Source organism: Rhizobium sp. YTUHZ044 (genome assembly GCF_051123975.1).
Classification (GTDB): domain Bacteria; phylum Pseudomonadota; class Alphaproteobacteria; order Rhizobiales; family Rhizobiaceae; genus Rhizobium.
Genome location: NZ_CP101426.1, coordinates 681,521 through 796,863 on the forward strand (window position 1 = coordinate 681,521; position 115,343 = coordinate 796,863).

The 115,343-nt window shown below is 61.4% G+C and carries 103 protein-coding genes, 1 tRNA gene and 1 pseudogene; 72 read left to right on the top strand and 33 right to left on the bottom strand.

All coding sequences use genetic code 11. The features are described 5' to 3' along the window. Positions 1–143 precede the first annotated feature (143 nt). Positions 144–758 (bottom strand): TetR/AcrR family transcriptional regulator, encoded by a 615-nt coding sequence (locus tag NL154_RS03265; protein ID WP_434733562.1) that lies wholly within the window; start codon positions 756–758, stop codon positions 144–146. A gap of 111 nt (positions 759–869) precedes the next feature. Between NL154_RS03265 and NL154_RS03270 the strand changes: the two genes are divergently transcribed. The 3 genes from NL154_RS03270 (at position 870) to NL154_RS03280 (ending at position 5,372) form a co-directional block, all read left to right on the top strand. Next, the gene (locus NL154_RS03270; RefSeq protein ID WP_434733563.1) at positions 870–1,556 is read left to right on the top strand and encodes a PspA/IM30 family protein; all 687 of its coding nucleotides are present in this window, start codon (positions 870–872) and stop codon (positions 1,554–1,556) included. Between the two features lie 46 nt (positions 1,557–1,602). Further along, positions 1,603–1,884 (top strand): YiaA/YiaB family inner membrane protein, encoded by a 282-nt coding sequence (locus tag NL154_RS03275; protein WP_097597578.1) that lies wholly within the window; start codon positions 1,603–1,605, stop codon positions 1,882–1,884. 92 nt (positions 1,885–1,976) lie between these two features. Continuing rightward, on the top strand, positions 1,977–5,372 hold the full coding sequence (locus tag NL154_RS03280; protein ID WP_434733564.1) for an acyl-[ACP]--phospholipid O-acyltransferase: 3,396 nt from the start codon (positions 1,977–1,979) through the stop codon (positions 5,370–5,372). A gap of 1,178 nt (positions 5,373–6,550) precedes the next feature. On the opposite strand, the pseudogene NL154_RS03285 reads toward NL154_RS03280, so the two are convergent. From NL154_RS03285 to NL154_RS03295, 3 genes and pseudogenes are all read right to left on the bottom strand, one after another. After that, positions 6,551–6,836, bottom strand: a pseudogene (locus NL154_RS03285) (GIY-YIG nuclease family protein). Positions 6,837–7,628: 792 nt separating this feature from the next. After that, the gene (locus tag NL154_RS03290) at positions 7,629–8,822 is read right to left on the bottom strand and encodes a TCR/Tet family MFS transporter (protein ID WP_434733565.1); all 1,194 of its coding nucleotides are present in this window, start codon (positions 8,820–8,822) and stop codon (positions 7,629–7,631) included. 639 nt (positions 8,823–9,461) lie between these two features. Then, entirely contained in the window at positions 9,462–9,593 is a 132-nt protein-coding gene (locus tag NL154_RS03295; protein WP_259666004.1) for a hypothetical protein, read from the bottom strand. Positions 9,594–9,697: 104 nt separating this feature from the next. Here NL154_RS03295 and NL154_RS03300 point away from each other — a divergent pair, with 104 nt between their 5' ends. Beyond that, a complete protein-coding gene (locus NL154_RS03300; protein ID WP_434733566.1) occupies positions 9,698–12,673 on the top strand; it encodes an NAD(P)-dependent oxidoreductase in 2,976 nt (991 codons plus the stop codon). A 201-nt stretch (positions 12,674–12,874) separates the two neighbouring features. On the opposite strand, the gene NL154_RS03305 is transcribed toward NL154_RS03300, so the two are convergent. Then, positions 12,875–13,282 carry a hypothetical protein gene (locus NL154_RS03305; RefSeq protein ID WP_221146754.1) on the bottom strand — a complete coding sequence of 136 codons (408 nt, stop codon included), beginning with the start codon at positions 13,280–13,282 and terminating at the stop codon, positions 12,875–12,877. Between the two features lie 263 nt (positions 13,283–13,545). Here NL154_RS03305 and NL154_RS03310 point away from each other — a divergent pair. Next, positions 13,546–13,622 (top strand) — tRNA-Pro (locus NL154_RS03310). A 182-nt stretch (positions 13,623–13,804) separates the two neighbouring features. Here NL154_RS03310 and NL154_RS03315 read toward each other — a convergent pair. Continuing rightward, positions 13,805–14,905: a septal ring lytic transglycosylase RlpA family protein gene (locus NL154_RS03315; RefSeq protein WP_434733567.1), complete on the bottom strand. Its 1,101-nt coding sequence runs from the start codon at positions 14,903–14,905 to the stop codon at positions 13,805–13,807. Between the two features lie 498 nt (positions 14,906–15,403). On the opposite strand from NL154_RS03315, the gene NL154_RS03320 reads away from it, so the two are divergent. Then, positions 15,404–15,631, top strand: a complete 228-nt coding sequence (locus NL154_RS03320) for a hypothetical protein (RefSeq protein ID WP_221122560.1) — start codon at positions 15,404–15,406, stop codon at positions 15,629–15,631. A gap of 132 nt (positions 15,632–15,763) precedes the next feature. Here NL154_RS03320 and NL154_RS03325 read toward each other — a convergent pair whose 3' ends face one another. Further along, the gene (locus tag NL154_RS03325; protein ID WP_434733568.1) at positions 15,764–17,452 is read right to left on the bottom strand and encodes an ABC transporter ATP-binding protein/permease; all 1,689 of its coding nucleotides are present in this window, start codon (positions 17,450–17,452) and stop codon (positions 15,764–15,766) included. A 379-nt stretch (positions 17,453–17,831) separates the two neighbouring features. Here NL154_RS03325 and NL154_RS03330 point away from each other — a divergent pair, with 379 nt between their 5' ends. From NL154_RS03330 to NL154_RS03355, 6 genes are all read left to right on the top strand, one after another. Further along, positions 17,832–20,279 (top strand): phosphoketolase family protein, encoded by a 2,448-nt coding sequence (locus NL154_RS03330; RefSeq protein WP_434733569.1) that lies wholly within the window; start codon positions 17,832–17,834, stop codon positions 20,277–20,279. A gap of 42 nt (positions 20,280–20,321) precedes the next feature. Then, positions 20,322–24,176 (top strand): GH36-type glycosyl hydrolase domain-containing protein, encoded by a 3,855-nt coding sequence (locus NL154_RS03335; protein ID WP_434733570.1) that lies wholly within the window; start codon positions 20,322–20,324, stop codon positions 24,174–24,176. Between the two features lie 2 nt (positions 24,177–24,178). Continuing rightward, entirely contained in the window at positions 24,179–25,498 is a 1,320-nt protein-coding gene (locus tag NL154_RS03340) for a glucoamylase family protein (protein ID WP_434733571.1), read from the top strand. Between the two features lie 178 nt (positions 25,499–25,676). Next, the gene (locus NL154_RS03345) at positions 25,677–26,048 is read left to right on the top strand and encodes an STAS/SEC14 domain-containing protein (RefSeq protein WP_210628857.1); all 372 of its coding nucleotides are present in this window, start codon (positions 25,677–25,679) and stop codon (positions 26,046–26,048) included. Further along, positions 26,045–26,812: a MarC family protein gene (locus NL154_RS03350; protein ID WP_210628856.1), complete on the top strand. Its 768-nt coding sequence runs from the start codon at positions 26,045–26,047 to the stop codon at positions 26,810–26,812. Before NL154_RS03345 ends, NL154_RS03350 begins: the two co-directional genes overlap by 4 nt. A gap of 640 nt (positions 26,813–27,452) precedes the next feature. After that, complete coding sequence (locus NL154_RS03355) at positions 27,453–27,692, top strand: DUF982 domain-containing protein (RefSeq protein WP_210628855.1); 240 nt, start codon at positions 27,453–27,455, stop codon at positions 27,690–27,692. 26 nt (positions 27,693–27,718) lie between these two features. Here NL154_RS03355 and NL154_RS03360 read toward each other — a convergent pair whose 3' ends face one another. Both NL154_RS03360 and NL154_RS03365 read right to left on the bottom strand, forming a co-directional pair. Beyond that, a complete protein-coding gene (locus NL154_RS03360) occupies positions 27,719–27,946 on the bottom strand; it encodes a hypothetical protein (protein ID WP_221146758.1) in 228 nt (75 codons plus the stop codon). A gap of 13 nt (positions 27,947–27,959) precedes the next feature. Then, positions 27,960–28,223 (bottom strand): hypothetical protein, encoded by a 264-nt coding sequence (locus tag NL154_RS03365; RefSeq protein ID WP_210628854.1) that lies wholly within the window; start codon positions 28,221–28,223, stop codon positions 27,960–27,962. Positions 28,224–28,610: 387 nt separating this feature from the next. On the opposite strand from NL154_RS03365, the gene NL154_RS03370 reads away from it, so the two are divergent. Beyond that, positions 28,611–28,988 carry a hypothetical protein gene (locus tag NL154_RS03370; protein WP_434733572.1) on the top strand — a complete coding sequence of 126 codons (378 nt, stop codon included), beginning with the start codon at positions 28,611–28,613 and terminating at the stop codon, positions 28,986–28,988. 13 nt (positions 28,989–29,001) lie between these two features. Here the strand turns inward: NL154_RS03370 and NL154_RS03375 are convergent, their stop codons facing one another. Next, positions 29,002–29,649: a S24 family peptidase gene (locus NL154_RS03375; protein WP_210628853.1), complete on the bottom strand. Its 648-nt coding sequence runs from the start codon at positions 29,647–29,649 to the stop codon at positions 29,002–29,004. An 83-nt stretch (positions 29,650–29,732) separates the two neighbouring features. Between NL154_RS03375 and NL154_RS03380 the strand changes: the two genes are divergently transcribed. From NL154_RS03380 to NL154_RS03415, 8 genes are all read left to right on the top strand, one after another. After that, on the top strand, positions 29,733–29,957 hold the full coding sequence (locus NL154_RS03380) for a hypothetical protein (protein WP_210628852.1): 225 nt from the start codon (positions 29,733–29,735) through the stop codon (positions 29,955–29,957). 138 nt (positions 29,958–30,095) lie between these two features. Next, positions 30,096–30,362, top strand: a complete 267-nt coding sequence (locus NL154_RS03385) for a sigma-70 family RNA polymerase sigma factor (RefSeq protein WP_210628851.1) — start codon at positions 30,096–30,098, stop codon at positions 30,360–30,362. Positions 30,363–30,397: 35 nt separating this feature from the next. Beyond that, on the top strand, positions 30,398–30,766 hold the full coding sequence (locus NL154_RS03390) for a hypothetical protein (protein WP_210631681.1): 369 nt from the start codon (positions 30,398–30,400) through the stop codon (positions 30,764–30,766). Beyond that, the gene (locus tag NL154_RS03395) at positions 30,732–31,130 is read left to right on the top strand and encodes a hypothetical protein (RefSeq protein ID WP_210631682.1); all 399 of its coding nucleotides are present in this window, start codon (positions 30,732–30,734) and stop codon (positions 31,128–31,130) included. Before NL154_RS03390 ends, NL154_RS03395 begins: the two co-directional genes overlap by 35 nt. After that, entirely contained in the window at positions 31,127–31,423 is a 297-nt protein-coding gene (locus NL154_RS03400) for a GcrA family cell cycle regulator (protein WP_210628850.1), read from the top strand. The genes NL154_RS03395 and NL154_RS03400 overlap by 4 nt, the downstream gene beginning before the upstream one ends. Further along, positions 31,420–31,617, top strand: a complete 198-nt coding sequence (locus NL154_RS03405; RefSeq protein WP_221146760.1) for a response regulator transcription factor — start codon at positions 31,420–31,422, stop codon at positions 31,615–31,617. The genes NL154_RS03400 and NL154_RS03405 overlap by 4 nt, the downstream gene beginning before the upstream one ends. Positions 31,618–31,630: 13 nt before the next feature. Then, positions 31,631–32,221, top strand: coding sequence for a hypothetical protein (locus NL154_RS03410; RefSeq protein ID WP_184458467.1), 591 nt, complete (start codon positions 31,631–31,633; stop codon positions 32,219–32,221). A gap of 642 nt (positions 32,222–32,863) precedes the next feature. Next, entirely contained in the window at positions 32,864–33,760 is an 897-nt protein-coding gene (locus NL154_RS03415) for a glycosyltransferase family 25 protein (protein WP_210628846.1), read from the top strand. On the opposite strand, the gene NL154_RS03420 is transcribed toward NL154_RS03415, so the two are convergent. Beyond that, positions 33,657–35,054 carry an ATP-binding protein gene (locus NL154_RS03420; protein WP_434733573.1) on the bottom strand — a complete coding sequence of 466 codons (1,398 nt, stop codon included), beginning with the start codon at positions 35,052–35,054 and terminating at the stop codon, positions 33,657–33,659. The genes NL154_RS03415 and NL154_RS03420 overlap by 104 nt on opposite strands. 58 nt (positions 35,055–35,112) lie before the next feature. Then, the gene (locus NL154_RS03425) at positions 35,113–35,796 is read right to left on the bottom strand and encodes a winged helix-turn-helix domain-containing protein (RefSeq protein ID WP_434733574.1); all 684 of its coding nucleotides are present in this window, start codon (positions 35,794–35,796) and stop codon (positions 35,113–35,115) included. A gap of 274 nt (positions 35,797–36,070) precedes the next feature. Between NL154_RS03425 and NL154_RS03430 the strand changes: the two genes are divergently transcribed. Further along, positions 36,071–36,535, top strand: coding sequence for a hypothetical protein (locus NL154_RS03430; RefSeq protein ID WP_210628843.1), 465 nt, complete (start codon positions 36,071–36,073; stop codon positions 36,533–36,535). A 54-nt stretch (positions 36,536–36,589) separates the two neighbouring features. Here NL154_RS03430 and NL154_RS03435 read toward each other — a convergent pair whose 3' ends face one another. Together NL154_RS03435 and NL154_RS03440 are read right to left on the bottom strand one after the other, a co-directional pair. Next, a complete protein-coding gene (locus NL154_RS03435; RefSeq protein WP_434733575.1) occupies positions 36,590–37,684 on the bottom strand; it encodes a nucleotidyltransferase family protein in 1,095 nt (364 codons plus the stop codon). Positions 37,685–38,147: 463 nt separating this feature from the next. Next, positions 38,148–38,492 carry an ArsR/SmtB family transcription factor gene (locus NL154_RS03440; protein WP_210628841.1) on the bottom strand — a complete coding sequence of 115 codons (345 nt, stop codon included), beginning with the start codon at positions 38,490–38,492 and terminating at the stop codon, positions 38,148–38,150. 107 nt (positions 38,493–38,599) lie between these two features. On the opposite strand from NL154_RS03440, the gene NL154_RS03445 reads away from it, so the two are divergent. Continuing rightward, the gene (locus NL154_RS03445; protein ID WP_221124269.1) at positions 38,600–39,346 is read left to right on the top strand and encodes a glucose 1-dehydrogenase; all 747 of its coding nucleotides are present in this window, start codon (positions 38,600–38,602) and stop codon (positions 39,344–39,346) included. Positions 39,347–39,509: 163 nt separating this feature from the next. On the opposite strand, the gene NL154_RS03450 is transcribed toward NL154_RS03445, so the two are convergent. Then, a complete protein-coding gene (locus NL154_RS03450; RefSeq protein ID WP_221122575.1) occupies positions 39,510–40,499 on the bottom strand; it encodes a DUF2332 domain-containing protein in 990 nt (329 codons plus the stop codon). A gap of 246 nt (positions 40,500–40,745) precedes the next feature. Here NL154_RS03450 and NL154_RS03455 point away from each other — a divergent pair, with 246 nt between their 5' ends. Next, entirely contained in the window at positions 40,746–41,552 is an 807-nt protein-coding gene (locus NL154_RS03455) for a class I SAM-dependent methyltransferase (protein WP_434733576.1), read from the top strand. 220 nt (positions 41,553–41,772) lie between these two features. Here NL154_RS03455 and NL154_RS03460 read toward each other — a convergent pair whose 3' ends face one another. The 4 genes from NL154_RS03460 to NL154_RS03475 all read right to left on the bottom strand — a co-directional run bounded on the left by NL154_RS03460 (position 41,773) and on the right by NL154_RS03475 (position 44,910). Continuing rightward, complete coding sequence (locus tag NL154_RS03460; protein WP_434733577.1) at positions 41,773–42,120, bottom strand: hypothetical protein; 348 nt, start codon at positions 42,118–42,120, stop codon at positions 41,773–41,775. Positions 42,121–42,263: 143 nt separating this feature from the next. Beyond that, positions 42,264–42,908: a helix-turn-helix domain-containing protein gene (locus NL154_RS03465; RefSeq protein WP_221122578.1), complete on the bottom strand. Its 645-nt coding sequence runs from the start codon at positions 42,906–42,908 to the stop codon at positions 42,264–42,266. A gap of 123 nt (positions 42,909–43,031) precedes the next feature. Next, the gene (gene fixJ / locus NL154_RS03470) at positions 43,032–43,700 is read right to left on the bottom strand and encodes a response regulator FixJ (RefSeq protein ID WP_434733578.1); all 669 of its coding nucleotides are present in this window, start codon (positions 43,698–43,700) and stop codon (positions 43,032–43,034) included. Next, positions 43,666–44,910 carry a sensor histidine kinase gene (locus NL154_RS03475; protein ID WP_434733579.1) on the bottom strand — a complete coding sequence of 415 codons (1,245 nt, stop codon included), beginning with the start codon at positions 44,908–44,910 and terminating at the stop codon, positions 43,666–43,668. The genes fixJ and NL154_RS03475 overlap by 35 nt, the downstream gene beginning before the upstream one ends. A gap of 267 nt (positions 44,911–45,177) precedes the next feature. Here NL154_RS03475 and NL154_RS03480 point away from each other — a divergent pair, with 267 nt between their 5' ends. The 5 genes from NL154_RS03480 (at position 45,178) to arcC (ending at position 49,258) form a co-directional block, all read left to right on the top strand. Then, positions 45,178–45,528 (top strand): hypothetical protein, encoded by a 351-nt coding sequence (locus NL154_RS03480; protein ID WP_210628833.1) that lies wholly within the window; start codon positions 45,178–45,180, stop codon positions 45,526–45,528. A 170-nt stretch (positions 45,529–45,698) separates the two neighbouring features. Further along, complete coding sequence (locus NL154_RS03485) at positions 45,699–45,908, top strand: hypothetical protein (RefSeq protein WP_210628832.1); 210 nt, start codon at positions 45,699–45,701, stop codon at positions 45,906–45,908. A gap of 139 nt (positions 45,909–46,047) precedes the next feature. Then, positions 46,048–47,277: an arginine deiminase gene (gene arcA / locus NL154_RS03490; protein ID WP_210628831.1), complete on the top strand. Its 1,230-nt coding sequence runs from the start codon at positions 46,048–46,050 to the stop codon at positions 47,275–47,277. A 36-nt stretch (positions 47,278–47,313) separates the two neighbouring features. Continuing rightward, complete coding sequence (locus tag NL154_RS03495; protein WP_210628830.1) at positions 47,314–48,318, top strand: ornithine carbamoyltransferase; 1,005 nt, start codon at positions 47,314–47,316, stop codon at positions 48,316–48,318. Between the two features lies 1 nt (position 48,319). Beyond that, positions 48,320–49,258: a carbamate kinase gene (gene arcC / locus NL154_RS03500; protein WP_434733580.1), complete on the top strand. Its 939-nt coding sequence runs from the start codon at positions 48,320–48,322 to the stop codon at positions 49,256–49,258. A 12-nt stretch (positions 49,259–49,270) separates the two neighbouring features. Here the strand turns inward: arcC and NL154_RS03505 are convergent, their stop codons facing one another. Then, on the bottom strand, positions 49,271–50,638 hold the full coding sequence (locus NL154_RS03505) for an amino acid permease (protein WP_210628828.1): 1,368 nt from the start codon (positions 50,636–50,638) through the stop codon (positions 49,271–49,273). Positions 50,639–50,836: 198 nt separating this feature from the next. On the opposite strand from NL154_RS03505, the gene NL154_RS03510 reads away from it, so the two are divergent. The 10 genes from NL154_RS03510 to NL154_RS03555 all read left to right on the top strand — a co-directional run bounded on the left by NL154_RS03510 (position 50,837) and on the right by NL154_RS03555 (position 63,674). After that, positions 50,837–51,763, top strand: coding sequence for a cation diffusion facilitator family transporter (locus NL154_RS03510; RefSeq protein WP_221122582.1), 927 nt, complete (start codon positions 50,837–50,839; stop codon positions 51,761–51,763). Positions 51,764–51,925: 162 nt separating this feature from the next. Then, positions 51,926–54,187: an arginine/lysine/ornithine decarboxylase gene (locus NL154_RS03515; protein ID WP_210628826.1), complete on the top strand. Its 2,262-nt coding sequence runs from the start codon at positions 51,926–51,928 to the stop codon at positions 54,185–54,187. After that, the gene (gene speC / locus NL154_RS03520; RefSeq protein WP_434733581.1) at positions 54,184–56,547 is read left to right on the top strand and encodes an ornithine decarboxylase; all 2,364 of its coding nucleotides are present in this window, start codon (positions 54,184–54,186) and stop codon (positions 56,545–56,547) included. The genes NL154_RS03515 and speC overlap by 4 nt, the downstream gene beginning before the upstream one ends. Before the next feature lie 125 nt (positions 56,548–56,672). Beyond that, positions 56,673–58,031, top strand: coding sequence for a putrescine-ornithine antiporter (potE, locus tag NL154_RS03525; protein WP_210628824.1), 1,359 nt, complete (start codon positions 56,673–56,675; stop codon positions 58,029–58,031). A 16-nt stretch (positions 58,032–58,047) separates the two neighbouring features. Next, positions 58,048–58,974, top strand: a complete 927-nt coding sequence (locus tag NL154_RS03530) for an amino acid ABC transporter substrate-binding protein (protein ID WP_221120441.1) — start codon at positions 58,048–58,050, stop codon at positions 58,972–58,974. Positions 58,975–59,080: 106 nt separating this feature from the next. Further along, on the top strand, positions 59,081–60,172 hold the full coding sequence (gene cax / locus NL154_RS03535) for a calcium/proton exchanger (RefSeq protein WP_210628822.1): 1,092 nt from the start codon (positions 59,081–59,083) through the stop codon (positions 60,170–60,172). A gap of 188 nt (positions 60,173–60,360) precedes the next feature. Beyond that, entirely contained in the window at positions 60,361–60,666 is a 306-nt protein-coding gene (locus NL154_RS03540) for a potassium channel family protein (RefSeq protein ID WP_210631680.1), read from the top strand. Between the two features lie 150 nt (positions 60,667–60,816). After that, positions 60,817–61,062, top strand: coding sequence for a hypothetical protein (locus tag NL154_RS03545; protein WP_210628821.1), 246 nt, complete (start codon positions 60,817–60,819; stop codon positions 61,060–61,062). A 548-nt stretch (positions 61,063–61,610) separates the two neighbouring features. After that, positions 61,611–62,549 (top strand): IS110 family transposase, encoded by a 939-nt coding sequence (locus tag NL154_RS03550; RefSeq protein WP_210628346.1) that lies wholly within the window; start codon positions 61,611–61,613, stop codon positions 62,547–62,549. Positions 62,550–62,717: 168 nt separating this feature from the next. After that, the gene (locus NL154_RS03555) at positions 62,718–63,674 is read left to right on the top strand and encodes a hypothetical protein (RefSeq protein WP_221146771.1); all 957 of its coding nucleotides are present in this window, start codon (positions 62,718–62,720) and stop codon (positions 63,672–63,674) included. Positions 63,675–63,679: 5 nt separating this feature from the next. Here the strand turns inward: NL154_RS03555 and NL154_RS03560 are convergent, their stop codons facing one another. Then, positions 63,680–65,455, bottom strand: a complete 1,776-nt coding sequence (locus NL154_RS03560) for a hypothetical protein (RefSeq protein ID WP_434733582.1) — start codon at positions 65,453–65,455, stop codon at positions 63,680–63,682. Between the two features lie 280 nt (positions 65,456–65,735). Here NL154_RS03560 and NL154_RS03565 point away from each other — a divergent pair, with 280 nt between their 5' ends. Continuing rightward, positions 65,736–65,972, top strand: a complete 237-nt coding sequence (locus tag NL154_RS03565; protein ID WP_434733583.1) for a hypothetical protein — start codon at positions 65,736–65,738, stop codon at positions 65,970–65,972. Positions 65,973–65,984: 12 nt separating this feature from the next. On the opposite strand, the gene NL154_RS03570 is transcribed toward NL154_RS03565, so the two are convergent. The 3 genes from NL154_RS03570 to NL154_RS03580 are packed head-to-tail and all read right to left on the bottom strand — an operon-like array spanning position 65,985 to position 69,735. Then, positions 65,985–67,133, bottom strand: a complete 1,149-nt coding sequence (locus NL154_RS03570) for an AI-2E family transporter (protein WP_434733584.1) — start codon at positions 67,131–67,133, stop codon at positions 65,985–65,987. 37 nt (positions 67,134–67,170) lie between these two features. After that, entirely contained in the window at positions 67,171–68,013 is an 843-nt protein-coding gene (gene ppk2, locus NL154_RS03575) for a polyphosphate kinase 2 (protein WP_210628816.1), read from the bottom strand. Positions 68,014–68,034: 21 nt separating this feature from the next. Continuing rightward, a complete protein-coding gene (locus NL154_RS03580; RefSeq protein WP_221124261.1) occupies positions 68,035–69,735 on the bottom strand; it encodes a SulP family inorganic anion transporter in 1,701 nt (566 codons plus the stop codon). Positions 69,736–69,739: 4 nt separating this feature from the next. Here NL154_RS03580 and NL154_RS03585 point away from each other — a divergent pair, with 4 nt between their 5' ends. From NL154_RS03585 to NL154_RS03600, 4 genes are all read left to right on the top strand, one after another. Next, entirely contained in the window at positions 69,740–69,904 is a 165-nt protein-coding gene (locus NL154_RS03585) for a hypothetical protein (protein WP_434733585.1), read from the top strand. A gap of 387 nt (positions 69,905–70,291) precedes the next feature. Then, positions 70,292–70,606: a hypothetical protein gene (locus NL154_RS03590; protein ID WP_210628813.1), complete on the top strand. Its 315-nt coding sequence runs from the start codon at positions 70,292–70,294 to the stop codon at positions 70,604–70,606. 39 nt (positions 70,607–70,645) lie between these two features. Then, positions 70,646–72,064 (top strand): DUF3300 domain-containing protein, encoded by a 1,419-nt coding sequence (locus tag NL154_RS03595; protein WP_210628812.1) that lies wholly within the window; start codon positions 70,646–70,648, stop codon positions 72,062–72,064. A 29-nt stretch (positions 72,065–72,093) separates the two neighbouring features. Beyond that, positions 72,094–73,032 carry a DUF2950 family protein gene (locus tag NL154_RS03600; protein ID WP_434733586.1) on the top strand — a complete coding sequence of 313 codons (939 nt, stop codon included), beginning with the start codon at positions 72,094–72,096 and terminating at the stop codon, positions 73,030–73,032. 4 nt (positions 73,033–73,036) lie between these two features. Here the strand turns inward: NL154_RS03600 and NL154_RS03605 are convergent, their stop codons facing one another. Together NL154_RS03605 and NL154_RS03610 are read right to left on the bottom strand one after the other, a co-directional pair. Beyond that, the gene (locus tag NL154_RS03605) at positions 73,037–73,525 is read right to left on the bottom strand and encodes a CYTH domain-containing protein (RefSeq protein ID WP_434733587.1); all 489 of its coding nucleotides are present in this window, start codon (positions 73,523–73,525) and stop codon (positions 73,037–73,039) included. Positions 73,526–73,560: 35 nt separating this feature from the next. Then, on the bottom strand, positions 73,561–74,028 hold the full coding sequence (locus tag NL154_RS03610) for a hypothetical protein (RefSeq protein ID WP_210628809.1): 468 nt from the start codon (positions 74,026–74,028) through the stop codon (positions 73,561–73,563). A gap of 260 nt (positions 74,029–74,288) precedes the next feature. Between NL154_RS03610 and NL154_RS03615 the strand changes: the two genes are divergently transcribed. From NL154_RS03615 to NL154_RS03635, 5 genes are all read left to right on the top strand, one after another. Further along, positions 74,289–76,088 carry a hypothetical protein gene (locus tag NL154_RS03615; protein WP_434733588.1) on the top strand — a complete coding sequence of 600 codons (1,800 nt, stop codon included), beginning with the start codon at positions 74,289–74,291 and terminating at the stop codon, positions 76,086–76,088. A 244-nt stretch (positions 76,089–76,332) separates the two neighbouring features. Then, a complete protein-coding gene (locus NL154_RS03620) occupies positions 76,333–77,544 on the top strand; it encodes an alpha/beta hydrolase (RefSeq protein ID WP_210631679.1) in 1,212 nt (403 codons plus the stop codon). Between the two features lie 37 nt (positions 77,545–77,581). Continuing rightward, entirely contained in the window at positions 77,582–79,735 is a 2,154-nt protein-coding gene (locus NL154_RS03625) for a mechanosensitive ion channel family protein (RefSeq protein ID WP_434733589.1), read from the top strand. A gap of 60 nt (positions 79,736–79,795) precedes the next feature. Further along, positions 79,796–80,278 (top strand): hypothetical protein, encoded by a 483-nt coding sequence (locus NL154_RS03630; protein ID WP_210628806.1) that lies wholly within the window; start codon positions 79,796–79,798, stop codon positions 80,276–80,278. A gap of 2 nt (positions 80,279–80,280) precedes the next feature. Beyond that, positions 80,281–81,507, top strand: coding sequence for an HlyD family secretion protein (locus NL154_RS03635; RefSeq protein WP_210628805.1), 1,227 nt, complete (start codon positions 80,281–80,283; stop codon positions 81,505–81,507). Positions 81,508–81,713: 206 nt separating this feature from the next. On the opposite strand, the gene NL154_RS03640 is transcribed toward NL154_RS03635, so the two are convergent. Together NL154_RS03640 and NL154_RS03645 are read right to left on the bottom strand one after the other, a co-directional pair. Continuing rightward, a complete protein-coding gene (locus tag NL154_RS03640; protein WP_434733590.1) occupies positions 81,714–82,295 on the bottom strand; it encodes a dihydrofolate reductase family protein in 582 nt (193 codons plus the stop codon). A gap of 183 nt (positions 82,296–82,478) precedes the next feature. Continuing rightward, entirely contained in the window at positions 82,479–84,185 is a 1,707-nt protein-coding gene (locus NL154_RS03645; protein ID WP_434733591.1) for an adenylate/guanylate cyclase domain-containing protein, read from the bottom strand. 856 nt (positions 84,186–85,041) lie between these two features. Here NL154_RS03645 and NL154_RS03650 point away from each other — a divergent pair. From NL154_RS03650 to NL154_RS03660, 3 genes are all read left to right on the top strand, one after another. Beyond that, the gene (locus NL154_RS03650) at positions 85,042–85,974 is read left to right on the top strand and encodes an L-lactate dehydrogenase (protein ID WP_221122593.1); all 933 of its coding nucleotides are present in this window, start codon (positions 85,042–85,044) and stop codon (positions 85,972–85,974) included. A gap of 85 nt (positions 85,975–86,059) precedes the next feature. Next, the gene (locus NL154_RS03655) at positions 86,060–86,287 is read left to right on the top strand and encodes a tetratricopeptide repeat protein (RefSeq protein ID WP_307148302.1); all 228 of its coding nucleotides are present in this window, start codon (positions 86,060–86,062) and stop codon (positions 86,285–86,287) included. A 249-nt stretch (positions 86,288–86,536) separates the two neighbouring features. After that, positions 86,537–87,163, top strand: a complete 627-nt coding sequence (locus NL154_RS03660) for a tyrosine-type recombinase/integrase (protein ID WP_221155381.1) — start codon at positions 86,537–86,539, stop codon at positions 87,161–87,163. Between the two features lie 189 nt (positions 87,164–87,352). Here NL154_RS03660 and NL154_RS03665 read toward each other — a convergent pair whose 3' ends face one another. Together NL154_RS03665 and NL154_RS03670 are read right to left on the bottom strand one after the other, a co-directional pair. Then, complete coding sequence (locus tag NL154_RS03665; RefSeq protein WP_434733592.1) at positions 87,353–88,462, bottom strand: sulfite oxidase; 1,110 nt, start codon at positions 88,460–88,462, stop codon at positions 87,353–87,355. Between the two features lie 348 nt (positions 88,463–88,810). Then, the gene (locus tag NL154_RS03670; RefSeq protein ID WP_210628799.1) at positions 88,811–89,761 is read right to left on the bottom strand and encodes a LysR family transcriptional regulator; all 951 of its coding nucleotides are present in this window, start codon (positions 89,759–89,761) and stop codon (positions 88,811–88,813) included. A 98-nt stretch (positions 89,762–89,859) separates the two neighbouring features. Between NL154_RS03670 and NL154_RS03675 the strand changes: the two genes are divergently transcribed. Genes NL154_RS03675 through NL154_RS03715 form a run of 9 tightly spaced genes read left to right on the top strand, consistent with a single transcriptional unit; the run spans position 89,860 to position 99,240 of the window. After that, positions 89,860–90,735 carry a dioxygenase gene (locus tag NL154_RS03675; protein WP_221146776.1) on the top strand — a complete coding sequence of 292 codons (876 nt, stop codon included), beginning with the start codon at positions 89,860–89,862 and terminating at the stop codon, positions 90,733–90,735. After that, positions 90,732–91,793 (top strand): maleylacetate reductase, encoded by a 1,062-nt coding sequence (locus tag NL154_RS03680; protein ID WP_221146777.1) that lies wholly within the window; start codon positions 90,732–90,734, stop codon positions 91,791–91,793. Before NL154_RS03675 ends, NL154_RS03680 begins: the two co-directional genes overlap by 4 nt. Positions 91,794–91,849: 56 nt before the next feature. After that, positions 91,850–93,130 (top strand): ABC transporter substrate-binding protein, encoded by a 1,281-nt coding sequence (locus NL154_RS03685; RefSeq protein WP_434733593.1) that lies wholly within the window; start codon positions 91,850–91,852, stop codon positions 93,128–93,130. A gap of 50 nt (positions 93,131–93,180) precedes the next feature. Beyond that, complete coding sequence (locus NL154_RS03690; protein ID WP_210628795.1) at positions 93,181–93,900, top strand: ABC transporter ATP-binding protein; 720 nt, start codon at positions 93,181–93,183, stop codon at positions 93,898–93,900. A 2-nt stretch (positions 93,901–93,902) separates the two neighbouring features. Then, positions 93,903–94,622: an ABC transporter ATP-binding protein gene (locus tag NL154_RS03695; RefSeq protein WP_210628794.1), complete on the top strand. Its 720-nt coding sequence runs from the start codon at positions 93,903–93,905 to the stop codon at positions 94,620–94,622. Next, complete coding sequence (locus tag NL154_RS03700) at positions 94,609–95,472, top strand: branched-chain amino acid ABC transporter permease (protein WP_210628793.1); 864 nt, start codon at positions 94,609–94,611, stop codon at positions 95,470–95,472. Before NL154_RS03695 ends, NL154_RS03700 begins: the two co-directional genes overlap by 14 nt. Positions 95,473–95,479: 7 nt before the next feature. Next, positions 95,480–96,595, top strand: coding sequence for a branched-chain amino acid ABC transporter permease (locus NL154_RS03705; RefSeq protein WP_434733594.1), 1,116 nt, complete (start codon positions 95,480–95,482; stop codon positions 96,593–96,595). Continuing rightward, positions 96,588–98,342, top strand: a complete 1,755-nt coding sequence (locus NL154_RS03710) for an FAD-dependent oxidoreductase (RefSeq protein WP_221146778.1) — start codon at positions 96,588–96,590, stop codon at positions 98,340–98,342. Before NL154_RS03705 ends, NL154_RS03710 begins: the two co-directional genes overlap by 8 nt. A gap of 7 nt (positions 98,343–98,349) precedes the next feature. Then, positions 98,350–99,240 carry an intradiol ring-cleavage dioxygenase gene (locus NL154_RS03715; protein ID WP_221155395.1) on the top strand — a complete coding sequence of 297 codons (891 nt, stop codon included), beginning with the start codon at positions 98,350–98,352 and terminating at the stop codon, positions 99,238–99,240. 161 nt (positions 99,241–99,401) lie between these two features. On the opposite strand, the gene zwf is transcribed toward NL154_RS03715, so the two are convergent. Continuing rightward, entirely contained in the window at positions 99,402–100,871 is a 1,470-nt protein-coding gene (zwf, locus tag NL154_RS03720; protein ID WP_434733595.1) for a glucose-6-phosphate dehydrogenase, read from the bottom strand. A 492-nt stretch (positions 100,872–101,363) separates the two neighbouring features. Between zwf and NL154_RS03725 the strand changes: the two genes are divergently transcribed. From NL154_RS03725 to NL154_RS03740, 4 genes are all read left to right on the top strand, one after another. Beyond that, positions 101,364–103,325, top strand: coding sequence for an elongation factor G (locus NL154_RS03725; protein ID WP_434733596.1), 1,962 nt, complete (start codon positions 101,364–101,366; stop codon positions 103,323–103,325). Positions 103,326–103,575: 250 nt separating this feature from the next. Beyond that, entirely contained in the window at positions 103,576–104,313 is a 738-nt protein-coding gene (locus NL154_RS03730; RefSeq protein ID WP_434733597.1) for a TetR/AcrR family transcriptional regulator, read from the top strand. Positions 104,314–104,397: 84 nt separating this feature from the next. After that, positions 104,398–105,816, top strand: coding sequence for an MFS transporter (locus NL154_RS03735; RefSeq protein WP_221158134.1), 1,419 nt, complete (start codon positions 104,398–104,400; stop codon positions 105,814–105,816). 326 nt (positions 105,817–106,142) lie between these two features. Continuing rightward, on the top strand, positions 106,143–106,832 hold the full coding sequence (locus NL154_RS03740; RefSeq protein ID WP_434733598.1) for an aspartate/glutamate racemase family protein: 690 nt from the start codon (positions 106,143–106,145) through the stop codon (positions 106,830–106,832). A gap of 54 nt (positions 106,833–106,886) precedes the next feature. Here the strand turns inward: NL154_RS03740 and NL154_RS03745 are convergent, their stop codons facing one another. Further along, positions 106,887–107,813 (bottom strand): AraC family transcriptional regulator N-terminal domain-containing protein, encoded by a 927-nt coding sequence (locus NL154_RS03745; RefSeq protein ID WP_434733599.1) that lies wholly within the window; start codon positions 107,811–107,813, stop codon positions 106,887–106,889. 78 nt (positions 107,814–107,891) lie between these two features. On the opposite strand from NL154_RS03745, the gene NL154_RS03750 reads away from it, so the two are divergent. The 5 genes from NL154_RS03750 to NL154_RS03770 all read left to right on the top strand — a co-directional run bounded on the left by NL154_RS03750 (position 107,892) and on the right by NL154_RS03770 (position 111,800). Continuing rightward, a complete protein-coding gene (locus tag NL154_RS03750) occupies positions 107,892–108,719 on the top strand; it encodes an oxidoreductase (RefSeq protein ID WP_221158132.1) in 828 nt (275 codons plus the stop codon). Positions 108,720–108,778: 59 nt separating this feature from the next. Next, on the top strand, positions 108,779–109,369 hold the full coding sequence (locus NL154_RS03755; protein WP_221158131.1) for a TetR/AcrR family transcriptional regulator: 591 nt from the start codon (positions 108,779–108,781) through the stop codon (positions 109,367–109,369). Positions 109,370–109,436: 67 nt separating this feature from the next. Further along, positions 109,437–110,063 (top strand): hypothetical protein, encoded by a 627-nt coding sequence (locus NL154_RS03760; RefSeq protein WP_221146785.1) that lies wholly within the window; start codon positions 109,437–109,439, stop codon positions 110,061–110,063. Between the two features lie 109 nt (positions 110,064–110,172). Further along, positions 110,173–111,027, top strand: coding sequence for a cytochrome b/b6 domain-containing protein (locus NL154_RS03765; protein ID WP_210628781.1), 855 nt, complete (start codon positions 110,173–110,175; stop codon positions 111,025–111,027). Beyond that, positions 111,024–111,800, top strand: coding sequence for a molybdopterin-binding protein (locus NL154_RS03770; protein ID WP_434733600.1), 777 nt, complete (start codon positions 111,024–111,026; stop codon positions 111,798–111,800). The genes NL154_RS03765 and NL154_RS03770 overlap by 4 nt, the downstream gene beginning before the upstream one ends. Positions 111,801–112,068: 268 nt before the next feature. Here the strand turns inward: NL154_RS03770 and NL154_RS03775 are convergent, their stop codons facing one another. Beyond that, complete coding sequence (locus tag NL154_RS03775; protein WP_434733601.1) at positions 112,069–114,417, bottom strand: PAS domain S-box protein; 2,349 nt, start codon at positions 114,415–114,417, stop codon at positions 112,069–112,071. Positions 114,418–114,760: 343 nt separating this feature from the next. On the opposite strand from NL154_RS03775, the gene NL154_RS03780 reads away from it, so the two are divergent. Both NL154_RS03780 and NL154_RS03785 read left to right on the top strand, forming a co-directional pair. Next, on the top strand, positions 114,761–114,961 hold the full coding sequence (locus tag NL154_RS03780; protein WP_210631676.1) for a hypothetical protein: 201 nt from the start codon (positions 114,761–114,763) through the stop codon (positions 114,959–114,961). 2 nt (positions 114,962–114,963) lie between these two features. Beyond that, positions 114,964–115,284: a hypothetical protein gene (locus NL154_RS03785; RefSeq protein WP_434733602.1), complete on the top strand. Its 321-nt coding sequence runs from the start codon at positions 114,964–114,966 to the stop codon at positions 115,282–115,284. The last annotated feature ends 59 nt before the right edge of the window (positions 115,285–115,343 follow it).

The window sequence follows — 115,343 nt, forward strand, 5'->3', positions numbered from 1 at the left end:
GGATGATACCGCTCCATGCGCCGCCGGCCGGCACAATGCTCCGGGCATGGATCCTCGGGTCAAGCCCTGGGATGACGGAGTATGAGGTGGGCTCGGCGAAAGAAACCGCAACGTCAGTCTACGCCACTCCACCCAACACCACCTCACACCCCCTGCCGTCGCCGCTCCGCGCCTGCCGCAATCGTCTGCACCAGCTCGTCCACCTCGCGTGCCAGCCGTTCCAGCGGCAATCCCACGAAGCGCCCCTCCAGGCTGATGCTGACCACCCCATGCACCGCGCCGAACAACGTGCGGGCGCGGATGGCGCGGTCTTCGGCGGGCATGTCGGGTTGCAGTTCGGCGAGCGGTTCGGCGATCACGTCCATCAGGAAGAGGTGTTCGTCGAGGTGCCATTGCGGCGTCGGGCTGGTGGCGGGGGGGAAGTGGTCGAACAGCGCCTTCCAGAGATTGCGGTGTTCCACGGCAAAGGCGAGGTAGCCCTGGGCGAGGTTGCGCAGGCGGTCGGTCGGGCTCTTGCCCCTGGCCTCGTCAAGCGTCAGCCGCGCCTCCAGCGCCTTCAGCGTCGAAGAGTTGACGTGGATAACGAGCTCGGCGAGGTCGGAAAAGACGGTGTAGAGGCCGCCGAGCGCGCAGCCGGCATCCTGGGTGATGTCGCGGGCGCGCAGATTACCAAGCCCGTCGCGGGCGATGCGCTCGCGCGCCGCCTCGATCAGCCGGGCCTTCAAATCCTCACGTTTTTCTTCCCGTCGACCGGCCATTAACCATTTCCTTCCGAATTTTTGAACGCCGTTCAAAAATATTCTTGAACGCCGTTCATGATTCTGCCATAACTCATCTCGTGAACAACGTTCATAAACCGGAGGAAGGAAATGTTCAAACTGATTTCCATATTGCTGCGGGGCAGGGCGCATGATGCCGAGCAGGCCTTCGCCGATCGCCACGCCGTGCCGCTGCTGGCCCAGCAGATCCGCGATGCCGCCCAATCGATCCAGTCGGCGCGGCGCAGCGTCGCCGTCGCCATTGCCCAGAACGAGCAGGAGAAGGCGCAGCATCAGGCGATCCTTGCCCGCATCGCCGATCTCGAGACCCGCGCCACCGCAGCACTCACCAAGGGCAACGAGGGCCTGGCGCGGGAAGCGGCCGAAGCGATCGCCTTTCTCGAGGCCGAGCGCGACGCGTCGGAACAGGCGCAAAGCCAGTTCACCACCGGTATCGCCAAGCTGAAGGGCATCGTCAGGGATGCCGAGGCGCGGCTGCAGGCGCTGCAGCGCGGCGAGCGGCTAGCCCGCGCCACTCAGGAGGCGCAGAAGCTCGATATCGCAGTCGCCGGCCCCGGCCTTGCGACCCTCGACGAGGCCGAGGAGACGCTGGCCCGGCTTCGCCTGCGCCAGAGCCAGAACGAGCTGACGGCAGCGGCGCTGAAGGAGATGGAAAGCGCCACGCGGCCGGCCGGCATCATCGAAAAGCTTGCCAATGCCGGCTGCGGCGCGCCGCTTACCTCATCGGCCGATGACGTGCTCGCCCGGCTGAAGAGCCGCATTACGCCGGCCGCCTGACATCCCCATCCCACCATTCACCCCTCAAAATTAAAGGGTCACTGACATGAACGACAGTTTCCAGAAACATTCCGCCAGCTGGGTCAGCTTCTCCTACTTCTCCTTCGGCGCCGCCGCCTTCATGCTGGCGCTCGGCCTCTACATGATGCCGCTCGATCTCTGGGGGAAGGGCTATCTCGCCATGGGCATATTGATGCTGGTGCAGACGACGGTGAATATTACCAAGACGCTGCGCGACAATGCCGAATCCGAGAAGCTGATCCGCAAGGTCGAAGATGCCCGCACCGAAAAGCTGCTGGTCAAATTCAATCGTAACGGTGAAGATTGATCTTCCTTAACCACATCGCAGAGTTGTTATCGCACTCAACTTTTGCGTAACAACTCTGTGGCCTTCTCTGCCCACGAAAAGAGGGTCTCGCCGTGCAACACAATCTGATGACATCGAGGAAATTCGCGCCGCTGTTCTGGACGCAGTTCCTGACCGCCTTCAACGACAATTTCCTCAAGAATACGCTGGTCTTCCTCATCCTCTTCAAGATGTCGGCGAGCGAGGGCGCGGCGCTGGTGACGCTTGCCGGCGTCATCCTCATCGTGCCCTTCCTGCTGCTTTCGGCGCTGGGCGGCGAAATCGCCGACAAGCACGACAAGGCCAAGGTGGCGGAACTGCTGAAACGCTGCGAGATCGGCATAGCGGCCCTTGCCGTCGTCGGGCTGGCCTTCTCCTCGATTTTTGTGCTGATGGCGGCGCTCTTCGGCTTCGGCATCGTCTCGGCGCTGTTCGGGCCGATCAAATACGGCATCCTGCCCGATCATCTCGAACGCCGCGACCTGCCGAAGGCCAATGCCTGGATCGAGGGCGGCACCTTCATCGCCATCCTTGGCGGCACGATCATCGCAGCACTCGCCTTTTCAAGTGGCGACAATGTCGTCCTCTTCGGCTCGATGATGATGGGGCTGTCGGTGCTCTGCTGGCTGTCGGCCCGCATGATCCCGCCGACCGGCTCCAAGGCGCCGGATCTTGAGGTCGACCGCAACGTCATCCGCTCCAGCTACACGCTGGTCATGGAGATCCGTAGGGATACGCGGCTGTGGCGCTCGGCGCTGATGAACTGCTGGTTCTGGCTGGTCGGCGCCTTCACGCTCTCCATCCTGCCGACCATGGTGACCGAGCTGCTCGGCGGCTCCGAGCTCGTCGTGCCCGCCTATCTCACGGTGTTCGCGATTGCCGTCGCCGTCGGTTCGGGCATTGCCGCCTGGATGTCGGCGGGCCGCGTCGTGCTGTTGCCGGCCCCCGTCGGCACGGCGCTGCTCGGCCTCTTCAGCCTCGATCTCGCCTGGAACCTCTGGGGCCTCACCTCGACCTCGCACGCGACGACGATCCTCGATTTCTTCGCCGGCGAAAATACCATCCGCGTCGCCATCGATCTCGCCGGCATGGCGATCTCGGGCGCCTTCATCGCCGTGCCGACCTTCGCCGCCCTGCAGACATGGGCGCATGAGGATCACCGCGCCCGCGTCATCGGCGCCGCCAATGTGCTGTCTGCGCTGTTCATCACCGTCGGCCTCGGTTTGGTCGCCGCCATCCAGGCGCTCGGGGCCTCCATTCCGCAGATTCTGATCGGCCTCGGCATCGTCAATTTCGGCGTCGCCTGGCTGATGCTGAAGACGCTGCCGACCAATGCCTTCCGCGATTTCATCTCGATCCTGTTCCGCGCCTTCATGCGCCTCGAGGTCGAGGGGCTGGAGAATATCAAGAAGGCCGGCCCGGCGCCGATCATTGCGCTGAACCATGTCAGCCTGCTCGACGGCGCGCTCGCGCTCGCCATCACCGAGGAGGAGCCGACCTTCGCCGTCGATTACAAGATCGCCCAGGCCTGGTGGGTGCGCCCCTTCCTGAAAATGTGCAAATTCCTGCCGCTCGACCCGACCAAGCCGATGGCGACACGCTCGCTGATCAAGGTGGCGCAGGAAGGCAATGCGATCGGCATCTTCCCCGAGGGCCGGCTGACGGTGACCGGCACGCTGATGAAGGTCTATGACGGCGCCGCCATGGTCGCCGACAAGACAGGCTCGATGGTGGTGCCGGTCAAGATCGACGGGCTGGAAAAGACCTATTTCTCCTATCTCGACGACGGCAAGATCCGCCGCCGGCTGTTCCCCAAGGTCAAGGTCACCATTCTCGAGCCGGTCAAGCTCGAAGTGCCCACGGAGCTGAAGGGCCGCAAGCGCCGCACGGCGGCTGGCGCCGCACTCTACCAGGTGATGTCGAACCTGCTCTTCCGCACCGCCGATACCTCGTCGACCGTGCTCGAGCGGGTCATCCGCGCCGGCCACGAATTCGGCATGAAGAAGCCTGCGGTCGAGGATCCGGTCACCGGCCGGCTGACCTATGGCAAGCTCCTGACCGGGGCGGCCGTGCTCGGCGCCAAGTTCCGCGCCCGTTTCCCGGAACAGAACCTCGGCGTCATGCTGCCGAATGCCAATGGCGCCGCCGCCACCATCCTCGGCGTCATGTCGGCCGGCAAGGTGCCGGCGATGCTGAACTTCACCGCGGGCGCCGCCAATATCCTCTCGGCCTGCAAGGCGGCCGAGGTGAAACACGTGCTGACCTCGCGCGCCTTCGTCGCCCAGGCCAAGCTCGGTCCCGTCGTCGAGGAGCTGGAAAAGCAGCTGACGATCGTCTGGCTCGACGATCTCAGAGACGAAATCTCGTTCAAGGACAAGATCATCGGGCTTCTGAGAAAATCGCGGCCGCTGGTCAAACGCCAGGCCGACGATCCGGCCGTCATCCTCTTCACCTCGGGCTCCGAGGGCACGCCGAAGGGTGTGGTGCTGACCCACCGCAACGTGCTGTCGAACGCCGCCCAGGCCGCCGCCCGCATCGATTTCCACAGCGGCGACAAGGTGTTCAACATCCTGCCCGTCTTCCATTCCTTCGGGCTGACGGCCGGCACCGTGCTGCCGCTGATCTCGGGCGTGCCGGTCTATTTCTATCCGTCGCCGCTGCATTACCGCATCGTGCCGGAGCTGATCTATGTCTCCAACGCCACGATCATCTTCGGCACCGATACCTTCCTCAACGGTTATGCCAGAACGGCGCATCCGTATGATTTCCGCTCGATCCGCTATATCTTCGCCGGCGCCGAGCCGGTGAAGGCGGCAACCCGGCAGACCTATATGGAAAAGTTCGGCCTGCGCATCCTCGAAGGTTACGGCGTCACCGAGACCGCGCCTGTGATCTCCATCAATACGCCGATGTACAACCGCTCCGGCACGGTCGGCAAAATCCTGCCGGGCATGGAATGGAAGCTCGAGCCGGTGCCCGGCATCGACGAGGGCGGCCGCCTGCATGTGCGCGGCGCCAATGTCATGGCCGGTTACCTCCGCGCCGAAAAGCCCGGCGTGCTCGAGCCGCTCGCCGATGGCTGGCACGACACCGGCGACATCGTCAGCATCGACGAGGACGGCTTCGTCAAGATCCGCGGCCGCGCCAAGCGCTTCGCCAAGATCGGCGGCGAGATGGTGTCGCTGGCGGCAATCGAGGCGCTCGCCGCCGAGCTCTGGCCCGCCGCACTCTCCGTCGTCTCCTCGCTGCCCGACCCCAAGAAGGGCGAGCGCCTGGTGCTCTTGACCGACGCCGAAACCGCCACCCGCGCCGAATTCCTCGCCTTCGCCAAGTCGAAGGGCGCGATGGACATGATGGTCCCGGCCGAGGTCACCATCGGCAAGGTGCCGGTGCTGGGCTCCGGCAAGGTGGATTTCGTCGCCGCCCGCAAGCTGGCGGAGGGGGCGGCGGAGAAGGAAGAGGCGGCGTGAGCGCCGGCGTTGGGCGGGGGAGGGCGCCAGCTCTCCTCTGTCGCCAGACGCGCCGCCGGCACAGCCTGTGCGGCGCCGCTTTTGCCGTCGCTTCATCGCCGCCGCTGGCGATGCTTCGCGGCACCACCTCGCTTCCGCGTTGGCGCACTTATGCATCCCAGCCGCACCCCTCGTCCGCGTCGGCTTATGCGTCCGGGCACCACCTCTCCTTCGTCATCCCAGGGCTTGACCCTGGGATCCATGCGGCTGGCGCTGAACAGCAATGGCCTCCCACCGCAGAGAAATCGAAGCCTCGTGCTTGGCTGTGGATCCCAGGGTCAAGCCCTGGGATGACGGAGTGTTGGGGTGGCGTTATCGCCACACGTACCGACGGTGCAGCTTGAGAGCGGGCGGTGCGTGCGGCGTCGCTTTGCCGAGGCTTGTGCGCCGCTTTTGCCATGGCTTCCTCACCGCTGCCGGCGATGCGTCGCGGCATCAATCCTCTTCCGCGCCGTCCAGGCTTATGCGTCCCGGCGCCGCCTCTCCTCGCAGTGAGCCGATCTGTCGCGCGACCGCCTCTCCTCGCGCCGGCGGGCTTGTGCATCCCGGCACCACCTCTCCTCTGTCATCCCAGGGTTGACCCTGGGATCCATGCGGCTGGCACTGGTGAAGAGAGTGATGGCCTGCGGGGAAACGATTGAAGCCGCGCGCCGGGCTTGTGCATCCCGGCACGACCTCTCCTCCGTCATCCCAGGGCTTGACCCTGGGATCCACGCGGCTGGCACTGCGGGGAGGGTGATGGGCTGCGGGGAAGCGATTGAAGCCGCGCGCTTGGTTGTGGATCCCAGGGTCAAGCCCTGGGATGATGGAGTGTGGGGGTGGCGTTATCGCCACACGTACCGCCGGTGCAGCTTGAGAGCCGGCGCAGTTTGTGAGGCGCTGCATTTGCCGTAGCTAGTGTGGCGCCGCGTCTGCCGAAGCGTCATCGCTGCCGCCGATGCGTCCCGGCACTACCTCTGCTGCGCGCTGGCGGGCTTATGTGCTGCGCCACCACCTCTCTTCAGCGCTGGCGGCTTATGCATCCCGGCACCACCTCTCCTCGCAGTGAGCCGATCTGTCTCGCGACCACCTCTCCTCCGTCATCCCAGGGCTTGACCCTGGGATCCATGCCCAGAGCACCACAGAAGGCGCAGCCGGCATCACCACAGCGTCAGATAAAGATCATCCCACTCGGGATTCATCGCCTCGACCAGGTCGATCTTCCATTGCCGGTTCCATCGTTTCAATGATTTCTCGCGCTGGATGGCGCTGCCGATGTCCCAATGCTCCTCGTACCAGACGAGGCGGGGTGCAGCCATATTTCCAGGCAAAGCCCGGTGTCAGTCCTTCGCGATGCTCGTAGATGCGGCGCTCCAGATCGGATGTCACGCCGATATAGAGGGTGCCGTTTTTCTGGTTGGTGACGATGTAAACATATCCTGCCATGTGGGCAGAGTGCTTGGCTGTGGATCCCAGGGTCAAGCCCTGGGATGACGGAGTGTGGAGTTGGCATTCTCGCCAAACGCACCGCCGGCGCAGCCTGTGAGGCGCCGCATTTGCCGTAGCTAGTGTGGCGCCGCGTCTGCCGAAGCGTCATCGCTGCCGCCGACGCGTCGCGGCACCACCTCTCCTCCGCGCCGGCGTTATGCATCCCGGCACCACCTCTCCTCCGTCATCCCAGGGCTTGACCCTGGGATCCATGCGGCTGGCACTGCGGGAAGAGCGCTGGCATCTTCTCGTAGGGAAGGAATTGAAGCCGCGTGCTTGGCTGTGGATCCCAGGGTCAAGCCCTGGGATGACGGAGTGTGGAGTTGGCGTTCTCGCCAAACGCACCGCCGGCGCAGCTTGAGAACCGGCGCAGCTTGTGAGACCTCGCTTTCGCCGAGGCTTGTGTGGGGTCGCTTTGCCGAAGCTTCCTCACCGCTGCTGAGCCGACGCGTCGCGGCACCACCTCGCCTCCGCGCTGGCGGACAAATACATCCCGCCACCACCTCTCGTCCGCGCCGGCTTGTGCGTGCCGGCACCACCTCTCCTCCGTCATCCCAGGGCTTGACCCTGGGATCCATGAGGCTGGCGCTGAGCAGCAATGGCCACCCACCGCAGAGAAATTGAAGCCGCGTGCCAGGTCGTGGATCCCAGGGTCAAGCCCTGGGACGACGGAGGGTGGGGTTGGCGTCCTCGCCAAACGCCGATGACCGGCTCCCGGAGGGATTCCAGCGAGACCAGTGCCGCAGCGGTTCAACTCGCCGGCGCCGTTTCCCTCTTCCTCAGCCCGAGACCGAGAACCAGCGGCACGGCGAGCGCATAGACGGCGACGACCGACAGCCAGATGGCGCCCGGCCATGCCTGCCGGACGAGGAAATAGAGGCTGGAAAAGCCGAGCGGCGCCGCGATCGAGGCGAGGCTGACGGCCGAGGCCAGCACGCCTTGGAACTGGCCTTGGCTGTTTTCATCCACCTGCCGGGTGGCGAGAGACTGCAGCGCCGGCACGCCGATGCCGCCGAGCGCGAAGACCGGCATGATCGCGAAAATCATCCAGCCGCGCTCGGCAAGGGCCATGACGAAAAGTGCGATGGCGGCGCCGGCGACGCCGGTCAGGATTGCCCCGCGTTCGCCGAGCAGTTTGACCGCCGGCCCCGGCAGGAGGGCCTGGGCCAGCGTCTGGCAGATGCCGAAGGCGCCGAGCGACAGGCCGACCCAAAGCCCGTTCCACCGGAAGGCGTCGCTGCCCCAGAGCGCCCAGCAGGTGCCGTAGGCCTCGCCGGTGGCGCTGAAGATGAAAAAGAGGATGACAACCGGCAGCCGGCTCCTGACCGCCAGCACCGAGCGCAGCGGCCGGAGCGGATTGAGCGCGGCAAGGTCGATCCTCGCGCGGCTGCCCCGGCGCGATTCCGGCAGGATGAAGCAGGCGAGCAGCAGGTTGGCGCCGTTGAGTGCGGCCGCCGCGATGAAGGGCAGCCGCAGCCAGTGATCGCCGAGCACGCCGCCGAGGACCGGGCCGATGATGAAGCCGAGGCCGAACATGGCGTTGAACAGGCCGAACCGGCGGGCGCGTTTTTCCTCCGGCGAGATGTCGGTGATATAGGCGGTGGCCACCGAGACGTTGGCGCTCGTCAGCCCCGCGACCGCCCGGCCGATGAAGAGCAGCAGCAGGTTGGGCGCGAGCGCCAGGAACAGGTAGTTGACGGCTGCACCGGCAAGCGAAAGCAGCAGCACCGGCCGGCGACCGAGCCGGTCGCTCAGGGCCCCGAGCACCGGCGCGAAGATGAACTGCATCACCGCGTAGAGCGCCGTCATCGCGCCGATCGTGGGCGCGATGTTGTCGGCATGGGTGATCTCCTGCAGCAGCGACGGCAGGATGGGGAAAATCAGCCCGATGCCGACGGCATCGAGGACAATGGCGGTGAAGATGACGATAAGGGATCTGGTCATGGGTGCGTTCCGGGTCGACGCGAGCGCACGAGCGCCTGGGGCCAGCAAAGGCCGCAGAGCGGGCCGATGGCTCACGATGAGGCCTGATCTCGTCAGGCGCTGGTTTCAGGGAGTGCTGGCCGAACCATGGCTGAAGCGCATGGCCGGCGTGTGCTCGACCGCCTGGACGACCCATTCGTCCACCTGTTTACTCCGCCACTGAGCGGATCAAGGGAGGCAGTCGCTTTTCGCGACGGCAAAGACATACGCCGGAGCGGGGCGCGCGGCAAGCCCGTTTTTGTGCGGGGATGGTTGCGGCTGTGATGCTTTGTGGCGCCGCGCTCACGGTTCGCTTCGCGCCCTGACGAGGCTTTTGGTCCCCGGCACTACCTCTCCTCCTCCATCCCGGGCACCACCTCTCCTCCGTCATCCCAGGGCTTGACCCTGGGATCCATGCGGCTGGCACTGCAGAAGAGCGATGATCTGAAGGGGAACAATTGAAGCCGCGCGCCTGGCTGTGGATCCCAGGGTCAAGCCCTGGGATGACGGAATGTGGGGTGGCGTTCTCGCCAAACGCGCCGATGACCGGCTCCCGGACGAATCCGGGCCGCACCAGGCCTGCCGCAGCGGTTCAGCTCGCCGGCGCCCGCTCCGGCGTCGTCATCCGAGACCCGGAGCGAGCGGCACGGTGAGCGCATAGAACATCGCGTTGAACAGGCCGAAGCGGCGCGCGCGTTTCGCCTCCGGCGAGATGTCGGTGATCTTGGCGGTGGCTACCGAAACGTTGGCCACCAATGACGCGTTTCGCCTGTCCTTCGGCGCATATGAGCTTGTCCTGCCCGTGCACTCGCTTCACCATGAAGGCAACTTCAGCTCCGCAAACAGACAGGCAGGCCATGACAGATATCGCGCAGATGCAGGAACAGCGATTGAGCGCCCTTCGACAGACCGCGTCGGGCGCGCCGAAGCTGCCGTCCAACCCGTTCTTCGGCGTCGGGCCGATCACCGATGCGACGACCGATGAAGTCGATAGCCGCCTGCGGCGCATCGCCTTCGACGCCTGGATCGAAAAGACCTATCGCAAGTTCGACGATCGGGGCAACGATATCGGCGGCTTCACCACGGCCGAGATTTCCCGCAGCATGCATCGCGGCTATCCGGCCGACAAGATCCTGACCGACATGATGCGGGCGATCCATCGCTATTTCGGTTTCCCGAAGGTCAACCGCATGGCGGTCGGGCTCGGTGGCGGCCATAGCGGCTTCACCGTCTGCATCCAGCACCTGATGAATGGCAACGACGCTTCCCAGCGCGTCTATGTCGATACGCCGCGGCCGGAGAGCGATCCGTCGAAGGCCGCCGGCTTCTTCCGCCAGTCCTGGGCGACACAGCTGATCGAGATGCAGCGTTTCGCCGAAAAGGGCTGCGAGAGCCGCATTCATTTCGCCGCCTCCGAAGGCGTGATCCCCACGGCGGGCGAACTTGCCGACCTCGGCGTGTCGATCTTCGTCGGCGTCGGCCACGAGACGACGGGGGCGAACGCCTATACCAGCGGCGAGATCCGCGAGCTCTTGAGCTGGCTCGACGGCGACCCGGCCAACCGCCATGCGGTGTTCGACGCCACCTCGATGCTCGGCGCCATGCCGTGGGAGCCGGAACTGGTCAGCGCCGTGATGGCGAAATGCTGCCTGTTCATGCCGTTCCAGAAGGCGATCGGCGGCATCTCGGGCTATTTCGTCGCCTCCTTCACGCCGCATGCGCTGGCGCTGATCGAGAAGAACCAGCAGGATCCGGCCTGGGCGATCCCGCGCCAGCTGAAGATCGCCCCGCCGATCGATCCGCGCCAGCCGTTTTCGGCCAAGCGCTCCGTCGATGCCGGCCCATTCTACGATGCGGCTGAAGACCGCATGCTCGGCGGCGTCATCAACACCTACAGCGCGCTCGCCTTTGCCGAGACCACTTTCGGCCTGCTGCAGTCGGAGGCCCGGGTCGGTTCCGTCGTCGAGCTCAACCGCCGCTCCGCCGCCAATCGCGCCGTCATCGACGAATGGGTCAAGTCGCATCCGCTGCTGTCCTTGACCGTCACCGATGCCGAACGGCGCGGGGCGGCGGTGACGCTGCTGAAGGTCGAGGACGCTGATATCACCGATCCCGCCATCCACGCCCGCATCATCGCCCGTTCCAAGCAGCTGCTCGGCTATGAGGGCATCACCCATCCGAACGGCGAATACGAGCCCGGCCTCGACGCGGCCCGCTACGTCAACGCCTTCCCCGGCACGCCGGGCGATTACCGCGCCTGGGTCGGCGGCATCCGCGAACCGGACGATGTCGTCGCGCTGCTTGATAATCTGCAATACGCCTATCTCAGAGCCAAGATCGTCGTGCTCGAGGAGGAGCTGGCAAGGAACGGCGTCACCTTCGAAGCGCCCGTCAAGGCCGATGGCGCCGTGCGCAAGGACGATCCGCACCGCGCTTATACCGTGCTGATCGCCGATCTGGTGGGCTTACGCTTCGGCGCCGACGGCGAGCCTGATTATAGCGAGGTCAAGGCCTATATCGAGGGGAAGGGCGGCAGCTTCCATCTCGGCCCGCTCGGTGATCGCGAAAGCCTCGAAAAGGGCCGCATCCATTTCTTCTATCAGCCGAACCTCAGCACCGAGGCGGAGATCCTGCCGCAGACCGACAAGGGCCAGTACGACGCGCTGATCGCCGCGGCGACCTTCATCCCGAAGGCCTCGGTCTTTCCGCTCGGCGGCGTGCGTATCGGCGCCGGCACCGGCAATATGGGCTCGGCCTCCTGGGGCGGCGGCAATGGCGAGGGCGGCACTGCGGCCCTGATGAACACGCCCGGCATCAACAGCCGGGCGACCGCCCAGATGGTGATGAAGGCGATCCTGAAGGTCGTTCCCGACCTGCCGGTCGACCGGCTGCACCGGATGGTCGCCGGCGGCGATTTCGATACCGGCCGCCAGCTCAAGGATTTTCCGACGGCAAAGCTCGAGGGCCGCAAGCTCGCCGTTCTCGGCTACGGCAATATCGGCCGTGAAGTCGCCAAGCTCGCCAAGGCTTTCGGCATGCAGGTGGCGATTTACGCCCGCGAACATCACCAGCGCTGGATCGAGGCCGAGGGCTTTACCTATGCCGCCAGCCCGGTGGAAGCCGCAAGCGGCGCCGACGTGCTTTCCGTCCATATCGGCCTCGGTCGCCTCGATGCATCGACCGGCCGATATTCCAACGCCGGCACCGTCGATGCCAAGGTGCTCTCCGCCATGAAGGACGGCGCTGTTCTCGTCAATTACGACCGCGGCGAGGTCGTCGATACCGATGCGCTCGATGCGGCCCTGTCGTCCGGCAAGATCGCCCATGCGGCGATCGACGCCGACCTCTTCCGGGATGTCGCGACCGGCGCGCTGAGCGGCCCGATGCTGCCCTACCTGCCGCTCGATGAGCGCCACAGGGCCAAGCTCGAACTGCTGCCGCATGCGGCCGCCGACACCGATCACCCCTCGCGGGTGAGCGGCGCCAAGCAGGCGGTCGACCAGATCTTCGATGTCATCCGCTTCAAGTCGGTCGTCAATCTGAAGGGCGACCTGCCGGAGGGCTACGTCACGGCCGGCAGCCGCACGCCGGCCGGCATCGGCAAGGTGACGAAGCAGGTGGTCGCGGAGGCCGGCGGCAAGGCCGCACTTCTGGAAGAGCTGCGCCAGACCTCGGAAAACATCGCCGCCGTCACCGGCGCGCTGTCCGCCGTCTCCGACCCGGCACACCGCGCGCGGATCGTCGCGCGTTACACCGGCCTTCTGGTCGAAAATGCCGACCGGCAGCGGGCGCTTCTCGATGAGCTCGGCCTCTACGGGCCGGCGGAGGGGTGAGATCCATCGACGCGGATAAGGGGGCCACACGGCACAGGCTGACCTCATCGTTCGCTCCGTGACAACGGGCGCGAACCCGCTGGCCTGAAACAATCTCCAACTGCCATTCATGCGGATGCTTCGAGGCAGAACTTGTGGATCCCAAACGAAAACAGGCGGCACTCGGGGCCGCCTGTCCTCACATGCCGAACGAAGCGTCCGTTATTTCTGTTCGGGCGCCAGGAACTCGGCGCAATAGGACGGGCCGTTGACGCCCGGGATGTCGGCGACGGTGCGGATGTCGCGGATCGTGTAGTCGGAATTGGTGGTGATTTCGGCCTGGCAGCGCAGATAGGCGGTGCGGGCGGCGGAAATCTGCTTGCCGCGCTTGCCGTCGGCGCCCTCGGCATATTTCGCCGGAATGCGCACGGTCTTGTAGCCGCCGCGCCAGGTATAGATGGTGCTCGCACCTTCCTCGCGATCGCTGATCGGCGGCCCGTAGGCGGCAAAGAAGATGCCGGCCGATTTGCCGACCCAGCGGGCCTCGATCGGATTGCCGGCGGAAGGTAAGGTCGTGCATCCGGCAAGCGCAATGGCAATCCCGGCCGCGGTAATGGTGCGGAGTTTCATCGTGTCGTCCCTGATCTCTAGCGCAATGGCTGCGAAGCCGCCGTCGCGACGGTTTCGCCTGTCCCGCCGAGCCCTTTAGCGCGGAACCCGGCAAAAGAAAATTGCCCCTTTTGCACTTCCGTTCGATTTGCTTGCGGTGTGTCTTTTTGCAAGCAGCGGCCTCTTCCGGCCGCTGTCATCAACCCGTCAAAAAATCCCTCGGCTTTTTGAAATTTGGTGCTTGTGCAACCAGATAGGCTGTTCTATAGAAGCGCCGCTGGTCACGGAGTGTAGCGCAGTCTGGTAGCGCACCACGTTCGGGACGTGGGGGTCGAGTGTTCGAATCACTCCACTCCGACCAGCCGAAAAGCCCGCGAAAGCGGGCTTTTTTCTTATTGCTAATATGCCTTGCGATCCGCCATCATGACAGCCACCCCGGACTTAGCATTTGATTCTGCTCTGGGGCGGTAGAATTGCTATATTGATTTTACAGCCACGGCTTTTGTCGACGGGGGCATGCGGATCGCGATCATGGGCCCGGCGCTATCGGCGGCTATCCTGGCACGATCGCCGCGGGTGGGCATGTCTCGTGGCGGCTTCTTGCGCACTCCAGGGAAGAACCATTGCTATTCCTCGCCGGCGGTGGCCTCTGAGTCGAGAGCGGCGTCGCTTTATCAACACAACCACCGTCAGACGCACATTGCGATTGACACCCTGTAACGGGAGAGCCTGAACCTCGCAGGAGCCGCGCTCACGACCATCACTATCCTCGTTCAGGCAGTATTTTTGTCGCGGCATCGATGGAGCGAATTCGGGCGTCCGCTCAAAGGTGGTAGGGCCGATCTCAGGGAACATCACGAATTGCCCGAATGTCTGAAACGCCGCCGCGGCGATTACCCCCGGCTGGTAGGAGGCGCTCATCGCCTTGATGGCAGGGTTCGCCCGTGACGACGAGAAATGATCGCCGGTCGACTGGTTCGAGGCTACCGTCACGTCGGTCGTGATCCGAGGCACTGGTTTGATGTCCTGGAGGCGATCACGCTTGCTGACGTAGGACGCCATAAGAAAAGGCATATCATGTCCGTCCGAGCGGGCGCGGCCTACATACTGGACCCGAACATAGGCCGTGCCATGGTGCTTCAGGTCCAGCAAATCTGCTGCCTTGCTGGAAAGGTCGATGATGCGGCCCCTATGGTAGGGACCGCGATCGTTAACACGCACGATGAGCGACGAACCGTTTTCAAGATTGGTCACCCTCACGTAGCTGGGCAAAGGGAGGGTGGGATGCGCGGCGGAAAGGTAATGCCTGTCGTAAACTTCGCCATTTGCAGTCAAGCGACCATGAAACGCTGAGCCGTACCAGGAAGCGACACCATTCCTGTCGTAACTCGGGTCCTCCTTCGGTGAGTAAAGTTTGCCTTTCACCACGTAGGGCTTGCCGACGGTATAACGGCCACCACCCTTGCGAATATTCCTGCCGTGGGCGGGTGGCGGGCTCGCCGTCACACCGTAAACCTTCTCGGAAACATATCCTTTGCTGCGATACGTGTTCGGTGTTTGTGTGGTCGTACAGGCACAGCATGCGCAGACCGCCATGATCGCCAGCCATCGCAAGCCCTTTGCAGCACTTACATCAATAGCCATCCGTTCATCGTTGACAACAGTCTTCCGTGTATCCGCGCCATGCGTCGATACAAACGCTCCTGCCGGCCGCGTACTCGAAGTTTGCTACGCGTGTGGTCGAGAGCGAGACATAATAGCAGCTCAAGCGCACTTCGACGCGCTACTGCCTTCTGGGATTGTGCCGTCATTCGCTCCATCCCTGAGATAATTGTGAAAGCTGGCCTGAGGGCAATAGTTCCATGGGGACACGCGATTTTACGCCGTACTTTGCCGGGGCCGGTTGCTACCTCAGGCACCGAGTGGTCGCCGAGCGGCATTGGATATCGACCACTATCCAATTGCCGGGAGCAAACACGCGGCTGAAGTCTGCTGTCGCCCTAAGCGGTCATTCCTGAACCCAACGATACAGGCCCGCAAGCCGCCACCTGCTGCTACATATCAGCATTGCATAATAAGAAATATGCATTTGCCTAAGATGCGAGCATAAGGCGCCTAGCTGATGCACAGGAGAGTCGTTGTTTGGATTGGGTCCCTATAGTCTTCGTTACCTTCAAGGTTCTCGCGTTAGGCATAGCCATGTTCTTCGCCATCAAGTGGCATTACGATCAAGGCGAGAAGGGGGATCGGCGAGCGGTACTGCGCACGGGCGTCGCGATGGCCGCAGTCTTCGTGCTAGCGCTCCTGGTCGTGGGGCTCGTCGCCTTCGTCCTTAGCAGGATGCTCGGTTTGGACCTGAGCTTCCCCTGATGGCATCATTGATGTCCCAAGCCCCGCAGGGGCTCCGGAGAGCCGACCACTCTTCGGTGTCATTGGTCACAAGGGAGGTCGCTCGCGGTCGCCGGATGAGAATTTGATAAAGCGGCGTGCGCACCACGACCGTCAGGGCCGTTTTCCTTGGTCGATCCACCTCCAGGAGCCGTCCGCATGATATTCGAGAACGGCATCATAAGCGGCGCGCGGAGCGTCCGCTTCCGCGAAGTTGATGCATGCGATTTTCCGGTCCGCGAGAAGCTTCAGGATTTCGGCCAGAAGCTCGTGGCCGAAGATGGTGTCGGCTTTTTCCACAACGACATAGGATGGAGCCGTGATCAGCACGCTGGCAATCGCAATCAGCTGTTGCTCGCGCGGTGACAATAGTGTCGACCAGTCCTGATCCTCGTCGAGGTCAGTGGAGGTCAGGGGGCGGGCAAGACCGAGCCTCTTGAGCAGGCCAAGGATCTCGTCATCCGGCTCTTCCGTCGGGCGCTCCGTCGGCACCAAAATCTGGCGCAACGTTCCGGGAGCGAAATAGGAGCGCTGGGCGATGAAGCGCATATGCTCGCGCGGCGGGCGGCGGACGCGTCCGGTTCCGCAGGCGCCAATTCCCGCAGTGACCCGGAACAACGCCGTGCCCGCAGCTTCGCCCTCTCCCGCGACGATCAATCGTGTGTCGATCGGGACGACCATCGACAGGTTCTTCAGCAGTATCTCTTGTGTCGGCGACGTCAGCGTAAGCTGTTCATAGGCGAGCTTGCCTTCGGTTTCGTAAACGTCCACGTCTGTTGTTGACGCTTCGCCAGCTTCCTCGATTGCTTCCAAAAGCGAACTGATGCGCGCGACGACCGTCGCAAAGTTCGAGATCGAATTGAACTGTCTGACAATGAACGAGAATGCGCCGACCAGCATCGCAAACGCTGCGGCCGACTGGGTGATCACACCGAATTCCATGTCGCCGCGGAAGAAGGCTGGCGCAATGATGACGACCGGTATGATCTGTATCATCCAGTTGTAGCCGGTGGTGAAGTAGCCGACGTTGCGATTGACGACGATGATGCGTCTGAAGTTCGCCGCGAGTGCATCGAACTGTCTCAACAGCAGGTTTGCGTGGCGTTGCTCTTCTCCCGCGATCACGATCGACTCTGCGTTCTCCCGCACGCGGATGAGACTGGACCGGAAGGCTGCTTCGCCGTCGAGCTGATCATGGTTGAGGTTGATCAAGGGGCGGCCCAGCACGATTGTCATGTAGGATCCGAAGGCCGCGTAAACGACAGCCGCCATAAAAAGCAGCGGACTGATCAGCCACAGCACGCTGGAAAAGGTCAGGATCGTCAGCGCGCTGTTGAGGAGCATCAGCACGAAGGAAAGCGTGGTGATCGTGAAGGCCTTGATGTCCTCGGCAATTCGCTGGTCGGGGTGCGAGAGCTTGCCTCGCACCCCGACCCGGTAGAAGGTGCCGTCGCTCATATAGAAGCCGATCGCGCGGCGGGTGAGGAACTCTCGCCAGAGCAATGCCAGTCTTTCCTCGGCGAGCCGCGCTATGACCGCAACGATCGTCGAAGCGGCGAATGCGCCAGTATAGAGGATCGCCTGACGGATGAATTCGGCAGTTTGCTTTTCGGCGATTGCCGTCATGAAGTATCGGCCGACGTAGCTGTTGACGACATTCAGAGCGCTGATGCCGCCAAAAAGGGCGACCAGGGCGACGAGAAGGAGCCTGGCTCGCCTGCCGACATCCGAGGTCATGAATATCTTGACCGCGCGGACGAATCTTCTGGCCGTCAACTTGAGCGGAACAGGTTGCTGGCTCATGCTCGCCTCCGCAAGTTTGTGCCTGCAGAAGTATAACCTGAAAAGCAGTCGACGAAGAACGGGCCCGGGATTGGTAAAAACACGTAGTGGCCATTCCTAATGTTCCAGGTTCCCTCCGGGGTGTAGGGTCTTCGCAGGGGCGGATCATGAAAGCGCCAGCCATGCTGCCAGCCAAGGTTTCCGGCGCATTGACGCGGCCAGGATCAATCGTCTCGGGAATTGTGTGCCTGCGAATTGCGTGGAGACGTCGCCGTTGCCTTGCAAGCTGGCGCTCTTGTTTGGCGCAATGTGCCTTTGAGGAACCTGTCGGGGAGGCAGGGCTTCATGTGTGACGGCTGCAGGCATGCAGAGGCGAAGACAAGTCGCTAGGAGGCTGACGATGGCCAATGCCGCTCTTTCAATAAACGACAATCAGACGACAACCGCACCACTCGGAGCCGAGGAACTCCGCTTGATGGACGCCTACTGGCGGGCGTCGAACTATCTCTCTGTCGGGCAGATCTATCTTCTCGACAATCCGCTGCTCAAGGAGCCTCTGAAACGCGAGCACATCAAGCCGCGGCTGCTCGGACACTGGGGAACCTCGCCCGGCCTGAACATGCTCTATGTGCACTGGAATCGCGTGATCAAGCGCGATGACCTGAACATGATCTATATCATCGGCCCCGGCCATGGCGGACCCTCGCTGGTCGCGCATGCCTATCTCGAGGGTACTTACAGCGAGTTCTATCCAAATATCGGCCAGGACGCCGAAGGCATGCAGCGACTGTTCAAACAGTTCAGTTTTCCCGGAGGCATTCCGAGCCACGTCGCTCCCGAAACGCCCGGAAGCATCCACGAGGGTGGAGAACTGGGCTATGCCCTGAGCCACGCCTATGGTGCTGCCTTCGACAACCCGGATCTGATCGTCGCCTGCGTCGTGGGCGATGGGGAGGCGGAAACCGGCCCGCTGGCGACGGGATGGCAGGGCAACAAATTTCTCAATCCTGCCCGCGACGGCTGCGTGCTGCCGATCCTGCACCTCAATGGCTACAAGATCGCCAATCCCTGCTTCCTTGCCCGCATTCCCGAGGAAGAACTGAGGAAGTTCTTCGAAGGGATGGGATATGCGCCCCTCTTCGTGGGAGGGCGTGAGCCAGACAGGGTGCAGCAGCAACTTGCCGCAGCGATGGATACCGCTGTCGCGGAGATCAAGAGAATCTGGTCAGAGGCCCGCGACAAGGGCAACCTCAAGCGGCCGGCCTGGCCGATGATCGTCTTCCGCACACCCAAGGGCTGGACTTGCCCGGGCGAAATCGACGGCAAGAAATGCGAGGACTACTGGCGGTCGCACCAGGTCCCGATGGGCGAGATGGGCAAGCAGGAGCACATCGAGATCCTTCAGCAGTGGATGAAGTCGTACAAGCCGGAAGAGCTTTTCGACGGCGACGGCAAGCTGCGCGCCGAAATTGCCGCGCTCGCCCCGGCCGGAAAACGCCGGATGAGCGACAACCCGCATGCAAACGGCGGCCTGCTGCTGCGTGACCTGAAGATGCCCGATTTCCGCGACTACGCCGTGTCGGTGACGAGCGCCGGGGCGACAACCGCCGAATCCGCCAGGGTCATGGGCAAGTTCCTGCGCGACGTCATGAAGCTGAACCTGAACAACAAGAACTTCCGGCTGTTCAGCCCCGACGAAAACAATTCCAACCGCTGGCAGGACGTACTCGAGGTCACCGATCGCTGCTACATGGCCGAGATCTATCCCGAGGACGATCACCTCTCGCCCGACGGCCGGGTGATGGAAGTGTTGAGCGAGCATCAGTGCCAAGGCTGGCTGGAAGGCTACCTGCTGACGGGCCGCCACGGCTTCTTCTCCTGCTACGAGGCGTTCATTCACATCATCGACTCGATGTTCAACCAGCACGCCAAATGGTTGAAGATCTGCAACCACATTCCGTGGCGGCGGCCGATCGGGTCGCTCAACTACTTCCTGAGCTCGCACGTCTGGCGCCAGGACCACAACGGCTTCAGCCACCAGGATCCGGGCTTCATCGACCATGTGGTCAACAAGAAGGCGGAGGTGATCCGCGTCTACCTGCCGGCGGACGCGAACACGCTGCTTTCCGTCACTGACCATTGCCTGCGCAGCCGCGACTACGTGAACGTCGTCGTTGCCGGCAAGCAGCCAGCGCCGCAATGGCTGACGATGGATGAGGCGATCAAGCATTGCGCTGAAGGCCTCGGCATCTGGGAATGGGCCAGCAGCGACAAGGGCAGCGAGCCGGACGTCGTGATGGCGTGCTGCGGCGACGTGCCGACGCTTGAGACGCTGGCTGCGGTGCAGTTGATCCGGGAGCACCTGCCCGAACTGAAGGTGCGCGTCATCAACGTCGTCAACCTCATGAAGCTGCAGCCGTCGAGCGAGCACCCGCACGGACTTTCCGATCGGGATTTCGACGCGCTCTTCACCAAGGACAAGCCGATCATTTTCGCGTTCCATGGATATCCCTGGCTGATCCACCGGCTGACCTACCGGCGCACCAATCATGGCAATCTGCACGTGCGCGGATACAAGGAGGAGGGGACGACAACAACACCCTTCGACATGGTCGTCCTCAACGAACTCGATCGCTTCCACCTTGTCGAGGACGTTATCGATCGACTGCCGCAGCTCGGCGCTCGCGCCGCCTACTTCAAGCAGGCAATCCGCGAGAAGCTGATCGAGCACCGTCAGTATATCGAGAAGCATGGCGACGACATGCCTGAGATCAGCGGTTGGAAGTGGGGCGTCGAGAGCACGGTCCGCGTGAAGGGGGCCACTTCCACTGAGGGTGACAACGCATAGATGCCATGGGCCGGTGCCCGCTTCGACTGAGGGGTTTGTCCGATGGCTCGATTGACCGGCGAAATTGAAGACGTCGGTGAGGCGCGTCCGGCGGGCGCGCCTCCCGAGATCACGCTGCTTTCGAACGGTGGATACAGCGTTCTGCTGACCGAATCCGGTTCCGGCTACGGATCCTGGCTCGGCCTCGACGTGACGCGCTGGCGGGAGGACGGTACGCGAGATTGCTGGGGCCAGTTCTGCTACGTCAGGGACCTTGAAGACGGAAAGGTCTGGTCCATCGCCCGCCAGCCGGTCTGCCGGGCCGATGCCGACTACCAGCACAGCTTTCCAGGGGATCGCGCCGAGTTTCGCTGTTCGGCAGGGGACATCGAGATCTCGTGGGAAGTTTGCGTCGCAGCCGACCATGACGCCGAACTGCGTCTGCTTCGTCTGTTCAACAGGGGGGCGAAGGCAAGGGAACTCGAGCTGACGAGCTATTCGGAGATCTGCCTGAATGGCCGGCGTGCCGACAGCGCGCATCCGGCATTTGCAAAGCTCTTCGTCGAGACCTGGTTTGTCGCTGAAACCACCGCACTGTTTGCAAGGCGTCGGCCACGCAGCGGCTCGGAGAAGCCGGTCTGGGCGGTGCACGTTTCGGCATCAAGCGACGACACCCATCCAGCAGTCGGGTACGACACGGACCGCTACAGGTTTCTCGGCCGCGGAAGGACACCGTCAAATCCCGGCGCGCTCGAGCGTGGCGGAAAACTGACCGGCACGACCGGTCCGGTACTCGACCCCATCTTCAGCTTGCGCAGGACCGTCCGCCTCGAACCCTCCGGAACGGAGACAATCGCATTCGTGACGGGCGCGGCTGATAGCGAAGCGGGCGCGGCAGCCATTGCAGAGCGCTTTGCCACCATCGATGCGGTTGTCCAGACCGTGTCGGATGCGAAGGAGAGGCATGCCGCTGAACTTGCTTCCTCAAAGCTCTCGCCGGCCACGGTGGCCGCCTACAATCGCCTTGCCGGAAGCCTGGCATTTTCGAATCCCGGCCTTCGATATGGTGGCGCTCCCGTCAAGGAAGGGCTGACCACGGAGGGACTGTGGTCGCTGGGCATATCCGGAGATCTGCCCATTCTGCTGCTGCGCATGGACCAGGCGGACCAGAAGTCTCTCGTCGAGGAGATTATCGCCGCTCACGCATTCATCACCAGCCGCGGACTTCCCTTCGACCTTGCGCTCCTCGATGAAGCCGGCGCGGGCGAGGCGGTGGACAGAAGCCAAGTGGCGGAGACGCTCGGCAAGGCCGGAGGCATCCACCTCCTGTCGGCGGCCGCTATTTCAAGCGCATCGGCGGATGCCCTCGCTGCCGCAGCGCGCGTCGTTCTTTATTGCAGCAAGGGAACACTTGCCGGTCAGGTTGAGACGCCGGCGGCCACCATGCCTAAAGCCCGGGAACCAATGGAGCCGTCTCGAGGCGAGGGCGAGAAACCTCGCGCGGCCGCACGCGGCGACCTGCTTTTCTGGAATGGTTGTGGCGGCTTTACCCCTGACGGGCGCGAGTATGTGATCGCGGCTGATGGAGAGGCCATGACGCCCATGCCCTGGTGCAACGTCATTGCCAACCCCGCGTTCGGCTGCCTGACGAGCGAAAGCGGCCTCGGCTATAGCTGGGCCGGCAACAGCCAGTTGAACAGGCTTACGCCATGGGCCAATGATCCGGTTTCGGACCCTCCAGGCGAAGTCGTCTACTTCAGCGATGAGCAGACCGGGGAGTTCTGGACGCCGACACTTCTGCCTCTTGGGCACTCGTCTTCGGTGACCGCCAGTCATGGGCAGGGTTACAGCCGTTACGAGAGCACCCACGGATCTCTGCGGCAGGAAATGACGGTCCACGTCCCGGACGCCGACCCCGTCAAGATCGTTCACCTGGCGATCCGCAACAATGGAACAGACGCGCGCAGGCTTACCGCCACCTATTTCGTCGAATGGGTTCTCGGTACGCTGCGCGAGACCGCAGCCGGACGGATCGAATGCGAGATTGACGGCGAGAGCGGCGCCATCGTCGCGCGGAACCTCTGGGACAGTGGTTTCTCCGGCAAGCTGGCTTTCATTGCCTCAAGCGCGCCGCGGCGCTCCTTCACCTGCGACCGGCGGGAGTTTCTCGGCATCAATGGGTCCGTTTCCCGACCGGCCGGACTGGAAGGTTCCCGTCTCGGCGGCAGCGTCGGCTGCCTGCTCGATCCCTGCGCCGCGCTGATGGTCGAGATGACGGTTCCCCCCGGCCAAGGCGCCGAACTGGTGTTCGTCCTTGGGCAGGCTGGCAGTCGCGACGAGGTCCGCAGGCTCGCGCGCGACTATGCCGAGCCGGCTGGCGCCCGACGCTCGCTGGCGATCGTCTCCCGCCAATGGGACGAACTGCTCGGTTCGGTAACGGTGCGAACGCCCGATGCCGCCTTTGATCTCATGATGAACCGCTGGCTCATCTATCAGGTGTTGTCTTGCCGCGTCTGGGCCCGGACGGGTTTCTACCAGTCCGGAGGCGCGTACGGATTTCGCGACCAGCTCCAGGATGTTGCTGCCCTGGTGCATTGCGCACCCGACGAAACACGCGCCCACATCCTTCGAGCTGCTGCGCGTCAGTTCACGGAAGGAGATGTCCAGCACTGGTGGCATCCGCCGTCAGGCGTCGGTGTGCGCACCCGCATGACCGATGACCTCTATTTCCTGCCTTACGTCGTCCAGCACTACGTATCAACGACCGGGGACCACGCGCTCCTTGACGAGCGGGTTTCTTTCGTGACGTCGCCGCCCTTGAGTGACGACCAGGAGGAAAGCTTCGGCGTTCCTCGGGTCACTGAGGAAAATGGGACCCTCTATGACCACTGCTGCCGCGCGTTGGATCGGGGACTTCGCCTCGGAGCGCATGGACTTCCGCTCATAGGAACGGGCGATTGGAACGACGGCATGAACAAGGTCGGCGGGCAGGGCAAAGGCGAGAGCGTGTGGAACGGCTGGTTCTTCCTCACCGTGCTCAGGTCGTTTGCCACCATCGCATCGGCAAGGGGCGACGAGGAGCGGGTGGCATGGTGCCTCGAGCGCGCCGAAGCCTTGCGCGCTTCATTGGAGGCTGAGGCTTGGGATGGTTCATGGTATCGCCGGGCCTACTTCGACGATGGTACCCCCCTTGGCTCGCACCTCAACGACGAATGCCAGATCGACGCCATCCCACAGGCCTGGGCGGTCATCTCCGGTGTCGCCGACGCAGGACGCGCTTCCAATGCCATGCAAGCAGTCTGGGAGCGGCTGGTTCGGCCCGAAGACAAGCTGATTCAGCTTTTCCATCCCCCCTTCGACAAGGGGACGCTGCAGCCCGGCTACATAAAGGGGTATGTTCCCGGAATTCGGGAGAATGGTGGCCAGTATACCCATGCGGCGGCCTGGGTTGCACTGGCGACTGCGATGCTCGGAGAGGCAGATCGGGCCTTTGAGCTCTGGAGCATGCTCAACCCCATCAACCATTCCCTCTCCGCCGAAGACGCTGCGCGATACATGGTCGAACCCTACGTTGTCAGCGCTGACGTCTATGGGGCGTTTCCGCATACCGGCCGCGGAGGCTGGACCTGGTATACCGGATCGGCCAGCTGGCTTTATCGCGTTGGTCTGGAAGCCATTCTCGGGATTCGCAGACAGGGAGACCAGCTCTCCGTCCAACCCTGCATTCCCTCGCACTGGCCTGGCTATGAGGCTGACTTGCGCTTCGGATCGGCGACCTATTCCATCAAGGTGCGGAGGGATCCCGCATCTGGCCGGGGTCATCGCCTGCTGAGCGCCGACGGCGAGGACCTCACCGCGCAGAGCGTTCCACTTGAGGACGACGGGAAGAACCATCAGATCCAGTTGGTGATGGGCTAGCCATGTCGGAACTCTTGTCGACCGATCCCGAACTGAACCGGATGCCAACCGATGAAGATCTCGGTCGCCTTCAGTTCACCACCTTGCTCTACTATCTCCAATGTACGAACCCGGACAACGGATTGGTGCGCGACAAGACCCAGGCGGGTGCTCCGGCGAGCATCGCCGCCATCGGCATGGCGCTTGCGACCATTCCGGTCGTGGTGGAGCGCGGCGTCGTCATCAGGGAGTTTGCCGCCAAGATTGCCCGACGGCGGCTGGAATTCCTGCTGCGTTGCCATCAGGGACCGGAACCGGACGCCTCGGGGTACAAGGGCTTCTTCTACCATTTCCTCGACATCGAGACGGGGCGGCGGGTCTGGCAGTGTGAATTGTCGACCATCGACTCGGCTTTTCTGTTTGCCGGTGCTCTGACCGTTGCCGCCTACTTTGACGGCGACACGGAGGACGAGGTGAAGGTCAGACGGCTCGCGGCGGCGCTCTACGAGCGGGCGGACTGGAACTGGGCCTGCGACCACGGCGCGACGCTGACCCATGGCTGGCGACCGGAAAGCGGCTTCATTCCCTATCGCTGGCGCGGCTATGACGAAGGATTGCTCCTCTATATCCTCGGCCTCGGCTCCCCCACGCATCCGTTGCCGCCGGAATTCTATGCCGCCTACACCGAGAGCTATGAATGGCGGAATATCTACGGTCGCGAGTTGCTCTATTCGGGACCGCTGTTTACCCACCAGCTTTCGCATATGTGGATCGACTTCCGCAGCATCCGTGACGAGTTCATGCGCGAACATGACAGCGACTACTTTCAGAACAGCCGGCATGCGACTTTTGTCCAGCAGGAATACGCAATCCGCAACCCTTTGAACTTTGAAGGCTATGGCGCCCACTGCTGGGGCTTCACGGCGAGCGACGGTCCCGGTTGGATCAAGCGAAATGTCGACGGTATCGACAGGGAATTCTTCGACTACATCGCCCGCGGTGCACCCTTTGGGCCGGACGATGGAACCGTATGCCCATGGGTCGTCATTGCTTCATTGCCATTTGCGCCGGAGATCGTGATCCCGACCGTCCGAAACTTCGCACGCATGAATCTCGGCATGACGCGGCTCTACGGTTTCAAACCGTCCTTCAACCAGACCTATACTTTGGAGAACGGCGACGGCGGATCTTGGGTCAGCCCCTACCATTTCGGGATCGACCAGGGGCCTGTGGTTCTGATGATCGAAAACTACCGAACCGGATTGCTATGGAACATCATGCGTCGATGCGCGCCTTTGGTTGTGGGGCTAAGACGGGCCGGGTTCTCGGGCGGCTGGTTATGACAGCGACTGAACCGATTTGGCCTTTCAGTTGCGGCGGGACCATCGGCGATCGCGCAAAGTGCGAACCGGGGGCCTTCCACGGGGCAAGCCGCCATTCGGCGCACAGGCCGGCATCACCGTCTGACTGCTCCCCGCCGGCGGAGGGGGCGATCGAGTGGCATTGAGGACAAGAGCGAAGATGATTCTCGTTGAGCCCGTGCGTGACAAAAACATCCTGATCATTACACCGCAAGGTCCTCTCGAGCAGGCGGACTTCGAGAGGATCGCGACAGAGGTCGAGCTTTGTCTCGACGCAAATGGAAAACTCAACGGGCTGATGATCATCATTGAATCATTTCCCGGGTGGAAGAGCTTCGAGGCCGTGGCTGCTCATCTGAAATTTGTCTCTGGCCACCATCGACAGATCGAACGGCTTGCGGTCGTAACCAGAAGCAGGTTCCTTAGGATCATCCCCGCCGTCGCCCGCTATTTCGTACATCCCGAGGTTCGGCTATTCGACATCGGGCAACGAGCACCAGCGCTTTCGTGGTTGGAGACGGGCCGACGATGACTTGGCTGCGGGGGAAAGTTGCAGATGCAGGCCTCTGGTTGCGTCGTGCCGGTCGGTGGAACCTCCTGGCTTCTGTTCTGGCCATGGTTTGGGTGGCTTGTCTTCCCGCATCATCCTTTGCGCAATCGCCGCTCGGACCGGATGTGCCAGCGGTGGAGTTCGGTGCGCGCAAAATATTCCTCATGCTTTTCTTGATGCTCGGTCCGATCAAGATACTGATGCCGTTCAAGGCGCTGGTCGGCGGCCATGAGCCCACCTTTCGGCGACGAATAGCCGCCAGGGCGATCCTGTTCTCGGCGGCGGCACTGGCGATCGCCGGGCTGCTCGGACGCACCATGCTTGAAAATCTGGATATCTCATTGCCGGTGCTGGCGATGACTGGTGGCATCATCCTGTTCATCGTGGCCTTGCGAACCGTCTTGCAGCCGACTCCTGACCTCCCGGTACGACCAACAGAATTGGGCCAGACGGATCTGCGGCTGGCTCTCACACCGCTGGCGTTTCCAACGATCGTGACGCCTTATGGTATAGCCGCTGTCATCGTCTTCGCCACGTTGGCCGGGGGGCGCCGAACGGAAGGGCTCACAGTGGCGGCCATCGTAGCACTGATCTTGGCGCTGGACTGGATGGCAATGATTTTCGCAGAGACTATCCTCAGATGGATCGGAACTTCCCTACAGGTTTTGGCAGTGGTGCTCGGCGTTACCCAGGCTGCTCTGGGGCTGCAGGTGATTTTGCATAGTTTGAGCATGCTATCCTGGTAACGGCATCTACCGAGCAACGCTTAGACGCAATGGTTGATGTGCTGCCATTGGCAAATCGTGTCGAAAAACCGCTGTTGCTGGTGCTTGGGACGCGCCGGCACGGTCGGGAATTGGCAGGAGCGCGCTCGCTGCCTGCTGCCGGAAGTCCTGACTTGCATGCCAAAAACAACAAAAAGCCCACCTGCTTCTCAAACTACGGCTGAGATAAAGAAAGCCCCGCAAAAAGCGGGGATCAAGAGAGGGGGTGTTTCCTAGGTATTGGCGTCTAGGTGCTGTGGAATTATTATACACAAATCAATATTTATTGCAATGATTAATACTATCGTGAGTGCTATTATCGCGGCTATAAATAGAGGGAATATTCGTACGATTGCATTTTATTCTGCAGGGAAGCAAACTATCCACAACTCAGGCTCATAATTTCTTGGTATTCGGTGGCCGTTTGCTAAACCCCAAGCATGGCGTCCCTGTACGTCAGGCGGTCGACCGAAAAACGGGTCGCCAGGTTTGCCGGCTCTCGCAGGTCTGGCTGCAGGCAAGTTGATTCGCCTGACGGCAGCGAGATGTGACATAGTCACTTCAACCGGAACGAGTCCGAACCTCGTTCGTTGAATTGCGTGTTCCGCGTGGGGGCTGCATCATGAGCAGGCGACGAAGCTTCAAGCCGGTGAAGATCACCATCAATGGCAAGACCAGGACCGTTTATAACGTCGTCCAGGCCGGCAATACCTTGCTCAACGATTGGCCCGAGCAGACGCCGGCGGCCAAGGCTGCCGAGCTGCTGGTGCTCGATGTCTTCAATGACGTTGCCGAGCCCGAGCAGGTGCGGCGGGCGTTCATTACCGCGGCCAGGGCGAGCGACATCAAGTTCAGCTCCTGACCGGTGGCGCGTCGAAAACCATTCGCTTACTTCCATGACACCTGCTCCTGGTGATCGAGATCGCGATGCTTGAGTTGCGGCTCCATCCAGGCGGCCAAGAGGATCGCGGCCAGGAAGCCGAAGGCGATGCAGGTGAACGCTTGAATCCGCCACGAGACGAAGGTGACCGGCGCCGGGATGATGGGCTTCTCGGCGCACTGACCCGGCGGGCAGGCGCAGCCGGAAAAGGCTTTAATGACGCAATCGGCGGACATCCCCGTTTCTCCCTCAGGCATAAAGCTGATCGCCATCGGTGATGCCCATGATTTCGCGGGCGTAGCGGTAATGCGCTTCGACGCTTGCCGTGGCGCCGCGCAGCCATGACGGGCCGCGGACCGAATGTTCCGGGCGGCCGAGATAGGCAAAGCCGAGGGCGCCCATGCGCTGGGCCTCGTTGGCCATATAGGCATCGCAGTCGTCGAGCCTTCGCGCACCATTCCAGCGGGCGTCCCGCCGGCTCTGCTCGGTCTCGATCCCGCGGATATGCTGCATCGCTCTGCCCTCTCTCGCGCCGGCTAATTGGCGCGCTGAAGAAGGTATATAGAATACCCTATATCGTCAACATGGAAAGGTATAAAAAATACCTCAATGCTTGACGGGGTACGAATCGTAGGCGTATGTCTCAGCCAAGTGATTGGGCGACCGGGTGCAACTCCCGAGCTGACGAAGCCCAGCGGCGCGGGAAGCGAAAGTCCTTAAGTGCGCTGTCAGAAAATCAGGACGAGGGTGAAGCGAATGGCCCCTCTGGCACGTGTCCCATCCCGGCTCCGGCCTTCAGGACATGGCCAATGCTCTCCCGGCTTCATGGGCTTTGCTCATGGGGTAGGGGGAAGCTTTGGCCGGAACCCTCCCTCACCAGCCTTCAGGAACTGGAAAGAGATGGAAGAGAGAGGAAGTGAGAGAGATCGGGATATCGCAGGCGCGCGGGCGGCGACGCTGATCCGCTCTGCTCTGCGGCGCGGCTTTCAGATTTGGCGCCTGCGCTCGAAGCGCGTGTTTGCAGGCATGTCGTTCCCGCAAGGATCGCTGCACGCATTATGCGCATGGCGATGGAAGCGAGGGGCAGAGCCGGTTTCGGCATTCAGAGGTTCACCTCAAAGCAGGGTCGCCGGCGCTGAAAGCGATGATCAGCAAAGCAAGAGAACCAAATTCTTCCGGCTGGTGAGGGCGGCGGATCATCCTGAATCTAACTGGGAAGAGGTTGGCGCTTTGCGGGAACAGAGAGAGTTATCTCACGGAATTAGTTCATCTTTTTGAAGGGCTTGGACTCTCACATTTCGATCACCGATCGGCGGACGCGGCCGACGATGGTGACGGCGCCCTGGAATTCCGGCGGCGGCACGTCCTCGTAGGAAGCGGGCTGGAAGGGCGGATTGTCGTTGGGACGGTAGCGCTTGTAGGTCGCGGCCCCGGTCTCGTCGGCGACGACATAGAGGGCGTTCGGCGCCAGGCGCTTGTCACGGCGGTTGACGAAAATGATCGAGCCCGGCGGCGAGATCTTGTTCATCGAATTGCCCTCGACCTCGAGCGCGATCCAGTCGCCGTCGGGCAGGTCGAGCGCGGCGACCGTCGGGAATTCCGAGAAGTCGGTGATCGGCGCCTGCTCGGTCAGCTGCCCGGCGCTGACCCAGGAGATCTTTGGCACGTCGGCGACCGAGACCGGCCGTTCCTCCGGATCGAGCGCGTCGCCGGTTCCGAACTGCAGCCAGTTGAGATTGACCTTGAACGCCTTGGCGTATTTCTTCGCGTCGGCGATGCCGAAGCCGTTCCGGCCCGACTCGTGCGCCTTGTAGACATTGGCGTTCCAGCCCAAACGATCGACGATCGCCTTCGGCCCGGCAAAGCCCGCGTTCTTCCTGGCCATGACCAGACGCCTTGCGCGTTCTTCGCGCTCGAATTGTTCCTGATCTTTCAACATGATATAAATTATACCCTAAAAAAAGGTACATGTAATGCCCTAAATCGCTTGACGTGCGAGGTATTTTATATACCCTTATTGTCATGACAAGCACCGATATCATCAACGGCCGGCCCCGGCTTTCGGGTTCCGCCAATGCCCGCTACACCGGCTGCCCGCACTGCGGCAGGGCGCTGTCGATCGCCGAGGTGATCGAGCGCCATTGCGAGAATTGCGGCCGGCAGACGGAGCCGGAAGAGATGCGGCAGACGCCGGTCTTGCCCCGTTCTCGGCCAATCACCAATTCCGACAGCCTCACTCCTCCCTGAAGGCTATCGGCAGCTGGCGTCGTCGCGCTCCCTCGGCGACGCCAGCCTCTTTCACCAGTTTGAAAATGAACGATCTGGCCGGCGCCCGCTTGGCGGGAAGGGCCGGCTGCGGATCGAAATGAAAATGAGGATCAAGTGATGAGCACCGCCCCGGCGCATCAAGGCACTGACATGAACGCCCTCGAGCTCTTCCGCTCCGGCCGGGATTATATCGAAATATCAGCCATCCTCGGGGTGTCGGTGCCCTCGGTGGAAAACGAGATCCACCGGCTTCGCAGCGCCGAGAAGGGCGACACCGCCCAACAGGATCATGCCGGCCGCGCGGTCCGGCGTTTTCCCGGCCGCGCCGTAAGGCCGGGCGCCCTGGTCAACTTCGCCCGAGGACGGCTGAAGCTGCGCGCTTGACGACGGCGACACGCCGCGAGCGGGAAGGCAATCGCATGGAAAGGCAGGAGATGAGCAAGGACATCATGGAAATCCTCAGCCCTGTGCTGGGGCAGGAGCTGGCGGCGGCGATCATCGAGCATCGCGCCCGCAGCCTGAAGAAGCCGCTCACGGTCTATGCGGCGAGGATCCAGCTCAAGGAGTACCTCAAGACCGGCAACCCGGTCGAGGCCGCCGAGATGCAGATCCTGCGCGGTTGGCGGGCGATCAAATCCGACTGGTATTTCAATGAGAAGGCGAGGCAAGCCGGGCCGATCAATGCAAGCGTGGGCAGAAGGACAACGGTCGATGCCGCAAGAGATTTCCTCTCCGGTCAAGATCATAGCGGGGATGCTTTCGGGATTTCCGGCCTCCGCCGGCATTGATCCCGACATGCAGCTCCGCGCCTACCTCGTCGCCATCGACGGCATTCCGGCAGAGGCGGTCTGGCGCGCCGCCAGGCTGTTCCTGTCGGGCCAGGTCAGGGACCATAACCGCGCCTTCGCCCCGAGCTCGGCGAGCTTCGCCGAAATCGCCCGCCAGCAGCAGGCGGTGATGACGGCGCAAAGCCGCCCGCGCGTTAAAGCTGAGCCCGAACAGCCGCAGCCGAAGGTCGCGGCCGAAAAGATGGCCCTGCTGAGGCAGGCGGCAAAGGGCAGCCGCAGCGCCAAGCGGGCGCTGGCTGAGATGTTTCCCGACAACCCGGTCATCGCAAGGGCCGCACGAGACGCACAGGAGGCAGTGGGATGAGAGATCTGTTCTGGACGGAAGACAAGATCGTCAAGGCGCAGAAGCTCTGGCAGGAGGGGTTCTCGGCACGTCAAATCGCCGAACTCTTCGGCTCGAAGAAGAACACCGTCATCAACATGGCGCATCGCAACCGCGACCGGTTCCCGTCCAGGCAGGATGCGCGCAAGCAGCTGGCGGCCACCAGCGCGGCACCCGCGCCGATCCGCCATCCAGACCGGGTGCGGCGGGTGACGCTGTCGGGCGCCGAGGTGACGATGCCGCGCGTGCCGACGATCGACGGACCGGCGCCATGAGGGCCGTGACCCCGCGCGAGCGAGAGATCATCGGCTGGATGGCGCAAGGCAAGACCGCTGCCGAGATCGGCGCGATCCTCGGCATCTCGCCGATCACCGTCAACACCCACATTGCCAACGCCAAGGCGAAGCTCGGCGTGTTCAAGGAGACTGCCCTGGTCGCCGCCGCACTTCGAAACGGCATCATTCAATAGGAAGGAGATCCCGATGGGCGGCAAGGCCACCAAGGTGAAGATACAGCGGGCAAACAAGGGCGCCGGCCGGCCGCGCAAGGCCAATGTCGAGCGTTTCCCCTGCGGCAAGATCAAGCCGTTCGAAACCGAGAAGGAGAATATCAGCGTGGCGATGGCGGCGCGCCGGCGCATCCACGGCTTCGGCAGGACGGTAGCCGACGAGACCGTGAGAAGCCCCTATGCCGGTTATACCCTCGGCCGCATGTTCCTCGACGGGCTGATCACCGACGAGCAGCGCCAGGCCGGCGACGACTATGCCGAGGTCATGGCCCGCTACCACAAGACGACGGGCATTCCCGCCCCGAGCCCCAGGGCCCAATCGCTCTTCGCCGTCAAGGGCCACGAAGGCGAGGTGACCGAAAGCCTCGCCGACCGCGCCCGCAAGGCCAGCAACCGCATGATGGAACTGCAGGCCGTGCTTCTGCGCTGCGAGGACGGGCCGCAGGTGCGCAGCACCGTCTATAACGTCGCGGTGATGGATTACGAACACCTGCGCCAGATGCCGCCGCAGCAATTGCTGTGGCTTCGCCGGGGGTTGATTGCGCTGCGCAGGGCGAAGGGGTGATGCGGTTCTTTCGCTACGCGCGCTGTATTGCGGCAGAGCTCACCATTCTCCGTCATCCTCGGGCTTGACCCGAGGATCCAGGCTGATCTCCAAATCCGGGCATGGATCCCAGGCTCAAGGCCTGGGATGAGGGAGGTTGCGGCGGGTGCTCTCGCCGGACGTGCCTCCGGGCTGTCGCTCCCATCGCGATGCCGATCGGGACTGGGCAATGGCGTGGGCGCTTCCAAACATACGGGAGCGCCCTGGCTTCGACTGGAGTGGGCCGCACAGAGTATCGAAGTGCATGGCTGTGTTAAAGCACCTCCGCACGGCCCACAAACCTTACGATCGGCGAAGCCTGTTGTTCCCGAGCTGGCGGAGTATTTTGGACGCGAGGCGCGGCACGCAATGGGTCGCCGTCGTCATCGAAGGCCTGATGGGTGTCGTCATGATCGCGGGAAGGGAAGTGACCCATTGCGTGCAGCACGCGAGGATGTAGCGCGGCATTCTTACCGGCTCTTTGCCGGGACAATACCGATCCGTAAGGATGCATTCCTCGGCTGGCGATGGCGCAGCTTACGAAAATGTATGGTCCGGGCGAAGTCCCGGTGAGGTTTGCAGCGCAGGCTTGGCGTCGTCATTGCCAAGTCGAGGCCAAATCTCATGAACATGCGCGCCACACCTGCCGCCCTTATGCCGGCTCTTCATCCCGTCAGCCTGCAGGTGAATACCTACCTCATCAATCTCGACCGCGCGCCGTTGCGGCGGTTTCGGATGGAACGGCTGCTGGCAGGCTTCGGCCTTGCCTATGAGCGCGTGGCGGCGGTCGACGGGGCGGGGCTGAGCCTGCCGCATCCCGACTTTGATGAAGCATCCTATCTCCGTCGGCATGGCCGCCGGCCGAACCCTTTCGAGATCGGCTGCTATCTCAGCCACGTCGAATGCGCCAGACGCTTCCTCGCCAGTGAGGCGGAATTCGCGCTTATTCTGGAAGACGATCTCGACTTAGACGACGATTTTGCCGAACTGCTCGAGGCCGCGCTTCGCCACCAGGCGCACTGGGACATTCTGCGGCTGTCGACGGTCAATTCCGGTCGCAAGCACCGGGTCGAGCCGCTGACCGGCTCGCGCTCGCTCGCCATCGCGCTGACCCGCGAGAAGGGATCGGGCGCCTATCTGGTCAACCGCAAGGCGGCGGGCTGGATTGCCGGGGCGCTGCTGCCGATGCGGCTGCCCTATGATCTCGCCTTCGACCTGGAGTTCGATGAGGGGCTGCGCGCTTGCTTCGTCGATCCGCTGCCGGTGAGCCAAAGGGCCGATCCCTGCTCGCAGATCCAGGCGGGGCTTTCGGCCTACCGGCTCGGCCGCCGCCGGCCGTGGAGCGTGCTGTCTTTTCGCGCTGCTGCCGAGATCCGCCGTTTTGCCGCCCGTTTCGCCCGGCTCGCGGCATGGCGGCTCAGGATTTCTCCGGCATCAGCGGGAAGGCGATCGAAACGCGAAGGCCGGGATGATTGTCCGCCAGTGCGATCTCGGCCGAATGCAGCTCGGCGATTGCCCTGACGAGGCTGAGGCCGAGGCCGCTTCCCGGCGTCGTGCGGCTCTTGTCGATGCGGTAGAGGCGGCGGAAGACCTTGTCCCTTTCCTCGGCGGGGATGCCGGGGCCGGTGTCGGCGACCGAGAGAATGGCGCGGCCGCCCTGGCGGCGAAGCGACAGCGTGATGCCGGTTCCGGGCGGGCAGTGGTTGATCGCGTTCTCCACCAGGTTGGCGATCATCTGCGTCAAGAGATCGCGGTCGCCCCCGATGACGGCGGGCGCGCGCTCGGCGATCCGGAACGACTGCCCCGCATCTTCGGCGACATCGACATAGACCTCGGAGATGACGCTCAGCACGGCGTCGATATCGGTCGCCTGGAAGCGCTCCTTGCGGGCGCCGGCCTCGATCTGGGAAATGCGCAGCAGCGCCTCGAAGGTGGCGTCGATCCGGTCGCTCTCGTTTCTCGCTTCGTCAAGCAGAGCCGAAACATCCGCTTGCCGGTTGATTCCAGCCACGGCGGCATCCAGCGTTAGGCGCAGCCTGTTGAGCGGTGTTTTCAGATCGTGGGCGATATCGGCGCTCACCTGCCGCATGCTCTCGACCAGTCTCTGCAGCCGCTCCAGTGCCGCGTTGATCTGGATCGCCACCGTATCGAGATCGTCGCCGTGGCCGGTGATCGGGACGCGAGCGTCGAGGGCGCCGTGAGAAACGTCGTTCATGGTGTTGGCGACCCCGTCCAATCTCGCCTGGGCGCGAACGGCCAGAAAGACGCCGCCGCCGATCGCCGTCGCCACGACGATTGCCGCAGCCCATTCGAAGCTTACCAGAACGATCCGCAGCATCTCGTCGACATCGTTGAAGTTTTCCGCCACCACCAGATTGTAGGGGCCGATGGTCGACACCCGCATCCGGTAGCGCTCACGCCCCTTCAGCCCGACATCGCCCGAGGTGACGGTATAGACGCCGTCCGGGATGCGGGGCGCCGCAAAATTGCCGGCGAGCTTGCGCCCGCCGGCATCGGTCAGCGAATAGAGCCCGTCAGAGGTGGACTGGAAACTCGCATAATTGTTCAGCGTGTTGATCAGATCCTGGGTGTCGCCGGGCTCATAGGTCGAGGCGATGAGCGAATTCATCTCGGTGAGCGACTGGTCGACGTCTCGGTCAAGGCCGACGCGCAGCATGTGATAGATGATCGCGCCGCTGAAGATGAAGGCGACGACGAAGAGGACGCCGAAGGTAACGGCCAGGCGGAACGGCGTGCTTCTTCGCAGGCTAGAGCATGATGCCGAAAAGTGTGCGCGGTTTTCGGACGACATCATGCTCTTACTCTTTAACTTGCGAACAGGATTTGAGATTTTCAGGCCGATGGGCCTGAAATCATCCTGTTCGAGGCGCATGCAGGCTGTATCCGGTGTTGCGGATCGTGTGCAGAAGCTGGGCCTGGAACGGCTTGTCGACCTTGGCCCTGAGGCGGCTGATATGGGTCTCGACGACGCTGGTCTTCGGATCGAAGTGGAAATCCCAGACCCGCTCGAGCAGCATCGTCCTGGTGATCACCCGGCCTTCGCCGCGCATCAGCACCTCGAGCAGGGTGAACTCGCGCGGCTGCAGCTCGATCAGCTGGCCGGCGCGGCGGGCCTCGCGGCGGATCAGATCGAGCTCGAGATCGGCAACCTTCAAGACCGTCCGCTGCTCCTGCACCGGCGGACGCCGACCGAGCGCATGGATGCGCGCCAGAAGCTCGGAGAAGGCGAAAGGTTTGGTGAGATAATCGTCGCTGCCCGCCTCCAGCCCTTCGACGCGATCGTCGACGCCGCCGATCGAGGTCAGGAACAGCGCCGGTGCGCCGACCCTGGCAGCCCTCAGCGAACGGACGATCGCCAGCCCGTCGAGGCCCGGCAGCATGCGATCGACGACGATGACGTCATAGGTCTCGCGCTGCGCCTGAAACAGCCCGTCGCGGCCGTCGCTGATGACGTCACAGACGTGCCCGGCCTCGGACAAGCCCTTGGCGATATAATCGGACGTCTTGATATCGTCCTCGATCAGCAGGATTCGCATCGGCCGCTCCGGCATGCCTGGTGCGGCCAGATCTAGCCGAGAGGGCGGCCCGGCGGCAACTTACGGATTGGTAAGGCGAGGGGCGGTAGACGGGCACCGGCGCGAGCCTTCTGCTGCCGTGCCTCGTCGGGTCGTTGCGGCGCCGGCATGTCATAGCCGGTCGCTACAAATGAAAGCCGCTCGACGACTTCAAGCCTGCGAGGTCCAGCGGACCTTGACGGCAGCAGGACAGAAGGCGTCAAAGTGTCGGCAGAATCGAGGGACCCGACGCATTATGATCGACAAAATCTCACAACTGCTCGAAGTTGACCAAAGCAAGGAACTTTCCTCACTTGAGCCGCTCTCAAACGAGAAGCTGTCGGGCATCGTCGCTCGCTATCCCGCCATTTCTCAGCAATATCTAGAGTTCATCCGCGTCATCGGCGTCGGCTCAACGACGAAAGGGTTCTACATCTACGAGCCCGAGCCCGCATCCTTCGTTGAACGACACCCCTCGTTTCAGCTTTATCAATCTTCCAGCTATAGCAAGGTTTATGGAGCGCGCCCAAAAGGCGATTCCATTCCCGCCGATGCGGTTTCAATTGCGGACTGTGGAGCTTCCTGGCGCTATTGCCTCTGGCCATCGAGCGGAGGCGGTGTCTTTTGTCTGGATATGGCCGGCCCAAGCTTCGAGCCGGAAGCCGATGACTTCTATTCTTTCGTGCTGACAAACGTGATTTTGGATAAGGCGCTACAATAACGTGGTCGGGAGGAAGGGCGGTCCATCGTCGGGCGGCTCGAGCATCATGCGACATCACTTCTGCCGAGTTTTGGCTCTCAACGTCTCCAGATCGGGCATCTCCGATCCAAGAGCCTTGCCGAGCGCTTCGACACCCTTATGAGGAAGCCTCAGGAGACCGTGGCAAATGCCGTCTTTCCATGAATCCCCTCGATCCCAGGCTTCCGCCCAAGCATCTGTCAGCTCGGACTCATGGCGTGTCTCGACGAGGGCTTGGAAAAGCAGTGACGCTTGCGTGAGGTCTTTGTCGGCCTTTACGCGTCCCAGAGTGTCGGTGAACCTTCTGGACGACACGATGAGCTTATGGACTGCATATCGCTCGGGCGCGGGAACGAGGACGTTCACGCCCTCGCGGAAGAGGAGAACCGTGCGGACGGGCTCGTAGATCAGGTAGTCCAGGAAGCGCAGGTTTTCCGCCGACGCGCCGCCGAGGGCAGGCATGGGGGAGGGTTTGCCGGTATAGTCATCCGATCCGCGGTTTCCCGTCAGGAATTCCACCCGATAGCCCTTGGCGTTCTGAAAGGCGACGACCCTAGCCTTGTCTGCCTCATGGGGAACTGCCCTGAATTCGGGATCGACCGACTGGAGGACCTCAAGAACCGGAGGCAGGCTGTCCTGGACACCCGCAGAAATAGCAAAGTCCTGCGCGAAGTCCGCGTCGCCGGTCTGCATGGCGGATGAGGGCAGGCGAACGCCGAGCATGCCTGCATAGGTGCTGAATGCCACCGACCCGATCAGGACTGCACGCAGACGGAATAAGCCCGCATCCGCGAGGGCTTTGGTGATGTCGCCCGCAAAATTATCGGGACCCGGAAGGCCGGCACGACGGAGCGTGCTGACCATCCGCCGTCGCTCCCGGACGTTATCCTTGATCTCCTTGTGGGCCATCACCCGCGCCGTGATCGCGTCATCGCTCTGCGGACCGACATAGCTTCGCTTGTCCTTGCCTTCGGGAGTCGGGAGATCGAAATACCAGTAGTCGCGCCCTTTCACGGTGACGGTCACAAACCAACCTTCCAATGGAAAGTCCGACAGAAACTGCCCGTCCAACGTCCGCTGCGCCAGTTCCGCGAACATTGTCCTATAGCTGATGTCGATCTCTTTCATCATTGGCGGCTCGTCCTTTTCGAGTGCAGCGACCATCCACACGGGTCAAAGCGGCGTTCCCCGCTTGAGTGCAGTCCTCGCTCGCTCACATGCGCGTTATAAGTATCTGCCAAAGCCTTATAACTCCTTTTGGCCGTGATCTCCAGTTATAAGTTTCTGCCAAGACCTTATAACTAACTGGTTTCCCGACATGCGTCGGCAAGTCGAGTATGGATCCCGGGGTCAAGCCCTGGGATGACGGAGAGTGGGGTGGGCGTTCTCGCCAAACGCGCCGTCGGCGCAGCGGATAGGCATCGGGTAGCGTGAATGACGAAGTCTGGCAGCGAGATCAGAAAGTGTGATTGCATCGGGTTTGCCGAACCTCACCCTGTTACCGCAGGGCACCTCACACTCTCCGTCGTCCTTCGGGCTTGACCCGAGGACCCAGGCGAGCCACCAACGGCAGCTGCTATCGCTCCAAGAGCCGTCAACCCGTCTTCATTTGCTCGGGAAGCTGTCCGTAAGCCGTCAGGATCGCCCTGACCAGCCCGGGGAAGCGCTCGTCGAGCTCGGCGCAGCGGGTCTGGTTGCGCATCTCCACCCCCTGGCGTTCGCTGCGGATCAGGCCGGATTCGCGCAGCACCTTGAAATGGTTCGACAGCGACGATTTTGGAATGATGCGGTCGCCGAGATCCGCAAGCGCCGAACAGGTGCCGCCGCAGGCGGTGCCTGCGAGCTTGGCGAAGATCGCCACGCGCTCCGGATCCGACAGCGCATAGAGGATCGCATCGGGCTTGATATCCTCGAGAGCTGGGTGAAAGAGCGGTCGCATGAATTTTATATAGTGCCCCTTGAAACCGAGATCAACAGTTCCGAATTTCTGAACTACGGAACAAGGCCGTCAATTCCGGCGGCCTTCCGGATCAGAAGGAACGAGAGATGGCTAAGCTCACAGGGAAGGTCGCAGTGGTCACGGGAGCCTCCAAGGGCATCGGCGCCGCGATTGCCAAGGCGATGGCGGCCGAAGGTGCACAAGTGGTGGTGAATTACGCCTCGAGCAAGGCCGGAGCCGACGCCGTGGTCGAGGCGATCGACGCGGCCGGCGGCAAGGCCATCGCGGTGCAGGGCGACGTTTCCAAGGCCGAACAGGCGCAGGGCGTGGTCGATGCCGCAGTCAAGGAATTCGGCAAGCTCGACGTGCTGGTCAACAATTCCGGCGTCTATGAATTCGCCCCGATCGGCGAGGTGACCGAGGAACACTACCGCCGCATGTTCGACGTCAATGTTCTCGGCGTTCTCCTGACCACCCAGGCGGCGGCCAGGCATCTCGGCGAGGGCGGCAGCGTCATCAACATCTCCTCGGTGGTCACCAGCCTGGGTCTCCCGAACTCGGCCGTCTACACCGGCACCAAGGGCGCCGTCGAGGGCATCAACAGCGTGCTCGCCAAGGAGCTCGCCCCGCGCAAGATCCGCGTCAACGCCATTCTGCCCGGCATGGTCGAGACCGAGGGAACGCACACGGCCGGCGTCATCGGCTCTGAGCTCGAACAGACCATCGCCGCCCAGACGCCGCTCGGCCGCATCGGCCAGCCGGACGACATCGCCGACATCGCCGTCTTCCTCGCCTCCGACGACGCCCGCTGGCTGACCGGCGAACGGCTGTTCGCGAGCGGCGGTTTCCGCTGAGATGGGAGAAAAAAGCGCGCGCTTCTTGAGCGCGCGCATACGCGGATACCGGTCCACCCGCCCTCCGTCGTCCTCGGGCTTGACCCGAGGACCCACGCCGGCATCATCGGCCTTGGCCATGGATTCCAGGCTCAAGGCCTGGAATGACGAGGCCGGAGGTCCCCTAGGCCTCATCCGCGATCCATGCGAGCGAAGCTCCATGTGGGTCGGTCCAGGCGACAGGAGTGCGGTTCACAGACAGAAGGAAGCGCCCGGGTGGCCAGCTTGTTCCTGCGCGCGTGGCGATGAACGGGAATGCGCGGGGGAACTCGTTCGATACCCAATACGGAGCGAGCCGCATCGCCTGTTGGGCGAAAGCCTCCCTATCTGCGGGGTCGGAGATATAGTCGAGCACCGCCGTGTGAAAGACGACAAGGGTGGCGTCCTTTGGGGCTTCGCTGCAGAGCCGGGCGAATTCGCTCCCGCGCAAGTCGCCCTTCACGATCCGTGGCTTGACCGAAGCGGCGATCTTGACGGCCGCCTGCAGGTTGGCAAGCCGTTCCGTCTGCTCCGGCCAGACCAGTGTCTCAAGCCATGCGACTTGCGCAGCATCCGAAGCATCGATTGGGCTGAGGTCCAGCCCCGCTCGCCAGACGACGTGTGGCGCGGCCGTCGGCAACGGGGTCGTCTCGCTGACGGAGCAACGCAAGACAGGCGGCTCCGAGGCCATCGAGGGTGGGCGGATCGCCTTGCGGCCGTAGTCGTAGCCATAGAGGTCGGGCATGAGGCAGAGCCCGGCGGAGGTTCCGACCTCGAGGAGCGCCAGCGGCTGCGGCAATCGCGCCAGGACGGGGAGCAGCGAGGCGCACCTTCCTGGTTCGTTGGTTTGTGTCGACCGCTCGAGCATCAGCGAACGGACTGCATCGGGGTGGGCCAGGAGCACCTGACGAAACTCGGTCCAGCCCTTCGGCGTGCCGAACAGGTGACGCACCGCCGCAAGCAGAAGGTTCGGTTGCCTTTTGGTGTCCGGGAGGGTCGATAGGAAGCCGAGTGTCTCCCGGTCTCCAGCAACCGCACGAGCCAACGCCTCGTAGAGCGGCGAACGGCCGTGGGCTTCCGTATCGGCGAAGTGAACATACCGGGCTGAGATCTCAGCCAGGCCCTCCTCATCCATGTCCGATGATCCCTCGACTACGACTTCTGGTCACAGTACACGATCTTCGGGTGTGATGGCAGTCAAACACGCGATGCCTCGGAACACCGTCCGACGAAGGGCCGGTGTGATTCCAGGGGCTTCCGCTATGTCATGTTTTCTTGAGAAGTGCTAATAAGCTTCCGCTGGACTGCCCGGCGTGACGGCGATACGCGCGACCTGGTTGGCCGTGGTAATGTCCATTCTTGATCAAGGGAGGATGGCGCCATGGAAACCGCAGAACTGCGATACAATTGGGCCGATCCCGACGTCTACGAGTCATTCATAGGGCGCTGGAGCGAACATCTGGCGAGCCCATTTCTCACCCGTGCCAATGTTGCTCCGGGCAGTCGCGTGCTCGATGTGGCATGTGGGACGGGTGTGTTGTCGAAAGCCCTGGCCGAGGCGGGAGCGCATGTGATCGGTGTTGACGCATCGGAGGGATACCTGGAAGGAGCCCGCCGTCGACGATCCCACCCCAATATCGCATATGAACACGGCGATGTCCGGCAACTGCGGTTCGACGCCAACTCTTTCGATGCGGCAGTTTCCACCCTGGCCCTGGACGTCATCCCGGAAATTGAACAGGTCGTTGCCGAGATGAAGCGCGTGACCCGTCCAGGCGGCGTGGTCGCGTCCGCCGTTACTCAGTTCTTTGGTGGCATGCCCGCATTCGACCTCGTCATTAACACCGGCGCCGTGCTTGAGGCCGACTTCGCAACGCTGAGATCCATGCGGGCGGGACGTCAGCTCTTCTGGCCTGATGGTCAGGCGACGCTGTGGCGGAAGATCGGCCTCGTTGACGTGACCGAGATTCCCATTGTCGTGGATTGCGAGTATGCGTCCTTCGCGGATTATTGGGCTACGTTCACCGACGGCCCAGGCAGCGCCACAACCACATTGATGGCACTTTCTGACGACGCCCGCGGTTCGATCGAACAGCATGTTCGTGCTGGGTATCTGGTTGGCTTGCCCGATGGACCCCGGTCATTTCCTATGATGTTCCGTATGGTGCGTGGCTTGGTCCCAGCGTAACACTGGAGAGCATCAGCTATCGTTCCTCGGCAGCCAAAAGCCGCCAGGCCGCTAACGGCTCCAAATCGGTCATTCCTTCTCGGCCGCAGCCGAGCCTGCTGCTGGAACATGTGAGATATGGGGCTTCACTTTGCATGATTTACAGCAAGATTGCGGTCTCGGCCGGTTCCAGCAATCAGGCATCGACCTCTGCGGGTCGAGCCTCAAGGGGCCATATAGCCTAGCGTTTCAGATCGTAGGCTTGATGGGAGGCGCGAAGCTCGGTCAAGGTCTTGCCGACGCATGTGCCTCCACCTTCACTGCCGGTTGCCTTGGCCTTGCCGTCGAGGGTGATCGTGCCGGCGATCCGTTCGGATGCCCGATAGGTTGCGATGCCATCCTGTGAAATGCGCGACAGGAAGAAAGTGTGGTAGGTTTCGTTGGACTTGCACTGGATGACCAAGGGAAATTGCTCAAACGGATCGTCCTGCGCCTGAACGATCGCGAGTGGAAAGGTCACCAGCGACAGCAGGACCGCAATGCATGTTGTGACCGCTGCATTCGATCTCCGGCAGAATAGGCATCTCATTGTTCAATCCCCCTTTGCACGATCGATTTCAATCCATGACCGCTGAGCGCACCGTATGAAACTTGATTCAGCGGTGCGCTTTGGCTTCTTTGCTGTGGCCAGGACGTTATCCCGGAATCGTCCACGCTTCCGGGCGTCATGCATCAGATGGTCAGCGCGATGAGCGCGTCGCGGTCCAGAAGGCGAACGACGCGCTGCAGCTTGCCTTTCAGGCAAAGGACGCCTTTTTCGCGGAGTTTCGTGAAGCAGCGGGCAACGGTTTCGACGGTCAGACCGAGATAGTCGGCCACATCGCTGCGCGACATCATCATGTCGAATTCCAGATCCTTCGGATGACGGTCGGCCATTTCGCAAACGAAGGCCGCGACCCGCTTCAGCGCGCTTTGCTCGGTGATGACGAGCTGCTTGTGCTGCGCCTTTGCCAGGTTCGTCAGCGCGATGTGAAGAAGGTCGACAGGCACGACTGCGTTCTGGTTGGTCCGAAAGGGCTTGATGGAGGCCTCGCAGACGGCTTCCGCAAAGTCGGTTCGAACATTCCCGGTTTCAAGGCCGAACCATTCGCCCTCGCCGCAGAATGTTAGGATATATCGCTGTCCGCTGGCCATCAGGCGATAAATCCGCACCGCACCGGTCTCGACCTGATAGATCGCAAGTGCATGTTCGCCTTCGCTGTAGATTGTCTCGTTGGCCTTGAGCTTGATCGACTGATCTCTGGTTGTTCCGACAGCTGTTCCATGTCGGCGGCCCGGAATTGCAGTTTGCCTTATGGTCGCGTGGTGTTGAAGCATATGCGTCGCCCCCCAATCCGCTTGGCAACATAACCAATCGCCGTCTGCTCTGATATTCGAGAAACCCCTTAAGTATCGCTACGGAAGCCCGATCACCGGCAGCTCTTTGGCGCGGTCCCGGGCCTATCGGGCAGGCGTCCAAGCACCGTGGTCGGGCAGGGCCCTGGCGGTTTCGACAGGCTGCGCTGCCGTATCGAGGGTGATGGCCATCCGCATGAGTTCCGCCAGATTGCGGGCGCCCATTTTCGCCATCACATTGGCGCGGTGGACTTCGACCGTGCGTGCGCTGATACCAAGCTGATAGGCGATCATCTTGTTCTGCAAGCCATCAAGAACGCCGGCCAGAACCTGGTGTTCGCGCTGCGTGAGCTGGCGAAGCCGTGCTGCAACGCTCTCAGAATCAGCGACGGCCCCGCCGGGGCGCTTCTGTCCCACCGCCGCGTTGATCGCGGCTATCAGTGCCTCTTCTCTGACGGGCTTTTCAAGGAAATCCGACGCGCCGGCCTTCATTGCCCGGACGGCGGCGGCGATATCGCCCTGACCGGTAATGACAATGACCGGAACGTTCAGTCTCAAACGGCGCAGGCGCTGGAGCAGCTCGATGCCATCAATTTCGGGCATGCGCAGGTCCGTCACGAGGCAGCTTCGTCCCGAAAGCGGCAACAGTTCCAGAAAGGCTTTGGCAGAGCTATGGGTCCGAACCGCGAAACCTGCCGACACCAACAGAAACGTCAAAGATCGCCTGAGCGACTCCTCATCATCGACGAGATGGATCGTAAGGTCGTTTGCCATTGGTTGTTGTCTCCACCAGCGGAAGGGAAAACGAAAGGATAGAACCGCCATCCATTCGATTGCGCGCGCTTATGCGGCCCCCATGCGCCTCGATGATGCGCTTGGACAGCGCCAAGCCCATGCCGAGGCCGCGCGGTTTGCTGGTCACGAAAGGACGAAACAGCGCCTCTTCGATGTCGACCGCAATTCCGCAGCCATTGTCGGACACGTCGACAATGAGACGGGATAAATCGTCGGTTCCGGTTCGGATGGTGATATGCGGCTGCGCAATACCGTCGGTAGCCTCCACGGCGTTGCGAACAAGGTTCGTCAGCACCTGCACGATCTGGACCCGGTCGGCAAGCACGACGTCCCGTTCCGCTACGAGCTGAAAATCGGCGCGAAGGCCGTTTCGCTGGGATCCGGCAAGCGCGAAAGCCGTCGCCTCATGGATGAGCGCGTGCATCGCTTCAATCTTTCTCTCGTCGGCGCCGCGCTTGGCGAATTCCCTGATGTTCTGCACGATCTTTCCCGCCCACAGGGCGTGCTGCGTAATCTCGGACAAGGCTTCACGGAGTTCTTCGCCGTGGCCATGACGATCCTTCGTCACAAGCCGCGCGCAACCTTGCGCGTATGCGGCGATCGACGTCAGCGGCTGGGCAAGTTCGTGGGCCAGCGTCGATGTCATTTCCCCGAGCCCAACTATTCGGGCGATACGGGCAAGCTCACGCTGAAGCTCCTGAACACGCTGCAAAGTCTCGCGCTCGGTGCGGAAGTCCTCGAAGATCACCGCGGAGAAGTGTCCTTTGCCGTCTTGCTGTCTGATGATCGTCATGGCGGTCGGAAATTGGACGCCGCTCCTGGTCATCGCCACACCGGCCCGCACCACTCCCCTGTCCGCCCAGCGTCCCTTCAACGGAACATCCGGCGTCGGATACCAGACAAGGTCGATCCTCTGACCAAGCAATTCGTCTTCCTCATAACCGAACAACGCCACAGCGGCCCCGTTGCAGGCCGAAATTCGGTGGCAGTCGGTGATGAAGAACACCGCGTCCGGCAGGTGTTGATAGAATTGCCGGATCCAGTCTATCGACGGCTCGCCATCTTCCGCACGCAAAGCGCCTGGCCGGTCGCGCCCTGTTATCCCGCCCGTGAACGAGGTTCGTCCGGCGACGTCCGGGTCAATGCGATCGCATTCGTCAACATGCGGCGCCTCCATCTTGATGGACACGATGGTTTCCTCCGCCCTTTGAGCCGGTCAGCCCCTTGACGGGCTCTTTGCCCCTCACAAGGACTTGAGATTACCACCTTTGGGAAAGGGGTCGGTGTAGTATCGCGTAGCCTCTATGGGTATCTCCGTGCCAGTGACAGACCGAAAAGCCTGACCTGCCTTAAGTTTTTGGTTCGGCTCCCTCCATTGATCCGGCTCAATGCCGCGAGCTCACTTTTCCGCTACTCTGGCAGGCAATGGGCACACGGCCACTTGAGGAGCAGGAAGATGAAGAAGATTGCCCTGGCTATCGCCATTGCGACCGCGGCGTTGGTTGCGGCGCCTGTCGACGCCCAGCAGACCCGCAAGGAATACCGGCGCATGAACTGGGCCGAAAGCCTGCCGGGGCACATCAAAACCTATCACAACAAGCGGTTTTCAATCGTCAGCTTTCGAACTGCGGTTGAAGTTGGCTCCATGCCTTCGCCTGGTAGCGAAGAACATGTGAAGGAAATCCGGGCGGCTATCCGTTCCAACACGTGGCTCGTCCAGCAACTGAAGGCCAAGAAGCTGACGCCCAACCAAATAGAATGGGTGACGCGCGCCCGCAACGGCAACCTGACCTTCTATATTGAATGAGTGTTGCTGGAGCCCAGGACCTCATCTTCTAACGGAAGGGCGGAACAATGATGTCGTTGCGCCGCCGCCCACCAAGCGCCGGCTGGGGAACCAATGCCGGGCGAGCGACCGGCCTGCCTAAGAACAGCCCCGTATCCAGTCGACGCTCGTGCACGATCGGGGAGGGTTCGGTGAAGTGGCGGTTGGTCGTCGAAGCTCCATTCGAAGAGGATATCGAACTCGCCGTCATCGACGGCGATGGTATCCACGCGCTGGTTTTTCCCTGCCAGCGCCTGGCAAGGGGATGGGCCAATGCCCTGACAGGCGAGATGCTGGACGTTCATCCCACCCATTGGCGCGCATGGCAGATACGGCAAGACGATAGGTCGGATCTTCACTGAGCGACGACATTTCAACGTGCTGGGCGGCACCGGAGTCAAATGCTGCACCGCACCTTGTCTGCAATCAATGACATGAGTGGACCGGCCAAAATAATCTGACGCTGTTCAAAGAGCCGGCGATGGCTGGAAGGAGGACCACATGCGTGGTTTCGGTGTTCATTCTGAGGTCGGAAAGCTGAGAACCGTCATGGTCTGCCGACCATCCTTGGCTCATCAGCGCCTGACGCCTGCAAACTGCCATGATCTTCTTTTTGACGATGTTATCTGGGTCCATGAGGCCCAGAAGGACCACTATGATTTCGTCCTGAAGATGCAGGAAAGGGGAGTCGAGGTTCTCGAGCTCCACGATCTGCTCGGTCAGACGCTCTCAAACAAGCAGGCGCGCGATTTCATCCTCGACCGGCGCATAACCCCGAACGTGCTTGGCTCGCAGGTTGCCGAGGCGATGCGGCCATGGCTCGACGAAATGCCGTCCACACAGCTTGCCGCATTCATGATCGGCGGCATCGCGATTGCCGACCTGCCCGATGTCAAGGCCAAGGCATTGATGCTCAGCGCCTTGCCGGAAAGCGATTTCGTCATCCCACCGATCCCCAACACGCTGTTTCAACGCGACCCTTCGTGCTGGATTTATAACGGCGTGACCTGCAATCCGATGTTCTGGCCGGCGAGACGCGCCGAGACATTGGTCCAGCGTGCCATCTACAAGTTTCATCCGATCTTCCAGGGCGGCGATTTCCAGATCTGGTGGGGTGATGCCGACCATCAATTCGCCAACGCCTCGATGGAAGGCGGCGACGTCATGCCGATCGGCAACGGCACGGTGCTGATCGGCATGGGCGAGCGCACCACCTATCAGGCCGTCGGCCAGGTGGCTCAGGCCCTTTTCAGAAGCAAGGCGGCGAAACGGGTGATCGGCTGCCTGATGCCAAAGAGCCGCGCGGCCATGCATCTCGATACTGTTTTCAGCTTCTGCGACCGTGATGTCGTCACGCTGTTTGCCGAGGTGGTCGACCAGATCCGCTGCTACAGCATGCATCCCAAGGACGACGACGGCACATTCGAGATCCATCCCGAAAGCAAGCCGATGCTCGATGTCGTCGCCGAAGCGCTCGATCTGCCGAAGCTGCGAACCGTCGAGACCGGCGGCAATTCCTATCAGGCCGAACGCGAACAATGGGACGACGGCAACAATGTCGTTGCACTCGAACCCGGTGTCGTCGTCGCCTACGACCGCAACACCTACACGAATACGCTGCTGCGCAAGGCAGGTATCGAGGTCATCACCATTCGCGGCTCCGAACTCGGACGTGGGCGTGGTGGCGGGCACTGCATGACATGCCCAATCTGGCGCGACCCCGCTTACTGACCTTTCCATCCACGAACCAGACGACGGAGCAAGACCATGAGTTTCAATCTGCGCAATCGATCGCTTCTGACCGTGCAGGACTATACGCCGCGGGAATTCCGCTATCTCCTCGATCTCGCCCGCGACCTGAAGCGGGCCAAATATGCCCGCACCGAGCAGGAGCATCTGAAGGGCAAGGAAATCTGCCTGATCTTCGAGAAAACCTCGACGAGAACGCGATGCGCCTTCGAAGTGGCCTGCTCGGACCAGGGCGCCAACGTGACCTATCTCGATCCATCCGGCTCACAGATCGGCCACAAGGAATCCTTCAAGGACACGGCGCGGGTGCTGGGGCGCATGTATGATGCGATCGAATATCGCGGCTCGGCACAGAAAGGCGTAGAGACGCTGGCAAAATACGCCGGGGTGCCTGTCTACAACGGCCTGACCGACGAATATCATCCGACGCAGATGATCGCCGACGTCATGACCATGCGCGAACACAGTGACAAGCCGATCGCTGAGATCAAATATGCCTATGTCGGCGACACCCGCTCGAATATGGGGCATTCCCTGCTGATCGTCGGTTGCCTGCTCGGCATGGATGTGCGCATCTGCGGCCCGCGGTCGCTGTGGCCTTCAGAAGAATATATGAAGATCGCCAGGGATTTGCAGCAGGCCTCGGGCGCGCGGCTGCTGGTCACCGAAGATCCCAACGAGGCCGTCAAGGGCGTCGATTTCATCCACACCGACGTCTGGGTTTCGATGGGCGAGCCGAAAGACGTCTGGCGCGAACGCATCAAGCTGCTCACGCCCTACCAGGTCAACCAGGACTTGATGAAGGCGACAGGCAATCCGCAGACCAAATTCATGCATTGCCTGCCGGCGTTCCACGACACCGAAACCACACTCGGCAAGCAGATCGCCGAAGATTACGGCATGGACAACGGCCTCGAAGTCACCAACGACGTGTTCGAGTCCGAGGCCAATGTCGCCTTCGAGCAGGCGGAGAACCGTCTGCATACGATCAAGGCACTGCTTGTCGCCACGTTGGGAGATTAGCATGCGTGTGGTCATTGCGCTTGGCGGCAATGCGCTTCTCCGGCGCGGGGAAGCGATGACCGCCGATACCCAGAGGCGAAATGCGCGCACCGCCGCTGAGGCGATCGCGCCACTGGCGGCCGAACATGAGATCGTCGTCACCCACGGCAACGGTCCGCAGGTCGGGCTGCTCGCGCTCCAGGGAGCGGCCTACAAACCAGAAGAGGCCTATCCGCTCGATGTTCTCGGCGCCGAGACCGAAGGCATGATCGGCTATATGCTGGAACAGGAACTCGGCAACCTCCTGCCGTTCGAGCAGCCCTTAGCGACACTTCTCACCATGGTGGAAGTCGACGCCGAAGATCCCGGTTTCCAGAACCCCACCAAGTTCGTCGGGCCGGTCTACGACAAGGGCGAGGCGGATCGGATTCGTGGGGAAAAAGGCTGGATCTTCAAGCAGGACGGCGAAAAATGGCGACGCGTTGTCGCCTCGCCGGCGCCGAAGCGCATCTTCGAGATCCGGCCCGTCCGCTGGCTTCTGGAGCAGCGCACCATCGTCATCTGCGCTGGCGGCGGCGGTATTCCAACGATGTACGAGAAGGGCGCCGATCGGAAGCTGATCGGCATCGAAGCCGTGATCGACAAGGATCTGTGCTCGGAACTGCTGGCGCGCGAACTTGATGCCGATCTCTTGATCATGGCAACGGATGCCGAGGCTGTCTGTGTCGATTGGGGCAAGCCGTCCCAAAAGGCGATCCATCGCGCTCGTCCCGGCGATCTCGACCAGTTCTCCTTCCCGGCCGGCTCGATGGGACCGAAGGTCGATGCTGCCTGCCATTTTGCACGGGCAAACGGCAAGACGGCCGCAATTGGCACCCTTGCCGATATTGCCGGGATGGTTCGCGGCGACCGTGGGACGATCATCAGCGAGCGTTTTGACACCTTGAGCTGGCACGCCTGACGGCGTGGTCCGTCAGGCAAACTTGTCCTGAGACGGGAGCGGTTGCGTTACGGCGCTCGCTGCCGTCTCCTTGTCCGTCGCGCCGGCCGCATTGCGTCTTTGCCAGACATAGACTGGGATGCCGAGCATCAACAGCACGAGGCCGTAGAGCACCGGTTCGGCGCCGGAGCCGTAAAGGGTGAAGATCGCAAAGACGAACGCGATAAGCTCGATCGCGCTGACCCGCGGCATCCGCCCATCAGACACGCCCGCAATGAGGCTTCTGGCAAGCGCGCAGAAAGCATAGGGAACGACGGCGGCCATGGTGCTGAGCCCGACCATCAGCCGATAGACGGCGGCAAAGCCTTCGGAGCCGAGCGCCTGGACGAGCACGAGGAGCGTTGCGAACAAGGCCGAGATGGTCATGCCCCATGCCGGCACGCCCCGCGGGGAAAGCCGGGCAAAAAGCGGCGGAAATAGCCCGTCGCGGGCGGCAGCCATCGGAACCTGCCCCATCAGCAAGGTCCAGCCGTTGAGCGCGCCAATGGAGGACACGAGGACTGCAAGCGAGATCGCCAACTCGCCGGGGCGTCCCCACATGATCCCTGCCGCCTGGGAAAATGGCGCAACCGACTTAACGAGCTGTTCACGCGGCACGAGGCCCATCACCACGATCGTGCCGAACACATAAAGGGCAGCGGCGATGGAGATACCGAGCACGGTCGATCGTGGGATTGTCCGCTCCGCATTCTCCACGTCGCCGGCCGGAACCGTAGCCGATTCCAGCCCCAGATAGGCAAACATGGTGAGAGGCGCCAGTGTCGCAAAGGACTGCAGCAGCGGCTGACCGCTTGGATTGAATTCGGCGAAATGCGACGGATCGATGTAGAGAAGGCCGATAATGGCAACGGCGCCGAAAGGCAGCAACTTGGCGTAGGTCGTCACCTGCGCGAAGACACCCGCCGCGTGAACACCGCGAAGATTGACGAGCACGACCGCCCAGATCACGCCGAGCGTCAGCACGGTCGCGGCGAAGCGATTGGCGAGGGCAGGGAAGAGATCGACCATCACGCCGGCAAAGGCAATCGCGATGACGGGCAGCGATGTCCATATTGATATCCAGTAGCCCCAGGCGATCAGAAAGCCGGCGAAATCGCCATAGGCGAGCCTGGTATAGGCATAGGGGCCGCCGACAGCGGGCACGAGGCTCGCCAGGCGCGCGAAGGTCAGACCCAGGCAAATCGCGCCGGCGCCCATGACGATCCAGACGACAATCGCAAGGTTGCCATAGGGCGCGACCGCGGCCGGTGAAAGATAAAAGCCCGATCCCACCATATTGCCGACCACGATGGCGGTGCAGGCAGCAAGTCCGAGGCTCTTGCCATTTGGCGACGTCGTCATGAGCTTCCCCCGAGAGACGGCTGCCCGGAGCCAATGTCTCTGCGGACCGCCATCAAACCGCAATTGTCGTTGCAAAAACCGGCTGCCGCAATCCGGATCAATGCGTAGTCCGCCGGGCTGGCCTAGACTACCTTCGTCATCGGGATAAAGCTGCTAAAGCATGTCGCATGACGGGCCGAAGCGGAGGCGGGGTCGACGATGCTGAGCGAGCAGGGGTTTCTCCGGATATCGATCGCGGCGACCGTCGTGGTGGCAACGCTCGGGGTCGTCTTCGGCATTCTTTCCGGCTCTTTCTCGATCGCCTTCGACGGCGTCTATTCGCTGGCCGATGCGGCGATGACCGGACTTGCGCTCTGGGTTTCGAGCCTGATCCTGAAATCGACGCAGAGCGACGCTCGGTCCGGCAGAATCCGGAACCGCTTCACCATGGGTTTCTGGCATCTCGAGCCCATCGTGCTGATGCTCAACGGCTGCCTGTTGATGACAGTTGGCATCTATGCGCTGATCAGCGCGATCATCAGCATCTTGAACGGCGGTCACGAACTGCGCTTCGGCATGGCGATCGCCTATTCTGCGGCGACCCTGCTTGTTTGCGCCGCCATGGCCTTTCTCGGCGTCAGGCTGAACGCCCGCATCAAATCCGATTTCATCTCGCTGGACATCAAGGCCTGGATCATGTCGGGCGGCATTGCGCTTGCCCTGCTCATTGCATTCCTGATCGGCATGGCCGTGCAGGCGACGCCGGCTGCCTGGCTTGCCAGCTATATGGACCCGGCGGTTCTGGCGCTGGTCTGCCTCATCATGGTCCCGCTTCCGATCGGCACCGTTTGGAGGGCGTTCACCGAGATCCTGCTGATCGCCCCTGTCGACCTCCAGGAGCATGTCGATCGTGTCGCCTCGGAAACGGTTCGCCGGCTCGGCTTCCTCTCGCACCGAGCCTATGTTGCCCGAGTCGGCCGCGCGATGCAGATCGAACTCTATTTCATCGTCCCTGAAGGGCTTCCGGCAAAGACCGTGGAGGAATGGGACGCGCTCCGCGATGAGATCGGGAACGCGATCGGCGACGAAAGCGCCAATCGCTGGCTGACGATCGCCTTCACCGCCGATGCGGAGTGGGCCGAATAGCCTGATCAAAATCCAAGTTCCTCCGGCGGCATCGAAATGCTTCGCGTCACCTTGATTGCAATCAAGGACGCTGCACGACCCGTCATGTACGATCCTTCAACCTGAGATCCACGCGGTCTGCACGGCGGCCGTAGCCTTTGACGTCAGGTTCTGGAGGAACGCATGGAATTCCAGACGGCATTTCCGATAGCCGTTATCGACGAGGATTTTGACGGCAAGAGCGCAGCCGGACGCGGTATGCGCGATCTCGCCGCCGCAATTGAAAGGGAAGGGTTCCGGATCGTCTCCGGCGTTTCCTATGAGGATGCCCGCCGTCTCGTGCATGTCTTCAATACAGAGTCCTGCTGGCTGGTATCCGTCGACGGCACCGAAGACAAGACGACGCGCTGGCAGGTGCTGGGAGAGGTGCTCGCCGCAAAGCGGCAGAGAAATGACCGGCTGCCGATTTTCCTGTTCGGCGATGACACCACCGCAGAAGACGTGCCGACAGCGGTGCTGCGTCATGCCAACGCCTTTTTCCGCCTGTTCGAGGATTCGGCGGAATTCATGGCGCGCGCCATCGCGCAGGCAGCCCGCAATTATCTCGAGCGGCTGCCGCCGCCGATGTTCAAGGCGCTGATGGATTATACGCTGGAAGGCGCTTATTCGTGGCATACGCCCGGCCATGGCGGCGGCGTCGCGTTTCGAAAGAGCCCGGTGGGCCAGCTCTTCTACACGTTCTTCGGTGAAAACACGCTGCGATCCGATATCTCCGTATCGGTCGGCAGCGTCGGTTCGCTGCTGGATCATGTCGGTCCCATCGCCGAGGGGGAGCGCAATGCCGCACGCATTTTCGGCACCGATGAGACCTTTTTTGTCGTCGGCGGCACCTCGACTGCCAACAAGATCGTCTGGCATGGCATGGTGGCGCGCGGCGATCTCGTGCTCTGCGACCGCAATTGCCACAAGTCCATCCTGCATTCGCTGATCATGACGGGCGCGACGCCCATCTATCTGACGCCCTCGCGCAACGGGCTCGGTATCATCGGTCCGATCTCGAAGGACCAGTTCACGCCGGAGTCGATTGCCGGCAAGATTGCCGCAAGCCCCTTTGCCGGGCAGACCAGCGGCAAGGTCCGGCTGATGGTCATCACCAACTCGACCTATGACGGCCTCTGCTACAATGTCGACGCGATCAAGGCGTCGCTCGGCGACGCGGTCGAGGTGCTGCATTTCGACGAGGCCTGGTACGCCTACGCCAATTTCCACGAATTCTACGATGGCTTCCACGCGATCTCGTCGAATCAGCCTGCGCGGTCGCAAAACGCCATCACCTTCGCCACCCAATCGACGCACAAGCTGCTGGCCGCCCTTTCGCAGGCGTCGATGATCCATATCCAGCATGCCGAGACCAAACGTCTCGACATCACCCGCTTCAACGAAGCTTTCATGATGCACACCTCGACCTCGCCGCAATACGGCATCATTGCCTCCTGCGATGTCGCGGCCGCCATGATGGAGCAGCCGGCCGGACGCGCGCTCATCCAGGAGACGATCGACGAGGCGATCAGCTTCCGCCGGGCGATGAATGCGGTGAGGAAACAGACGGAAGACACCTGGTGGTTCGACGTCTGGGAGCCGACGATTGCCGGGCAGACGCCGACCGACACCCGTGCCGACTGGGTCTTGAAGCCGGATGATGCCTGGCATGGTTTTGCCGGCCTTGCCGAAAACCATGTCATGGTCGACCCGATCAAGGTCACCATCCTGTCGCCGGGCCTCTCGGCCAGCGGCGTGATGGATGATCACGGCATTCCGGCGGCGGTCGTCACCAAGTTCCTGTCCTCGCGGCGCATCGAGATCGAGAAGACCGGCCTCTATTCCTTCCTCGTGCTGTTCTCGATGGGTATCACCCGCGGCAAGTGGAGCACGCTCGTCACCGAACTGCTGAATTTCAAGGATCTCTATGACGCCAATGCGCCATTGACCCGCGCACTGCCGGCACTGGCCGCAGCCCATCCGGAAGCCTATGCCGGAATGGGGCTCAAAGATCTCTGCGAGCAGATCCACGCGATCTATCGCAAGGACGACGTGCCGAAGGCGCAGCGCGAAATGTATACGGTCCTGCCCGACATGGCACTGCGTCCGGCCGATGCTTATGACCGGCTGGTCAAGGGCCGGATCGAGAGCGTCGAGATCGACGACCTCATGAATCGCATCCTTGCCGTGATGATCGTTCCCTATCCGCCTGGCATTCCGCTGATCATGCCGGGCGAACGGATCACCCAGTCGACGAAGTCCATTCAGGACTATCTGCTTTACGCCCGTGACTTCGACAGAAAATTCCCCGGTTTCGAAACCGATATCCACGGCCTTCGCTTCGCGCCCGGTGACGGCGGTCGCCGCTACCTCGTCGATTGCATTGCAGGGGAGGGGCAAGAATGATCCCGCGCGACGTGAAATCTCCGACGGTCGCAATACCGTTCCACAAGATGCTGAAGATCGTCGCGATCATCGATCGCGACAATGCCCAGGCGCAGGAACTGGTGTCACAGATCACCGCCCAGGGCTTCGAGGTGGAACAGCGCGACGATTATTCGGCCGACGTGTCAGAGGATGCTGACGTCGGCGCCTATATCGGCTCGGTCGAGGGCGGGCGGCTGGTTTCGGCACGCAGCTTCCTTCGTTCCGTCAGGGATATCGGTTTCCGCACGCCGATCTGGGCGATGGCCGATACGCTGACGATTGCGGATATGGATGTCGTCGAGATGGCCGGCGAGGTGGATGGTTTCGTCTATCTCGGCCAGCAGACGCCGACCTTCTATGCCAAGCAGATCGTGTCCAGCGCCGTGAATTACGGCAAATCGCTGCTGCCGCCATTCTTCGGCGGCTTGATGGCCTATGACGGCGAGGCCAATATCGCCTTTGATTGCCCGGGGCATCAGGGCGGCCAGTTCTATCGAAAATCGCCGGCCGGACAGATCTTCTTCAAATATTTCGGCGAGAGCATCTTTCGCAACGATCTCTGCAACGCAGATGTCGATCTTGGCGACCTCCTGATCCATGAAGGCCCCGCCGTCGAAGCCCAGAAGCAGGCGGCGCGCATCTTCGGCGCGGACCGCACCTATTTCATCCTGAACGGCACGAGCACCTCCAATAAGGTCGTCGCCAATGCGGTACTGCACAGCGGCGATCTGGTGCTCTTCGACCGCAACAATCACAAATCCCTGCATCAGGGTGCTCTCGTGCAGGCCGGCGCCATCCCGATCTATCTGCCGACCGCCCGCAATTCCTTCGGCATGATCGGCGCGGTCGACTGGTCGGCTTGGGACGAAAGCTGGCTGCGGCAAAAGATAGAGGAGCACCCACTCGTCGCCGACAAGAGCCGTGCGGAGGCGGAAAGGCCGTTCCGTCTGGCCTGCATCCAGCTCGCGACCTATGACGGCACGATCTACAATGTCGCCCAGGTGATGGAGAAGCTCGGCCATCTCTGCGACTACGTGCTCTGGGACGAGGCTTGGATCGGCTACAACGCCTTCCACCCGCTCTTCGAGGGCCATAGCCCGATGCGGCTGAAGGACCTCAGGGCTGATATGCCCGGGCTGTTCTCCACGCAATCGGTCCACAAGCAGGGCGCCGGCTTTTCCCAGGCATCGCAGATCCACAAGCGGGATGAACATATCAAGGGCCAGCGCAGGTTCGTCGAACACAAGCGCTTCAATGAATCGCTGCTGATGCACGTCTCGACCTCTCCCTTCTATCCGCTTTTCGCCTCGCTCGACGTCAATGCCAAGGTGCATGAGGGCAAGGCCGGCGAGATGCTCTGGGACCGCTGCATCGAGCTCGGGATCGAGGTTCGCAAGAAGCTGCGCGGTTTCGTGGAGCATTACGAGACCAAGGCCGCGACCCCGGAGGAGCAGTGGTTCTTCGATCCTTTCGTGCCGGACAGGGTGACGGTTTCGGGCTCCAAGCACACCGGCGATCTCGCCGCCGCCAAGTGGGAAGATGTCGCGACGGAGGTACTGAAACGCGAGCAGCAATGCTGGCGGTTCGATCCGGAGGCGAGCTGGCACGGTTATTCGGGGTATGCGCCCGGCTATACCATGGTCGATCCCAACAAGCTTACGCTGCTGACCCCCGGCATCGACCGGAAGACCGGCGAGTATCGCGAGTTCGGCATTCCGGCGACCGTTGTCGCCAACTATCTGCGCGAGCAGCGGGTCGTGCCTGAAAAATGCGACCTGAACAGCCTGCTCTTCCTCCTGACACCTGCCGAAGACGAGAGCAAGCTGAACACGCTCGTCGCCAAGCTCGTCAAGTTCAAGAACCTGTGGGACCGCGATGCGCCGCTGCAGGAAGTGCTGCCGACCGTCTTCGCCGCCCATCGCGAGCGTTATGCCGGCTATAGCGTCCGCCAGGTCTGCCATGAGATGCATTCCTTCTACCGCGAGGCGGGGGTCAAGGAGTTGCAGCGCCTCTGCTTCCGCTCCGAGAGCTTCCCCGAACCGGCGATGGCACCCAAGCAGGCCTATGAGGCACTGGTCGCCAACAATGTCGACTATGTGCCGCTGACGGAAGCCGCCGGCCGCATCTCTGCGACGCTGGCGCTGATCTATCCGCCCGGTATCGGCGTGATCGTGCCGGGAGAGCGCTGGGACGACAGGGCGCGGCCGATGCGGGACTATTTCCTCGCCTTCGAAGAATCCTTCAACCGCTTCCCCGGCTTCAATTACGAGGTCCAGGGCGTGTTCCAGGAGCGGATCGATGGGCGGATCAAGTTCCACACATATGTCGTCCGCGAGTAGGGCTGGAGCATGTCACGAAAAGTGCGCAGCGGCTTTGCGGTAGCGACATTGAGGGAAAACAAAGAATGAAAGCGTGGATCAAGCCATTCTGAAGGAACGCGACGCGCTTTAGGGAGGACTTCGTCATGACCGACAACACGATGCATCTTGCGGCCGAGGCCACGGCCAAGAAAAAGATGAACCTGGTGCAGCTCACCTTCATCGTCGCCGTCAACATGATGGGGTCGGGGATCATCATGCTGCCCGCCAATATGGCGCAGGTCGGGGCGATCTCGCTGCTTTCCTGGCTTGTGACCGCCATCGGCTCGATGGCGATCGCCTATGGCTTCGCCCAGGCCGGACTGTTCAATCAGCGGCCCGGAGGCATGTCCGCCTATGCGGAGGATGCCTATGGGAAGGACGGCTATTTCATGGTGTTCTTCCTGTATTTCCTGTCGCTTGCCGTCGGCAATGTGGCGATCGGCATCTCGGCCGTCGGGTACCTGGCCGGGTTCTTTCCGGTGCTGACCTCGACCCCGATCATGACCTGCCTGGCGCTGATCGTGCTCTTGTGGCTGACCACGGCCGCCAATTTCGGTGGACCGCGCATCACCGGCCGCATTGGCTCGGTCACGGTATGGGGCGTCATCCTGCCCGTTGGACTGTTGTCGATCATCGGCTGGCTCTGGTTCAGCTCCAGCACTTTCGCCGCCGCCTGGAATCCGCAAGGCCTGACGCTTGGGCAAGGCATGGGATCGAGCATTTCACTGACCCTCTGGGCATTCCTCGGCATGGAATCAGCCGCTCAGAATTCCGATGCCGTCGAAAATCCCAAGCGTGACGTGCCGCTCGCCTGCATGTTCGGCACGCTGGGTGCGGCCGTCATCTACATCCTGTCGACGACGGTCATTCAGGGCATCGTGCCGAATCCGGATCTCGCCAGCTCCACGGGGCCCTTTGCACTCGCCTATGCCACCATGTTCAATTCCACGGTTGGTTCCATCGTCATGGCGCTTGCCGTACTGGCCTGCCTCGGCTCGCTGCTCGGATGGCAGTTTACGATCGCGCAGACGGCGAAAACCGCCGCCGACGAGCGGATGTTCCCATCCATATTCTCGCGGGTGAACGAGATGGGGGCGCCCGTGGCCGGCATGATCATTCTCGGCATCGTGCAGACATGCCTTGCCTTGATGACCATTTCGCCGACGTTGAGCGAACAGTTTTCGGCGCTCGTCAACCTCGCCGTCGTCACCAACGTACTGCCCTATATCATCGCGCTGTCTGCCCTTTTCGTCATGATGAAGGCCGCCCGCGTGCCACAGCCGAAATATCGGCTGAACGCCACCATCGCCTTGGTCGGCATGGCCTACAGCGTCTTCGCCATCTATGCCTCCGGCAAGGACGCGGTTCTCGGCGGCATGATCGTCACAGGCATCGGTTTCATCATCTACGGCCTGATCGCCCCGCGTTTCGCCAGCAACACGAACCAGCTTCCGGCCGAGTAAGAGAGGAGGATCAGACATGTCAGGAACAAATGATCGCTGGGCGGGTATCGCCGCCTCTGTGCTCACCGCGGCGGCCATGTTGGCCTTCGGCATGCCCGTGCAGGCTCAGACGCTCGACCGTATCAAAGCGGGCAGCGCTCTGAAGCTCGGCTATGATCCGGATGCAAGGCCCTTTTCCTTCAACGGGGAACAGGGACGGCCGGACGGCTATGCCGTCGCCCTCTGCAACAAGATTGCCGATAGTCTTAGGGCACAGCTGAACCTGCCGAAGCTCGATGTCGAATGGGTTTCGCTTTCAGGCGACGCCAAGATGCAGGCAATAGGAAGCAGTACGGCTGATCTTGTCTGCGCTGCGGAGCCGGTGACATTGACGCGGCGGCAGCAGGTGTCGTTTTCCATCCCGATTTTCCCAAGCGGCACCGGCGCGCTCTTGAGCACCAGCTCGCCGCTGGCTTTGCGCGAAGTGCTGCAATATGGCGAACCCTCCAGCCGTCCGCTCTGGCGTGGTTCACCGGCCCGCACGATCCTGGAGCACAAGACCTTCTCCTCGATCGCGGGCACGACGAGCGAAGGCTGGCTGAGCGACAGGATCAAGACTTTTCAACTCGCGGCAACGGCTGCGCCGGTCGACAACTACCAGCAGGGGATCGAGCGCGTCATGGACGGCAGTTCGGCGGTGCTCTTCGGCGACATGCCGATCCTCATGGATGCCGCCGCCCGCAGTGACAATTCCGGTAATCTGATCGTCCTGCAGCGCCACTTCACCTACGAAGCGCTCGCTCTTGAGTTGGCGCGCGGCGATGAGGACTTCCGCCTTGCCGTCGATCGTGCGCTCAGCCAAACCTATGCCGGGCCGGATTTCCGGACATTCTTCACAACCTGGTTCGGGCCGCCGGATGAGGCGACGGTGACATTCTTCCGGCAAACAGCGCTGCCGGAGTAGCCCTGCATGACGGATCATCAACCGTCAAACAACTGGCGCGCCCGGAGCAGGTCATATTGACCCGTAACCCGCGGCACGCCTGAAGCAACTGAACGGGGAGTGACGGGTGAACCTCCTTTGGAAAGAAATTCGTGCCAACCCCATGCTTTGGCTGCTCGTTGCGGTGCCGGTGGTCTTTGTCGCGGCGCGCGTTGCCCCCGAGGCTCACACGTTGCTGTTCATCTTGTCGGTCCTTGCCGTGATACCCCTGGCTGGCCTCCTCAGTCACGCCACCGAGTCCGTTGCGGCAAAAACCGGCGACGCCGCTGGCGGACTGCTCAACGCCACGCTGGGAAATCTGACGGAGCTTGTCATCGCCTTGGCCGCCCTGCGTGCCGGACAGTATACGCTGGTAAAATCATCGGTTGCCGGTGCAATCGTCACCAACACGCTGTTCATGCTTGGAGCCTCGTTTTTGCTCGGCGGCCTGAAGCATCACACTCAGGAATTCAACCGAGCCAATGCGCGTCTTCAGGCCGGCCTGCTGTTCCTCGCCACCATCGCCCTGCTGATACCGTCGGCGGTTGCTTCAGATTCGACCTCGGCTACGGAAGTGCTTAACAAGCTCAGCTTAGGCTTGGCCATCCTGCTTATTGTCGGATACGCGCTGGGACTGCTGTTCACGCTGAAGACGCACCGCGAGCTCTTTGCCGCCGCCGAGCACGCCGAGGCGGACGAAACCCCGTGGCCGATTGGCCTGGCATTGTCCACGCTTGCCGGTGTCACGATACTGGTCGCGCTGGTCAGCGAGATCTTCGTCGAGTCCGTGCAGGAGGCTGCCAAGGTTTTTGGAATGACGCCTGCCTTTGTCGGTTTCATCGTCGTCGCACTGGTCGGCGGCGCAGCCGAAATGGCTTCGGCATTTTCCGGTGCGCGCAAGAACCGCCTCGACTTGAGCGTCGGCATCGCGCTCGGAAGCGCCTCGCAGATAGCTTTGTTCGTGGCGCCCGTGCTTGTGCTGTTGAGCTACGTCATCGGTCCGACACCGATGGATCTGCAGTTTTCGCCGGGCGTTGTCGTCATGGTTTTCCTGGCGACCATGACGGCGATGTTCGTTACCAACAGCGGGCGTTCGGCGTGGTTCGTCGGCATATTGGTGCTGATGGTTTACATGATCTTCGCCACGACTTTATATGTTCTGCCCGATCGGGGCTTATGAAGCGGGTCTGGAGAGCATCGAGGTAGGGCACCGCAGCGGTTGCCTTGGCAAGCATGGTGCACGGGATGAATGTGGGGCGCGCGGATTCCAGCCCCATGGACTGCGTCAGTCTTATGAATGTCCTGAACCAATTGCAGGGAGGTCGAAAGGTGTCGGTAAGAACTGGCCGAATATCGAACCCTAGACAGATGCGGCGGCTGTTTTTCGTCGCGCTCGCAAGGCAGCTTCATGTGATCTGGCCAATCGTCTCAGCGATCGTCTCCCTGATGGTCGGATCCGGGCTCGCAATCTGGCGTATCGAAAACTGGCGCATTGACGAAGCCATGTATTTCACTTTCGTCACCGGCTTGACGATCGGCTACGGCGATTTTACCCCCAAACATATCTCGTCGCGGATATTGGCGTTGATGATCGGCTTTGCGGGCATTGTGCTGACCGGCATCGTCGCCGCAGTCACCGTGAAAGCCCTGGATGCGGACGACCGGGAGCCTTGAATCCTGTTCTGCTGCACATTGACCTGGAAATGCGCATCCGTTCTGCGAGCGCACCGCCGGACGGATGATCGGAGCAGGTGAGGGGGAACGAACGGGGTTCCATCGAGTTCGGATTGTTTACCGGTGCGTGCAAATATCCGGAGTTACACTATGAGCCGAGAGCGTGGACGAAGGAAATTGATGCTCCGCCTGCCCGATGTTCGTCATCGTCTCGCTGACGTGACCAGCGAGACACTGGGGGAGATGTTTGAAGCCTATGACCTTGCCGTCGATGCATTGGATCGGTTCCGAAATGAGCGTCCGAGAGAAGATACGCTGATCACCGAATATGAGCAGCTCTGCCGCGAAATAGAGCAGGAAGTCGTCGTCTATTGCACTGGAGCTTTTCCGGGTTAGATTGAAGCATTCTGTTGGCTCAAACGGAGTCGGATGGTCGACCGGCCGGCGCGCGTCGTAGCCCAGCTCTACGGCCAAGCCGGCCGGTCGATCAGCCGGCCCGTTTCAGCCAACCCTCCCGCAGATTTGGCTGGCAAATCTGCAAGACCTTGGAATCGCCGGACGCACTTGTCGCTTCGCCCACGGCGAAGCGGTGCGGCCGGTGGGCCGGGCATCTCTAGCCAGGATCAAAGGCGATTGGCTCGGACGTACCTGGGGTATGCCCGTCGCCAATCGCCTTTGCCCTGACGAAAACCTGCTCCGGCAGAATGCTTCAATCTAACCCGGAAAGGCTTGTCTTATGATTTCCACGCTTCTTGTTGAGATAAAGAAGCGCCGGAGAGGACGGCCATCCTTCTCCGGCGATGGGGGACGGATCGTGAAATGGCAGGTCGACGTTCTTGCGAATGCCGGGCCGAGCTAGAGTTTGATCGCCCCCATCTTTTCCTATCGTCCTGAACGGATACCTGAGCTTTGGGCTCGGATGACAAGCATAGGAGGCGGAAAAGATGACGGATATTACCATCGGCGCGGACATCTCGAAAGACCATATCGACTTGCACCGCCTGCCGGACGGCCAAACGCTGAATGTTACCAATGACCGCAAGGGCTTTGCTGCCATTCTCAAATGGATCGGCCCAAAGGGCGCGGGGCGCATTGTCTATGAGCCAACCGGCCCCTATCACAAGGCCTTCGAGCGCTTCATGGCGATGCAGGGATTGCAGCTCTGCAAGGTCAATCCCCGCGTTGCCCGGCGCTTTGCAGAGGCCACCGGCCGGCTTGCGAAGACAGACAGGATCGATGCCGCACTGTTGGCCCGCTTCGGCGCGCTTCTTGAACCGCGCATCCTGCAAGCCAACACGCAAATCCACAATGATCTGAAAGAGTTGCATATGGCGCGGCTGGCCCTCATCAAGGACAGGACCGCCGCGAAGAACAGGGCGAAGAACCTGTCCAATCCACTGTTGAAGAGACATAACACCCACCGGCTCAGGCAGATCGAGCGCCAGATCAAGGCCGTGGACGAGGCCATCATGGCGCTCATTGCCGAAGACGCGACCCTGAAGGCCAGGCTCGAGATTCTCATCTCGATCCCTGGCGTGTCGCGGGTCACGGCCTTTACGCTGCTCATCGAGATGCCCGAACTGGGGGAACTTGACGAGAAGGCCGCAGCCGCGCTCTCGGGACTGGCGCCGATCTCCCGTCAGTCCGGACGATGGACCGGACGCGCTTTCATTGCCGGCGGAAGGGCCATCGTCCGGCAAGCACTCTACATGCCGGCCCTCGTTGCATGCCGCTTCAACCCGGAACTCAGCGCCAAATACGACCTCCTCATCAAAGCCGGCAAGCCGCCGAAGGTCGCCATCACAGCCATCATGCGAAAGATCATCCTGCTGGCAAACGCACTCCTGCGGAAAAACCAAAAATGGACACCAAAAGCCGCTTGATCAAAACGGATACTCTAGGCGGTGAAGCGTCCGAGTCGGCTGTGAACCGTCATCTGATCCGGCAATGTCGCTGGCGGCCAGGTCCAGGCTCTCATTTACGTATTGCTACGGAAGTCCTGAACCATCGACAGGTGTATAAGGCAACAGGTGGCGTCGCGGGAGGGCTCGATGGTATCGGATGAGGAGGAAACCAGCCGCGAACCCTACGACCCTGCAGCCGTTCGCGCGCAGCTTGAGCGCATCCTCGCCAGTCCCGAATTTCATGCTCCTGAGCGTGGGCGGCGTTTCCTGCGGTATATCGTTGAGGAGACGCTGGAAGGACGCAGCGAACAACTCAAGGCCTATACGATTGCGCAGGCGGTTTTCGCGCGGGGCGCCTCCTTCGATGCGCAGAATGATCCGGTCGTCCGCATCGAGGCGGGGCGTATCCGTCGCGCACTTGAGCGATATTATCTCGTCAGCGGAAGCAGCGACCCGATCGGGATTACCATCCCCAAGGGAGGCTATTCGCCGCAATTTTCGAGCAGCAATGGCAGCGCGAATCCAGGCGAAGGGAGGGATTTGCAAAACCGCGGAAACAAGAGGGTCGGCCTGGAGCGCTCTGTCGCCTATCGCGATCTTCTGCTGCCGATCGGCGTACCGGCGCTGTTCGGCGTGATCGCGGTTCTGGCTCTCATCCGCCCGTTGGAAGCCTATTTTTCAAGGCCGAGAGCGCCGCCGGCGCCCGCCGCGTCGACGGTCGCGAGCAAGGTCAGCATTGTGGTCGAGCCCTTCGCGGCCCTCGGCGGCAGCTCCGAAGGCGTGAATTTTGCGAAAGGCCTGGCCGACCAGCTGCTGACGAAGCTGATGAAAGCGGAAAATCTTGTCGTGCTCGCGCCCGACAGATCCGACACCCAACCGATCGTTCCGCTGTTCAGTCTGCAGGGAAGCGTGGTTATCGAGGGCGCCGTCCTTCATCTGCATGTCCGAATGATCAATGGCGCCGACGGCACGGTGATATGGGCAAATCAATATGATCGCCAACTGCGCGGCCGGACCTTTCTCGATGTCGAGGACGAGATCGCCATGCAAATCGCTCTGGAGATTTCGAACCGCAAGCAGAGCGCCGCACCGACCAATCGATAGCGGCCTTATCTTGCCGGGGTGGCGTCGATATCAAGTCCCGAGGCACGCAATCCATTCAGGACGCGCTCCTGATCGTCAAGCCGTTGCAAGCGCAGCGAAATTTCCTCGCGGATGTTAGCCATCAATGCCGGCGCATGGCTATGAAGCCAATGCTCTTCCGCTTTGGCCTCCCCGGTCTTCCCGGCGGCCCCCAGAATGGATAGCAGCACGAGACGATGGACGGGGTTCGAGCCGAGATCGGACTTTCGCGACCAGCGCTCCGCCTGTTCGAGATCGCCCTTCATGAATGCACACAGCGCCATGCCGGCTTCGTAGTAGCCACTAGGACCGACGCCCCTGTTGACGGCGATCGAGAGCAGTTCGCAGCCTGATTGCCATTTCCCGGAAAGCGCCAGTCGATAACCATATTCGCCGGCGAGTTCGACGTCACCGGGATCGGCGGCATAGGCCGCCATGCCAGCCTCCAGGGCCTTGTCGATGTCTCCGCGGAAGAAGCTCACCAACATCAACGCCTGCAGCACGCGGGGATCGCCGGGCGCGAGAGATGCCGCCCGCTCCACCGCAGCGGTTGCCAGTTCGAGCGGTTGAACCGAAGAGGAAGTGCCGAGCTGGTAGCGATATCGCAGCTCGTCAAGATAGACTATGGACAGCAATGTCCAGGACGCAGCGTTATCGGGGAAGCGCTGCGTCGCCTGCCGCAGGCATTCCAGCGTCGAGCCGTGGTTTTGCGCGGTCATGGCCTGACGGTAGCTGTAATAGGCGCGCGTGCAGGCATAGGCATCCTGGTCGCCATTTTGAGCCGGTCCGACGATCTGGTTCGTTCCGGTTTGAAGGATCGCCCCATCAGGATGCGCGATCGCACTGGAGATCTGCCGGGAGATGTTGCCTTGGATGACAAGCTTGCTCTCGGCTTGAAGATCGGCATCGAAGTTCCTGGCCCAGACGACCGCGCCATCCGATTGACGCACCAGCCTGACCGCGGCGCGCAACCTGCTTTTGTCGAGCTGGACATTGCTCTGGAGCGAATAGTCGGCGCCGGCGGCACGCCCGGCGCGCAGCGGATCGGCGACAATGACGATGTCGTCGAAGCGGGCAAGCTGGCCGATCACGTCGTCCCTCAGGCCGCGAGCGATATCCGAACCAGCGCCGGTGGAACCGCTTTCGGAAAAGAATTCGACGATCACCTTCGGATGAGCGGTCGCCGGCGGCGTTGACGCAGTCGGTCGCCCATTCGGAACAGACAATGCATATGCAAGGGCTAAGGCAAACAGAGCAACCACGACGATTATGACGATCCCGAAGCCGTGAGCGGCCGAAAGCATCGGAGCACGCATCTTCCGAGGAGAGCCTTCTTGCGCATTGAACTCTGCGGCTTGGGCCTGCTCCAGGCCGCCCGCCGATGGAAGCGGCAATCCCTGAGCATATTCGAAATGCGGTACATATCCGCCTTTGGGCACGGTGATGATGACCTCGTCCGTGCGCCCCGCGACGAGATAATAGCGCTCGAGCGCCTTTCTGATCCGACCGGCCTCGATCCGGACGACCGGGTCATTCTGCGGGTCAAATGAAGCTTCCCGGCCGAAAACGACATTCGCTATGGTGAAGGCTTTCAGGAACCCCGAGCGGCCGGCAAGCGTCTCATTGACGACGAACTCGAGGAAATCCCGCCCCCGCTTCGGCGCGTGAAATTCCTCGCTTCCGAGAATTCGCTCGACCTGACGGCAGATTTCATCCACCGTCGGCTCAAGACTGCCCAAAACATTGACCTTTGCGTTCCTCATGATCGCCCCACGATAAGTCACGCAATTATCTAAGCTACTTCTAATACATCATAGCGCGCGAGCCCCTGGTTGCAAGCTTTGCTTTGGGGTTCGCCCATAAGGCCACAAATTTGGGCGCGGACCGTTCTTGACGGGAATGAGCGACACCGATTGTCCGCTACCGAACTAAGTTGGCAAGAATGGCTTGCGGTCTGATACAGTAATTGTGACCTCGGGAACAATTCGGCACCTTACTGTCTTCTTATCAATTGCAGACGCGGTACCAATGCGGAGCTAGTTCATGAGCCAAGAACGCGGCCGCAGAAAACTGATGTTGCGGCTTCCAGATATCCGCCATCTGCTGGCGGACGTTGCCAACGAGACCCTCGGCGAACTGTTCGAGGCCTACGATCTTGCAGTCGACGCGCTGGCTCGGTTCCGGACCCAGAACCCGAGGGAAGACAAGCTCGTTGCGGAATATGAGGAGCTCTGTCGCGACATAGAGCAGGAGGTCGTCGTCTACTGTACCAACAGGTAGACCGGCCGTGGCCTATCCGGCACGCTCGGTTTCCACGCTGAGAGCCCGTGCCTCATCATGTTCTGATCCTTCCGCCATTGCCGCAGGCCAGGCCCAGGCTCTCAGCAGCTCGTAAAAGACACTGAGAACGACCGGTCCCAGAAAAAGCCCCAGCAGCCCATGGGCCAGAGTGCCGCCGATCACGCCGATCAGGATGACGGGCATGGGAGTGGAGAGGCCTCTCGCCATCAGGATAGGCTTCAGGATGTTGTCGACAATCGAGATCGGCACCGCAAGGCAGGTAAAGGCAAAGGCGCCGGCGAACGGCCAGGAGAACCAGGCCCAGATGACGAGGGGCAGGAGGACCAGCGCTGGCCCGAGTTGCATGACGCACAGTAAGAAGACGACGAAGGTCAGCGCTCCACGCGCTGGAACGTCGAAGACGGCAAAGCACAGTCCGCAGAGCAGGGTCTGCAGGAAAGCCACGCCGATGACACCGCGTGAGACATTCCGCACCGTGGTTCCCGACAGCCGGGCGAAACCGACGCCCTTGTCGCCGGCGACCCGGCTTGCCAGAACCTGTATTGTCGCCGCCAGGCGCGTTGACTGGGTGAGCAACAAGCCAGAGAGCATGATCGAGACGACGAAACTCAAGACCCCGCCGCCGATCGAGGCTAGTTTTGCCACAACAGCGCCCATGACCTCACGAATCGGCGCCTGAAACTTGATGATCGTGGAAGCCAGATCGCTGGCAACGCGATTCCAGATATCATGGAGCCGCTCGCCGACGACAGGCCAATTCCTGATGGCGTCAGGCGCTGCCGGCAGGGTAAATTCTCCGGTCCGCAACCTGCCGATCAACGCCTCTACGGTGTCGGCGAAATTGACTGCGACGAGGGCGAGCGGTGCTATGATCAGCACGAGGCAACCGGCGACTATAACGATGGCAGCGATCACCGGCCGGTTTCCGATCAACCGCGAGAGCGTCGCAAACATCGGGTAGAGAGCAACGGCAAGGATGGCGGCCCAGATGAGGATAAGCGCGAAAGGAGCAATCAGCGTCATCGTCCAGTAAGCGAACAATCCGATGATGCCCAAGCGGACCAGATCGCTTACTCTCGCCTCTATCGAAATCTGACCCGCGCCGGTCCCTGGCGTTGTCGTATCAACTGTCTGCTCCATCGTCACATCCGTGAGGTTACAGGCCGGACCCACCTGCCTATGAGGTCGTGTCAGGCACGACATGGCGGATGCTGCGGTCCTCAGTGAAGTCGGCCGGTCGTTTCTGCCGTTTCCCCAGATCGGGCTCGTCAAATTTCACTCGTTCATACGGAATGGACTGCAGGATGTGCGAGATGCAGTTGATCCGCGCCCGTTTCTTGTCGTCGGAAGGCACGATCCACCACGGTGCATGGTTGGAGTCGGTCATCCGCAGCATCTCGTCATAGGCGCGCGTATAATCCCACCAGCGCTGGTAGGATTCGACATCCATGGGACTGAGCTTCCATTGCCGCACCGGATCATGGATCCGGCGCCTGAAGCGGCGCTCCTGTTCCTCCTCGGTGACCGTCAGGAAATATTTGAGAAGGATGACGCCGCTTTCGACGATGGCGGCTTCGAAGCGGGGCGCGAGTTCGAGAAAGCGCTGCGCCTTCTTGTCACTGCAGAAGCCCATGACACGATCGACGCCGGCACGGTTATACCAGCTGCGGTCGAATATCACGACTTCGCCGGCTGCCGGCAGGTGGGCGATGTAACGCTGCATGTAGATCTGCGACTTTTCCCGGTCGGTGGGAGCCGGCAGAGCCACAACGCGGAAAACACGCGGGCTGAGCCGTTCCATGATCCGCTTGATCATGCCGCCCTTGCCGGCGGCGTCGCGCCCTTCGAAGATGATGACGATCCTTGCGCCTGACTTCTTCACCCAGGCCTGAAGGTAAGCCAGCTCCACCTGCAGCCGGCCGATTTCCTTGTCATAATCCCAGGATTTCTTCTTCTTTTTATCTTTGCCGTTGCGGGTTGCCTCTGCTTCTGCCTCTCTCGGCTCGTAGTTTTCGTCCATGGCTCTCCCTCCTTCTCTCAACTAGGGTACATTGGCGGCCGGGACGGTGCGGTCGGGCTGGTCGATGTCGCCGATCAGCGTCCGCAAGGCTTCTTCCCTGCCATTGAAAAGATTGTCGGCGCCGATCGCGTTGATCACGCCGGCACGATCAAGAATCGCGCGGCTTTCCTCGCTGAGATCGGCGATCGCGAAGGTGATGTTGCGCTTCGCAAGCATGTCAGCGACGGCCTCGAGCGCGGTCGCGCCGGTGCTGTCGATATAGGTAATGGCGCTTGCATCGAGCACCAGGTATTTGGTTTCGGCGGGAAGCGCCTTGATCACCGAAATCATCCGCAAACGCACGTAATCGGCGTTGTAAAACAGGATGCTGCCCTGGACCGCGAAGACGGCCGCCCCCTCGATCGGACGGGCTTCCGGAAAGCGCTGCAGATCGAAGAAGCCGTGCCGCCCCTCGATGCGGCCAAGAAGGCCATCGCGCGGAAACATCGTCTGACGCAGCAGATAGGCGAAGGTCGCCGCGATCGCGACAATCACGCCGTTAAGGACGCCGAAGCTGATCGCTCCCCACATGGCGATCAGCGCAAAGATGAATTCGATACGGCTGATGCGCCAGATCTTCCTGAGCTCATCGATATCGATGAGGCTGATGGCAGCCGTTGCCAGGATCGCCGCCAGCGCCGGGATCGGGAGAATGCTCAGCGCATCATTCAGGAACACCAGGGCCGCGATCAAGGTGGCGGCCGAAACCAGCCCTGCAAGCTGAGAGACGCCTCCCGTCGACAGGTTTATGGCCGTGCGGGAATCGGACATGCTGATCGGAAACGAGCCGAAAAGGCCAGGTGCGATATTGGCGGCGCCAAGTCCGATCAACTCCTGGTTCGCGTCGACTTCCTCGCCGGTGCGTGACCCGAAGCTGCGCGCCGTCACTATTCCGGCGCCGAAGCTGACGAGAAAAATCGCGGCTGAACCGAGCACGGTCTTGTCGAGAGGCATCTGATGAAATGCTGGCAGGGAGAGGGCCGGCAGACCACTCGGCAGGTCGCCGATCACGGCGATGCCGCGGCCGCGGAAATCGAAGATGGCTGACAGGACGACCGAGACCACCACTACCAGCACCGGGCCTGGAACCTTCAACTGCAGAGCCCGGACGACCCAAAGCAGCGCAAACATGGCAAGGCCGAGGATCAGGGAAGGCCAATGGATGAGGCCGCTCTTGGCGAGCATTTCGAGGAGCGGAGCGATGAGCCCGTCGGATTCGATCTTCACTCTCGTAAAGCGGCCGATCTGTCCGACGAGAATTGAAAGCGACACCCCGGCGAAAAACCCGACCAGAATCGGCCGGGACAGGAAGCTCGCGAGAACGCCGAGCCTCAATAGTTTCGCGGCGATGTAGAAGACGCCGACGCCGATCGCAAGCGCCGAAGCGATCGCCACCCGGTCGACAGCGGTTCCGGGCGGCGCGACCGCGATGATGGCGCCCATGGCAGCGGCAAGCACCGTCATCGTCGCCGCGTCAGGCCCGACGATCAAGAGCCGCGAGGGACCGAAAATCGCGTAGGCGATCGGCGCGAGGATGCTGGCATAGATGCCGGTCTCCGGCGGCAGGCCGGCGATTGCCGGGTAGGCGATGGCGCTCGGCAGGCCGACGGCAGCGATCGACAGCCCGGCGGGGATATCGCTGCGAAGCCAATCCCGGCTGAAACCGCTCAGGCCCCGCAACATTGGAATGCTACCTATCACCGCTGGCTCCTATGCTCTCACCGTTGGTCCTTCCCAGGTCATCACGCTGCTTGGCCGCACGGTCGGGATTGGCGTCAACTGGGATGGCCAGATCGCAACAACCACCCGTTCGGCAGTGTTCAGCGGCGTGCTGATGGGCGCGGCGTGCTGATGGGGTGGTTTCGTGCGTTGGCGATCAGATCTGGAACGTCGATCGCGATCATGATGCTAATCGAAACACGGCCGCTCCCTTCCGGCCGGTCTGGCACTACCGCTAGATCGCTATCAACCGCCGATATTAGGCCCGTTTCGGAGTCGAGGCTCGTAGCATCGTGTAATCTCTATCGGGTCGCGGCCATCCAGATACTCGAGGAGATCGTCTGCGCTCAGGAGCGGAGGGACGCGACCGGCTTGATACATGCCATTGCGGCCAACGCTTCGAATTCGTCCGGCGCTTGGAAGGCCGGCTACCGTAGGTTCGCGTATTTTACGTCAGCCGCCGCTGCGCCTGTTGTATAGTTTCGACATCTGCTGAGCGCAGTCGGCGGCGGGGGCGGAGATGGCGTCGGGAGATAAAAGTTCGACATATCTATCCGCCCTTGAGACGGCCGAGACTTATTTTCCCAACCAGACGCGGCTGGTACAGCGGCTTTTCTACGTAAACGAGCCCTTTCACAGCATGTGCGAGGATCTCGCGGATGCCGCCCAGGCTCTGGCGCATGTCGAGGCTCTGCCGGAAGCGGTTCGAGAGGCGCGGCGGCTGGAATATGCGGGTCTGGTCGAGGCGCTGCTGCAGGAGATGGGAGAGGCAATCGCCCAATCGAAAGTAGTCGTTCTGGGGCGACCGCCTCTCATCGGTCCGAAGTCTTCATGAAGGCGTCCGTCAAAGTTTGATCCAAGGGAGGTCGGTGCGATGAAAGCAATTCCCCACAAAGTGTCTGGGGCTCAATTTTTCGCCGGCCAACTCATTGCTGGATTGTCGGTGGTTGCGATCATCACATTGCAGCTGGCCTTGCCCGCGCGCGCCCAGGCGCCTGCACCAGCGGCCGCGCCGACCCAGACGGCTGCCGAACAGCCTGCTGCGGCGCTTCTGTCAGACGATGAGCTGGAAGTGCTCGTGGCGCGCATTGCCCTTTATCCGGACGAATTGGTTGCAGCGATTTCGGCTGCCTCGCTCTTCCCGCTGCAGATCGTCGAGGCACAGCGGTTCCTCGAGGCAAAAAAGAAGAATTCCGATCTCAAGCCGAAGAGCGATTGGGACGGGAGCGTCATTTCGCTGCTCAACTATCCCGACGTCGTCAAGATGATGAGCGAAGACCTCGACTGGACGCAATCGCTGGCGGATGCGCTCACCAATCAGCAAAAGGATGTTCTGATTGCCATTCAGCAGCTTCGCGACGAAGCGGTGGAAAAGAACATCATCAAGACGGATGACAAGGTGACCGTCGTTACCGAAAACGAAAATATCATCATCCGACCGACCGATCCCGAGAAGATCTACATCCCGCAATACCCGCCGGAAATGCTTTATGAACCGGGTTATGCCTCGGAGCCCATCTCCTACTATCCGGATTATTACGACAGCTATTATTACCCAGGGGCGGGGTTCTTTGCTGCTGCGGTCACGGGTCTGACCTGGGCAGCCATCGTCAACTGGGACGACTGGGGCGTCTGGGGCGGCCGCTGGGACGGCGATATTGATATCGACTGCAACAATTGCCTGAACGACCGCAATTTCAATGGGAAGCTTAAGTTTAACGACGTCGACTGGAGCAATGTCGACCGCAGCAAACTGAGTATAGGCAAGGACCAGTTCGCGAAGCTGGACCGGTCGTCGATCAAATCCAGTCTCCAGAGCGACAATCGCAACCAGCTGCGCAACAGAGCCAATGATATCCAGGCAAGTCAGAGGCCTGGGAATCGCGGTAACGCCGCACGCGCTGAAGATATCCGCAAGAACACGGCGCAAGGTCTGAAGGCCAAGCCCGCCGCCAATAGACCGGCAGCAAGCGATCGGCAGGGAGCGTCGAGGCCTGAGGCGCGTCCTCAGAAGGCCGCCAATCGCCCCGCGAAGCCCGCCCAGAAATCCGTCAAGAAGGCCAACAAGCCGCAAATGGCTTCGAGACCTGATAATCGCGGACGCCAGCCAAGCGCTCTCGGCAACCCGCAATCCGGTCGCCGGGAGGCCGTCTCCTCGCACCGGGGGGCGCAGAGCATGGGCCAGCGTCCTTCGGCCCGTCCACCTCAGTATAGCCGCCCTTCAGGCGGCGGCGGTGGCCGCGGTGGCGGTGGTCGTGGCGGCGGTGGCCGTGGCGGCGGTGGACGGCGGTAAGACCTGTTTCCAGCTCAGGGAGTGACATCATGAGACGCCAATCGACCGTAATTTCGCTCATGTTCGCAGCAGCGCTGTGCACGTTTTCGGCAACGCCGACGCTCCTACTGGCGCAGACGGGTCTCTCCGCGTACAAGGCGGCGACGTCTTCGCCGAAGTTCGACAGCGCGCAGCTTGCGATCGACAAACTGAAGTCGGTGCTGGCTTCCAACAATATCGACGATCTTGCCGCCTTGCTCGGCCTCAACGCCGACAAGCTCCGTTCCAGCAACGAGGCGATGATCGCCTACGGATTGATCCGGGAGGGCGCAGAGCGCCAGGTGGTTCTGAAGGATCTCGGCAATCTGAAGGTCGCCGCGATCGGCGATCGGCTTTGGCCGCTGCCGTTTCCGCTGGCCGAAGACAAGGACGGCAAATGGTTCTTCGACACGCAGCGTGGCCTTGAAGAAATCATCAATCGCCGCGTCGGCGAGAACGAGCTCGCCACCATCGATACCATGCACGAATATGTGGCGGCCCAGTACTGGTACGCATCCGAGGATCGTGACGGCGACGGCATCTATGAGTTCGCGAAGAAATTGATCAGCAGCCCTGGCAAGCTCGATGGCCTTTACTGGGATCCGAGCGTCTACCCCGAGGAAAGCCCGGCAAGCGCGCTGGTCGAAACGGCCGCGTTCGGAGCCGCCAAACGCGGCGAGGGCTATTACGGCTATCGCTACCGTATCCTGACATCCCAGGGAGACAATGTCCTTGGCGGCAAGCAAAGTTATGTCATCAACGGCTATATGACCGGCGGTTTTGCGCTGATTGCCTGGCCGGTCAAATATAGGGTGACCGGCGTGCAGACGTTCATGGTCAACGGAATGAGCGTCATCTACCAGCGTGATCTCGGCCCGACGACGGAAGAGCAGGCTGCGGCGATCAAGGATTTCAATCCGGACGCAAATTGGACCGTCGTAAAGGATTAAGGTTTCAGCCGGCGCCGCCCTGCGCCGCCGGCTGTTGTGGGGGCGGGGCAGCTGCCATGGCGCGGTTGGAGTATCGCCGCTCGCCCGTGACCTCGCGCCCCAGCCATTGCGGCAGGTTGAACCGGTCATCCTCACTCGCCATTTCGATTTCGGCGAGTGTTAATCCCTGGTAAGCGCCGGCGAACACGTCCACCTCCCAGCTTTGGCCGTCATGCAGGACGCGGTATCGGGTCTTTTCAAGGACATGACCTGCGTGGAGAAGGAGATCGCGTGCCTCCTCGACCGGAATGTCATACTCAAATTCCTCGCGGGCCAGGCCTGGCGAGCGGAATTTGATTGTCAGGCGCGCGGAACGCCCGTCGATCAGGCGGACGCGCACGCAGTTCTGATCGACGCCAAGATAGGCCTGTTGCAGGACGCGCGGCGCGTCGGCGCAAACGCGCCAACTGTCGTCCCGGACCAGGAACTTTCGCTCGATCTCTATCGCTTTCAACAGGATATTCCCTCGCTCGTGCCTGCTCTTTGGCGTCAGTCGACAGGGGGTTCCCAAGTGAGGAAGAAGCCGACGTCTCCAGGCATCCCGTCGGGGAAATTGATGATCATCGCCTTCAGACCGTAGCCTTGCGGCTTGGCGACCTCCTCGAACAGTCCATACAGCTCCTTCGCCTTTCCCTGCAGCGTCTTCTGCCATCCGGCAAGGTTATTGTTGATCGCGCGGCCACTGTCCGTGCAGAAGGTCGATGGAAAGCTGTAGATCAGCGCCTCGTATTTGCCATCCGCGGCCGCTTTCATCACCAGGCGTTTGATGACGGCGCGTTCCGCTTCTCCAATCTGCTTGCGGAAGAAATCCTCGACGAAATCAGCATGTTTCTTCGCTTCACGCGCCTTGATCTTGTCGCTGCGCTCCATTTCCACGAGCTGGAGTTCCAAAGCGCGCTTGCGCAGCTCCTCGGCGCTCGTCATAGCATGGGATGTGGACGTTTCAGGTGATGTCATCGCCGCCTCCTCCGGAATGTTCAGGTGATGATAGAGTGCACGGAGAGACGAAGGCAGTAAAATACATGTCCGCCCCGGTAGGATACGGTATCCTACGCCGGTACGAGCTATACAGGCCTGTATTGGCCCCTGGCGACCGTTGAATAAAGCGATCCTTAATTAGCTTATTCTTCTGAAGAGCATTGCCGTTGTGTCGACGCAGGTCTATCGTCGATGACTGCATGCTGCAGGTTGTTCGCAATCGGAGTCTGGGGGAGCCGATGCCAAATGCAGACGTTGACAGGGCGAGCAGCGACATTTCTTCACCCGAAGAGGTGCAGCGGCAACTTGAGCGTATTCTGTCCAGTCCCGAGTTTCGTCTTCCGGAGCGAGCGGGGAGGTTCCTCGAATTCGTGGTGACCGAGACGCTTGCCGGCCGTCGCGACTACCTGAAGGCATTTACCATCGCGCAGGCGGTTTTCGGCCGAGATGCAAATTTCGATGCTCAGCAGGATCCCTGTGTCCGTATCGAAGCAGGACGACTGCGCAGGGAACTGGAACATTATTACCTGACCGCCGGCGCCGCGGACCGGGTCGTCATTACAATTCCCAGAGGCGGCTATGCGCCTGTCTTCGAGGTGAGGCAAGGAGCCCAGCCTGCAGATATGCCGCAAACCGGACAGGCCGCTCCGCTGACACCTCCGGCAGATGAGGGGCAGCAAGGCGCCCGGGCAGCGGATACGGACGGCCGAGACAAGGCGAACCGGCGTGTGGCATGGTCCCGATATTGGCTTTCCGCAGGAGGCGCGGCGGTCGTGTTCGTCGCCGCCGCCGCGATGCTTCAGCACGGGGGGACGTTCAAAACCGAAAACGACATGCCGTCTGGAGCCGTCGGCCACCCCATCATTGTCGTCGAACGTTTCGAAAGCGCCTCCGGCAGCGGGGTTGCATCCGACATTTCCCGCGGCATCACCGATGACATCATCGAAAAGCTCGTTCCCTTCAATGACATCGTCGTCGCCGCCGCTTTGCCGCGCAATCGGGAGGGCCAGTGGTCGTCGCAACCGATCTATGCCTTGCAGGGGAGTATCAGGCTGGAAGGCGAAACGCTGCGCTCGACGGCCAGACTTGTGCGGCGAGCCGATGGCACCGTCATCTGGGCAAACAATTACGATGCGGACATGAAGGTCCAGGGCGTCTTGCAGGCGCAGGCAGGTCTTGCCGAGGACATTGCGACGGCGGTCGCGCGCCCGTTCGGCGTTATATTCGAGACGGACACCGCCAGCATCGCCGGAAACGCGGACGCGTTTTCCTGCATTCTGTCCTACTACAGCTATCGGAGCGAAATGACCCCGCAGGCGCAGGAAGCGGCAAAATCCTGCCTGCAGCATGCTGTGGAAAAGATGCCCGATGATTCCAATGTCACGGCCTTTCTTTCGCTCACCTATCTCGACGAATTCCGCTTTCCATATCCGCTGAACACGAAACCAACCGCCGCCACGCTGGCGATTGCCAAGGAGCTTGCCGAACGCGCCGTGCGTCTCGATCCGAAGAATGCCCGAGCTCTGCAGGCGTTGATGCTTGCCAACTTTTTCGGCAATGACCCAACCGAGGCCTTGCGGGCCGGCGAAGCTGCGTATGCCAGCAATCCAAACGACACCGAAGTGGCGGGCGAATACGGCCTGCGCCTGGCGATGTCGGGAAAATGGGACAGGGGCTGCGAGCTGATTTCGGAGGCGGTCGGCAAGAATGCCGGACCACAGGGATACTATGAGGTAGGAATGGCGCTCTGCGCCTTCATGCGGGGCGATATCCAGGCTGCCGAATTATGGTCGCGCATGTCGGACCTCAACTACAATCCGATGCATCGCCTCGTCCTGCTTTCGATTCTCGGCACCCTCGGAAAATCGGCGGAGGCAAAGGAGCAAATCGACTGGATCGAGGCCCGATCGCCCGCCTTGATCCCGAATGTCCGGCGGGAGGTCGTCCGGCGGCTGGCAAGAATCGAGGACCAAGAACGATTCTTCTCCGGGCTGGAGGCTGCCGGCCTGACAGTTCAAAACGACCAGCCGGCGAATTGACGGCGGTGTGTCCGACCGGCTGTCCTCGCCCTCGGCCGAATGACGCGCAGGGTGCTGTTACCTGTAACATACAGGATCATACATGCCTGCGGATGCGTCTTTGGCCCAATCTCTTCCATGCAGGACCGGGTCGACCCCGGCAGCATGCGTCAGGGTGGGGAGCAGTGTGAACATAAGCAACATGCGCGGCACTCAGGCCGCTTTTCGGCAGACGCTTCGACGGCTTCTGGTCTGCGTTACGGTGATGTGCCTGTCAGGCTGCGGCGGGCATCCGAAAGGCGTGCTAACCCCGGTCGCCGAAACCTCCCCCCGCGCCGATCGCGTCGACATGCTGGTCGCCACGACGCGCAGCCGCTCGCCTGTTCCCGGAGAGATGTTCAGCGGCGAGCGCGCCCGCCAGCCCACCTTCGCCGATATCACCGTCTCGATCCCGCCTGGGCGCAAGGAAGGTGAAGTCGCCTGGCCGAAGAAGTTGCCGTCCAATCCCAAGACCGATTTTGCGACGCTGAAGGCAACCGAGTTGGATGTCGATGCCGCAAAGGCCTGGCTCAGCGCCAGCGTGCGCAAGAGCCCCGACAAGAGCGTTTTCGTCTTCATCCACGGCTACAACACCCGCTTCGAGGACTCCGTCTACCGTTTTGCCCAGATCGTTCATGATTCCGGCGTTCATAGCGCGCCGGTGCTGGTGACGTGGCCCTCGCGCGGACGGCTGCTGGCCTACGGCTATGATCGGGAGAGCACCAATTACACCCGCAACGCGCTGGAGAAGCTCTTTCAATATCTCTACCATGATCCGGAGATCAAGGAAGTCTCGATCCTCGCCCATTCGATGGGCAATTGGCTTGCTATGGAGGGCCTGCGGCAGATGGCGATCCGCAATGGCCGCCTGCCGGCGAAATTCAAGAACGTCATGCTCGCGGCTCCCGACGTCGATGTCGACGTGTTCCGCCAGCAGATCGCCGACATGGGAAAGCAGCACCCCCAATTCACCCTCTTCGTATCCCGTGACGATAAGGCGCTCGCCGTCTCCCGAAGGGTCTGGGGCGATGTCGCCCGTCTCGGCTCGATCGATCCGGAGCAGGCGCCTTACAAGCAGGAACTCGAGGAATACGACATCAATGTCATCGACTTGACGAAGGTGAAGACCAGCGACCCTCTCAACCACGCCAAGTTCGCGGCTTCGCCCGCGATCGTCCAGCTGATCGGCGCCCGTATCTCGGAAGGACAGACGCTGACTGACAGCCGAGTCGGTCTCGGGGAGAGAATTCTTGCGGCGACGACGGAAACGGCGGCCGCCGCGGGCAATGCTGCGGGTCTGGTGTTGGCGGCGCCTGCCGCCGTCGTCGATCGGGACACACGCGACGCCTATGCCGCCGAGGTCAGCGCGGTTGCCGGGCCCGGCGGCAAGTCGAAGCCGGCCTGTGGCAATGCTTTCAGGACGGAATGCCGGCCATAGGGCGCGCAGTGCGCGATACGCGGGATTGGGAGTGATCATGTCGATAGTTTCATCAAGGAACGTTCTTCGGACGCTGCTCCTGGCGGTGATCGCATCCCTCGCCGCCGCACTGACGGCCATGCCCGCGATGTCGCAGACACCGCCGGCCGCACTGCCGGCCGAACGGATCGAGCAGTTCATAGCCTTGTCCACCGATCCGGCGGTGCAGGACTGGCTGAAGCAGCAGGCAGCGGCAAAAGCCGCTGCCGAACCAGGCGAGGCGAAGCCAACCGATCCCTCTTTTTCCGAATTCGCCACACGCTTCCGCCGGCATTCCTCCGATCTGATGAATGCTGCGACCTCGTTTCCATCGCAGATGATGGCGGCCGCGGCGGTGCTCGAGCGTGATATCCAGGCGAACGGCGGCACCCGGCCGGTGGTGCTCTTGATCGCCTTCATGGCGGCAGGTTTTGCCGCCCAGTGGTTTTTCCGGCGGATCAGCGGCGGCTGGCGCGCCTGGATGGAGCAGGCGTCCTTTTCGACCGTCCGGGAGCGGCTTGTCCTTCTCGGCGCCAAACTTCTCTGGGAAGCATGCCACGTGTTCGCTTTCGCGCTCGGCAGCATCGGCTTCTTCCTCATCTTCGACTGGCCGCCGCTCGTGCGCGAAATCGTCGTCGGCTACCTCTTCGCCTTCGTCGCCTTCCGCCTAGCCGCCGCGCTCCTGCGCGTTTGGCTCGCGCCCCCCGCCGCCGCGGCGCAGCCAGGATTTCGCGTGGTCCCCGTCAGCGATCCGGCCGCGGCCCATTGGGCGCGCCGCCTCGCCTATCTCTGCGGCTGGTTCGCCTTCGGCTGGGTGACGGTGCGGCTGCTTGCAACGCTCGGCCTTCCCCCCGCCTCGCGGCTGCTCGTCGCCTATACGCTGGGTGTCGTGCTGTTGGCGATCGCGATCGAAAGCCTGTGGCGCCGGCCGGTGGACGCGCCGGTCGAGGGGCAGGCGCCCCGCATCGGCCGGACGATCCGCAATTGGCTGTGGACCGCCTATTTCATCGGTCTCTGGGCTCTCTGGGTCGTCGGTGCGACGAAGCTCTTCTGGATCGTCGCGGTGTGCGCCGCCTTGCCGGCGGTCCTCGCGCTCACCCGTTTCTCCATCGCCAACATTCTGTCCTCTCCCGCCGGCGCGGAAAAGGCCGAGCGGGCAAGCATCGCCTCCGTGCTGGTGGAGCGCGGTGTGCGGGCAGTGGTCATCGTCGGGGCCATCCTCCTGCTCGCCCGTGCCCTCGACGTCGAGTTGACCCGCATGACGATGCAGGACACCCCGATGCTGCGCATCGTCAGGGGCATGCTCAGCGCCGGCATCATCCTTCTCGTCATCGATCTCGCCTGGAGCCTGGTGCGCGTCGTCATCGACCGCAAGCTTGGCGAGACCGATACGCCCCAAGAGGCCGGCAGCGACACGGCCCGCCGCCGGGCGCGGATCCGCACGCTGCTGCCGATCCTGCGCAACGTTCTGATGATCCTTTTTGCCGCAATTGCAGTGATGATGGCGCTGTCTTCGCTCGGCGTCGAGATCGGGCCGCTGATCGCCGGCGCCGGCGTCGTCGGCGTTGCGATCGGCTTCGGCGCCCAGACCGTCGTCAAGGACATCATCAGCGGCGTATTCTACCTGCTCGACGACGCTTTCCGCGTCGGCGAATACATCCAGAGCGGCAACTACAAGGGAAGCGTCGAATCCTTCAGCCTTCGATCGGTGAAGCTCAGGCATCACCGCGGCGCCGTCTACATCGTGCCCTTCAGCGAACTGGGCGCGATCCAGAACATGAGCCGCGACTGGGTGATCGAGAAGATGACGGTCAGCGTGGCCTATGATGCCGATGTCGAGAAGGCCCGCAAGATCATCAAGAAGATCGGCCAGGAACTGTTCGCCGACCCCGAGTTCAAGCCCATCACGATTGAGCCGCTGAAAATGCAGGGCATCGACAGCCTGGGCGACTCCGGGTTGCTGCTACGCATGAAGTTCATGACGCTTCCCGGAGAGCAGTTCACGCTGAAGCGCCGGGCGCTGCGGATGATCTATGAGGCCTTCCATGAAAACGGCATCCGCCTTGCCGTGCCGACCGTCCAGGTCGCCGGCGACAAGGTTGCCGATACGGCCGCAGCTGCTCAGCAGGCTCTGACGGCGCACAAACAGGCCCTGGCGGCAGGCGCCGGCTGACATGATCCATGCGGCCTGCCGGCTGGCAGGCGACTATCGCGTTCAGGAAAGGAGATTTCGATGGAAGACTATCACTCCGCTCTCACCGATCACGTGCCCGGCTTCATCACCGAGCCGGGCCAGACCGACTATTTGTTTGTCGGCGTCATCGTCTTTCTGATCGTGATGATTCTGGTGGTCGGCAACCTCTACTTCCAGCTTCACGCCATCCCCGAACGCATCGCCCACCGCACCAACAAGGTGCAGATGGAGATTGTCGCGGTTCTGGCGCTGATCTCGCTCTTCACCCACAATCACCTTTACTGGATCCTTGGTCTGCTCCTGGCCTTCGTTCGGTTTCCCGATTTTACGACCCCGCTCTATTCGATCGCCCGCTCGCTCGCCAGGCTCGCCGGACGCGACCCGGACGAGCTCGAGGATGAGGCGCCGGTCGCAGCCGATCACCCGGAACCGGTCCGCGCGCCGACGCCAGCGCCAGAAGCAGTGGCAGAGGCACCACCCGCCCGGACGCCCGCCAAGACACTGCACGAAGAGGGGATCTGATCATGTTCGAATTAATGCTCTGCTCAATGCTGACCATCTTCCCGGACTATCTCTATCGACGCTATGTCCAGGGCAAGCGCATCGGCCAGGAGATCACCCTTTACAGCATGTGGTACGAACTGCGCTGGGGCATTTCCGCCTGCCTGATCCTGACCGTTTCGCTGATCACCATGATCTTCTATTTCCATCCCTCGACAAAAACGGTCACGGCCATATTCCGCACGGTCACGATCCTGCCGGAGGCCTCCGGCCGGGTGGATGAGGTCTTTGTCGGCGTCAACGAAAAGGTCGCCGCCGGCGCGCCGCTCTTCCGCCTCGACGATTCACAGCAGAAGGCGGCATTCGAAACCGCCAGCCGGCAAATCGCCGAAGTCGAAGCCGAAGCGAAGGTCGCGCAGACCGAGCTTGCGAGCATGGACGGCCAGATTCAGGAGGCCGACGGCGCCCTGAAAGTGGCTGAGGACGAGTTGGAGATGAAGACCCAGCTCCTGAAAAACGATGCCGTCGCCCGCCGGGAGGTGGTCCGCCTCACCAATACGGTCGAAGGCCGCAAAGGCTCCCTCAGCGCTGCGCTTGCCAAGAAACAGACGCTGGAAACCAAACTCAGCGTTCTCCTGCCGGCGCAGAAGGCGAGCGCCGAGGCCGCCCGGGCGGAGGCGCAGGTGGAACTCGACAAGACCGTCGTCAAGGCGGGGGTAGCGGGCACAGTCCAGCAATTCACATTGCGCCCCGGCGATGTGCTGAACACCATGCTGCGTCCTGCCGGCATCCTGGTGCCGAGCGAAGCGGGCCGCGGAACGCTGATCGCCGGTTTTGGGCAGATCGAGGCGCAGGTGATGAAACCCGGAATGGTCGCGGAGGCCGTCTGCGTCGGCAAGCCGTTCACCATCATCCCGCTCGTGGTGACCGAGGTGCAGGACGTGATCGCGGCCGGCCAGCTGCGCCCCACCGACCAGCTGCTCGACGTACAGCAGCTGGCAAAACCCGGCACGCTGACGGTGTTCCTGCAGCCGCTGTTCGACGGCGGCCTGGATGATGTGCCGCCAGGCAGCAGTTGCATCGCCAATGCCTATACCAACAATCACGATGCGCTCGCTGATCCCAACATCAGCACCCCGCGCTGGTTATTCCTGCATGTGGTCGACACGGTCGGTCTCGTGCATGCCATGATCCTGCGTATACAGGCGATGTTCCTGCCGGTTCAGACCCTGGTTTTCGCCGGGCATTGAGCTCGATGCGCATTGTCCGCCAGGACGCCACGGCCCATTTCGATGGTGCTGGCCTTTTACGGCCATGTATGGCCAGAGGCTGACCGGCGTGAGCAGCCGATCGAATGGCCGTCGGCGGACCAGCTGAAAATGCGCCTTTGCATCGAGCAGATGTTCGTGGCTGCCCAGCTTCAGGCAATAGTAGGCCGCCGCGGTCTCGTCAGACGCTAGGAACTGGATTGGCGACGGACACGATAGCGGATGTGTGTCGCCGCCGGCGTGTCGATTACCCTGACAAGCTCCAGTTCGATCTCTGACGGCAAAACATCGAACAGCCGGCGGCCGCGACCGAGCAGCACCGGGATCAGATGGATCTGGATCTCGTCCAGCACCCCGGCCCGGAGTGCTTCTTGCGCCGTATAACCACCCCGCAGTTGTACGTCTCGATCGCCGGCCGCAGCCTTCGCCAGCGCCATCGCGCTCTCGATTCCGTCATTCACGTAGGTCACCAACGGATAACCCCAACGGGCGGCGGGCGGCGGAGGCCGGTGACTGGGCACGAAGATCGGGGCGCCGCCATGACTGCCTCCCCAGTGATCCATGAGCTCGGCGGTCCGCCGGCCGGCAAGGACTGAACCGGCCGCCTTCCATTCGGCTTCAAATTCACGCACGGGCCCGGCCTGAGCGGATCCCCCGTCGGCGTCCGCCCAGTGGTGCAGCCGCTCTCCATCCTCGCCTCCAAGATAATCGTTTTCGTCGGCGATATACCCATCGAGGGACATCGACATGTCGAGGATGGATTTGGACATTTCGTTCTCCTGTGACGACTGAAGGTCAAGTGTGCGAAGGGTGCTGTCGGCAGGTGCTGTGGGCGCCGTGCCGGGATCCGATCGTTCGGCGCGTTAGACGTATTCACGATCAATGTTGCATGGCGATTGGACTGTCGAAAGGGCCGATTGTCACAAACGCGTCGGGATTGTCTCCGCGCGCGGTCACGCCTCCGGCAGGCCAGCCTTTCGGAAGCCGTCGACAATGTGGTCTCGTACAGATGCATCGCGCAGCGGCTGGGAACTGAGCCAATGGGCGATCGTGAAATGAGGGTGGGCGATCAGGAACAATTCCGCCTCTCGCCGCGCCTCCTCGCGGTGGCCCAACTGCGCAAGCGCGGCAGCCAGGAATTTGCGTGAGTTGGTACGGTAGGTGTCTTTCCTGCGCAGTGTAGCGGTTGCCGCCTCATAGTCACCCGCGGCGTATTGCGCCTGCCCAAGATGACAAAGATACCAGCAGGCCGGATAGGGATTGAGCCGCAGAGCTTTTTCGATCTGCGCCAGTCCGTCGGCAATCCTGCCGTCCAGCACCGATATATCAGACATGGCGGCCCAGGTGTCGGCGTGGTTGGGATCGAGTTTCAGGGCCATGGCAAAGGCGGCCTCCGATTCCTCCCATCGCCGTTCATAGGCCAGAATGGTCCCCAGAACGTAACGGCAGCCGGCATCGTTGGGATCCAGGTCGACCGCCTTCTGCGCTGATGTCACCGCCATCCGACGGTTAGGATCTTCGGGCTCGCCGAAATGCGTCCAGGCAAGCCAACGGTTATAGGCGAGCAGACCGAGCGCCTCGGCATATGTTGGCTCGAGCTTGACCGCGCGTTGGAGCAGCATATAGGCCTCACGCTCGGTTTGCGGCGACTCCTCCGTCAGGAGACGGGCGCGCACACACAGGTCGTAGGCCTCGAAGTTCTTCGGCCGATTGCGCGGCGTCGGGACGGTCAGCCGGCCGACGAGAGCTTCAACAATCTTGGCGTTGACCTCATCCTGTAATTCGAAAACATCTTCCACCGTCCTGTCGAACCGTTCGGCCCACAAGTGCTGGCCGCCAAGCGCGTCGATCAATTGGGCATTGATGCGGACACGGCCCATTGCGCGTCTGGCGCTCCCCTCTAGGACGTAGCGGACGCCGAGTTCCTGGGCGACCAGCTTTACGTCGACCGGCTTGCCCTTGTAGCCCCACACGGAATTGCGCGCGATGACGAACAGGCCAGCCGTGCGGGAAAGGTCGGTGATCAGGTCTTCGGTCAAGCCGTCGACGAAAGGCGCGTCCGCTTCATCCCCACTCATGTTCGTGAACGGCAATACAGCGATCGAGGGACATTCGGGCAGCGGCAAAACGCTCTGCAGCGCATCCGGCCAATGCCACAGGTGGACCGGGCGAGTGAGGTTCTTCAGGTAGCGTTCGCCTGCATCGAAGAACCGGTCGCCGATCTTGCCGACGATCTCGCCGTGAACGCTGGCTGAAATGCAGATGCCTCCCGGCGCGGCCAGCGTCTGGAGGCGCGCCGCGACATTGACGCCGTCGCCGAGGACGTCCGAACCGTCGTCAATGACATCTCCGAGATTGACGCCCACGCGCAAAAGCAGGCGCCGGTCTTCGGAAGCCTCAACAGCAGTGGCGGCCCGCTGCATTTCCAAGGCTGCTGCGACCGCGTCCACCGCGCTGCCGAATTCGATCAGGAAGCCGTCGCCCGCGACCTTGAAGATGCGACCGTTGTGACGCATCACAGCCGGCTCGATAACGCCGGAACGGAGTTCCCTGAGGTTCTCAAGCGTTGCGGCTTCATCAGCCTCCATCAGGCGTGAATATCCCACCACATCGGCAACGACGATGGCGGCAAGGCGACGCTGAAGAGAATGGTTCGTCATTTGAGGACAAGCCCAACGACCGGGTTCTTAACGTATTGTTCAAGCGCGGGTGAGTCAACAAATGGTAAGAGGTAATGCCCGGGCGACCTCCACCTCCATCAAGCCGTCATCCCTCTTTGTGACCGAGGACGTCGAAGTAATGAGTATCCACGGAAAGCGGACGGTTCTTGAACGTCCGGTGATGGGCGCCCAGGCGGCTGGTGGCGAGCGGCGGTTTCCGCTGAGATGGGAGTGAAAAGTGCGCGCTTCTTCAGCGCGCATACTCGGATATCCAGGCTCAAGGCCCGGAATGACGGAGGCCGGAGGTGCGCTTCCATCCAACTCGCCAGCGGCGCGGCGTCTCGCAAATCGCCACAATGATCGGCTTTGGCGCAATCATCGCTAGCGCTGTTTGCTTCGCACCTTGACTAAGCGCGTGTTGCCGTTTCGAATAATAGCGCTGTGACAGTTATGGCAGCTTTGCGCCCCAAAGCCGCCGTTCCACGTCCCGCGCTATTTGTCGGCAGGTGATTTCCGAAGCGAGGCGCATAAATTGGCAACCTTCAAGATGAATGGAGGATGTACCGATGCTCCGCTTTCTTGTCGTTTACACCAGAAGCCCGAGGACTTGGCGTCCTTTCGAAACCTGTCCAAAGCCGACAGGATGCAGTCGACGCCGTCGGTATAAAAGAGTGGTCGGCGTGGGAAGAAAGAAATGCTTCGTCCATCCTTGATCCTGGCGGAATAGTGGGCAAGACGACTCCCATGACCAAGGAGGGCGTCGTCACGCGGTGAATTGCGGGAACTCCGCTGACGGCCTGTTAATGGCGAGCTTCCGCGCTAAGTCTTACTTAACTCCGACAGGGAGGCAAACGGGATGAAGGTCGGCATTGTTGGAGCCGGCATGGTTGGCAGCGCGACTGCGTACGCCCTTGGCTTACGCGGTGTCGCGAGCGAGGTTGTGCTGGTCGATCTCGATCCAGCTCTGGCCGAAGCACAAGCCCTTGATATCGCACATGCGATGCCGTTTGCCTCAGGAACCTCGATTTCTCATGGAGACTACGATCATCTTCGGAATGCTGGTGTTGTCGTAATAGCCGCAGGGGTCGCGCAACGATCCGGGGAGACGCGAACCGATCTGCTGAGCCGCAACGCCGCGGTCTTCCGAACAGTTGTAGGCGAGATCATGCGTGTCTGTCCCGACGCGATTTTGCTGGTTGCATCCAACCCGGTCGACATCATGACACAGATCGCCGAAGCGTACTCCGGACTGCCAAACCATCGCGTGATCGGATCGGGGACAATTCTCGATACCGCGCGGTTTCGTAGCCTGCTGGGGGCTCACCTTCGTGTGTCGCCGCGATCCATTCATGCCTATGTGCTGGGCGAACACGGCGACAGCCAAGTCTTGGCGTGGTCCGGCGCCAGGGCAGGTACAGTTCCGATTGCTCTCTTCGGTGCACAGATTGGCGCTCCCATTACCGAAGCTGTCCGGACAGATATCGACAGCAAGACTCGCAACGCCGCCTATACCATCATCAAGGGCAAAGGCTCTACCTACTACGGGATTGGAGCAGGTCTTGCCCGGATCGTCGGCGCGGTAAGGCAGGATGAACAGGCGGTGCTTTCAGTCTCGAGCGTCACCGCGCTGATCGAAGGTGTGCGCGATGTAGCTTTATCGGTTCCCCGCGTTGTGGGCCGCGAAGGCATTTCCACTGAATTGCTTCCTGACCTTGACACACATGAGCGCGCTGCGCTTCAACGAAGCGCTTCTAAACTTAGAGGCCTGTTCGAGGCGGTGACGCTCTGATTCGAACCCATGCTGAGCGCGTGCGTGGGCGGACGTCGGCGCCGCCCATTTCGTCGACGGGCGATACGACGATGCGATTACCTGGATCCAAAGAGGCCTTAGCCAGCAGCCTGACGCGAGTTGGGCTCTGCGGTGGCTCGTCAGCGCCTATGTGCACGCCGGCAGATTGGATGAGGCACGACGTGCCTGCCTTCGACTGCGAGAGAGCCATCCCGACCTTACGCTTGCCAAAGTCAGGGATACATGGTGGCCCTCTGCTATTATGGCGCGGATTTTATCGGGTCTGCGTGACGCTGGCTTGCCCGAAGGCTGACTGGACCGGCTCAACCGAGGTCTTCACCGAGATCCACAAACTTCATCGAAGGTCATGAATCCCTCCTTTGTGCCGTTCCGGTATTGCAATCCAAACGGCAGCTTCGGGTCAATCCCAGACTTTCGCGGCAAGTACTTTGATGTCCGCGTGTTGAGTGTCCAAGGAGCGGACGGTCGGCCACCGGCCCCGTCATATAACCAGAAGGTGCGCGTTCTCCCTCTGGCCAACGGTGGCCATAGGAGAACTGGAATGGGTGTCTCGCAATATGATCCTGCCGCACTGGGTCGACCGGCTTGGAACGCAGGCAAGGAAGTTGGCGTCAAGAAGCCCCTCAAGCAGCGCCAGATCTGGGCAGTCCGTTTCTTCCTCGACCGAGGAGGAAGGATGAGAGATCGCGCGCTTTTCGATCTCGCCATCGACAGCAAGCTCCGCGGCCGCGATCTGGTAAAACTGAAAATCGGGACTCTCGTCACGGGGCACGAAATTCGAACTCGCGCAATGGTCGTCCAGCAGAAGACTGGACGGCCCGTGCAGTTCGAAATCACGACCGAGGTTAGAGCTAGTCTGCTTGCCTGGCTTCAACGAAGGGGAGGAACAGTCGATGACTATGCCTTTCCCAGTCGGATCGACCACGGTAATCATCTCAGTACTCGGCAGTACGCCTGGCTGGTAGATGAGTGGGTGACGGCGATCGGCCTCCGTCGGGAGGATTACGGGCCGCATTCCCTGCGGCGAACGAAGGCCGCCACGAACTCTAAGGCCCGGCAACCGGCGATCCAGATCCTGCTTGGCCATACCAAGATCGAGAACACGGTCAGGTATCTTGGCGTCGACATTGAGGATGCACTGGAACTGGCCGAGCGGACTGAGATCTGAATAGAGACCGCCCTGCACGTCGTGGGGCCGTTCCTCTTTGCTCTGAGAGGCTCTAACGAGATTCGATCAGCTTTGCGCCTTTCTCATGGTCATTCAGCCAAAGGGGCGCTATTGCTGCAAAGCGACATGACGCAGTGACAACGCGGGTCACACTTGCGCCAAGAGCCCCATTCCGCACCATGCGGGTGATTAGATCACGAATTCCTCCTCGTATTTTCGTTGCTCGGGAACGACGGTAACCTCCACCGGAACGATCCAATTGGCCGCGTAGCTCTCGCAGTCGGAACGCGGAAGGTCGGGCTGCACGCACCCCGCCCCATCGATCGCGCGACATCGCAGTGTATATCGCCCCACTTCTTCAGGGGTCCATATGTACTCCCACAAGCGCCATGCAAAGGGACGTTCTGTTTCGAGGAGCCTTCCCTCGCGCCAGCCCCTGCCATCTCCCGTGCAGACCTGCACCTGCCGGATAGCAGCCTCTCCGCTCCAAGCGGCTCCGAAAATCCGGTAGGGTTGGCCGGCAATGAGGTGCGCCCCCTCTACGGGACGCGCGATCTGCGCTTTGACCTCCATCTCCGCAAGGGGAACCAGCGTGGGTTCCCCGAGGCTGCGTTCCCAACGGAAATAGTCGCGCGCCTGCCAGTAGCCGAGGAACGGTTGTTCCACAACCGTGATATCCGTAATCCACTTGATCCAAGCCATGCCGAACCAGCCACCCACCACCGCTCGTAGTGGGTAGCCGTGATCGCGCGTCAACGGCTCCTCGTTCATCGAATAGGCAAGGATCGTGCTGTCAGCGATGGCCTTCTCAAGCGGTAAACTGCGCGCAAAAGCGATGGGGCCAGGAGAAGCCGTTTTCTTGTTCGTGTCGACGACGCCGCTGTCGGCGCCTGTCAGCAGAACCTCACGTGCGGTTCGCTTAACGCCGGCCATTTCCAAAACCTCGCGCAGAAGAACACCTGTCCAGGCGGCGTTGCCGACGGCTCCGTTCTGCCACTGTAACCCCTCCTTCGGTGGCACATAGTAGACGCGCCCGTTCCCTGCGCACTCCACGACGGCAGTGAAAGTCGTGCTCCGCATCGCCTTGATGCCGTCTAGGTCAAGTTCGATCGGCCGCTCTACCGCCCCGCCAACGCGCAGTCTCCAGTCTCGCGCATCGAGCTCCGGCGACGGGAAATGGTTTCGCACGAAGAACAACTCGGCTGGGATCAGCCAATCGGAGAGCGACGCAAACGGAAACTCGATGTTCGGTGGGGATTTCTGTCGAACTATTAGACTGGGTTGCTGTGGTGTCGCCATCGTCCTCGTCTCCCCTCCAAAAGTACAACGTCGGCTCTCCGTCGCGCGTATTTCGGATCGATCACAAGCCCGTCGCAGTGCGTCTGTCGCATTCCGCCGGCCGCATACTAGCACATACCGCACGTCCTCGGATCGATCTCGAGCGGCAGCAAAAGGGGTCAATCTCAGGCCTCGGCGGCAATAATTCTGATGTCCGCTTTTGGTGTTGGGTGTCTCGTAGCGGACGGTCGGCCACCGGCCCCAAATCGGTCATTCCTTCTCGGCCTCAGCCGAGCCTGCTGCTGGAACATCGGAGATATGGGACTTCTAGCCAAGGACGCGGTCCCGGTTCGTATCCCATGGGGGCTCTCAAACGCCCCAAATCACCGACTCCTCATGACGTTTGATCAGATGCCGAAGATCTTGGAAACCCAGGCGGACGAATTCGGCAAATTGATCGACTGCGGGAGCTCGTGGAGCATCGACGCGCTTGAGGATCGCAAGGGCGCGCTCTGGATGAGGGATGGTGATTGGCAGTGCGGTGATCGTCTTTTCCTTGCGCTGCGCGAAGACGACGCTGTGCGGCATGACGGTCAGCGCATCCGCCGATTTCAGGTAGTTGATTACACTCATCAGCGAGCCGCCGGTATAGCGGATCTTGATCTCGGTGGCGCCGAAGGAGAGCAGCAGCGCGCGCAGGTCCGCCAGCAGCGGGCTTCCCGGTGGCGGCGCAATCCACGGATAGTCGAGCAGTTGGCTCGGCTGCGGCCGCCGTTTCAGAAGCAGCGGATGGGTTACCCGACAGGCCACGACATTGCGGCCTGGGAGAATCTGCTGGAATTCGAGCCCGGAACCCTCGTCGAGTATGTCGATCGGGCATATGGCGAGGTCGATCTGATCTGCCTTCAGCGCTGCGCGCAAATCCGGGAAATAACCGTAGCTTTGATCGATCCGCACGTCCGGACGGCTTGTCTGAAACTCCGCGCACAGCCCGGCAATCAGCGCATCCATGAAGAAGGGCGTGCCGCCGATCCGTACGACGCCGCTCTTGCCGACGCGGAAGCTTTCGACGAGATCGGAGGCCTTGCGTGAGGCTGCGAGCATGACGAGGCCGTGTTCGGCGAGCGAAAGACCAAACGGCGTCGGCTGCAATGGCCGGCGACCCTTGACGAAGAGCGGCTCGGCCACCCTTTTCTCCAACATGGACAAGGTGCGCGAAACGGCAGGCTGAGCGAGGCCCAGCAAGGCCGCGCCTTCGGTTACGCCGCCTGTTTTGACGACGGCGGCAAGCTGGATCAGGTGACGTTCATCGAACTTCATAACGATCCGTTATATTGTTTTGCAACAAAATCATCAATCCATGCAATTCCGGCTGTTAGTATCAACCTCGGGTACACGTGAGATCGTGGAGGATGAGCATGGCGGAGCGGGCAAAGGCGCTCACATTCAGCGAGGCGACGTCGGCGGAGGTTTTCTCGGAACGCTTCTCCGCTGGCAGTGACGGCAATCTGTCACGGCTGATCGCTGCCGCCGTCATCCATGTTCATGATCTCATCAAGCAGTTTCGCCCGACCCAGGACGAGTGGCGCAAGGTCGTTGCCTTCCTGACCGATGTCGGCCATGCCTCGGACGAGCGGCGACAGGAATGGGTGCTTCTGTCGGATCTCATCGGCGCGTCGGCCCTGGTCGAGGAAATCAATTCGCGGCGGCCGAAAGCGGCGACGCCGAATACCATTCGCGGACCGTTTTTCCGCAATGATGCCCCAGAAAGGGTATCGGGTTCTTCGATCTCGCTCGACGGGATCGGCGAGCCGCTGGCGGTGTCCGTGCGGGTGCAGGATCTCGATGGCCTGCCGATCGCAGGCGCCGAGGTCGTAACCTGGCAGGCGAATGCCGAGGGCTTTTACGAGAACCAGCAGCCGGATTTGCAGCCGGAACATAATCTGCGCGGCCTCTTCCATACCGATATCAACGGACGGTTCCATTACCGCTCCGTCATGCCGTCGGGTTATGGCGTGCCGGACGATGGCCCGGTCGGGCGGCTGCTCGCCGAGGCGGGCTATCCGCTGCGCCGCCCGGCGAACCTGCATTTCGTCGTTCGTGCCAAGGGCTTCGAGACGATCACCACCCAGATTTACGATGCGAGCGATCCACACCTTGGCGAAGACGCCCTCTTCGGCGTGCGGCCCGAGCTCATTGCCTGCTTCGAGCCGTCCGAGATCGATGGACAGCGCGCCAAGGCGTTGAGCCTCACCTTCGTGATGGTGCGAGCAAAGCCGGGGAGGGCGGCATGACCCAGGATTTTTCCTATGCGGGCAGTCCCGCCCAAATCGTCTTCGGTGCCGGCAGCCGCAACCGGGTCGCGCAATGGGTCGCCAAAGCCGGCTGCAAGCGGGCCCTGATCCTCTCGACGCCGCAGCAGAAGGCTGATGCACAGGCGCTGGCCGAAGAGATCGAGCCGCTTGCCTGCGGCGTCTTCTCAGGCGCGACCATGCACACGCCCGTCGAGGTGACGGAGGCGGCGATGCGGGTGGTCGAGGAAACCGCGGCGGACTGCGTCGTCTGCCTCGGCGGCGGATCGACAACGGGGCTCGGCAAGGCGATTGCCTATCGCACCGATCTTCTCCAGATCGTCATTCCCACGACCTATGCCGGGTCGGAGGTGACGCCGATCCTCGGGCAGACCGAAGGCGGCCGCAAGACGACGGTGCGCGATGCCAGGATATTGCCGGAGATCGTGATTTACGATCCCGCGCTGACGCTCGGCCTGCCGGTCGCCATGAGCGTGACGAGTGGGCTGAACGCCATGGCCCATGCCGTCGAAGGGCTTTACGCGCAAGACCGCAATCCGATTTCGAGCCTGATGGCGCTGGAAGGCCTGCGCGCCTTTGCCCGAAGCCTGCCGGTTATCGTCAACGATCCGAAGAACGCTGAGGCGCGCAGCGATGCCCTTTACGGCGCCTGGCTCTGCGGCTCGGTGCTCGGCACGGTCGGCATGGCGTTGCATCACAAGATTTGTCACACGCTCGGCGGTTCCTTCGATACGCCGCATGCCGAAACCCATGCGGTGATGCTGCCGCATACGGCCGCTTTCAATGCCGCAGCCGCGGCATCGGAGCTGGCAGGAGCGGCCGAGATTTTCGGCGGCGCCATCGGTGGCGGGCTCTGGGATTTCGCCAGGGCGATCGGATCGCCCCTATCGCTCAAGGAATTCGGGCTGACAGAAATCGATCTCGATCGCGCGGCTGCGATCGCTGTCGAGAATCCCTACTGGAATCCGCGGCCGATCGAACGGAGTGCGATCCGCCAGCTTCTGCAGGACGCTTGGGAGGGCCGACGGCCTATGGAATGAGACACAGGCGCCTGCGGGCGCACTCTTTGGGAGGAGAGACAATGGGAGGAGGAAACATGTTCACAAGACGCGATTTTCTGAAGACGACGGCGGCCGGCGGCGCATTGATTGCAACCTCGGGCCTGCCCATGCCGGCGATTGCCAAGAATGCGGCAATCAAGCTCGGCTATGTCAGCCCGCAGACGGGGCCGCTCGCCGCTTTCGGCGAAGCCGACAAGTTCGTCATCGATGCCTTCCTGGCGACAACGAAGGCAAAGGGCCTGAACTACGAGGTCGTGGTCAAGGACAGCCAGTCGAACCCGAACCGCGCCGCCGAAGTCGCTAAGGAGCTGATCGTCGACAGCCAGATCAACCTGATGCTCGTATCCTCGACACCGGAGACGACCAATCCGGTTTCCACGACCTGCGAGGGCGAGGAGATGCCCTGCATTTCCACGGTCGCGCCGTGGCAGCCTTGGTTCATCGGCCAGCAGGGCAATCCCGGCGATCCGGCCTCCTGGAAGCCCTTCAATTACGCCTATCATTTCTTCTGGGGCCTTGAGGATATCATCGCCGTCTTTACCGGCATGTGGAGCCAAATCGAGACGAATAAAAAGGTCGGTGGCCTGTTCCCGAATGATGGTGACGGCAATGCCTGGGGCGACAAGGTCGTCGGCTTCCCGCCGGTCCTGGAAAAGCTCGGCTACGGGCTGACGGATACCGGCCGCTACCAGAATCTGACGGATGATTTCTCGGCGCAGATCAATGCCTTCAAGCAGGCAGGCACCGATATCCTGACCGGGGTGATGATCCCCCCCGACCTCACCACTTTCTGGAACCAGGCCAAGCAGCAAGGCCTGAAGCCGAAGGTCGCCTCGATCGGCAAGGCGCTTCTCTTCCCGCAGACCGTCGAAGCGTTGGGAAATGCCGGGCACAATCTCTCGACCGAGGTTTGGTGGACCCCGACGCATCCGTTCAAATCGTCGCTGACGGGCGAGACCGCTGCCGCCGTGGCGGCTGCCTTCACCAAGACAACCGGACGCCCATGGACCCAGCCGATCGGCTTTGCCCATGCACTGTTCGAGCTCGCCGTCGATGTCATGACGCGGACCGAGGATGCGGGCGATGCCGATGCCGTCGCCAAGGCGATCGGCGAAACCAAGCTCGACACGCTCGTCGGGCCGGTTGCCTGGGGCAATGAGAAGCTGCCGCCGTTCGCGCAAAAGAATGTCGCCAAGACGCCGCTGGTCGGCGGCCAATGGCGGCTGAAATCCGGCGGCGGCTATGATCTCGTCGTCGTCGAAAACGGCCTGGCGCCGAACGTACCGCTTGGCGGCAAGCTCGAAGCCCTTGCGTGAAAGCAGGGTTGCCCGGCACTCGGTCGGGCGGCCTCCAACGGAGAACGACAATGCCCCTACTGGAATTGAAGGGAGTCTCGAAGGCGTTCGGCGCGCTCGTCGTCGCCGAGGATATCGGCTTCTCTGTCGAGCCTGGCGAGGCGCTCGGAGTCATCGGGCCGAACGGCGCCGGTAAATCGACGCTGTTCAACCTTATCAACGGCAATCTCTCCGTTGCCGGAGGATCGATCCGGTTCGACGGCCGCGATGTCACCCATGTGCCGCCGATGCAACGTTGCCTTGCCGGCATGGGCCGCACCTTCCAGATCCCGCAGCCTTTCGCGCGTCTGACGGCCTATGAAAACCTGCTGGTTGCCGGTGCTTTCGGTGCCAAGGCGAGGGAAAGCGACGTCTCGGCTTCGTGCGCGGACATCCTTGTCGAGACCGGCTTGATCGCCAAAGCCAATGTGCCTGCCGGATCGTTGACCCTGCTGGAACGCAAGCGGCTGGAATTGGCGCGTGCGCTCGCCACCCAGCCGAAGCTGTTGCTTCTCGACGAGATCGCCGGCGGACTGACGGAAGGCGAATGCCGCCAGCTCGTCGCGACGATCAAGCGGGTTCACCAGCGCGGCATCGCAATCATCTGGATCGAGCATGTGCTGCACGCTCTTACAGCTGTGGCCGAGCGCATCCTCGTGCTCAATTTCGGCCGGGTGATCGGCATCGGCAAGTCTGACGCGATCATGGCGTCGAGCGAGGTGCGCGAAATCTATCTCGGGATGGAGGTCTGACGATGAGCCTCATCGAAACTCGCGGCCTCACGGCCTCCTACGGCGATTTTCAGGCCGTGCTCGGCGTTGATCTCAGGCTCGAGGCCGGCGAGACCATCGCCATTATCGGCGCCAATGGTGCGGGGAAATCGACATTGATGCGCTCGATCGCCGGTGTCATCGCCAACAAGCCCGATATGGTCCTGCACCATGGCGAGCCGATCGGGGCAATGCTTGCATCCGATGTCGTGCGGCGCGGCATCGCGCTCGTGCCGGAGGGGCGGAAGCTGTTCCCGTCGCTGACGGTGGAGGAAAATCTGAAGATCGGCCGCTATGGCCGCCGCGTCGCCGGACCCTGGGCGCTCGACAGCATCTATTCGCTATTTCCCGTCCTGAAGGAGAGACGCCGCAATCCGGCGACGGCGCTCTCGGGCGGGCAACAGCAGATGGTCGCCATCGGCCGGGCGCTGATGTCCAATCCGGAGGTTCTTCTGTGCGACGAGCTGAGCCTCGGCCTCGCCCCCGTGGTCATCAAGGACATTTATGCCGCCTTTTCCCATATCCGCGCTGCGGGTGCGGCCACCGTCATCGTCGAGCAGGATATCGCCCAGGCGCTGAAGGTGGCCGATCGCATCTACTGCATGATGGAGGGCCGCATCACCCTGACAGGCCGCCCCGCAGAACTCGATCGCGCCGATATCCATGCGGCCTATTTTGGAACGGACACCCATGAACTGGCTTGATACGCTTCTGCAAGGTGTTCTGCTCGGGGGGCTCTATGCGCTGTTCGCGGCAGGTCTCAGCCTCGTCTTCGGCATCATGCGCCTGGTCAATCTCGCCCATGGCGATCTCATCGTCCTGGCGGCTTTCCTGATCCTGGTACTTGTCTCTTTGTTGGGGCTCAATCCCTTCCTGGCTGCGCTGATCGCCGCCCCCTTGATGTTCGCCGTCGGTTGGCTGTTGCAATATCACCTGCTGAACCGAACCCTTGGCAACGACATCCTGCCACCGTTGCTCGTCACCTTCGGCCTGTCGATCGTCATTCAGAACGGTCTGTTGGAGAGCTTCACGGCCGATAGCCGGCGGATCTCCGCGGGCGCCCTCGAAACGGCTTCACTGCAATTCGGGGGTGTCGGCGCCGGCCTGATGCCGCTCATCACCTTTGCCTCGGCAGTCCTCGTCATCGTCGGTCTCAACCAGCTCATCTACCGCACCGAGCTCGGCTGCGCCTTCCGGGCCACCTCGGACGATGTGGTGACGGCGAGCCTGATGGGCATTCGGCCGAATACGATCTTCGCTGTCGCGACCGGCCTTGCGATGATGATCGTGACGGTTGCTGCCCTTTATCTCGGTATGCGGGCGAACTTCGATCCGACGGCTGGGCCGGCGCGGCTGATCTACGCCTTCGAAGCCGTCATCATCGGTGGTCTCGGCTCGCTCTGGGGCACGCTTGCAGGCGGCGTCATCCTGGGAGTTGCCCAGACGGTCGGCGCTGCGGTCGATCCCGAATGGCAGATTCTTGCCGGGCATATCGCCTTCCTGCTCGTGCTGGTCTTCCGGCCGCGCGGTCTTTTCCCCCGCGCCGTGGATTGAGGGCGCCATGACTCCGGGTTTCGAAACAATGCCGACCGAAATTGCTGCACCGCCGGGCTGGCGGGTGGAAACGCGGACGCGGCTTTCGAGCATCTTCATCATCCTCTCGCTTGTCGCGGCGGCCGCGCTCGCCGCTGCACCCTTCATGGTGTCGCGCGGGGTCGTGCAGGATCTGTTCTTCATCCTGACGATGCTGGCGCTGGCGCAGAGTTGGAACCTGCTTGCCGGCTATGCCGGACTGATCTCGGTCGGGCAGCAGCTCTTTGTCGGCTCCGGCGCCTATGCGCTGTTCGGCTTCGTCATTCTTGCCGGTGTCGATCCGATCCTTGCCATTCCGCTCGCCGGCCTCTTCGCAATGCTGATCGCAGCGCCGGCCGCATTCTTTTCCTTCCGGCTCTACGGCCCCTATTTTGCGATCGGCACCTGGGTCGTCGCCGAAGTCGGGCGGTTGCTATTCGCCCAGTGGAAGATGCTCGGCGGCGGAACGGGAACTTCGCTGCCGCGCGAAGCCACCAAGGATATGCTCGGTATCTCGGTGCTGCAGAACTGGTTCGGCATGCGCTCCGCGGCAGCGGCCGATGCGCTCACCTATTGGCTGGCGCTGGCTCTCGTCGCGCTGACGATCGGCTTCATCTATCGACTGCTGCGCAGCAAGCAGGGCCTTGGCCTTGCCGCCGTGCGCGACAATGAGACAGCGGCCCGTGCGCTCGGCGTCGATGCGCGGCGGCTGAAGATCCTTGTCTATCTGGCAACCGCTTCCGTGACCGGCATGGTCGGTGCGCTCATCTACCTGCAGAAGGCGCGCATATCGCCGGATGCCGCCTTCTCGCTCACCGACTGGACCGCCTATGTCGTGTTCATTGTCGTCATAGGCGGCATCGGCACCATCGAAGGGCCGCTCGTCGGCGTGCTCGTCTTCTTCCTGCTGCAGAATGCCTTTTCGAGCTACGGCTCCTGGTATCTCCTGGCGCTCGGGGCGCTTGCTATCGTTACGATGCTGTGCGCCCCACGCGGTCTGTGGGGTGTCATATCCAGCCGTACCGGTTGGGAACTCTTTCCGGTCCGTCGCCTGCTGAGAGGCGGATCAACGCTACATGATGAAAAAGGAGGGCCAAATGGCTGACATCACCACCGACGTTCTGATCATCGGTACGGGACCCGCCGGCTCGGCGACCGCGGCGCTGCTTGCGACCTACGGCCTCGAGCCGATGGTGATCAACCGTTATCGCTGGCTGGCAAGCACGCCGCGCGCGCACATCACCAACCAGCGGACGATGGAGGTTCTGCGCGATCTCGGTCGCGACGTCGAGGAGGAGGCCTATCTCTTCGCGGTCGAACAGGATTTGATGGGGCAGAATGTCTTCTGCACGGCGGTTGCCGGCGAGGAAATCGGCCGCATGCAGAGCTGGGGCAACCACCCGCTGTCGCGTGCCGAGCACCTTCTTTCATCGCCCGCCCACATGAACGACCTGCCGCAGACTTACATGGAGCCGCTGCTGTTCAAGACAGCCTGCTCGCGCGGCGCCCAGGCCCGCATGTCGACCGAGTATGTGAGCCATGTTCAGGATGCCGAAGGGGTCACGACCACCTGTCTCGACCGCTTGACCGGCAGGGAGCTGGTTATCCGCTCGAAATTCCTGATCGGCGCCGATGGCGGCAACTCCAAGGTGGCGGAGCATGCCAATCTGACCTTCGAAGGCAAGATGGGTGTTGCCGGCTCGATGAACATTCTGTTCGAGGCTGATCTCTCGCGCTATGTCGCCCATCGCCCGTCGGTGCTTTACTGGGTGCTGCAGCCCGGCGCCGATGTCGGCGGCATCGGCATGGGCCTTGTGCGCATGGTGCGGCCATGGAACGAATGGCTGATCGTCTGGGGCTACGACATCAATCAGCCCGCGCCTCAGGTCGACGATGCTTTCGCCACCAAGGTCGTGCGCGAACTGGTCGGCGTTGCCGATCTCAAGCCGAAGATCAAATCCGTCTCGACCTGGACTGTGAACAACATGTACGCGACGAGCGTGTCGAACGGTCGGGTGTTCTGCATGGGTGATGCCGTCCATCGCCATCCGCCTTCGAACGGCCTCGGCTCCAACACCTCGATCCAGGATGGCTTCAACCTCGCCTGGAAGCTCGCATTGGTCCTTAAGGGTCAGGCGGGCATGGCCCTGCTCGAGAGCTACCAGGCCGAACGTGCGCCAGTCGCCAAGCAGATCGTTACCCGCGCCAACAAGTCGATCGAGGAATTCGGCCCGATCTTCAAGTCGCTGGGTCTGCTCGATTCCGTCGATCCGGTGAAAATGCAGCAGAACATGGATGCGCGCTGCGATGATACCGCCGATGCCGAACGCCAGCGCACGGCAATCCGCGAGGCGATCGCCTATAAGGTCTACGAGTTCGACGCGCATGGCGTGGAGATGAACCATCGCTACGCTTCGAATGCCGTCATCAAGGACGGGCAGCCGGAGCCAGCCTACGAGAAGGATGCCGAGCTGCATTTCCAACCGACGACGTGGCCGGGCGCGCGGCTGCCGCATGCCTGGCTGTTCAACGACAGCGGCAGGAAAGTTTCGAGCCTCGATCTCACCGGTCATGGCGTCTTCACCCTGTTGACCGGTATCGGTGGCGACGGCTGGATTGCGGCGGCGAGGGCTTTGTCGAAGGAGTTCGGCCTGCCGATCACGGCTCATAAGATCGGCCCGAGGCAGGAATGGCAGGACCTGACGGGAGACTGGGCGCGCGCCCGCGAAATCCGCGATGCCGGCGTTCTGCTCGTGCGTCCGGACCATCATGTCGGCTGGCGTTCGCATGCCGCAGTCGCCGATCCGGAAAACGAGCTGCGTCGTGTATTGAGAGCAATTCTGGATCGGTGAGGCGACGATGAGCATCGAAGAAAAAGGCTATTTCACTGAGGAAAACTCTGTCGAGGTCGTCACCGGCCGCAACACCAATGCACGCGATGCGCGGCTGAAGCAGGTGATGGAGGTGGTGACCCGCAAGCTGCATGAGGCGGTGAAAGAGCTGGAGCCGACCCAGGACGAATGGATGGAAGCGATCCTCTTTCTCACCCGCACCGGTCACACCTGCACCGACTGGCGGCAGGAATTCATTCTGCTGTCGGACGTGCTCGGCGTATCGATGTTGGTCGACGCAATCAACAACCGAAAACCATCGGGCGCGTCCGAAAGCACGGTTCTCGGCCCCTTCCATGTCGCGGATGCGCCGGAACTGCCGATGGGCGCCAATATCTGCCTCGACCAGAAGGGTGAGGACATGGTGATCAGCGGCCGAATCCTCGATACTGAAGGCCGCCCGATCGAAAATGCGGTGCTCGACGTCTGGCAGGCGAACGACGAAGGGTTCTATGACGTCCAGCAGAAGGGAATCCAGCCCGATTTCAATTTGCGCGGTGTATTCCGCACCGGCAAGGACGGGCTCTATTGGTTCCGCGCGGTGAAGCCGAAATACTATCCGATCCCAAACGATGGTCCCGTTGGGCAACTGCTCGGTGCGCTCGGCCGTCACCCCTACCGACCTGCCCATCTGCACTATATTATCAAGGCGGACGGGTTTGAGACGCTGACGACCCATATTTTCGATCCCGACGATCGCTACATCCATTCCGATGCGGTCTTCGGCGTCAAGGAGAGTTTGCTGGCCGAATTCAAGCTGATGGACGATCCCACAAGGGCAAAGGAGCTCGGTTTCGCAGGATCATTCTGGCAGGTCGAGCACGATTTCGTGCTGGCGCCGGAACGAAAGCGAAAATAGTCCAGCCTCCGAGCTTTCGCGGCGCTGCAGGCGCAGACGAGCTCTCGGCAATGTTTGGAGCGGTTGAACCGCTTCGGCCACCTGCGCGCAATCTGGCATTGGGATCTTTGGCAATTGGTCGGCGCCATTCTGGTCGCCGGCACCGATCCAACGGTTGACCCTCAATCACGCTTTGCCGCATCCCTCCAGGCGCGCTCGAACGGAAGGCGCCAGGCGTGCGGGGCAATGAGTTGGTGGATCGACTTCGGCCCCCAGCCGCCCTGGTCGTAGAGGCGTACGGGCGGCGGGTTATCGAGGAGAGATTGGGAAACCTCCCAGAGCCGCTCAATACCCTCGGCCGTAGTGAACAGCGTGTGGTCGCCGCGCATGGCGTCGAGGATCAGACGCTCATAGGCCTCCAGAACTTCGCCAATCAGGCCGGTTTCGCTCATGGCAAATTGCAGCGAGAGCTTGTCGAGCCGGAAGCCCGGTCCAGGGCGCTTGCCATAGAAGGACAGCGAGACCTTGGAGGCATCAGCAAGGTCGAAGGTAAGGTGGTCAGGGCCCTGTGCCCCCACGCCAGAGCCCGGAGGGAACATCGATTTCGGGGGCTCGCGGAATGCGATCGAAATAATGCGCTGCCCCTCTGCCATGCGCTTGCCGGTACGCAGGTAGAAGGGCACGCCAGCCCAGCGCCAGTTGTCGATGGCGCATTTCAGGGCGATGAAGGTGTCCGTGTCGCTTTCGGGATCGACGCCAGGCTCCTTACGGTAGCCGACGTATTGACCGCGCACCACGTCGCGCGGCTCAATCGGCAACATGGAGCGGAACACCTTGTTCTTCTCTTCCGAGATTGGCGCAGGCTCAAGGGCAGTGGGCGGCTCCATCGCCATGAAGGCGAGGATTTGGAAGAGGTGGGTCACCACCATGTCACGATAGGCGCCGGTGGTCTCGTAAAAGGCGGCGCGGGTGGAAAGGCCGAGCGTCTCCGGAACGTCGATCTGGACATGGTCGATGAAGTTGCGGTTCCAGATTGGTTCGAACAGGCCATTGGCAAATCGGAAGGCCAGGATGTTTTGCGCCGGCTCCTTGCCGAGGAAATGGTCAATGCGGAATATCTGCTTCTCGTCGAACACCTCGTGCAGCTTGTTGTTCAGTTCAACGGCACTGGCAAGGTCCGTGCCGAAGGGCTTTTCCATGATGATACGGGAGCGTTCAGTCAGCTCGGCCTGGGCGAGAAGTTGCACGGCCGGAAGGGCGGCGCTTGGTGGCACGGATAAATAATGCACGCGCCGCGTCTCGGCGCCCAGTGCTTTCTCGGCTCTATCGACCGCTTCCTTGAGAGCATTGGCGCCGGCAGCGAGCGGAACATAGTCGAGCGATGCGGCAAATGCTTCCCATTCGGACGGCGAGAACTTGCGAGTCAGGAATTTGTCCAGTGAGTCACGGGCGATGGTGCGGAAGGCATCGGCATCGATGTCGTCGAGCGAGACGCCGATAATGCGACATCCTGGGATGAAGCCCGCATTGGTGAGGTGGAACAGCCCGGTCAGTAGTTTGCGCCTTGAGAGATCGCCCGTCGCGCCGACGAGCACAACGACCTGTGGGTAGCCGGGGCCAACCCGAGTTGAATTCTTGCGCGCAACACTCATCCTCAAGCCTTCCGTTGTCTGGGGATGGAGGTCGACCCCAGTTCCGCGCTGCCGCGAAGCGGCTATCTTCGTGCGTGATGCCATGACGTTGAAGCTCACCCCTCTAAGGTTAAATAGAGGCATGGATCGTGTAGCGGAGCAAGGGGGCGGCGATACCCTCTCGAAGTGCCTCGTCTTAGCGAGGTCCGTCGTTCCTTGTCGACTTTATTGATAACAATGTCCTGGCTCCATAGTCAGTAAGATGACCCAGCTCAGAGGCGCAGGGCGGTTATTGACAGCAAAACCAAAGCTGACAGCAGTCGTCGCTTCGATACAGTTGCCTTTGAATGCCGTTTGTCAAAGACCGAGTTTTGTAGTCGCTGACAATTCGAGAACAGCTCCTACGTCTATAGGTCAAAGCGTTGTGAGACTGAACACCTCTGGCGCCTTGCCGCGGTTCAGGGCATCCTATGACGGCTGAGAATTGTGTTTATGGCAGTTGGAGGAATGCCGATGCGCTGCTTTACCGTGCTTGGACCCTCGCAGACGGGAAAATCGACAGTCGTGGAAAAGCTCGGCTCGCTGGAGGGAACGCCGAGAAAATCCAGCTCCCCTTATGGACTGAACCTCACGGAATTCACCTTTGGAAACGAGGCGTGGTGCGCGCTTGATGCGCCAGGACCGAACGAAGCCTTGGCGCATGTGCAGCACGCGCTTCTTGCCAGCGACGCCTGCATCCTGTGCGTTTCATCGGCACCGGAGGAGGCTGTGCTCGCCGCGCCCTATTTGCGGATTATCGAAGCCTCGGGGACGCCGTGCATCCTCTTCGTCAACCGGATGGACGAACCGAGAGGGCGGCTGAGGGACGTGATCGCCGCGCTCCAAGACTACGCCAACCACACGCTTTTGCTTCGCCAGATCCCGATCCGCGAGGGAGACAGGGTCATAGGCAGTTGCGATCTGATTTCGGAGCGGGCGTGGCGCTATCGGGAGGGCCAGACTTCGGCGCTGATCGCAATCCCCGAAAGCGCTGCCGAGCGCGAGCACGAAGCGCGCAGCGAGCTGCTGGAACACCTGTCCGAATTCGATGACTGGCTTCTCGAGGAACTGGTCGAGGATCGCGAGCCGCCCAGCGACGCCCTCTATGCCATTTCATCGCGGGTTCTGAGCGAAAACAGGATCATTCCGGTCCTGATCGGTGCCGCAAGCCACGGCAACGGCATGATGCGGCTGATGAAGGCGCTGCGCCACGAGGCGCCGCCGGTCACGATTCTCAGACAGCGCCTGGCGCGTGCGGTCAATGTCGATGAAAACAAGCTGACCGCCGTGAGCTTCCATGCCTATCATCGTCAGAATATCGGCAAGACGGTGCTGGTGCGTGCGTTTGGCGAGGGACTGCGGCAAGGCGCATCACTGGGCGGCTCCAGCCTCGGCGCCGTGCAGGATCCTGCAAACGGACGGTCCAGTTCGGCGATCACGCCTGCACCGGGAGATGTTTTCGCGACGGTCAAGTCCGACCACTTGCCCGTCCCGTCGCTATTGACATCAGACGCGACGATCGCCCCGCCCGAATGGACCGAGCCACCGACGCCGATGCTTGAAAGGATCCTGGTCCCGGGCAGCGACCGCGATGAAAACAAGCTCTCCGAAACGCTGGCAAAACTTTCCGAGACGGATCGCGGTCTTGTCGTTTTGCAGGAGGAAGGCACGGGCGCCCAGCTCGTCCGCGCCCAGGGCCCGGTCCATCTGCGGGATCTCTGCCGAACCCTGTCCGAGGTCTTCCACATCGAGGTAACCGATCGAACGCCCAGTCCGATCTACCGCGAGACGATCGCGAAGCCCTCCGAGGTTCACTACCGGCATCGCAAACAGACCGGCGGCGCCGGACAATTCGCGGATGTGAAGCTCAGCATCCGCCCCAACGAGCGCGGCCGGGGTTTCACCTTCAGCGAAACCGTCAAGGGTGGGGTCGTTCCGCGCAACTACATCCCTGCCGTCGAAGCCGGCGCGCGCGAAGCGATGGAGAAAGGGCCGCTCGGCTTCCAGGTCATCGATGTCGGCGTAACGCTGTTCGATGGTCAGCACCATGCCGTCGACAGTTCGGAACACGCCTTCAGGACTGCGTCGAGAATGGGAGTGCGACAGGCGCTATCGGAAGGGTCGGCGGTTTTGATGCAACCGGTGTTCCGCAGCGAAATTCACATTCCGTCGATCTATTCCGGCAGCCTCGTCCAGATCGTCTCCGCCCTCAAGGGTCAGGTTCTCGGCTTCGACCGGGATGAAACCGCCAAGGGATGGGACATCTTCCGGGCGCTTGTTCCGGGCAGTGCACTTGACGATCTGGCCCGGGCGCTGCGCTCGGCGACGCAGGGCATTGGTTACTTTTCCAAGACCTTCGATCACTTCGAGGAGCTATACGGCAAGGAAGCGGACGCCATCGTGAGGGCACACGAGGAACCAGGCGCCGCACACTGAAACCTTGGCGCCACTTCATGCTCGTTCGCAGAACGGGCTCATGTCGTTGCGTTAACCGGGTTGTTCCTCACTTTGTGTGGAGGGTGGTAGCATTCGGCCCTCGGCACCTGCCCGACCATACATTGCGCGCTTGAAGGGCTTGAGGCGGTCGATCTGGCCCTCGGCCTTTCCGTTGCTCCCAGGGCAGCTCGATGGCGTTGCTGACGGCATCGATGTCGCCTCGACTGATTGATTTCCGGGGAGCAGGGACTTGTTTCTTCAGGATCGCTGGCCTCGGCTGCTCAGACCATTGTTTCCAGTTTCATCCAGCCGTGCCCCCCCTGAAGTTCCGAAAATATCCCTTGCATTCGGAACCAAATGGTTCCATATAGCCCGCATGGCCAAACGCACTCAGACATCCCCCTCCGTTGGTCGCCCTCGCGAATTTGAACTCGATGATGCAGTTCGCAAGGCGATGGGCGTATTCTGGGAACGTGGATATCACGATGCGTCTCTTCCCGACCTGCTCGAAGGCATGGATCTGTCCAGAGGCAGTTTCTATAAAGCTTTTGTAGACAAGCGGGGCGTCTATCTCAGTGCTCTTGACGTCTATATCGAGGATGCCGTTCGCACGGTGGGCGAAACGCTGCATTCCAACCCATCGCCAAAAGGCGCAATTCGCGCAGCATTTTCGCAGCAGGTTCACTTTTCTTCCGGCAAAGAGGGATTGCGCGGATGTTTTGTTGTCTTGGCAGCTGTCGAGATGCTTCCAGCAGATGAAGAAGTTTCAGCTCGAATTTCCCGCCTGTTTCGACGACTGCAGGACCTTTATGCAGCCACGATTATCAGGGCTCAAGCTGCAGGCGAAATTGATCCCGCGTTGGACGAGCGGACACTTGCGAGGTTCCTCGTCTGCCAGATTCAGGGCATGCGGGTCCTGGGCAAGGTAGGAGCGGATCGCGAGGAGACGAGGGCCATGATCGACTTTGCCTTAAAGGCGCTTGACTGACTTCAATTTGGAACTGAATGGTTCCTAAATACTGTCGTTGCGACCGCTTTTCGGCGGACGTTTACGGACTTCAAGGAGATAAATGTGGAACGTTCCTGCAACCCCGAAGACAAGCTCGATCCGCGCAGATGGGTCGCGCTGGTCATCCTGTTGGCCGGGGCTTTTTTGCCGCCACTCGATTTCTTCATCGTCAACGTGGCGCTGCCCTCGATCCGGGACGACTTCCGGGCTTCTGCATCGACAATGCAGCTGATTATCTCAGGCTACGCCACCACCTATGCGGTCATGCTGATCACCGGTGGCAGGCTTGGAGATCTCTATGGTCGCCGGAATGTCTTTCTCTCTGGAATGGTAGCGTTTGCCGCCGCATCCGCCTTATGCGGATTTGCCTGGTCTCCATCGGTGCTGATCGTCGGCCGGGTCCTTCAAGGCTTTGCTGCGGCAATCATGGCACCGCAGGCTCTGGCGTCAATAAATGCAATTTTCCCAGACCACGAAAAATCAAAGGCGCTCAGCTTTTACGCCCTGACATTCGGTGTCGCATCGATGGCTGGTCTGTTTCTCGGTGGAGCGCTGATTGCACTGAATATCTTCGGTCTTGGATGGAGGGCCATCTTTCTGATCAACCTTCCGGTGATCGCGATCGCCGCGCCCTCCGCCTCTATCATGTTGCGCGAAACCCGATCGGAGCACCCAAGCAAACTGGATCTGGGCGGTGCATTGCTGATTGCGCTGGCGCTTTTTGCACTGATCGCGCCGCTGATCGAGGGCCGGGAGCAGGGGTGGCCGATCTGGTTGCTTCTGATGCTTGCCGCTTCCCCGCTGCTTTTTCTGCTATTCTGGCGCCATGAGCGAAACCTGGAGGCGGCGGGAGGAGATCCCATCCTTGCACCGAGCCTGCTTGAAGTTCCGGGATTGAAGCGCGGGCTGATAGCTGCCCTATTTTTCTATTCGCTCGCAGCATTCTGGCTGGTATTCTCGGTATACGAGCAGAGCGGCCTTGGTCGCACACCTTTCGAGGCCGGGCTGGCGATCCTTCCCGCGGCAGTCGGTTTTGTCCTTGGCCCTTTCGCAAGCGAGCGCATCCTCAGCGTCTTCGGAAGATATTCCGCTGCCGTTGGCATGGGGCTGCAAGCTGGCGGCTTGTTTGCAACAGCGGCCCTGATCTCAGGTGATCATGCGCAATTCCTCTTTCCTGCGCTCTTTCTCATCGGGATCGGGCAGGGGATCGCGCTTCCAAACCTTTTGAAAAGTGTCGTGCAACGGGTCGGCAGAACAGAGTCCGGATTGGCCTCCGGCCTCGTCAACTCGATGCTTCAGATTGGCGGTGCATTCGCGGCGGCAGTCGTCGGCGGGTTGTTCTTCTCGATTTTGGGGTCTGCAACGGACGTCGATTCCATCGGCCGGGCGTACAGCGTCGCAGCAATCGCGATAGCAATCTGTCTTCTCGTCGCCGGATGGTTTTCCGCTGGCCTTTCATCGAACAAAGCGGTCCGGCGATGAACACGAATATTGCTGGGTTTAATCATTGGCTCGTCCGCTGACGGCGTGACCATTCATACAGTCTCGGTCGGTCACCGGCAGACCATCATTTCTCTACAAAGCGAAACGGAAACTTTGAGGTACCACGCCATGATTCATATTCATTCGCGCTGCAAAAATGGGAGGCAATCAAGGAATATACACGCCTTGGAAATAGCGGCCTCTGTCGTTGGGTCTTCCTGACGACATGGTGTTGGTGCCGAGCTTGGCGGCAGGAGCGGGCCTGATTTCTGGTCAAGCGCCGGTTTGGCGGCAACAGACGAAACACGTGAATATGGAAAAAGCCTATGAAGACGATCGGCATACTTGGCGGAATGTCCGCGGCCTCGACGCAGATTTATTATCGTGAACTTTGCAGGCTTACGCGTGAGAGGCTCGGCGGACTGCATTCGCCGGAGCTTCTCATACGATCTGTTGACTTCGAAAAGATCGAAAAGTTACAGGCATCCTCCGATTGGGATGGGGCGGCAAATATCCTGAATGAAAAAGCCATTGCTCTGGAGCGCGGAGGTGCCGACCTCCTCATCATGGCGACGAATACCATGCACAAGGTGGCGGACAAGATCTTGGGCGGGGTGTCGATACCGTTCGTACACATCGCGGACGCAACTGCGACAGCTATCCTTGACAGCGGTTTTCGCAGGCCGGGGCTGATGGCGACCGCCTTCACGATGGAACAGAACTTCTATACCGATCGCCTGACCGCTCGAGGACTGTCGCCAACAATTCCTGAGGCCGACGATCGAGCGGAAACCCATCGCATCATCTATGACGAGCTGTGCCGCGATGTTGTTCGCGAGGAAAGTCGCTCGACGTATGAACTGATTGCGCAGCGACTGATCGATCGAGGCTGCGACTGTCTTATCCTTGGGTGCACGGAGGCAGGGATGCTGCTGAACCAGGATAATGTGGGCGTCCGCGTCTTCGATACAACCCTGGTTCATTGCGAAGCCGCCCTTCGAGCTGCTTTGCAATGACGTGCCGCCCATTTTGACTATTCGACCGGCTTGCGAAAGAGTCCCGGGCAATGGTCAGACCTGTTCTCCAAGGTGCTGCTGGACCCACTTCACCTCTTCCGATGCGGTACGCCCGAAATGCCGTTTGAAATCGCGACTGAAATGCGCCGGGCTGACATAGCCAACTGAAGCTGCCACCTCCGCGATCGTCCCGCTCTGGCGGGCGATCAAAAGTCTCGCCTCATGCAGGCGCATCGCCTTCACGTATTGCATCGGACTTGAGCCTGTCAGGTTCTTGAAATGAACGTGGTAGGAAGGAACGCTCATGCCCACCTCTCTGGCCAGATCCGCGACGGCAACTTCGCCGGCGTAGTTCTGCCGCAGCCACGCCACGCTCTCAACCAGTTTTCCGGACGTCCCTTTTCGCTGTAGAGCCGCGATGACCGCGCCGCCTTGGGGGCCGACCATGATCCGGTACTGCAGTTCACGCAGGATGGAGTCTCCAAGCACGGCGACCTCGACCGGGCTGCCGAGAGCCGTCAGCAAGCGCAGCAGGACGTCTTCGATACCGCTATCCATTCTGCTCGAGAGGAGCCCTCTCGGCTTGGCGTCTGCGGGACCGGCAAGTCTTTCGACCTGCATGGCGATCTCAGCCGCCAACTGCATATCGAACTCCAGATAGACCGCCAGCAGTGGCCGCTGTGGACTGGCCTTGGACGTCATCCGGAATGGGACCGGCACCGAGACGGCAAGATAATGGTCCTCGTCGTAGAGGTAGACTTCCCCTTCGAGAATACCCTGCTTGCTCCCCTGCAATACGAACACGGCCCCAGGCTTGTAGAGGACTGGAATGTCGTTCAGCACCGCCTCGGTGCGCAGGATACGGACAGAACTGACCGCAGTTTGATTGTACCCGATACGCGGGGCAAGTTGTCCGGCCAGTGCGACGAGTCCTTCATGTGTGGAATGCCGTTTTGTGCCATTCATAGGATTTGACAACAATCTCAGAGAGTTCGCAATCGATCTACCTGTCCCTTGATATTATCTGGCACGTGCACGATTGATCAAGGAGTTTCGAAAATGTCGGGCAAGACCTTCTTCATTACAGGAGCGAATTCGGGCATCGGGCTGGCCATCGCCACTGCCGCCATCGAAGCCGGCCACACGGTCATCGGGACCGTCCGCTCCGAGGCCTCGCGTGAAGTGTTGTCAACCACGCTCCCCGCACTTCACCCGGTCCTTTGCGACGTCACCAATTTCGACCGCATCCCGGACGTGATTCAGCAAGCGGAGGAAGAACACGGCCCAGTCGATGTGCTGATCAACAATGCAGGATACGGGCACGAGGGCGTACTCGAGGAATCGCCGATCGATGAGATGCGCCGCCAGTTCGACGTGAACGTGTTTGGCGCCGTCGCGGTGGCCAAGGCTTTTCTTCCGAGGTTCCGTGAGCGCCGCCGCGGCTTTATCGTCAACGTCACGTCGATGGGCGGCATGATCACCATGCCTGGCATCGCTTACTATTGCGGCAGCAAGTTCGCGCTTCAGGGTATTTCCGAGGTCATGCGTTCGGAAATGGCGCCGTTCGGCATTCATGTGACAACCCTTTGCCCGGGCTCATTTCGGACAGATTGGGCGGGGCGTTCCATGATCCGCACAAAGAGGTCTATCGCAGATTACGACAGCCTGTTTGATCCGATCCGCGAGGCCCGACAGGCCGTGAGCGGCAAGCAGCTCGGTGATCCGCAAAAGCTGGCTGCTGCCGTTCTGAGACTCGTCGGTTCTGACAATCCTCCACCGCAACTTCTCCTTGGCAGCGATGCCCTCCGCCACGTCACAGCGCGGATCGATCGTTTGCAGCAGGAGATCGAAGCGTGGAAAGCCGTCACAGTTTCGACAGACGGATGACGGCAGAATGTAGAACTTTTTCCATTGACGTTCTGCCTACTAGAAGGTAGACAGTTCGCATGAGCAATCTTTCGACCACCTCCGACGATATCCTGGCCACCGCCCGAAACCTCATCATGAGCGGCGGCTACAATGGCTTCAGCTACGCCGATATCTCGGAGGTCGTCGGCATCCGCAAGGCCAGCATCCACCATCACTTCCCCAGCAAGGTCGACCTGGTGCGTGAGCTGGTCAAGCGTTATCGGGAAGATGGCCAGGCGAGCGTGGCGGACCTTGAACAGAACGTTCCAGACGCATTGGACATCCTTAAAATCTATGCGAACCACTGGGCGAAATGCATCGAGGATGCGAGCAGACCTTATTGTGTGTGCGCCCTGCTTGCCAGTGAACTGCCATCCCTTCCGCCGGAAGTCGCAACAGAGGTTACGGCATTCTTTCGCTTTATCTCCTCGTGGCTGACGTCGGTCATGGAGCGTGGCGCCAGGGAAGGCTCCCTGGGCCTCACCAGTGAGCCTCACGTCGAAGCCGAAGCATTTCTGGCGACGGTATACGGCGCAATGCTCTCTGCGAGAGCCTACGGGAAGCCGGAGGTATTCAGCACAATACTGACGCCCGCGCTGGACCGAATGACCCCAACCGTTTCTCACTAATCCTGCGTGGCCAGGCTACTCAGGTAAATCGCGCCCCTCAGAACTACCAACTAGTAGGAAGAATCGAATGAAGAACGTGTTCCCCGCCTTGGCCCTTGGGCTGACCAGCATTTTTTCTGTGACAACCCTTGCGGCACCCGTCTATGCCGAAGATCAGAAAGCCGCGCCGATCCATGTCCGCGGCAGCATCGTCACCTATGCGGGATCCACGCTCAAGGTGAAAACGCGCGAAGGCGAGACCGTCGATGTCGCCCTGGCCGACGACTGGAAAGTGGCAAGCGTCGCAGATGCCAAAGTCGCCGACATCAAGCCGGGTGATTTTGTCGGCATCGCATCCTTGCCAAAGGCCAGCGGTGGCGATGGCGCGCTCGAAGTCCTGATCTTCCCACCGGCGATGAAGGGTCTTGGCGAAGGCAGCTACGGTTGGGATCTGAAGCCCGACAGCAGCATGACCAATGCGACGGTCGCCGATGCCGTCAAAGGCGTCGATGGTCGGACCGTCACTGTCACCTATCACGGCAAGGAAAAGAAGATCGCCATTCCGGATGGGACACCTGTCGTGACCATTGCTGCTGCAACCAAGGATGATCTCGTTCCCGGCGCCGTGGTCTTCATCACCGCCGAGAAATCTGCAGCCGGCCCCATCGCACATCAGGTTGTGGTCGGCAAGAATGGCGTGGTTCCCCCCATGTAAAGCCACGTCGTCACTGGCCGGAGCAGCCGCCCCAATGCTTCGGCCAGCGACTACAGATCGATGCTGCTTGATCTGCAGCCGTGAGATGTCACAGACGAAAGACGCTGAGATGAGCGAAGACGCCTCCAATGACAATGTTCAATATCCTCGGACGATCTTCATCCGCCGCCACTCCGTTGTGACCCGGCTTACGCACTGGCTGAACGTTCTCTGCCTGAGCTTCCTTCTCTTGAGCGGACTGCAGATCTTCAATGCCCACCCCGAGCTCTACTGGGGTCATTACGGCGCGAACGGCGATCCCGCGGTGCTGACAATCGGCTCCAATGATGAAGGCGGCATGCCAAACGGGTTCGTGCGTGTCGCGGGGCTACAGATTCCCACGACCGGCGTCCTCGGCGTTTCCAATGTTGATGGGGAGCCGACCGCGCGAGCTTTCCCGTCCTGGGCAACAATCCCATCCTTCCAGGATCTCGCGTCGGGACGTCGCTGGCACTTCTTCTTTGCCTGGCTGTTCGTCATCAACGGTATTCTCTACCTAAGCTTCAGCTTGCTGAACGGACATTTCAGGCGAGACCTGGCGCCGAAGGCCCGTCAACTCTCGCCGCGCCATCTCGCCCGGGAGGTTCTGGACCATGTCCGTCTTCGCTTCCCCGAAGGGGAGGAGGCCAAACATTACAATGCGCTTCAAAAGCTCACTTATCTAGCTGTCATTGTCATTCTGCTGCCGCTGATGGTCCTCACGGGTCTGACCATGTCGCCCGGGATCGACGCCGCAATTCCCGCTCTGGTCGATATCTTCGGCGGGCGCCAGTCCGCGCGCACGATCCACTTCATCACAGCATCAGCACTTGTCATCTTCGTTATCGTCCATGTGGCGATGGTCGTGCTTTCCGGGACCTGGAACAACATCCGCTCGATGATCACCGGACGCTATGCGATCGAGGAAAAAGGCCCTAAGTCATGAGTAAGCTTCTCACCCGACGCCGCTTTCTGATTGGCGGCACACTTGGCGCCAGCGCGCTGACCCTTTCAGGATGTGACCTGCTTGAGCAGAACGCAGACGTCGCCAACGTCCTTCGTTCAGCCGAGCACCTTACCATGACGGTGCAGAGACTGCTTCAGCGGCGCGATGCCCTGGCGCGCGAGTTTGATGAAAAGGACATTTCCCCGTCGTTCCGGGTGAATGGAACGAGTGCTCCCGACAGCGACGAATACGTTGAACTGGCGGACGGCAAATTTGCAGCCTGGCGGTTGAAGATCGACGGTCTTGTCGATCGGCCTGGAGAGTTTTCGCTCGCCGATCTCAAGGCGCTTCCGGCCCGCACGCAGATCACCCGCCATGACTGTGTGGAGGGCTGGAGCGCCATCGGCAAATGGACGGGCGTTCCGCTTGCCAGCCTGCTGCGTCTGACCGGGCTCAAGCCAACGGCGCGTTATGTCGTGCTACATTGTGCCGACGAGCTCGAAAAGACGCTCGACGGGAGTGGCCGCTACTACGAGAGCATCGATCTCATCGATGCGGTTCATCCTCAAACCATCCTCGCTTACCAGATGAACGGCCAGGACCTCAGCGTCGGCCACGGCGCTCCCTTGCGCCTCAGGGTCGAACGGCAGCTCGGTTACAAACAGGCAAAATACATCATGCGCATCGAACTGGTCGACAGCTTCGCCGGTCTGTGGGGCGGAAAGGGCGGTTATTGGGAAGACCGCGGGTACGAGTGGTACGCCGGCATCTAAGGCGATCAAGGTGAACCGCAGGGTGACAGTTCATGAGCAGACGCGAAGTTCAGAAAGTCATGCCGATTTCAGCGACCGCTTCTTCATGACAGGTCGAGATCAGCCAAACCAAATGCGAAACACGGGTTGCGCTGCAACGCTTCATCATGCCGTTGAGTTAACCGGGTTCTTCCTCACTTTGTGTGGAGCGGTGGCAGACTAATCCCGCAGTTACAGAGATGGCAGAAATGCGCGCCAAAAGGAGACATGTGCTGACACAGGTTTCGTCCTACAGTTTGCTGACCGCCTCGACGACATCACTCAGCGTGAACGGCTTTTGGAGCCTGGCGACATCAGCCAGTTCATCGGGGATCACATCCGGATTGTACCCCGTCAGGAAAACGAATGGCGTCCCGCGCTCAAGAAGTTTATGTGCGATCTCGAACCGCGGGCCACCTCCGCCAAGATTCAAGTCGAGCACAACTGCAGTTGGCGTCTCTTCATCGAGAAACCGCAGCGCGTCCTCCTCGGTCGGGCACGGGCCAAAGACCTCCGCACCGGCTCCTCGCAATGCTGCCGCCGTGTCAGATGCGATGTAATAGTCGTCCTCGACCACGAGAACGGTCTTTCCAGTGAGGTCCGGCGCTCCGGTCATGTCGAGAGTTCCTCCGTATAGTCGCGTTGGCGCCGGGGCGTCAGTCTCCAGTATGCTTTCAGCTTCTCTGAGCGGAAACTCAATGTGGCAGTGAGCACCGCTTGGCTCAATCGACATTTTGCCTGTGCCACGAAGTTCGTAGGGTATTTTCGCCTCGATCAATTCGGAGCCGAAACCGCGGCGGGTCGGTGGCGGCCGCGATGGCGCGCCTTCCTCCACCCAGTCGATGGCGAGCCACGGCTTTTCCCGCTTCTCGAAGGGTGTCCACGTGACCGATACCTTGCCGCTATGGACCGACAAGGCGCCGTATTTCAAAGCATTGGTGGAAAGTTCGTGGAACGCCAAGGTCAAGACTTCGACGGCCTTGGGGGAGAGCATAAGATCGGGGCCGGTCAGTTCATACTGGTTTTCGGAATGCGCCTGCGCTCCGATTTCGCTCTCGAGGATACCGCGCAGCGATCCGCCGGCATTGGCTTGACACGTGAGCAATGTCTGAACCCGGGCCAAAGCCAACAGCCGACCAGCGAGCGACGTCTGGTAGCCCTGGACGTCGACAGCGCCGTCGGCAGACCGCACCACGGTGGATCGAATCATCGCCATGATGTTTCTGACGCGATGCTGCAGTTCGGCAAGCAGCACGCCCTGGTGCTGGACGGCCATCTTCGTCTCGGTGACGTCCTCAGCGATGCCGCCAACGCGCTCCACGTTGCGCTTCTCGTCATAGAGCGGGAAGCCTGTGTCCCTGATCCAACGGAATGAACCATCGTTCCGCCGGATGCGGAATTCATCGACGGCTGGCTCGCCGTGGCGCGCCTGATTGATGTGGTTCATGGCGGTCGCCCGATCCTCAGGTACGATCATCGCGGCCCACCGCCTGATGTCGCCGATGAAAGTGTCGGGTTCGGCGCCATAGATTGTCGCGATGGCCGGGCTGACGAATTCCATGTCGAGCGTCTCGGCGTCTCGGATCCACAGCGCTGCTGCGGAGGCGTTGGCGAACTGCTGAAACCGCTCTTCGCTCTCGCGCAGCGCCGCTTCGGCGCGGGCGCGCTCGACGGCCGCCCATGTTCGCTCCGCTGTTTCCTCAGTCAATTGGATCTCGTACGGCGTGAACGCATGCGGCGTGGCGTAGTTGACCCCCAGCCAGGCGACGAGTCTTCCCGCCTTTACCAACGGTACATCAAGGGACGCACCGATGCCCGCCTCGGCGAAAGCTCCTCTCTCCGCTTCGCTCAACCTTTCGTCCTGAGCCAGGTCGGGCTGGATGCGGTTATGCCCGGCGCGCAGATCCGCCAGGATGTCTGACCCGTAGTCAGCGTAGCGGAACGTCCCGGCCATGTCGGGCGCGCCATCGACGTAGTTCGGGGACACGACGAAGCTCTCGCCATCCTCAGTGTCTTCTCCATAGGCGACGCGGCTTGCGCCGAGATATCGACCAAGGACCGTTGCGGCAGCGAGCCGGATCGCTGCCGGGTCCGCCAGGGGTCGAAGCGTATCGCTGAGTTCGAGCAGGAATGCCTGCCGCTCCCCGCTTTCGCGCAGGGCGATCTCGGCGCGTTTGCGTTCGGTGATGTCATAGAAAACGCTGACCAAGCGCCTGCTTCCAGAGCCGCCGACGCGTGCTGTAGAACTATGGATCCATCGTCTGGTGGGTTGGTGCCACCTTTCAATCTGCTCGGCCTCTCCGGTTTCAACCACCCGGCCAAATGTCTCAATCCAATATGCCTCCGTTCCAGGCATGACCTCACTGGCCAACTTGCCTGCGACATCCTTCAATCCGCTCTGTTTTTCGTAGGCAGCATTTGCTTCCAGAATCTTCCAGTCTACGGGCCTGCCAAGGTCGTCATAGATCATCTCGAAAATGCAGCAGGCTTCTATCATGGTTTCAAAAACGGCACGAAACTTAGCCTCGCTCTCCCGCAAGACTGCGTTCTCAGCCCTGCCGTCCGCGAGGAGTAGCTCTAATTCCCGTACGTCAGCCACCGCAAAGCTCCTCGTGTAGAACCTCGCCCACGAAGTCGATAAGCTGCACCGTATCACACAAGCTGGCGGTCGCTTGGCTCTTTCACTGCCAAAGCGGGACGCATTTTATCTCGTGGACGACAGGAAGCTGGACGATGCCTTTCAAGTGCTGGCGGGGAAAACATCTCGGCTGCCTTGTGACCCCTCAGCTTCCCTAGAGGACGGAACGGCCCTCCACGCCGCCAAGACGTCAGCCGCCCTCGAAAAGAAACAGAGGATTATTGACTCCATCGCGCGCGTGAACATAATAAGAACATCGGGCGAGGCGGCCGCCAATCTGAAAACTAAAGTATGGAGCACGGATATGCGCGAGCAGCCGATCGGCGAAGCCATTGTTGATGATGAGATTGCCGAGGTGCTTGCCTATCACAAAGGCGATGCGCAAGCGGCGATAGGAACGCTCCTGGCAGACATCCGTTACCTTCGCTGGCAGCTAGTGCTGACCGAAGGCGCGATGGGCCGAGGCATCACGCGCGGGTGGCGGCCGAGATACGGCCGAGACTGACAATGCCGGAAATGAACTATTCCAAGAAGTTGCGCGGGTGGAGCCTGCGCGACGCGGCTGACGCTAATCAATTGCTCGAGGTGACGTGCCAGCTCTGTCGAAGGACTTACCGGTTTTTCCCGCGTGACCTGCTGAAGCTGACGAAGGACGTGAGCCTCGATCGCCTGGCCGGCCGGTTCCGCTGTCAGCTCTGCGACCGAAGGGAATACATGAACCTGAAGGTCGTCCAGATTTGGGGGCCTGAAATCGGCAAGCTTCCAGTGCGCCGACTGGTCAAAGTGACGTCGGTCAAAAAGCCAATTTGGGAAGACGGAGTTTTGTAGGATGGCATCGCGCCGAGATAAGCCAGGCACCGAACACCGCTATTCTGTTCGAGATCGAG

Excerpts from the sequence above, each read along its gene's own strand:
- NL154_RS03265 (WP_434733562.1), bottom strand. The coding sequence starts at position 758 with ATGGCCGGTCGACGGGAAGAAAAACGTGAGGATTTGAAGGCCCGGCTG.
- NL154_RS03270 (WP_434733563.1), top strand. The coding sequence starts at position 870 with ATGTTCAAACTGATTTCCATATTGCTGCGGGGCAGGGCGCATGATGCC.
- NL154_RS03275 (WP_097597578.1), top strand. The coding sequence starts at position 1,603 with ATGAACGACAGTTTCCAGAAACATTCCGCCAGCTGGGTCAGCTTCTCC.
- NL154_RS03290 (WP_434733565.1), bottom strand. The coding sequence starts at position 8,822 with ATGACCAGATCCCTTATCGTCATCTTCACCGCCATTGTCCTCGATGCC.
- NL154_RS03300 (WP_434733566.1), top strand. The coding sequence starts at position 9,698 with ATGACAGATATCGCGCAGATGCAGGAACAGCGATTGAGCGCCCTTCGA.
- NL154_RS03305 (WP_221146754.1), bottom strand. The coding sequence starts at position 13,282 with ATGAAACTCCGCACCATTACCGCGGCCGGGATTGCCATTGCGCTTGCC.
- NL154_RS03315 (WP_434733567.1), bottom strand. The coding sequence starts at position 14,905 with ATGGCTATTGATGTAAGTGCTGCAAAGGGCTTGCGATGGCTGGCGATC.
- NL154_RS03325 (WP_434733568.1), bottom strand. The coding sequence starts at position 17,452 with ATGAGCCAGCAACCTGTTCCGCTCAAGTTGACGGCCAGAAGATTCGTC.
- NL154_RS03330 (WP_434733569.1), top strand. The coding sequence starts at position 17,832 with ATGGCCAATGCCGCTCTTTCAATAAACGACAATCAGACGACAACCGCA.
- NL154_RS03335 (WP_434733570.1), top strand. The coding sequence starts at position 20,322 with ATGGCTCGATTGACCGGCGAAATTGAAGACGTCGGTGAGGCGCGTCCG.
- NL154_RS03340 (WP_434733571.1), top strand. The coding sequence starts at position 24,179 with ATGTCGGAACTCTTGTCGACCGATCCCGAACTGAACCGGATGCCAACC.
- NL154_RS03345 (WP_210628857.1), top strand. The coding sequence starts at position 25,677 with ATGATTCTCGTTGAGCCCGTGCGTGACAAAAACATCCTGATCATTACA.
- NL154_RS03350 (WP_210628856.1), top strand. The coding sequence starts at position 26,045 with ATGACTTGGCTGCGGGGGAAAGTTGCAGATGCAGGCCTCTGGTTGCGT.
- NL154_RS03355 (WP_210628855.1), top strand. The coding sequence starts at position 27,453 with ATGAGCAGGCGACGAAGCTTCAAGCCGGTGAAGATCACCATCAATGGC.
- NL154_RS03360 (WP_221146758.1), bottom strand. The coding sequence starts at position 27,946 with ATGTCCGCCGATTGCGTCATTAAAGCCTTTTCCGGCTGCGCCTGCCCG.
- NL154_RS03365 (WP_210628854.1), bottom strand. The coding sequence starts at position 28,223 with ATGCAGCATATCCGCGGGATCGAGACCGAGCAGAGCCGGCGGGACGCC.
- NL154_RS03370 (WP_434733572.1), top strand. The coding sequence starts at position 28,611 with ATGGAAGAGAGAGGAAGTGAGAGAGATCGGGATATCGCAGGCGCGCGG.
- NL154_RS03375 (WP_210628853.1), bottom strand. The coding sequence starts at position 29,649 with ATGTTGAAAGATCAGGAACAATTCGAGCGCGAAGAACGCGCAAGGCGT.
- NL154_RS03380 (WP_210628852.1), top strand. The coding sequence starts at position 29,733 with ATGACAAGCACCGATATCATCAACGGCCGGCCCCGGCTTTCGGGTTCC.
- NL154_RS03385 (WP_210628851.1), top strand. The coding sequence starts at position 30,096 with ATGAGCACCGCCCCGGCGCATCAAGGCACTGACATGAACGCCCTCGAG.
- NL154_RS03390 (WP_210631681.1), top strand. The coding sequence starts at position 30,398 with ATGGAAAGGCAGGAGATGAGCAAGGACATCATGGAAATCCTCAGCCCT.
- NL154_RS03395 (WP_210631682.1), top strand. The coding sequence starts at position 30,732 with ATGCTTTCGGGATTTCCGGCCTCCGCCGGCATTGATCCCGACATGCAG.
- NL154_RS03400 (WP_210628850.1), top strand. The coding sequence starts at position 31,127 with ATGAGAGATCTGTTCTGGACGGAAGACAAGATCGTCAAGGCGCAGAAG.
- NL154_RS03405 (WP_221146760.1), top strand. The coding sequence starts at position 31,420 with ATGAGGGCCGTGACCCCGCGCGAGCGAGAGATCATCGGCTGGATGGCG.
- NL154_RS03410 (WP_184458467.1), top strand. The coding sequence starts at position 31,631 with ATGGGCGGCAAGGCCACCAAGGTGAAGATACAGCGGGCAAACAAGGGC.
- NL154_RS03415 (WP_210628846.1), top strand. The coding sequence starts at position 32,864 with ATGAACATGCGCGCCACACCTGCCGCCCTTATGCCGGCTCTTCATCCC.
- NL154_RS03420 (WP_434733573.1), bottom strand. The coding sequence starts at position 35,054 with ATGATGTCGTCCGAAAACCGCGCACACTTTTCGGCATCATGCTCTAGC.
- NL154_RS03425 (WP_434733574.1), bottom strand. The coding sequence starts at position 35,796 with ATGCGAATCCTGCTGATCGAGGACGATATCAAGACGTCCGATTATATC.
- NL154_RS03430 (WP_210628843.1), top strand. The coding sequence starts at position 36,071 with ATGATCGACAAAATCTCACAACTGCTCGAAGTTGACCAAAGCAAGGAA.
- NL154_RS03435 (WP_434733575.1), bottom strand. The coding sequence starts at position 37,684 with ATGATGAAAGAGATCGACATCAGCTATAGGACAATGTTCGCGGAACTG.
- NL154_RS03440 (WP_210628841.1), bottom strand. The coding sequence starts at position 38,492 with ATGCGACCGCTCTTTCACCCAGCTCTCGAGGATATCAAGCCCGATGCG.
- NL154_RS03445 (WP_221124269.1), top strand. The coding sequence starts at position 38,600 with ATGGCTAAGCTCACAGGGAAGGTCGCAGTGGTCACGGGAGCCTCCAAG.
- NL154_RS03450 (WP_221122575.1), bottom strand. The coding sequence starts at position 40,499 with ATGGATGAGGAGGGCCTGGCTGAGATCTCAGCCCGGTATGTTCACTTC.
- NL154_RS03455 (WP_434733576.1), top strand. The coding sequence starts at position 40,746 with ATGGAAACCGCAGAACTGCGATACAATTGGGCCGATCCCGACGTCTAC.
- NL154_RS03460 (WP_434733577.1), bottom strand. The coding sequence starts at position 42,120 with ATGAGATGCCTATTCTGCCGGAGATCGAATGCAGCGGTCACAACATGC.
- NL154_RS03465 (WP_221122578.1), bottom strand. The coding sequence starts at position 42,908 with ATGCTTCAACACCACGCGACCATAAGGCAAACTGCAATTCCGGGCCGC.
- fixJ (WP_434733578.1), bottom strand. The coding sequence starts at position 43,700 with ATGGCAAACGACCTTACGATCCATCTCGTCGATGATGAGGAGTCGCTC.
- NL154_RS03480 (WP_210628833.1), top strand. The coding sequence starts at position 45,178 with ATGAAGAAGATTGCCCTGGCTATCGCCATTGCGACCGCGGCGTTGGTT.
- arcA (WP_210628831.1), top strand. The coding sequence starts at position 46,048 with ATGCGTGGTTTCGGTGTTCATTCTGAGGTCGGAAAGCTGAGAACCGTC.
- NL154_RS03495 (WP_210628830.1), top strand. The coding sequence starts at position 47,314 with ATGAGTTTCAATCTGCGCAATCGATCGCTTCTGACCGTGCAGGACTAT.
- arcC (WP_434733580.1), top strand. The coding sequence starts at position 48,320 with ATGCGTGTGGTCATTGCGCTTGGCGGCAATGCGCTTCTCCGGCGCGGG.
- NL154_RS03505 (WP_210628828.1), bottom strand. The coding sequence starts at position 50,638 with ATGACGACGTCGCCAAATGGCAAGAGCCTCGGACTTGCTGCCTGCACC.
- NL154_RS03510 (WP_221122582.1), top strand. The coding sequence starts at position 50,837 with ATGCTGAGCGAGCAGGGGTTTCTCCGGATATCGATCGCGGCGACCGTC.
- NL154_RS03515 (WP_210628826.1), top strand. The coding sequence starts at position 51,926 with ATGGAATTCCAGACGGCATTTCCGATAGCCGTTATCGACGAGGATTTT.
- speC (WP_434733581.1), top strand. The coding sequence starts at position 54,184 with ATGATCCCGCGCGACGTGAAATCTCCGACGGTCGCAATACCGTTCCAC.
- potE (WP_210628824.1), top strand. The coding sequence starts at position 56,673 with ATGACCGACAACACGATGCATCTTGCGGCCGAGGCCACGGCCAAGAAA.
- NL154_RS03530 (WP_221120441.1), top strand. The coding sequence starts at position 58,048 with ATGTCAGGAACAAATGATCGCTGGGCGGGTATCGCCGCCTCTGTGCTC.
- NL154_RS03540 (WP_210631680.1), top strand. The coding sequence starts at position 60,361 with ATGCGGCGGCTGTTTTTCGTCGCGCTCGCAAGGCAGCTTCATGTGATC.
- NL154_RS03545 (WP_210628821.1), top strand. The coding sequence starts at position 60,817 with ATGAGCCGAGAGCGTGGACGAAGGAAATTGATGCTCCGCCTGCCCGAT.
- NL154_RS03550 (WP_210628346.1), top strand. The coding sequence starts at position 61,611 with ATGACGGATATTACCATCGGCGCGGACATCTCGAAAGACCATATCGAC.
- NL154_RS03555 (WP_221146771.1), top strand. The coding sequence starts at position 62,718 with ATGGTATCGGATGAGGAGGAAACCAGCCGCGAACCCTACGACCCTGCA.
- NL154_RS03560 (WP_434733582.1), bottom strand. The coding sequence starts at position 65,455 with ATGAGGAACGCAAAGGTCAATGTTTTGGGCAGTCTTGAGCCGACGGTG.
- NL154_RS03565 (WP_434733583.1), top strand. The coding sequence starts at position 65,736 with ATGAGCCAAGAACGCGGCCGCAGAAAACTGATGTTGCGGCTTCCAGAT.
- NL154_RS03570 (WP_434733584.1), bottom strand. The coding sequence starts at position 67,133 with ATGGAGCAGACAGTTGATACGACAACGCCAGGGACCGGCGCGGGTCAG.
- ppk2 (WP_210628816.1), bottom strand. The coding sequence starts at position 68,013 with ATGGACGAAAACTACGAGCCGAGAGAGGCAGAAGCAGAGGCAACCCGC.
- NL154_RS03580 (WP_221124261.1), bottom strand. The coding sequence starts at position 69,735 with ATGTTGCGGGGCCTGAGCGGTTTCAGCCGGGATTGGCTTCGCAGCGAT.
- NL154_RS03585 (WP_434733585.1), top strand. The coding sequence starts at position 69,740 with ATGCTACCTATCACCGCTGGCTCCTATGCTCTCACCGTTGGTCCTTCC.
- NL154_RS03590 (WP_210628813.1), top strand. The coding sequence starts at position 70,292 with ATGGCGTCGGGAGATAAAAGTTCGACATATCTATCCGCCCTTGAGACG.
- NL154_RS03595 (WP_210628812.1), top strand. The coding sequence starts at position 70,646 with ATGAAAGCAATTCCCCACAAAGTGTCTGGGGCTCAATTTTTCGCCGGC.
- NL154_RS03600 (WP_434733586.1), top strand. The coding sequence starts at position 72,094 with ATGAGACGCCAATCGACCGTAATTTCGCTCATGTTCGCAGCAGCGCTG.
- NL154_RS03610 (WP_210628809.1), bottom strand. The coding sequence starts at position 74,028 with ATGACATCACCTGAAACGTCCACATCCCATGCTATGACGAGCGCCGAG.
- NL154_RS03615 (WP_434733588.1), top strand. The coding sequence starts at position 74,289 with ATGCCAAATGCAGACGTTGACAGGGCGAGCAGCGACATTTCTTCACCC.
- NL154_RS03620 (WP_210631679.1), top strand. The coding sequence starts at position 76,333 with ATGTGCCTGTCAGGCTGCGGCGGGCATCCGAAAGGCGTGCTAACCCCG.
- NL154_RS03625 (WP_434733589.1), top strand. The coding sequence starts at position 77,582 with ATGTCGATAGTTTCATCAAGGAACGTTCTTCGGACGCTGCTCCTGGCG.
- NL154_RS03630 (WP_210628806.1), top strand. The coding sequence starts at position 79,796 with ATGGAAGACTATCACTCCGCTCTCACCGATCACGTGCCCGGCTTCATC.
- NL154_RS03635 (WP_210628805.1), top strand. The coding sequence starts at position 80,281 with ATGTTCGAATTAATGCTCTGCTCAATGCTGACCATCTTCCCGGACTAT.
- NL154_RS03640 (WP_434733590.1), bottom strand. The coding sequence starts at position 82,295 with ATGTCCAAATCCATCCTCGACATGTCGATGTCCCTCGATGGGTATATC.
- NL154_RS03645 (WP_434733591.1), bottom strand. The coding sequence starts at position 84,185 with ATGACGAACCATTCTCTTCAGCGTCGCCTTGCCGCCATCGTCGTTGCC.
- NL154_RS03650 (WP_221122593.1), top strand. The coding sequence starts at position 85,042 with ATGAAGGTCGGCATTGTTGGAGCCGGCATGGTTGGCAGCGCGACTGCG.
- NL154_RS03660 (WP_221155381.1), top strand. The coding sequence starts at position 86,537 with ATGGGTGTCTCGCAATATGATCCTGCCGCACTGGGTCGACCGGCTTGG.
- NL154_RS03665 (WP_434733592.1), bottom strand. The coding sequence starts at position 88,462 with ATGGCGACACCACAGCAACCCAGTCTAATAGTTCGACAGAAATCCCCA.
- NL154_RS03670 (WP_210628799.1), bottom strand. The coding sequence starts at position 89,761 with ATGAAGTTCGATGAACGTCACCTGATCCAGCTTGCCGCCGTCGTCAAA.
- NL154_RS03675 (WP_221146776.1), top strand. The coding sequence starts at position 89,860 with ATGGCGGAGCGGGCAAAGGCGCTCACATTCAGCGAGGCGACGTCGGCG.
- NL154_RS03680 (WP_221146777.1), top strand. The coding sequence starts at position 90,732 with ATGACCCAGGATTTTTCCTATGCGGGCAGTCCCGCCCAAATCGTCTTC.
- NL154_RS03685 (WP_434733593.1), top strand. The coding sequence starts at position 91,850 with ATGTTCACAAGACGCGATTTTCTGAAGACGACGGCGGCCGGCGGCGCA.
- NL154_RS03690 (WP_210628795.1), top strand. The coding sequence starts at position 93,181 with ATGCCCCTACTGGAATTGAAGGGAGTCTCGAAGGCGTTCGGCGCGCTC.
- NL154_RS03695 (WP_210628794.1), top strand. The coding sequence starts at position 93,903 with ATGAGCCTCATCGAAACTCGCGGCCTCACGGCCTCCTACGGCGATTTT.
- NL154_RS03700 (WP_210628793.1), top strand. The coding sequence starts at position 94,609 with ATGAACTGGCTTGATACGCTTCTGCAAGGTGTTCTGCTCGGGGGGCTC.
- NL154_RS03705 (WP_434733594.1), top strand. The coding sequence starts at position 95,480 with ATGACTCCGGGTTTCGAAACAATGCCGACCGAAATTGCTGCACCGCCG.
- NL154_RS03710 (WP_221146778.1), top strand. The coding sequence starts at position 96,588 with ATGGCTGACATCACCACCGACGTTCTGATCATCGGTACGGGACCCGCC.
- NL154_RS03715 (WP_221155395.1), top strand. The coding sequence starts at position 98,350 with ATGAGCATCGAAGAAAAAGGCTATTTCACTGAGGAAAACTCTGTCGAG.
- zwf (WP_434733595.1), bottom strand. The coding sequence starts at position 100,871 with ATGAGTGTTGCGCGCAAGAATTCAACTCGGGTTGGCCCCGGCTACCCA.
- NL154_RS03725 (WP_434733596.1), top strand. The coding sequence starts at position 101,364 with ATGCGCTGCTTTACCGTGCTTGGACCCTCGCAGACGGGAAAATCGACA.
- NL154_RS03740 (WP_434733598.1), top strand. The coding sequence starts at position 106,143 with ATGAAGACGATCGGCATACTTGGCGGAATGTCCGCGGCCTCGACGCAG.
- NL154_RS03750 (WP_221158132.1), top strand. The coding sequence starts at position 107,892 with ATGTCGGGCAAGACCTTCTTCATTACAGGAGCGAATTCGGGCATCGGG.
- NL154_RS03755 (WP_221158131.1), top strand. The coding sequence starts at position 108,779 with ATGAGCAATCTTTCGACCACCTCCGACGATATCCTGGCCACCGCCCGA.
- NL154_RS03760 (WP_221146785.1), top strand. The coding sequence starts at position 109,437 with ATGAAGAACGTGTTCCCCGCCTTGGCCCTTGGGCTGACCAGCATTTTT.
- NL154_RS03765 (WP_210628781.1), top strand. The coding sequence starts at position 110,173 with ATGAGCGAAGACGCCTCCAATGACAATGTTCAATATCCTCGGACGATC.
- NL154_RS03770 (WP_434733600.1), top strand. The coding sequence starts at position 111,024 with ATGAGTAAGCTTCTCACCCGACGCCGCTTTCTGATTGGCGGCACACTT.
- NL154_RS03780 (WP_210631676.1), top strand. The coding sequence starts at position 114,761 with ATGCGCGAGCAGCCGATCGGCGAAGCCATTGTTGATGATGAGATTGCC.
- NL154_RS03785 (WP_434733602.1), top strand. The coding sequence starts at position 114,964 with ATGCCGGAAATGAACTATTCCAAGAAGTTGCGCGGGTGGAGCCTGCGC.